The sequence below is a fragment of the Nonomuraea sp. NEAU-A123 genome, from assembly GCF_018603905.1.
GTDB lineage: Bacteria > Actinomycetota > Actinomycetes > Streptosporangiales > Streptosporangiaceae > Nonomuraea.
Window position 1 is genome coordinate 57,672 of the sequence record NZ_JAHFZZ010000012.1, and the last position, 114,229, is coordinate 171,900.

103 protein-coding genes, 1 tRNA gene and 1 pseudogene (2 of these 105 only partly in view) are annotated in these 114,229 nt (G+C 70.0%); 57 read left to right on the forward strand and 48 right to left on the reverse strand.

All coding sequences use genetic code 11. The features are described from left to right. The 6 genes in view from KLK06_RS33570 to KLK06_RS33595 are tightly spaced (at most 5 nt apart) and all read right to left on the reverse strand, a layout consistent with a single transcriptional unit that may run on beyond the window. Positions 1 to 726: the 5' portion of a sulfotransferase gene (locus KLK06_RS33570; RefSeq protein WP_214639614.1), read on the reverse strand. The gene continues 180 nt to the left of window position 1, outside the view; only the first 726 of its 906 coding nucleotides appear in the window; its start codon is at positions 724 to 726; its stop codon lies beyond the left edge, outside the window. Then, the gene (locus KLK06_RS33575; protein ID WP_214639615.1) at positions 723 to 2,003 is read right to left on the reverse strand and encodes a lipopolysaccharide biosynthesis protein; all 1,281 of its coding nucleotides are present in this window, start codon (positions 2,001 to 2,003) and stop codon (positions 723 to 725) included. Before KLK06_RS33575 ends, KLK06_RS33570 begins: the two co-directional genes overlap by 4 nt. Continuing rightward, positions 1,991 to 2,836, reverse strand: coding sequence for a sulfotransferase domain-containing protein (locus KLK06_RS33580; RefSeq protein ID WP_214639864.1), 846 nt, complete (start codon positions 2,834 to 2,836; stop codon positions 1,991 to 1,993). The genes KLK06_RS33575 and KLK06_RS33580 overlap by 13 nt, the downstream gene beginning before the upstream one ends. A gap of 5 nt (positions 2,837 to 2,841) precedes the next feature. Then, on the reverse strand, positions 2,842 to 3,747 hold the full coding sequence (locus KLK06_RS33585) for a hypothetical protein (RefSeq protein ID WP_214639616.1): 906 nt from the start codon (positions 3,745 to 3,747) through the stop codon (positions 2,842 to 2,844). After that, positions 3,744 to 5,021, reverse strand: coding sequence for a hypothetical protein (locus KLK06_RS33590; RefSeq protein WP_214639617.1), 1,278 nt, complete (start codon positions 5,019 to 5,021; stop codon positions 3,744 to 3,746). The genes KLK06_RS33585 and KLK06_RS33590 overlap by 4 nt, the downstream gene beginning before the upstream one ends. Beyond that, complete coding sequence (locus KLK06_RS33595; RefSeq protein ID WP_214639618.1) at positions 5,018 to 6,391, reverse strand: YveK family protein; 1,374 nt, start codon at positions 6,389 to 6,391, stop codon at positions 5,018 to 5,020. The genes KLK06_RS33590 and KLK06_RS33595 overlap by 4 nt, the downstream gene beginning before the upstream one ends. 286 nt (positions 6,392 to 6,677) lie before the next feature. On the opposite strand from KLK06_RS33595, the gene KLK06_RS33600 reads away from it, so the two are divergent. Next, positions 6,678 to 7,709 (forward strand): glycoside hydrolase family 26 protein, encoded by a 1,032-nt coding sequence (locus tag KLK06_RS33600; RefSeq protein ID WP_250906408.1) that lies wholly within the window; start codon positions 6,678 to 6,680, stop codon positions 7,707 to 7,709. Here KLK06_RS33600 and KLK06_RS33605 read toward each other — a convergent pair. The 3 genes from KLK06_RS33605 to KLK06_RS33615 all read right to left on the reverse strand — a co-directional run bounded on the left by KLK06_RS33605 (position 7,654) and on the right by KLK06_RS33615 (position 10,532). Next, positions 7,654 to 8,535 (reverse strand): sulfite exporter TauE/SafE family protein, encoded by an 882-nt coding sequence (locus KLK06_RS33605; protein WP_214639619.1) that lies wholly within the window; start codon positions 8,533 to 8,535, stop codon positions 7,654 to 7,656. The genes KLK06_RS33600 and KLK06_RS33605 overlap by 56 nt on opposite strands. Beyond that, positions 8,532 to 9,746: an adenylyl-sulfate kinase gene (gene cysC / locus KLK06_RS33610; RefSeq protein WP_214639620.1), complete on the reverse strand. Its 1,215-nt coding sequence runs from the start codon at positions 9,744 to 9,746 to the stop codon at positions 8,532 to 8,534. The genes KLK06_RS33605 and cysC overlap by 4 nt, the downstream gene beginning before the upstream one ends. Positions 9,747 to 9,815: 69 nt before the next feature. Continuing rightward, a complete protein-coding gene (locus KLK06_RS33615) occupies positions 9,816 to 10,532 on the reverse strand; it encodes a bifunctional 2-polyprenyl-6-hydroxyphenol methylase/3-demethylubiquinol 3-O-methyltransferase UbiG (protein ID WP_214639621.1) in 717 nt (238 codons plus the stop codon). Positions 10,533 to 10,594: 62 nt separating this feature from the next. Here KLK06_RS33615 and KLK06_RS33620 point away from each other — a divergent pair, with 62 nt between their 5' ends. From KLK06_RS33620 to KLK06_RS33700, 17 genes are all read left to right on the forward strand, one after another. Further along, complete coding sequence (locus tag KLK06_RS33620) at positions 10,595 to 10,978, forward strand: signal peptidase I (protein ID WP_214639622.1); 384 nt, start codon at positions 10,595 to 10,597, stop codon at positions 10,976 to 10,978. Positions 10,979 to 11,045: 67 nt separating this feature from the next. After that, positions 11,046 to 14,534, forward strand: coding sequence for a transcription-repair coupling factor (mfd, locus tag KLK06_RS33625; protein WP_214639623.1), 3,489 nt, complete (start codon positions 11,046 to 11,048; stop codon positions 14,532 to 14,534). Between the two features lie 26 nt (positions 14,535 to 14,560). Then, entirely contained in the window at positions 14,561 to 15,169 is a 609-nt protein-coding gene (locus KLK06_RS33630) for a SurA N-terminal domain-containing protein (protein WP_214639624.1), read from the forward strand. Positions 15,170 to 15,171: 2 nt separating this feature from the next. After that, a complete protein-coding gene (locus KLK06_RS33635) occupies positions 15,172 to 16,116 on the forward strand; it encodes a MazG family protein (protein ID WP_214639625.1) in 945 nt (314 codons plus the stop codon). Positions 16,117 to 16,249: 133 nt separating this feature from the next. Next, positions 16,250 to 17,527: a phosphopyruvate hydratase gene (eno, locus tag KLK06_RS33640; protein WP_214639626.1), complete on the forward strand. Its 1,278-nt coding sequence runs from the start codon at positions 16,250 to 16,252 to the stop codon at positions 17,525 to 17,527. A gap of 123 nt (positions 17,528 to 17,650) precedes the next feature. Further along, a complete protein-coding gene (locus KLK06_RS33645) occupies positions 17,651 to 18,043 on the forward strand; it encodes a septum formation initiator family protein (protein ID WP_214639627.1) in 393 nt (130 codons plus the stop codon). A 13-nt stretch (positions 18,044 to 18,056) separates the two neighbouring features. After that, entirely contained in the window at positions 18,057 to 18,545 is a 489-nt protein-coding gene (locus KLK06_RS33650) for a DUF501 domain-containing protein (protein WP_214639628.1), read from the forward strand. After that, on the forward strand, positions 18,536 to 19,543 hold the full coding sequence (locus KLK06_RS33655) for a Ppx/GppA phosphatase family protein (RefSeq protein ID WP_214639629.1): 1,008 nt from the start codon (positions 18,536 to 18,538) through the stop codon (positions 19,541 to 19,543). Before KLK06_RS33650 ends, KLK06_RS33655 begins: the two co-directional genes overlap by 10 nt. Before the next feature lie 176 nt (positions 19,544 to 19,719). Continuing rightward, entirely contained in the window at positions 19,720 to 21,156 is a 1,437-nt protein-coding gene (locus KLK06_RS33660; protein WP_214639630.1) for a hypothetical protein, read from the forward strand. A 68-nt stretch (positions 21,157 to 21,224) separates the two neighbouring features. Beyond that, complete coding sequence (locus KLK06_RS33665) at positions 21,225 to 22,019, forward strand: uracil-DNA glycosylase (protein ID WP_214639631.1); 795 nt, start codon at positions 21,225 to 21,227, stop codon at positions 22,017 to 22,019. 96 nt (positions 22,020 to 22,115) lie between these two features. After that, positions 22,116 to 23,432, forward strand: a complete 1,317-nt coding sequence (locus KLK06_RS33670; protein ID WP_214639632.1) for an NAD(P)/FAD-dependent oxidoreductase — start codon at positions 22,116 to 22,118, stop codon at positions 23,430 to 23,432. A gap of 78 nt (positions 23,433 to 23,510) precedes the next feature. Continuing rightward, positions 23,511 to 24,023, forward strand: a complete 513-nt coding sequence (locus KLK06_RS33675) for a glycine cleavage system protein R (protein WP_214639633.1) — start codon at positions 23,511 to 23,513, stop codon at positions 24,021 to 24,023. After that, positions 24,020 to 24,544 carry a peptide deformylase gene (locus KLK06_RS33680; RefSeq protein ID WP_214639634.1) on the forward strand — a complete coding sequence of 175 codons (525 nt, stop codon included), beginning with the start codon at positions 24,020 to 24,022 and terminating at the stop codon, positions 24,542 to 24,544. Before KLK06_RS33675 ends, KLK06_RS33680 begins: the two co-directional genes overlap by 4 nt. 49 nt (positions 24,545 to 24,593) lie before the next feature. Continuing rightward, positions 24,594 to 24,666 (forward strand) — tRNA-Leu (locus KLK06_RS33685). Between the two features lie 170 nt (positions 24,667 to 24,836). Next, entirely contained in the window at positions 24,837 to 25,625 is a 789-nt protein-coding gene (locus KLK06_RS33690; RefSeq protein ID WP_214639635.1) for a Bax inhibitor-1/YccA family protein, read from the forward strand. A gap of 156 nt (positions 25,626 to 25,781) precedes the next feature. Further along, the gene (locus KLK06_RS33695; protein WP_214639636.1) at positions 25,782 to 26,015 is read left to right on the forward strand and encodes a DUF4287 domain-containing protein; all 234 of its coding nucleotides are present in this window, start codon (positions 25,782 to 25,784) and stop codon (positions 26,013 to 26,015) included. Positions 26,016 to 26,069: 54 nt separating this feature from the next. After that, entirely contained in the window at positions 26,070 to 26,480 is a 411-nt protein-coding gene (locus KLK06_RS33700) for a PPOX class F420-dependent oxidoreductase (protein WP_214639637.1), read from the forward strand. A gap of 146 nt (positions 26,481 to 26,626) precedes the next feature. Here the strand turns inward: KLK06_RS33700 and KLK06_RS33705 are convergent, their stop codons facing one another. The 3 genes from KLK06_RS33705 to KLK06_RS33715 form a co-directional block, all read right to left on the reverse strand. After that, positions 26,627 to 27,844, reverse strand: coding sequence for an acetyl-CoA C-acetyltransferase (locus tag KLK06_RS33705; RefSeq protein WP_214639638.1), 1,218 nt, complete (start codon positions 27,842 to 27,844; stop codon positions 26,627 to 26,629). 85 nt (positions 27,845 to 27,929) lie between these two features. Then, positions 27,930 to 29,273 carry a PQQ-binding-like beta-propeller repeat protein gene (locus tag KLK06_RS33710; protein ID WP_214639639.1) on the reverse strand — a complete coding sequence of 448 codons (1,344 nt, stop codon included), beginning with the start codon at positions 29,271 to 29,273 and terminating at the stop codon, positions 27,930 to 27,932. Between the two features lie 59 nt (positions 29,274 to 29,332). Further along, positions 29,333 to 30,316 carry an SGNH/GDSL hydrolase family protein gene (locus KLK06_RS33715; protein ID WP_214639640.1) on the reverse strand — a complete coding sequence of 328 codons (984 nt, stop codon included), beginning with the start codon at positions 30,314 to 30,316 and terminating at the stop codon, positions 29,333 to 29,335. Between the two features lie 129 nt (positions 30,317 to 30,445). Between KLK06_RS33715 and KLK06_RS33720 the strand changes: the two genes are divergently transcribed. Beyond that, a complete protein-coding gene (locus tag KLK06_RS33720) occupies positions 30,446 to 31,816 on the forward strand; it encodes a cystathionine beta-synthase (RefSeq protein ID WP_214639641.1) in 1,371 nt (456 codons plus the stop codon). Between the two features lie 7 nt (positions 31,817 to 31,823). On the opposite strand, the gene KLK06_RS33725 is transcribed toward KLK06_RS33720, so the two are convergent. After that, positions 31,824 to 32,681, reverse strand: a complete 858-nt coding sequence (locus KLK06_RS33725; protein WP_214639642.1) for an NAD(P)-dependent oxidoreductase — start codon at positions 32,679 to 32,681, stop codon at positions 31,824 to 31,826. Between the two features lie 66 nt (positions 32,682 to 32,747). Between KLK06_RS33725 and KLK06_RS33730 the strand changes: the two genes are divergently transcribed. Beyond that, a complete protein-coding gene (locus KLK06_RS33730; protein WP_308168558.1) occupies positions 32,748 to 36,641 on the forward strand; it encodes a BTAD domain-containing putative transcriptional regulator in 3,894 nt (1,297 codons plus the stop codon). Here the strand turns inward: KLK06_RS33730 and KLK06_RS63175 are convergent. Then, a pseudogene (locus KLK06_RS63175) lies at positions 36,561 to 37,559 on the reverse strand (sensor histidine kinase); the annotation flags it as partial. The gene KLK06_RS33730 and the pseudogene KLK06_RS63175 overlap by 81 nt on opposite strands. 212 nt (positions 37,560 to 37,771) lie before the next feature. On the opposite strand from KLK06_RS63175, the gene KLK06_RS33740 reads away from it, so the two are divergent. Next, entirely contained in the window at positions 37,772 to 37,981 is a 210-nt protein-coding gene (locus KLK06_RS33740; RefSeq protein ID WP_214639644.1) for a hypothetical protein, read from the forward strand. 155 nt (positions 37,982 to 38,136) lie between these two features. Next, complete coding sequence (locus tag KLK06_RS33745) at positions 38,137 to 39,276, forward strand: cystathionine gamma-synthase (RefSeq protein WP_214639645.1); 1,140 nt, start codon at positions 38,137 to 38,139, stop codon at positions 39,274 to 39,276. On the opposite strand, the gene KLK06_RS33750 is transcribed toward KLK06_RS33745, so the two are convergent. Beyond that, positions 39,273 to 39,704, reverse strand: coding sequence for a DUF2269 family protein (locus KLK06_RS33750; RefSeq protein ID WP_214639646.1), 432 nt, complete (start codon positions 39,702 to 39,704; stop codon positions 39,273 to 39,275). The genes KLK06_RS33745 and KLK06_RS33750 overlap by 4 nt on opposite strands. 10 nt (positions 39,705 to 39,714) lie before the next feature. Then, positions 39,715 to 39,840 carry a hypothetical protein gene (locus tag KLK06_RS61820; protein WP_263655728.1) on the reverse strand — a complete coding sequence of 42 codons (126 nt, stop codon included), beginning with the start codon at positions 39,838 to 39,840 and terminating at the stop codon, positions 39,715 to 39,717. 140 nt (positions 39,841 to 39,980) lie between these two features. Here KLK06_RS61820 and KLK06_RS33755 point away from each other — a divergent pair, with 140 nt between their 5' ends. After that, positions 39,981 to 40,403, forward strand: coding sequence for a DUF6292 family protein (locus KLK06_RS33755; RefSeq protein ID WP_308168559.1), 423 nt, complete (start codon positions 39,981 to 39,983; stop codon positions 40,401 to 40,403). 68 nt (positions 40,404 to 40,471) lie between these two features. Here KLK06_RS33755 and KLK06_RS33760 read toward each other — a convergent pair whose 3' ends face one another. The 3 genes from KLK06_RS33760 to KLK06_RS33770 form a co-directional block, all read right to left on the reverse strand. Further along, positions 40,472 to 42,427, reverse strand: a complete 1,956-nt coding sequence (locus tag KLK06_RS33760) for a VWA domain-containing protein (protein WP_214639865.1) — start codon at positions 42,425 to 42,427, stop codon at positions 40,472 to 40,474. A 30-nt stretch (positions 42,428 to 42,457) separates the two neighbouring features. After that, entirely contained in the window at positions 42,458 to 43,192 is a 735-nt protein-coding gene (locus KLK06_RS33765; RefSeq protein ID WP_214639648.1) for a hypothetical protein, read from the reverse strand. A gap of 62 nt (positions 43,193 to 43,254) precedes the next feature. Next, a complete protein-coding gene (locus tag KLK06_RS33770; protein ID WP_214639649.1) occupies positions 43,255 to 44,646 on the reverse strand; it encodes a sigma 54-interacting transcriptional regulator in 1,392 nt (463 codons plus the stop codon). Between the two features lie 171 nt (positions 44,647 to 44,817). Between KLK06_RS33770 and KLK06_RS33775 the strand changes: the two genes are divergently transcribed. Continuing rightward, on the forward strand, positions 44,818 to 46,002 hold the full coding sequence (locus tag KLK06_RS33775) for an FIST N-terminal domain-containing protein (protein ID WP_214639866.1): 1,185 nt from the start codon (positions 44,818 to 44,820) through the stop codon (positions 46,000 to 46,002). A gap of 15 nt (positions 46,003 to 46,017) precedes the next feature. Here KLK06_RS33775 and KLK06_RS33780 read toward each other — a convergent pair whose 3' ends face one another. Together KLK06_RS33780 and hppD are read right to left on the reverse strand one after the other, a co-directional pair. After that, positions 46,018 to 47,415: a M1 family metallopeptidase gene (locus tag KLK06_RS33780; RefSeq protein WP_308168560.1), complete on the reverse strand. Its 1,398-nt coding sequence runs from the start codon at positions 47,413 to 47,415 to the stop codon at positions 46,018 to 46,020. A gap of 173 nt (positions 47,416 to 47,588) precedes the next feature. Next, the gene (gene hppD, locus KLK06_RS33785; protein WP_214639651.1) at positions 47,589 to 48,698 is read right to left on the reverse strand and encodes a 4-hydroxyphenylpyruvate dioxygenase; all 1,110 of its coding nucleotides are present in this window, start codon (positions 48,696 to 48,698) and stop codon (positions 47,589 to 47,591) included. A gap of 103 nt (positions 48,699 to 48,801) precedes the next feature. Between hppD and KLK06_RS33790 the strand changes: the two genes are divergently transcribed. Further along, the gene (locus KLK06_RS33790) at positions 48,802 to 49,281 is read left to right on the forward strand and encodes an Lrp/AsnC family transcriptional regulator (RefSeq protein WP_214639652.1); all 480 of its coding nucleotides are present in this window, start codon (positions 48,802 to 48,804) and stop codon (positions 49,279 to 49,281) included. 125 nt (positions 49,282 to 49,406) lie between these two features. Continuing rightward, complete coding sequence (locus tag KLK06_RS33795; protein ID WP_250906412.1) at positions 49,407 to 51,506, forward strand: transglycosylase domain-containing protein; 2,100 nt, start codon at positions 49,407 to 49,409, stop codon at positions 51,504 to 51,506. Here the strand turns inward: KLK06_RS33795 and KLK06_RS33800 are convergent. Continuing rightward, entirely contained in the window at positions 51,492 to 53,456 is a 1,965-nt protein-coding gene (locus KLK06_RS33800) for a thioredoxin domain-containing protein (RefSeq protein WP_214639654.1), read from the reverse strand. The genes KLK06_RS33795 and KLK06_RS33800 overlap by 15 nt on opposite strands. 96 nt (positions 53,457 to 53,552) lie before the next feature. Between KLK06_RS33800 and KLK06_RS33805 the strand changes: the two genes are divergently transcribed. Then, positions 53,553 to 54,704, forward strand: a complete 1,152-nt coding sequence (locus tag KLK06_RS33805; RefSeq protein WP_214639655.1) for a hypothetical protein — start codon at positions 53,553 to 53,555, stop codon at positions 54,702 to 54,704. Here KLK06_RS33805 and KLK06_RS33810 read toward each other — a convergent pair. Genes KLK06_RS33810 through mca form a run of 3 tightly spaced genes read right to left on the reverse strand, consistent with a single transcriptional unit; the run spans position 54,690 to position 56,061 of the window. After that, positions 54,690 to 54,983 carry a GNAT family N-acetyltransferase gene (locus tag KLK06_RS33810; protein ID WP_214639656.1) on the reverse strand — a complete coding sequence of 98 codons (294 nt, stop codon included), beginning with the start codon at positions 54,981 to 54,983 and terminating at the stop codon, positions 54,690 to 54,692. The genes KLK06_RS33805 and KLK06_RS33810 overlap by 15 nt on opposite strands. Continuing rightward, positions 54,984 to 55,148: a hypothetical protein gene (locus KLK06_RS33815; RefSeq protein WP_250906521.1), complete on the reverse strand. Its 165-nt coding sequence runs from the start codon at positions 55,146 to 55,148 to the stop codon at positions 54,984 to 54,986. A 34-nt stretch (positions 55,149 to 55,182) separates the two neighbouring features. Further along, complete coding sequence (mca, locus tag KLK06_RS33820) at positions 55,183 to 56,061, reverse strand: mycothiol conjugate amidase Mca (RefSeq protein WP_214639658.1); 879 nt, start codon at positions 56,059 to 56,061, stop codon at positions 55,183 to 55,185. 134 nt (positions 56,062 to 56,195) lie between these two features. On the opposite strand from mca, the gene KLK06_RS33825 reads away from it, so the two are divergent. The 9 genes from KLK06_RS33825 (at position 56,196) to KLK06_RS33865 (ending at position 64,975) form a co-directional block, all read left to right on the forward strand. Then, on the forward strand, positions 56,196 to 56,615 hold the full coding sequence (locus KLK06_RS33825) for a DUF4307 domain-containing protein (RefSeq protein WP_214639659.1): 420 nt from the start codon (positions 56,196 to 56,198) through the stop codon (positions 56,613 to 56,615). Positions 56,616 to 56,723: 108 nt separating this feature from the next. Then, a complete protein-coding gene (gene greA, locus KLK06_RS33830; protein WP_214639660.1) occupies positions 56,724 to 57,224 on the forward strand; it encodes a transcription elongation factor GreA in 501 nt (166 codons plus the stop codon). A gap of 86 nt (positions 57,225 to 57,310) precedes the next feature. Beyond that, on the forward strand, positions 57,311 to 58,489 hold the full coding sequence (locus KLK06_RS62580; protein WP_308168561.1) for a C40 family peptidase: 1,179 nt from the start codon (positions 57,311 to 57,313) through the stop codon (positions 58,487 to 58,489). A 72-nt stretch (positions 58,490 to 58,561) separates the two neighbouring features. Then, positions 58,562 to 59,083: a hypothetical protein gene (locus KLK06_RS33840; RefSeq protein ID WP_214639661.1), complete on the forward strand. Its 522-nt coding sequence runs from the start codon at positions 58,562 to 58,564 to the stop codon at positions 59,081 to 59,083. Positions 59,084 to 59,333: 250 nt separating this feature from the next. Beyond that, positions 59,334 to 61,127: a phosphoenolpyruvate carboxykinase (GTP) gene (locus KLK06_RS33845; RefSeq protein WP_214639662.1), complete on the forward strand. Its 1,794-nt coding sequence runs from the start codon at positions 59,334 to 59,336 to the stop codon at positions 61,125 to 61,127. 88 nt (positions 61,128 to 61,215) lie between these two features. Next, entirely contained in the window at positions 61,216 to 62,049 is an 834-nt protein-coding gene (locus KLK06_RS33850) for an amidohydrolase (protein ID WP_214639663.1), read from the forward strand. A gap of 19 nt (positions 62,050 to 62,068) precedes the next feature. Next, positions 62,069 to 62,632, forward strand: coding sequence for a hypothetical protein (locus KLK06_RS33855; RefSeq protein ID WP_214639664.1), 564 nt, complete (start codon positions 62,069 to 62,071; stop codon positions 62,630 to 62,632). A 54-nt stretch (positions 62,633 to 62,686) separates the two neighbouring features. Then, positions 62,687 to 63,448: an isoprenyl transferase gene (locus tag KLK06_RS33860; RefSeq protein ID WP_214639665.1), complete on the forward strand. Its 762-nt coding sequence runs from the start codon at positions 62,687 to 62,689 to the stop codon at positions 63,446 to 63,448. 207 nt (positions 63,449 to 63,655) lie between these two features. Beyond that, a complete protein-coding gene (locus KLK06_RS33865; RefSeq protein ID WP_308168562.1) occupies positions 63,656 to 64,975 on the forward strand; it encodes a PhoH family protein in 1,320 nt (439 codons plus the stop codon). 9 nt (positions 64,976 to 64,984) lie between these two features. On the opposite strand, the gene KLK06_RS33870 is transcribed toward KLK06_RS33865, so the two are convergent. From KLK06_RS33870 to KLK06_RS33880, 3 genes are read right to left on the reverse strand one after another with little or no spacing between them, the layout of a single operon-like run. Further along, the gene (locus KLK06_RS33870) at positions 64,985 to 65,497 is read right to left on the reverse strand and encodes a hypothetical protein (protein WP_214639666.1); all 513 of its coding nucleotides are present in this window, start codon (positions 65,495 to 65,497) and stop codon (positions 64,985 to 64,987) included. Then, positions 65,490 to 66,902 carry a HAMP domain-containing sensor histidine kinase gene (locus KLK06_RS33875; RefSeq protein ID WP_214639667.1) on the reverse strand — a complete coding sequence of 471 codons (1,413 nt, stop codon included), beginning with the start codon at positions 66,900 to 66,902 and terminating at the stop codon, positions 65,490 to 65,492. Before KLK06_RS33875 ends, KLK06_RS33870 begins: the two co-directional genes overlap by 8 nt. Further along, positions 66,899 to 67,573, reverse strand: a complete 675-nt coding sequence (locus tag KLK06_RS33880) for a response regulator transcription factor (protein ID WP_214639668.1) — start codon at positions 67,571 to 67,573, stop codon at positions 66,899 to 66,901. The genes KLK06_RS33875 and KLK06_RS33880 overlap by 4 nt, the downstream gene beginning before the upstream one ends. Positions 67,574 to 67,934: 361 nt before the next feature. On the opposite strand from KLK06_RS33880, the gene KLK06_RS33885 reads away from it, so the two are divergent. Together KLK06_RS33885 and KLK06_RS33890 are read left to right on the forward strand one after the other, a co-directional pair. Then, complete coding sequence (locus KLK06_RS33885; RefSeq protein ID WP_308168563.1) at positions 67,935 to 68,558, forward strand: lytic transglycosylase domain-containing protein; 624 nt, start codon at positions 67,935 to 67,937, stop codon at positions 68,556 to 68,558. Positions 68,559 to 68,628: 70 nt separating this feature from the next. Continuing rightward, positions 68,629 to 70,626, forward strand: coding sequence for a glycosyltransferase family 2 protein (locus KLK06_RS33890; protein ID WP_214639669.1), 1,998 nt, complete (start codon positions 68,629 to 68,631; stop codon positions 70,624 to 70,626). Here KLK06_RS33890 and KLK06_RS33895 read toward each other — a convergent pair. From KLK06_RS33895 to KLK06_RS33915, 5 genes are all read right to left on the reverse strand, one after another. Further along, positions 70,616 to 71,746, reverse strand: a complete 1,131-nt coding sequence (locus KLK06_RS33895) for a tannase/feruloyl esterase family alpha/beta hydrolase (protein ID WP_214639670.1) — start codon at positions 71,744 to 71,746, stop codon at positions 70,616 to 70,618. The genes KLK06_RS33890 and KLK06_RS33895 overlap by 11 nt on opposite strands. Next, positions 71,746 to 72,744 (reverse strand): alpha/beta fold hydrolase, encoded by a 999-nt coding sequence (locus KLK06_RS33900; protein ID WP_214639671.1) that lies wholly within the window; start codon positions 72,742 to 72,744, stop codon positions 71,746 to 71,748. The genes KLK06_RS33895 and KLK06_RS33900 overlap by 1 nt, the downstream gene beginning before the upstream one ends. Then, positions 72,741 to 74,012 carry an MFS transporter gene (locus tag KLK06_RS33905; RefSeq protein WP_214639672.1) on the reverse strand — a complete coding sequence of 424 codons (1,272 nt, stop codon included), beginning with the start codon at positions 74,010 to 74,012 and terminating at the stop codon, positions 72,741 to 72,743. Before KLK06_RS33905 ends, KLK06_RS33900 begins: the two co-directional genes overlap by 4 nt. Before the next feature lie 30 nt (positions 74,013 to 74,042). Beyond that, positions 74,043 to 75,902: a GAF domain-containing protein gene (locus KLK06_RS33910; RefSeq protein WP_214639673.1), complete on the reverse strand. Its 1,860-nt coding sequence runs from the start codon at positions 75,900 to 75,902 to the stop codon at positions 74,043 to 74,045. A gap of 114 nt (positions 75,903 to 76,016) precedes the next feature. Continuing rightward, on the reverse strand, positions 76,017 to 76,769 hold the full coding sequence (locus KLK06_RS33915; protein ID WP_214639674.1) for a 3-hydroxybutyrate dehydrogenase: 753 nt from the start codon (positions 76,767 to 76,769) through the stop codon (positions 76,017 to 76,019). A 215-nt stretch (positions 76,770 to 76,984) separates the two neighbouring features. On the opposite strand from KLK06_RS33915, the gene trpD reads away from it, so the two are divergent. Next, positions 76,985 to 78,067: an anthranilate phosphoribosyltransferase gene (gene trpD / locus KLK06_RS33920; protein WP_214639675.1), complete on the forward strand. Its 1,083-nt coding sequence runs from the start codon at positions 76,985 to 76,987 to the stop codon at positions 78,065 to 78,067. 69 nt (positions 78,068 to 78,136) lie between these two features. On the opposite strand, the gene KLK06_RS33925 is transcribed toward trpD, so the two are convergent. The 3 genes from KLK06_RS33925 to KLK06_RS33935 all read right to left on the reverse strand — a co-directional run bounded on the left by KLK06_RS33925 (position 78,137) and on the right by KLK06_RS33935 (position 82,822). Next, positions 78,137 to 79,528 (reverse strand): aspartate ammonia-lyase, encoded by a 1,392-nt coding sequence (locus KLK06_RS33925; protein ID WP_214639676.1) that lies wholly within the window; start codon positions 79,526 to 79,528, stop codon positions 78,137 to 78,139. Positions 79,529 to 79,589: 61 nt separating this feature from the next. Beyond that, positions 79,590 to 81,677, reverse strand: coding sequence for a serine/threonine-protein kinase (locus tag KLK06_RS33930; RefSeq protein ID WP_214639677.1), 2,088 nt, complete (start codon positions 81,675 to 81,677; stop codon positions 79,590 to 79,592). A gap of 35 nt (positions 81,678 to 81,712) precedes the next feature. Beyond that, positions 81,713 to 82,822, reverse strand: coding sequence for a serine/threonine-protein kinase (locus KLK06_RS33935; protein ID WP_214639678.1), 1,110 nt, complete (start codon positions 82,820 to 82,822; stop codon positions 81,713 to 81,715). 831 nt (positions 82,823 to 83,653) lie between these two features. Here KLK06_RS33935 and KLK06_RS33940 point away from each other — a divergent pair. Continuing rightward, positions 83,654 to 83,842 (forward strand): DUF5999 family protein, encoded by a 189-nt coding sequence (locus KLK06_RS33940; RefSeq protein ID WP_214639679.1) that lies wholly within the window; start codon positions 83,654 to 83,656, stop codon positions 83,840 to 83,842. 99 nt (positions 83,843 to 83,941) lie between these two features. Here the strand turns inward: KLK06_RS33940 and KLK06_RS33945 are convergent, their stop codons facing one another. Both KLK06_RS33945 and KLK06_RS33950 read right to left on the reverse strand, forming a co-directional pair. After that, the gene (locus KLK06_RS33945) at positions 83,942 to 85,594 is read right to left on the reverse strand and encodes a fumarate hydratase (RefSeq protein WP_214639680.1); all 1,653 of its coding nucleotides are present in this window, start codon (positions 85,592 to 85,594) and stop codon (positions 83,942 to 83,944) included. 167 nt (positions 85,595 to 85,761) lie between these two features. Continuing rightward, positions 85,762 to 86,625 carry a DMT family transporter gene (locus KLK06_RS33950; protein ID WP_214639681.1) on the reverse strand — a complete coding sequence of 288 codons (864 nt, stop codon included), beginning with the start codon at positions 86,623 to 86,625 and terminating at the stop codon, positions 85,762 to 85,764. Positions 86,626 to 86,693: 68 nt separating this feature from the next. Between KLK06_RS33950 and KLK06_RS33955 the strand changes: the two genes are divergently transcribed. Both KLK06_RS33955 and KLK06_RS63180 read left to right on the forward strand, forming a co-directional pair. Then, positions 86,694 to 88,082, forward strand: a complete 1,389-nt coding sequence (locus KLK06_RS33955; RefSeq protein WP_214639682.1) for a PLP-dependent aminotransferase family protein — start codon at positions 86,694 to 86,696, stop codon at positions 88,080 to 88,082. Between the two features lie 194 nt (positions 88,083 to 88,276). Next, positions 88,277 to 88,366 carry a hypothetical protein gene (locus KLK06_RS63180; protein WP_374197169.1) on the forward strand — a complete coding sequence of 30 codons (90 nt, stop codon included), beginning with the start codon at positions 88,277 to 88,279 and terminating at the stop codon, positions 88,364 to 88,366. Positions 88,367 to 88,376: 10 nt separating this feature from the next. Here KLK06_RS63180 and KLK06_RS33965 read toward each other — a convergent pair whose 3' ends face one another. From KLK06_RS33965 to KLK06_RS33980, 4 genes are all read right to left on the reverse strand, one after another. After that, on the reverse strand, positions 88,377 to 89,537 hold the full coding sequence (locus KLK06_RS33965; protein WP_214639683.1) for an MFS transporter: 1,161 nt from the start codon (positions 89,535 to 89,537) through the stop codon (positions 88,377 to 88,379). A 34-nt stretch (positions 89,538 to 89,571) separates the two neighbouring features. Further along, complete coding sequence (locus KLK06_RS33970) at positions 89,572 to 90,249, reverse strand: DUF998 domain-containing protein (RefSeq protein WP_214639684.1); 678 nt, start codon at positions 90,247 to 90,249, stop codon at positions 89,572 to 89,574. A gap of 64 nt (positions 90,250 to 90,313) precedes the next feature. After that, positions 90,314 to 91,108, reverse strand: a complete 795-nt coding sequence (locus KLK06_RS33975; RefSeq protein WP_214639685.1) for an SDR family NAD(P)-dependent oxidoreductase — start codon at positions 91,106 to 91,108, stop codon at positions 90,314 to 90,316. Further along, positions 91,105 to 91,812 (reverse strand): SDR family oxidoreductase, encoded by a 708-nt coding sequence (locus tag KLK06_RS33980; RefSeq protein WP_250906414.1) that lies wholly within the window; start codon positions 91,810 to 91,812, stop codon positions 91,105 to 91,107. Before KLK06_RS33980 ends, KLK06_RS33975 begins: the two co-directional genes overlap by 4 nt. Before the next feature lie 73 nt (positions 91,813 to 91,885). On the opposite strand from KLK06_RS33980, the gene KLK06_RS33985 reads away from it, so the two are divergent. Together KLK06_RS33985 and KLK06_RS33990 are read left to right on the forward strand one after the other, a co-directional pair. Further along, the gene (locus KLK06_RS33985; RefSeq protein WP_214639686.1) at positions 91,886 to 92,437 is read left to right on the forward strand and encodes a TetR/AcrR family transcriptional regulator; all 552 of its coding nucleotides are present in this window, start codon (positions 91,886 to 91,888) and stop codon (positions 92,435 to 92,437) included. Positions 92,438 to 92,523: 86 nt separating this feature from the next. Continuing rightward, positions 92,524 to 93,174, forward strand: coding sequence for a DUF1707 domain-containing protein (locus tag KLK06_RS33990; protein WP_214639687.1), 651 nt, complete (start codon positions 92,524 to 92,526; stop codon positions 93,172 to 93,174). 14 nt (positions 93,175 to 93,188) lie between these two features. On the opposite strand, the gene glpX is transcribed toward KLK06_RS33990, so the two are convergent. Further along, on the reverse strand, positions 93,189 to 94,223 hold the full coding sequence (gene glpX, locus KLK06_RS33995) for a class II fructose-bisphosphatase (protein ID WP_214639688.1): 1,035 nt from the start codon (positions 94,221 to 94,223) through the stop codon (positions 93,189 to 93,191). 82 nt (positions 94,224 to 94,305) lie between these two features. Between glpX and KLK06_RS34000 the strand changes: the two genes are divergently transcribed. From KLK06_RS34000 to KLK06_RS34010, 3 genes are read left to right on the forward strand one after another with little or no spacing between them, the layout of a single operon-like run. Continuing rightward, positions 94,306 to 94,917, forward strand: coding sequence for a TetR/AcrR family transcriptional regulator (locus KLK06_RS34000; protein WP_214639689.1), 612 nt, complete (start codon positions 94,306 to 94,308; stop codon positions 94,915 to 94,917). A gap of 11 nt (positions 94,918 to 94,928) precedes the next feature. Next, entirely contained in the window at positions 94,929 to 95,465 is a 537-nt protein-coding gene (locus tag KLK06_RS34005; RefSeq protein ID WP_214639690.1) for a DUF4245 domain-containing protein, read from the forward strand. Between the two features lie 37 nt (positions 95,466 to 95,502). After that, positions 95,503 to 95,790 carry an exodeoxyribonuclease VII small subunit gene (locus KLK06_RS34010; protein ID WP_214639691.1) on the forward strand — a complete coding sequence of 96 codons (288 nt, stop codon included), beginning with the start codon at positions 95,503 to 95,505 and terminating at the stop codon, positions 95,788 to 95,790. A 36-nt stretch (positions 95,791 to 95,826) separates the two neighbouring features. On the opposite strand, the gene KLK06_RS34015 is transcribed toward KLK06_RS34010, so the two are convergent. Further along, positions 95,827 to 96,240 (reverse strand): nitroreductase family deazaflavin-dependent oxidoreductase, encoded by a 414-nt coding sequence (locus tag KLK06_RS34015; protein WP_214639692.1) that lies wholly within the window; start codon positions 96,238 to 96,240, stop codon positions 95,827 to 95,829. Positions 96,241 to 96,327: 87 nt separating this feature from the next. On the opposite strand from KLK06_RS34015, the gene KLK06_RS34020 reads away from it, so the two are divergent. Next, positions 96,328 to 96,924: a TetR/AcrR family transcriptional regulator gene (locus KLK06_RS34020; protein WP_308168565.1), complete on the forward strand. Its 597-nt coding sequence runs from the start codon at positions 96,328 to 96,330 to the stop codon at positions 96,922 to 96,924. Positions 96,925 to 97,005: 81 nt separating this feature from the next. Here KLK06_RS34020 and xseA read toward each other — a convergent pair whose 3' ends face one another. Together xseA and KLK06_RS34030 are read right to left on the reverse strand one after the other, a co-directional pair. Further along, a complete protein-coding gene (gene xseA / locus KLK06_RS34025) occupies positions 97,006 to 98,271 on the reverse strand; it encodes an exodeoxyribonuclease VII large subunit (RefSeq protein ID WP_214639693.1) in 1,266 nt (421 codons plus the stop codon). Positions 98,272 to 98,299: 28 nt separating this feature from the next. After that, positions 98,300 to 99,445, reverse strand: a complete 1,146-nt coding sequence (locus KLK06_RS34030) for a hypothetical protein (RefSeq protein ID WP_214639694.1) — start codon at positions 99,443 to 99,445, stop codon at positions 98,300 to 98,302. 100 nt (positions 99,446 to 99,545) lie between these two features. Between KLK06_RS34030 and KLK06_RS34035 the strand changes: the two genes are divergently transcribed. Next, a complete protein-coding gene (locus tag KLK06_RS34035) occupies positions 99,546 to 100,511 on the forward strand; it encodes a 4-hydroxy-3-methylbut-2-enyl diphosphate reductase (RefSeq protein ID WP_214639695.1) in 966 nt (321 codons plus the stop codon). Positions 100,512 to 100,797: 286 nt separating this feature from the next. Here KLK06_RS34035 and KLK06_RS34040 read toward each other — a convergent pair whose 3' ends face one another. Both KLK06_RS34040 and KLK06_RS34045 read right to left on the reverse strand, forming a co-directional pair. Further along, positions 100,798 to 101,307 carry a DUF6542 domain-containing protein gene (locus tag KLK06_RS34040; protein ID WP_214639696.1) on the reverse strand — a complete coding sequence of 170 codons (510 nt, stop codon included), beginning with the start codon at positions 101,305 to 101,307 and terminating at the stop codon, positions 100,798 to 100,800. Between the two features lie 13 nt (positions 101,308 to 101,320). Beyond that, on the reverse strand, positions 101,321 to 102,523 hold the full coding sequence (locus KLK06_RS34045) for a DNA recombination protein RmuC (RefSeq protein ID WP_214639872.1): 1,203 nt from the start codon (positions 102,521 to 102,523) through the stop codon (positions 101,321 to 101,323). A gap of 164 nt (positions 102,524 to 102,687) precedes the next feature. On the opposite strand from KLK06_RS34045, the gene KLK06_RS34050 reads away from it, so the two are divergent. The 8 genes from KLK06_RS34050 to KLK06_RS34085 all read left to right on the forward strand — a co-directional run. Further along, positions 102,688 to 103,461: a hypothetical protein gene (locus KLK06_RS34050; protein WP_214639697.1), complete on the forward strand. Its 774-nt coding sequence runs from the start codon at positions 102,688 to 102,690 to the stop codon at positions 103,459 to 103,461. Between the two features lie 11 nt (positions 103,462 to 103,472). Next, positions 103,473 to 104,549 (forward strand): redox-regulated ATPase YchF, encoded by a 1,077-nt coding sequence (gene ychF / locus KLK06_RS34055; RefSeq protein ID WP_214639699.1) that lies wholly within the window; start codon positions 103,473 to 103,475, stop codon positions 104,547 to 104,549. 84 nt (positions 104,550 to 104,633) lie between these two features. After that, a complete protein-coding gene (locus KLK06_RS34060) occupies positions 104,634 to 104,933 on the forward strand; it encodes a hypothetical protein (protein ID WP_214639700.1) in 300 nt (99 codons plus the stop codon). A gap of 628 nt (positions 104,934 to 105,561) precedes the next feature. Further along, positions 105,562 to 106,314: a conjugal transfer protein gene (locus tag KLK06_RS34065; protein WP_308168566.1), complete on the forward strand. Its 753-nt coding sequence runs from the start codon at positions 105,562 to 105,564 to the stop codon at positions 106,312 to 106,314. Positions 106,315 to 106,386: 72 nt separating this feature from the next. Beyond that, positions 106,387 to 106,641: a hypothetical protein gene (locus KLK06_RS34070; protein ID WP_250906473.1), complete on the forward strand. Its 255-nt coding sequence runs from the start codon at positions 106,387 to 106,389 to the stop codon at positions 106,639 to 106,641. Between the two features lie 56 nt (positions 106,642 to 106,697). Next, positions 106,698 to 109,649 (forward strand): TcpE family conjugal transfer membrane protein, encoded by a 2,952-nt coding sequence (locus tag KLK06_RS34075; RefSeq protein WP_214639704.1) that lies wholly within the window; start codon positions 106,698 to 106,700, stop codon positions 109,647 to 109,649. Between the two features lie 47 nt (positions 109,650 to 109,696). Beyond that, the gene (locus KLK06_RS34080; RefSeq protein WP_214639705.1) at positions 109,697 to 112,177 is read left to right on the forward strand and encodes an ATP-binding protein; all 2,481 of its coding nucleotides are present in this window, start codon (positions 109,697 to 109,699) and stop codon (positions 112,175 to 112,177) included. After that, positions 112,174 to 114,229: the 5' portion of a type IV secretion system protein gene (locus tag KLK06_RS34085; RefSeq protein ID WP_214639706.1), read on the forward strand. Its footprint extends 239 nt past the window's final position; only the first 2,056 of its 2,295 coding nucleotides appear in the window; the start codon lies at positions 112,174 to 112,176; its stop codon lies beyond the right edge, outside the window. Before KLK06_RS34080 ends, KLK06_RS34085 begins: the two co-directional genes overlap by 4 nt.

Consider the following 114,229-nt stretch of genomic DNA (forward strand, 5'->3'; position numbering starts at 1 on the left):
GCGGCGTTCGGCGGCGGGTGACCAGGCGAGGCCCGCGTAGGCGTACAGCTGACGGAAGCCCGGGACCGGCGCGGCGGCCAGGGCGTCGTAGGAGGTCAGCAGGATGTCCGGCGTGCGGGCGAGGATCGACCGGGTGACCCGCCACAGGGCCGCCGCCTTGGCGATGCGGTCCTGGGAGCCGACGAGGGCGCGTAGTTCGAGGAGTTCGGGGTGGTCGCGGATGAGCAGGGGCTGTTCGAGGAGTTCGTGGAAGTAGACGGTCCAGCCGAGTCGCTGCCAGCTTGCCACGAACGCCACCGGGTCACGGGTCAGCGCGATCACCTTGCAGCCCAGGCGTGTGGCGAACCAGCCCGCCGACAGCAGCGCGAAGGGGTCGTCGAGCAGCGCGCGCCGGCCCAGCAGGCGGCCCAGCGTGAAGGCCGTACCGTAGCGCGCCATGCGGGCGAGATCGTACGGCGAGCGGTTGGCGCGGAGTTCGGCCAGGTAGCGGTAGCGCAGCGCGACCGTGTCGCGGAAGGCGGGCAGCCAGTCGGCGGCGTTGTCGTCGCAGATGTACTGGAAGCGGTGGGTGACGTGCGCCCGCAGGATACCGGGGCAGCGGCCGGGCGGATGCTGGGGGTTCAGCGGCTCGTTGACGTAGACGAGATCGCCTCCGGCAGCCAGCATCTTGCCCGTCCAGCTCGTGCCGCTCCTGGGCAGGCCCGTCACCAGGATGGGACCGGTCATGCGGTGGCCCAGGAGCGGAAGCGGAGTGCCGGGAGGCTGTGGCGGCCGAAGGGGTGGAGGCCGTAGCGGTGGTGCAGTTGCCAGAGGGGGAGCAGGTTCTTCACGACCATCCCGCCCGCCCAGCCGAGCACCGCGCCGAAGGCGCCGTGGGCCGGGATGAGCGCCACGTCCAGCACGACCGTGCAGGCGATCGCGGTCACCAGGTTGAGCAGACTGGCCGTGGTGTGCCCGGCGGCGGTCAGGACGACGTCGACCATGCCGCACGCCGTCGCCAGCATCATCGTGCCCGCCAGGACCAACGCCACCGGTACGGCGGCGTCGTACCCCGCACCGAACAGGCGCAGCAGCCACGGCGCCAGCGCGGCGTAGCCGAGCCAGACCGGCCAGGTGAGCAGCACCAGCCAGACCGTCGCCGCCTGGTACAGCTCCCGCGCCCGCGCCAGCTCGCCGTCGGCCAGCGCCCTGACCAGCCGCGGTTGTACGGCCTGCGCCAGACCCTGGTTGGCGAGCTGGCCGACGACCTTGAACCGGGTGGCGGCGGTGTAGACGGCCGCCTGGACCGGCCCGCCGAGCACCGCGACGATCACGATGTCGAGCCGCTGGAACACCGCCTGGATGGCGCCCGCCACCGAGCGCGGCGCCGTGTAGCGCCACAGGTCGCGCCCGGTTCCCGGCAGGTACGGCGTACGCGGCAGGCGTTCGCGCAACTGGATCGCGGCGAGCAGCGCGACCGGCAGGTACGGCAGCGCCCACGCGAACGGCAGCCACTGCGGCCTGACGGCGACGGCCGCGGCGGCGACCAGCAGGAACTGGAGCGCGGGCAGCGCCATCCCGTCGAGCAGCACCGTGGGACGCATGGCGCCGAAGCCGCGGGTGGCGGCCAGCAGTATGTCGGCGACGACCATCACCGGCAGGGCCACGGCCAGGAGGCCGAGCCGCGGGTAGAGGACAGCCCCGAAGACGGTGGCGACCAGGACCGCCGGAACGAGTGCCGCCCGGATATATCCGGAAATGCCGTGGTAGTCGTAGGTCTTGGCGCGGGCGATGAAATAGATGAGGCCGTTGCCCGCGTCGAGCTTGGCCACCCCGGCGATCATGAGGGCCAGGGCGGTGGCGGTGAAGAAGGTGCCCGCCTGGTGCGCGGTGAAGGCCCTGGTGACGACCACGACCAGCAGGAACTGGGCCGCCGCGCTGATGGCGGCCCCGGTGACGCCCGCGATGCCGCCCTTGGCCACCTGCCCGAGCGGGCCCGCCAGACGTGAGGTCAGCGACGCCACGACGGGTCACCCCCCAGCCAGCGGGTGAGCCGCTTGTCGTACACCTCGAAGTGGTCCCTGAGCGTCCGCCTGACCGAGTCGGGCAGCGGCCGGGGCAGCGGCCGGCCGTTGTGCCGCTCGAACACCGGGTATCCCAGATGCGGCAGGCCGAGGAAGTCCAGCACCCGGTCGTACATGTGTTCCGGCTCGGTGAAGAAGTGGTGGCTGTCGAGCACCAGGATGCGTTCGCGGCCGAACAGCGGCTCCAGCCGGTCGAGTTGCTCGGCGTATCGCCCGCGCGCCAGGTAGGCGTGGTGGCGGTGCGAGTGGTGGATGGAGTAGGGCCGCGCCCGCAGGCTCTGCTCGGCTCCGGCCAGCCGTGGCACCTCCAGCTCCACGGCCTGCTCGAAGTCGGACTCGCTCTCGTACCCCCTGGCCAGCTCGTGGGCGTGCGCCGAGCACGCCCGCTCGACCGGGTCGCGGACCAGCACGACGAGCTTGACCCCGGGCAGGTCGGCGGCGATGCGCTCGCCGGCCAGCGGATGGAACAGGTAGTAGGGCGACGACTCGAACGCCAGCGGGTGCGTGCCGTGACGGCGGGCGAGCCGCCCGGCGGCCGCCCGGAGCGGAAAATGCCCCTGATACCAGGACAGGCTCTGCCCGTAGTTGGCGTCGAAGTAGTGGACGCCTTTGTGCAGCACCGGTTTGAGCAGCAGCGGGTGCCGTGCCAGCGCCCGGTAGAGCGACGTGGTGCCGCACCGCTGCGCCCCGGCGATCAGGAACGACGGCAGCATCCGCACACTCGACGTGAACTTCCCGGTGGTCCGGGAGACGGACAGCACCGACTGCTTCATGGTGTTCACGTCACTGACTCCTGCTGGTCGACGAGGGGGTTGAGCCAGGTGTCCGGCGGCCCGAGGGGTTCGTGGCCGTCGGCGGCGTGCCGGTCGGCCAGCGCGATGAGGTAGTGCAGGGCCGTCCGCCTGGCCTGCGCGGCCGACAGCCCGAGCGGCGCGAGGACCGGCAGGGCCTGCGCCAGGCAGGCCCGCGCGGCCGTGGGCGGGTTCATCCGCCGCAGCGCGCGCTGGAAGAAGTGGTGCACGGCGTCGAAGCCGTAGGGCACGCCGACCGCGTAGCGCTCCCAGTCCCAGACGAGCAGCCGCCCGTCGCCGGACGGGGCGATGTTCCACGGCGACAGGTCGCCGTGCCAGGCCGCTCCCTCGGCGCCGCCGGTGTCCGCGATCTCCCTGACGGCGTCGGCGAGCAGCGCGGCGGGGACCCGGCCGCGCCGGACCGGCAGCGGCGACAGGACCAGAACCGAGAACTCCCCCCACTGCCCGTGGTGGAGCACGGCCGGCACGATGACCGTCTTCAGCGCCAGGTCGCCCAGCTTCCTGAGCGCGGCGGCCTCGCCGTCGACCAGCTCGCGGGTGCGCGCGGTGTCGCCGACCTTCACGAACGCCAGGACGGAGCCCTCGCGGTGCGCTTCCAGGACGGGCTTGCGGTTGGCCCGTGCGGCCGGCCGTACGTGGAGGACGGTCTCGACGGGAACGCCGAGGACATCGCTCAGATAGGTCTCGATCGAGCCCTCGACGTGCACCATGACCCGGCGCCCCAGCAGCGCGTGCCATTGGCGCCGGGGGGCCAGGCGGCGCGGCAGCAGCCGGTGCGGCAGCACGCTGTAAGGGCGCGGGGAGCCGGGGCCGGGGTAGAGCGAACGCACCGTCTGATCGAGATAGCGCAGCCGCCGGTTCGCGTCGTTCACGAGGTCTCCCTGGTGTTGCGCCACAGGAGGGCGAACGAGATGAGATAGAGGCTGAGCGGCGTGACCAGGCCGTCATACACGAACATGTAGAGCAGCACGAGGATCATGACGAGCACGCCCGCGAGCCCGATCGGGCTGCGGTCGGGCCAGTGGCGCCGGATCGCGCCCAGGAAGAACGCCACGTAGAGCGCCGCCCCCACGAAGCCCTGGGTGATGATCAGCAGCCAGAGCTGCCCGTCGCTGCCCAGCGGCGGATGGCCGCAGCCGCCGCACCACTCGGTCTTGCCGGTGGTGATCGTGCGGTGGTTGCCCATGGCGTTGCGGGTGTTGCCGTAGCCGATGATCGGGGAGTGCGCGGCCGCCGCGATGGTCGCCGACACGGTGAAGGCCCTGATGTCGTTGGAGTGCGGGTTGTCCAGGCGCTGGCCGACCAGCGAGGCGAGCGGGCTGAGCGCGAACGCCAGTGTCGCCGCCACGGCCGTGGCGCACAGGGCCAGCCTGGTGCGTCCGCCGACCCGGACGATCAGGTAGAGCCCGGCCAGCCCGAGGCCGATCCAGAGGCCGCGGTTGAGTGAGTAGACGATCGGGATGGCGGCCACGGCGGTCAAGGCGATGGCCGCCGCCTTGCGCCCGCCTCCGCCGTACACCCACCAGCCGACCACGAACCAGATCAGCAGCACCGACACGTTGCTGCCCCACGCGTTGGCCCACTCGAACGGCGCCTCGGGGCGGGGTGAGGCGTAGCCCAGCACCTTCTGGGTCTGGGCGGCGGTGGGGTGGATGAGGTTCTGGACGAAGGCGTTGTCGCTGATCCAGCCCGGCAGCACCCGCTCCACCGGCGAGGTGAACTCCAGCCGGGGGAAGAACACCCCGAGCAGCCCGCCCACCACGGTCGTGACGAACAGCACGCCGAGCATCCGTACGAGCCTGAGCTGCGGCAGCTCCCGCTCGGTCAGGTTGCCCAGATAGAGAACCATGATCAACAGAGCCGCGTAGAGCGCGAACCGCATGAGATAGCCGATCACCCGCCCGGCGTTGAAGCCGCCGTACGTGTCGGGCGGCATGTCCGCCAGCATCAGCGCGCTCACCGTGTAACCGGCCAGGAGCAGCAGCCACAGACCGAACCCGCGCGGCACCAGGATCGGCCGGCGCCGCCACAGGATGACGGCCATGGGCGCCGCCAGGACGATCACCGACAGGCCACCGAAGCCGAGCGCCCACCACACGGGATAGCCGAGCAGGAGCGCGCCGATCGGCCACGCGGGGCCTCTCATGGCGAGGTGCCCGGTGGCTGGGGGAACGCCGTCATGGGACCCGTCTCAGCGGACAGACCGGACTCCAGCTCGCCGCTGGCGACCAGCTTGCCGAGCGAGGCGCCGGCCCGCGGATCGGGCCCCGGAGCCCGATCCGTCGTCGTCACCACACCGATGATCGGTACGTTGTGCCTGCCCAGATGGCGTACGGCGGCGTCGGCCTGCACCGAGGTGGCCCGGCCGAGCCCGACCAGCAGCAAGGCCGCGTCGGCCCGGGCCAGGTCGCCCACGTCGGAGCCGGTCAGCAGCGACAGCGGCGCGGTGCGGGCCAGCGGCCCGAGCACCGGCGTCGCGCCGAGCTCGGCCGGGATCGCCCTGATCAGCAGCCGCTTGCCCGGGCAGGCGGCGACCACGGCGGCGGCCAGGTCATGCGGCACGCCCCGGGCCAGCGGGTCCGACAGGTCGCCGAGGACGGGCAGCCCGGTCAGCCGCTCGACGTCGGCGGCGGTGCGCAGCCGGGTGTCGAGCCGGTCGCGGACGTAGGCGGTGGCCGTGCCGAGGAGCAGGCCGATCATGAGCCCGGTGCCGAGATAGAGCGGCAGGCTGGGCGAGCTCGGCACGGTCGGCGGCGTGGCCTGGCTGATGATCGAGCCGGGAGTGACGGCTACGGTCTTCAGCGCGTCGTACTTGAGCGTGAGGCTGTAGGCCTGCCGGTTGAGCACGCTCTGCCGGTGTGCGGCCATCGTGTGCTCGATGGTGCCCTTGCCCAGCCGGGCGAGCTCCTTGATCACGGTGTCGAGCGCGGTGTTGACCTGTCTGAGCTTGACCAGCATCGCCCGCTGCTGCGCGGTCATCGTCGCCTGCGCGCTCTCGGTGCGGTTGGCCAGGTAAGCCTGCGCGTACGCCCGCGACTGGGCCGCCGCGACGGCGGGGTCGGCGGCGGTGACGGAGATCCACAGCACGGCCGAGTTGGGCGGCACCGAGACCTCGACGGGCTCGGGCACGCTGGTCTTGAGCTCCTTCGCGGCCTTGGCCGCCACCACGGACGACTGCGCGATCTGCGCCTCGGTGTCGAGGTTGAGCGGCTCGCGCTGCCGGTTGGTCACCTGGTTGCTCTGGTCCTGGGCGCCCACGGGCGCGACCAGGACCTGGGTGGTGGCGGTGTAGGCGGGCGGCGTGACCCGCAGCAGCGCCAGCCCCGCCGTGCCGCCGGCCAGCAGAAGCCCCAGGAACGGCAGCCAGCGTCTGCGCAACAGTGAGAGATGCTCCGCCAGGTCGGTGCCGGGGCGGCGGCCCGGGTAGTCCGGCGACAGGCTCATTGGGGCGGATCTCCCTTGGAGTATGTGCGCGGTGTCGCCGATCGACGACTGTGCGTCACGAGTCGCGGGCATCCGCCCACTATAGGTGGAACCGCTTTTGCCCAGGACGAATCTTGGGAGATTTCTCTGGAGCGGCCAGCAATTCGCCCTTCAATAACCCGAAATAATGCGAAATTGGGGGCGGGCTAGGTGGCCGGTGACCTGGCGATACACCCGCTCCGGCTGAAGTTCTGGGAATGGCATGGCATGGTTCAGGTTTGATAGGACGGGGGTGCTTGGTTGAGGGGGTTGAACGGCCTTGGACCGGTGGGGAATTTCTCGTATAGCGGTAAATGTCGGCATTAAAGGTGTCGCGCTGTTGGTCGTCGCCATGCTCGCGGGCTGCTCGGGGCAGCCGGGAGGCTCGGAGAGCCCGGCGCGGGAGCCGAGCGTCAGGCCGAACGCGGAGAACTCGCCGTCCTGCGCCGTCACCGCCCGGCTCATCCCGTCGTGCGGTGCCTGGTGGGGGATCGCCCCAGAGGTCTTCACCGGTACGGGTGTCGAAAGGTCGCTGCAGAGCGCCGAGACCCGCATCGGCGGCACCGCCGACGTGCTGCACGTCTATCACCGGGGCAAGGAGGAGTTCCCCACCGAGGAGGAGGTCGGGCTGGCTCGCGACCCGGTCCGGCCCAGGCTGCTGCTCATCAACTGGAAGCCGTCGTTCGACCACACCTGGGCGCAGATCGCCGGCGGAGCCATCGACCGCAGGATCGACCGGCTGGCCGACTACATCAGACGCACCTTCCCCGAGCGGTTCTTCCTCACCCTGCACCACGAGCCGGAGAACGACGTCGACGCCACCCCCGGCTCGGGCATGCAGGCCACCGACTACGCCGCCATGTACCGCCATGTCGTGCTCAGGCTGCGCGAGGAGGGCGTCAAGAACGCGGTCACGGTCATGACCTACATGGGTGCCCCGAACTGGGCGGCCAAGCCCTGGTTCGAGCAGCTCTACCCGGGTGACGACGTGGTCGACTGGGTGGCCCTCGACCCCTATGCCGACCACCGGGTCAACGACTTCGACGGACTGGTCAACAAGACCCGGCCCGACTTCGGCCAGTGGCCGGGGTTCTACCGCTGGATGCAGTGGCGCTTTCCCGGCAAGCCGGTCATGGTCGCGGAGTGGGGCGTGTTCGAGCGGTCCGGCGACCGTACGGCCAAGCGCTCGTTCTTCGAGTCGGTGCGCACGCAGATCCAGCACTACCCGCAGATCAAGGCGTTGATCTACTTCGACTCAACGCACGCGCCGCGCGGCGACACCAGCTTCGACTCCGACCCCGCGGCCGGACGGGCGTTCAGCGAACTCGCGCGAGATCCGTACTTTCACTCGACGCCTGTGCCGCGGCCCTGACGCGCCAGCGCCAGCCCGCGACGGTCACGAGGGTGGCGCCCGCGAGCGCCCACAGCGTCAGCGTGTTGCTCGCGTCGAGCAGCTTGAGCGCGGAGGCGAGCAGGACGATCCCGAGCACCGCCCTGATGAGGCCGCCCGGCGCCCTGGAGGAGATCCGGGCACCGAGGTAGACGCCCGGGACGGAACCGATGAGCAGCGAGAGCGTCAGTTGGAGCTGGAAGTCGCCGAAGAGCAGATGGCCGAGCGCGGCCGAGGCGACCAGCGGCACCGCCTGCACCAGATCGGTGCCGACGAGCTGGTTGGCCTTGAGCGCCGGATAGAGGGCGAGCAGGGCCACGATGATCAGGGAACCCGAGCCGACCGAGGAGATCCCGACCACGAGACCGCCTACCGTACCGACCAGTACGGTCGGGATTGGGCGCACGACAATATCGTGGGCGCTCGACGTGCCGCCCTTCCCGGCCAGCCACGTCTTGACGGCCAGGCCCGCGACGGCGAGCAGCAGGGCCACGCCGAGCGCGTACTTCACCGCGTCGCCGACCGCGAACGCCCGCGCCACGAACACCCCGCAGAACGCCGCCGGCACCGACCCCGCGCAGAGCCAGCCCACCAGGCGCATGTTGACCGTGCCCCTGCGCAGGTGGACCGCGCTGCCGACCGGTTTCATCACGGCCGAGGCGACCAGGTCGCTGGAGACCGCGGCCAGCGGCGGAACGTTGAAGAACAGCATCATCATCGGCGTCATGAGCGCGCCGCCGCCCATGCCGGTGAGCCCGACGACGATGGCCACCACAAAGGATCCGGCGATCAGGGGGAAGTCGATCAACGAACCCAGCCTCCGCTGCGCAGCGCCCCCAGCACCTGGGCGACGGCCGACTCGATGGAAATGTGTGTCGTGTCGATGACCAGCTCGGCGTCGTCCGGCTCCTCGTAGGGATCGGAGATGCCGGTGAACTCGGGGATGAGCCCGGCGCGGGCCTTGGCGTACAGGCCCTTGCGGTCGCGCCGCTCGCACTCCTCCAGCGGGGTGGCCACGTGCACGAGCAGGAAGTCGGCGCCGACCGAGTCGACCATCTCGCGCACCTCCTCGCGGGTGTCCGCGTAGGGGGCGATGGGGGCGCAGATCGCCAGCCCGCCGTGGCGCGCGGCCTCGGCGGCGACGAAGCCGATGCGCCGGATGTTGAGGTCGCGGTCGTCCTTGGAGAACGTCAGCCCCTTGGACAGCAGGTGACGGACCACGTCGCCGTCGAGGTAGGTGACCGTGCGGCTGCCCAGCTCCAGCAGCGAGTCGCGCAGGCCGCGGGCGATCGTGGACTTGCCGGAGCCGGACAGGCCGGTGAAGAAGACCACGAGCCCGCGCCGGTGCGGCGGTCCGGGGATGCGCACCGGCTCGGGGCCGGCCAGGTGCTCGGTGGCGCCGTAGGCGGTGGCGACGTGCTCGCGCAGTTCCAGGTCGATCTCGGGCTCCGCGCGCGGCGCCAGCGGCACCGAGACCACCAGCGTGCCCTCGGGCAGTTGCTCCTTGGCGCGCAGTGCGGCTCGTACCACGGCCGGGCCCGTCTCGCCGAAGGAGAGGGGGAGCAGCACGATCACCGCGTCGAGCTCCTTGGCGGTGGCGACGATCTCGGTGAGGTCGTCGAGCGGTCCCCGCATGGTGACGGCGAGCGCCTCCCGCCCGTCGAGCTCGTCGCGTACCTGTGCCGGAGTACGGCGAAGCCGGGCGAACGGGCCGTGCTCCGGAGCGCCCAAGCTCTTCACCGGGCCGGAGGTCAGTCCGTCGGGCTCGCGCTCGGCGACGGTGAGCACGGCCAGCGGCACGCCCTCGGGGTCGAGCAGCGTGACCTCGTCGCCGGGGGCGGCCTCCGCGGGCAGGTGGAGCGTGACGGGCGCGGGCCACGGGGTGCCGTCGGCGAGCGTGCCGCGCTCGTGCACCGCGTGCAGGTCGTCGTGGCCGAGGTAGCCCCTCAACGGCTGGAACGCGCCGGAGAGCAGCAGCTCCAGATCGGCCAGCTCGTACGCGCCGGGGGTCCACTCCACGTTCTGCCATCCCAACTATTCCGATTGAATTGGTAGGAAAGGATTCTATCCTTTGCTACAAGTGTGTCGCTAGATGAGGCGTGCGAAGTGGTTCTGTGGCTTTCTGATGACCATGGCGATCTCGTCGTGTGAGGACGGGAAGCGGCCGCGGGTCAGCTTGGCCGTCATCGCGACGGCCGTGCGGCCGATGCGGCCCATGGCCGGGCCGCTGGTCGCCTCGTGGTCATCGGTGATCATGAGTCCGCGCGTCAGGCAGAAGGCGTGGATCCCGTCGCGCGAGGTCACCGGCCCGTAGACGGCCGGCAGCGGGCCCGGCGTGCCGGTGGCCACCAGGTGCCGCCAGAGCAGCAGCCGCAGCCAGGACGGGGTGGTCCGGTCGAGCAGGCCGTAGGCGGACTTCCGGTCGCGCATGCGCAGCAGGATCAGCCCGCCGGGGCGCAGCGCCTGGAGCAGCCGGTCGAAGACCAGCTCGGCGTGCTGGATGCGCTCCAGCAGGAACGAGAGCTGGATCACGTCCACGGACCTCGGGGGCAGGGGCACGCAGCGCAGGTCGCCCAGCGACCACCTGACGAGATCGGCTCGCTCGGCGACCGCCATCCTGATCGGGGGCAGGTCCTCGTCGACGCCGGTGATCCTGGTATCGATCCGATCCAGGACCAGTGGCTCGTCGTGCGCGCATCCGGCGACGAGCACGTCGAGCCGCCTGCCGAGCTGTCCGGCCCACTGTTCGCGGATCCGCTGACCAAAGAGATCGCCCCTCGGGGCTACCGACCGCACCTCAGACATGTCACCTAGAGTAATCAATCGACGCCAATTAGTAAGGCATTTCCCTGCTAGCGTCCTGCGCCGTGAGTGATCTCGTGTACGTGGGCAACGCGAACGTGGACGCCGCGATGGACCATGGCTGGCTCCTGGGTCATTTCAAACCCTACGGGGATCCGAGACACAGCAACGGAGTGGAAATCAAATGGGGCACCCACCTTCCGGGCGACGAGCGCGCCGAGTGGGTGAAAGGCGAAGAGCGTACGGCGCTGCTGATCCTCATCTCGGGCCGCTTCCGCGTCGAACTACCGGGGAGAAGCGTTCTGCTCGCCGAGCGAGGCGACTACGTGGTCTGGGGCAAGGGCGTGGACCACTCCTGGCGCGCGGAGGAGGAGTCGGTGGTCCTGACGGTCCGCTGGCCGTCCGTCCCGGGCTACAAGGTCGCGGAGCAGGACGGGGGCGTGGGGTAGATGCGAATAGAGTAGGGGAACCCCCACGCCCGCCGGCTGGGGGTAATCGTCGTGGGGCTGTCGAAAAATGAGTCTGTCCGGGCTGCTTGATCTTGTCATCACCGACCCCAAGCTGACCGCCGCTCTGGAAGAGGGCGGAGACATCTCGCTGGTGGCGCCGTCCGCGCTGCGGCCGTTCGGAGTGGCCGCGCTGGCCGGGCACGATCAGCGGGCCGTGCTGGCGATCACCGCCACCGGCCGCGAGGCGGAGGACCTGGCGAGCGCGCTCACCAGCTTGATCGAGCCCAGCTCCGTGGCCGTCTTCCCGGCCTGGGAGACGCTGCCGCACGAGCGGCTGTCCCCGCGCAGCGACACCGTGGGGCAGCGGCTGGCGGTGCTCAGGAGGCTCGCGCACCCGGTCAAGGACGACCAGTCGGCCGGGCCGCTCAGCGTGGTCGTGGCGCCGATCAGGGCGTTGCTCCAGCCGATCATGAAAGGTCTGGGCGACCTGGAGCCCACCCGCCTGCGCGCGGGCGACGACGCCGACCTCGACGAGGTCGTGCGGCGACTGGTCGAGAACGGCTACCACCGGGTCGACATGGTGGAGAAGCGGGGCGAGGTGGCGGTCCGCGGCGGGCTGCTCGACGTGTTCCCGCCGACCGAGGAGCACCCGCTGCGGCTGGAGTTCTGGGGCGACACGGTCGAGGAGATCCGCTGGTTCAAGGTGGCCGACCAGCGGTCGCTGGAGGCCGCGGACGGCGGGCTGTTCGCGCCGCCCTGCCGTGAGCTGCTGCTCAACGCTGAGGTCAGGCAGGCGGCGCGCGAGCTGGGCCGGGAGCACCCGGCGCTGATCGAGGTGCTCGACCAGCTCGCCGAGGGGACGCCGGTCGAGGGCATGGAGGCGTTCGCGCCCGTGCTGGCGGGGGAGATGGACCTGCTGCTCGACCACCTGCCCGCCAACGCCGCGGTGTTCGTCTGCGACCCCGAGCGGATCAGGAGCCGGGCCGAGGAGCTCGTCCGCACGTCGCAGGAGTTCCTGGAGGCGTCGTGGATCAACGCGGCGGCCGGGGGCGAGGCGCCGATCGATCTCGGCGCGGCGGCGTTCCGCTCGCTCGACGAGATCCGCCTGCACGCCGACGTGCTGGGGCAGCCGTGGTGGACGATGGCGCCGTTCGGGGCCGGGGTCGAGCTCGACGCGCAGGACTCCGAGGCGTACCGGGGCGACACCAGGAAGGCGCTCGACGACGTCAAGGGCTGGCTGGCCGAGGACAAGGCGGTCGTGCTGCTGAGCGAGGGGCACGGCCCGGCCGAGCGCATGGTCGAGGTCCTCAAGGGCGTGGACGTTCCCGCCCGGTTGGTGAAATATCTGGATAAATCGCCGGATCCGAAGGTTGTTCATGTCTCGACGGGGTTGATCGAGCACGGGTTCATCACCCCCAACCTCGCGGTGCTCACCCACCTCGACCTCGTCGGCCAGAAGGCGTCCACCAAGGACATGCGCCGCCTGCCGTCCCGCCGCCGCAACATGGTCGACCCGCTCCAGCTCAAGGTCGGCGACCACGTGGTGCACGAGCAGCACGGCGTCGGCCGCTACGTCGAGATGGTGCAGCGCACGGTCCAGGGCGCGACGCGCGAATACCTGGTCATCGAGTACGCCAAGGGCGACCGCCTGTACGTGCCGACGGACCAGTTGGACGAGGTCACCCGCTACGTCGGCGGCGAGGCCCCGACGCTCAACCGGATGGGCGGCGCCGACTGGGCCAAGGCCAAGTCCCGGGCGAAGAAGGCGGTCAAGGAGATCGCGGGCGAGCTCATCCGCCTCTACTCCGCCCGCATGGCCTCGCCCGGCCACGCCTTCGCCGCCGACTCCCCGTGGCAGCGTGAGATGGAGGACGCCTTCCCGTACGTCGAGACCGGCGACCAGTTGGAGGCCATCGACGAGGTCAAGCGCGACATGGAGCGCGGCGTCCCGATGGACCGGCTGATCTGCGGCGACGTCGGCTACGGCAAGACCGAGATCGCGGTGCGGGCGGCGTTCAAGGCGGTCCAGGACGGCAAGCAGGTGGCCGTGCTGGTGCCGACCACGCTGCTGGTGCAGCAGCACATGTCGACGTTCACCGAGCGGTTCTCCAGCTTTCCCATCTCGCTCAGGCCGGTCTCCCGCTTCCAGACCGACGGCGAGGTCAAGGGCACTCTGGAGGGGCTCCGCTCCGGCGCCGTGGACCTGGTGATCGGCACCCACCGGCTGCTCAGCCCCGAGGTCAGGTTCAAGGACCTGGGGCTGATCATCATCGACGAGGAGCAGCGGTTCGGTGTCGAGCACAAGGAGGCCATGAAGCACCTGCGCACCCAGGTCGACGTGCTGGCCATGTCGGCCACGCCGATCCCGCGCACGCTGGAGATGGGCCTGACCGGCATCAGGGAGATGTCGACCATCCTCACCCCGCCGGAGGAGCGGCACCCGATCCTCACCTTCGTCGGCCCGTACGACGAGAAGCAGATCGGGGCCGCCATCAGGCGCGAGCTGATGCGTGACGGCCAGATCTTCTTCGTGCACAACCGGGTCGCCTCGATCAACCGGGTCGCCGCCCGGATCAGGGAGCTGGTGCCCGAGGCGCGCATCGCGGTGGCGCACGGGCAGATGAACGAGCACCAGCTAGAAAAGATCATGGTCGGCTTCTGGGAACGCGAGTACGACCTGCTGGTCTGCACCACGATCGTGGAGTCCGGCCTCGACGTGCCCAACGCCAACACGCTGATCGTCGACCGGGCGGACAACTACGGCCTCTCGCAACTGCACCAGCTCAGGGGCCGGGTCGGGCGAGGCAGGGAGCGGGGTTACGCCTACTTCCTCTACCCGCCGGAGAAGCCGCTCACCGAGACCGCCCACGAGCGGCTGGCGACGATCTCGCAGCACACCGAGATGGGCGCGGGCATGTACGTCGCGATGAAGGACCTGGAGATCCGCGGCGCGGGCAACGTGCTCGGCGCCGAGCAGTCGGGCTTCATCGCGGGCGTCGGCTTCGACCTGTACGTCCGGCTCATGGCCGAGGCCGTACAGGAGCAGAAGGCCAAGCTGTCCGGCGTGGAGGTGGCAGAGGAGCACCACGACGTCAAGGTCGAGCTGCCGATCAACGCGCACATCCCGCACGACTACGTCACCTCCGAACGGCTGCGCCTGGAGGCGTACAAGCGGATCGCCGCGATCTCGGCCGACATCCACATCGACGAGGTCCGCGCCGAGCTGACGGACAGATACGGCAAGCCGCCCGTCGAGGTGGAGAACCTACTGGCCGTCGCCAGTTTCCGCATCCGGGCCCGCCAAGCCGGGCTCACCGATGTCACGCTGCAGGGCCAGAACATCAAGTTCGGCCCGGTCAGGCTCCGGGAGTCCCAGCAGGTGCGGCTCGACCGGCTGTACAAGAAGGCCATCTACAAGCAGGCGGCGGAGACGCTGCTGGTGCCCGCGCCGAAGACCAAGCCGCTGGGCGGGCAGCCGCTTCGCGACCTCGACCTGCTCAAATGGTGCGGAGACCTGGTCGAGGCGATGTTCCTGGAGCCGGCGAGGGTAAGCTAGCCGCGGTTTTGTCGGAAAGGACGCACGTGAAGTTGATTCGAGTGGCAGTGGCCGCTGCAGTGGTGGGTGTCGCGCTGACCGCCTGCTCCTCGCCCATGGAGGCCGGTGCCGCGGCCGTAGTGGGTCATGAGCGGATCTCGGCGCGCGACCTGAACAAGAACGTCCAGGAGTACGAGGCCGCGCTGCGGAAGGTCAACATCGACCCGTCGCAGCTCGGTGTGTCGGTCAACCAGTTCGTCCTGTCCAGGATGGCCGAGCAGAGCCGGCAGCAGCAGCTGGCCGACAAGTTCGGGGTGCAGGTCAGCGACACGGAGATCGACACCGCTGCCGCGGACAAGGGCGAGCAGCAGACGGCCGAGATGAACCTGCTGTCCAAGGGCGTCGCCCCGACCAACCCGCGCGGTTACCTGCGGGCGATGATCGGCGTCAACAAGGTGATCGAGAAGTTCGGCGGTTCACAGAACCAGCAGGCCGTGGAGAAGTTCAAGGTCGAGTACAACGGGCTCGCCCCGGTCTTCAGCCCGCGCTACGGCAAGATCGGGCAGCAGGGCTTCGTCGACGCCGGCCGCTTCGGCAAGCCGTCGGTGACCACCGAGCAGACCGACCAGGCCCAGCAGCAGCAGTCGCAGGGCTAGACGTGCCGCTGATCGTCGTCACCACCTCGCCGCGGGTCGCACCGGGTCTGCTGAGCCACCAGGCGTGGCAGGCCTTCGGTTCGGGCCCCGTGCTGACCGGGTCCGAGGATCATCCGCAGCTGCCCTACCTGGCCGAGGCCGGGGTCGAGGTGGCCGTCGTCACGCCCGACCCCGCCGCGCTGGCGCGGCGGGCGGTGACGGAGACGGTGGTCTGGCTGGCCGCCGCCGACTCCGAGGACTTCATGCGCTCGGTCGGCCACGCCGCCGTCGCGATGGCCGAGCCGCCGCTGATCGAGGTGGTGCCGGGCTCGTACGATCTGCCGGGCGCGCGGGTGCTCGACCTGGTCGCGGTGATGGACCGGCTGCGCACCGAGTGCCCGTGGGACCGCAAGCAGACGCACGAGACCTTGGTGCCGTACCTGCTCGAAGAGGCCTACGAGGTGCTGGAGACGATCGAGCAGGGCGACTACCCGGCGCTCCGCGAGGAGCTGGGCGACCTGCTGCTCCAGGTGGCCTTCCACGCGCGGGTGGCCGACGGGTTCGACATGGACGACGTGGCCGAGGGGATCGTCGAGAAGCTGGTGCGGCGCCATCCGCACGTGTTCGGCTCGGTGCGGGCGGAGACCGCCGACGAGGTGAACGACAACTGGGAGGCGATCAAGGCGGCCGAGCGCGCGTCGAAGGGTGATCGCCCGTCGGTGCTCGACGGGGTGCCGATGGGGCAACCCGCGCTGTCGCTGGCCGCCCAGCTCGTGCGCCGGGCCGAGCGCGCGGGCGCCCCAGAGGGGCTGACCGCCGCGATCTGGCAGGGGGTGGGGCGCGAGCTGTTCGACCTCGTCCGCCGCGCCCAGGACGCGGGCCTCGACGCCGAGACCGAGCTCCGCGCCGCCGCCCGCTCCTACCGCGACCGCGTGCTCCGCTGGGAGTCCGAGCGCGAGTCGTCGTAACCCCGCCGACGCGCGGGTTCTTGGCTGGTTCTCCGGGGATTTGGCGGAGTGTCATGCTTCCGGCTGCTGCCTGGTCCCGGCCGACCGATAGGCTCTGAAGGCATACTTGCCTTTCGATTTAGGAGCTCAACCCGTGGCTACCATCGAGGTCGTATACGCTCGCGAGATCCTCGACTCCCGGGGCAACCCGACCGTCGAGGTCGAGGTGATTCTCGACGACGGCGGCAGGGGACGCGCTGCGGTGCCCAGCGGCGCGTCGACCGGCCAGTTCGAGGCTGTGGAGCTGCGTGACGGAGACGAGCGTTACGGCGGCAAGGGCGTGGAGAAGGCCGTGCTCGCCGTCACCGACGAGATCTTCGAGGAGATCAACGGCATCGAGGCCGAAGACCAGCGCATCATCGACCAGATCATGATCGACCTCGACGCGACGCCCAACAAGTCCAAGCTGGGCGCCAACGCCATCCTGGGCGTCTCGCTGGCCGTGGCCAAGGCCGCCGCCGACAGCGCCGAGCTGCCGCTGTTCCGTTACCTGGGCGGCCCCAACGCCCATGTGCTGCCCGTGCCGATGATGAACATCCTCAACGGCGGCGCCCACGCCGACACCAACGTCGACATCCAGGAGTTCATGATCGCGCCGATCGGGGCGCCGACGTTCCGCGAGGCCGTGCGCATGGGCACCGAGGTCTACCACGCGCTCAAGGGCGTGCTGAAGGAGAAGGGCTACGCCACGGGGCTGGGCGACGAGGGCGGCTTCGCGCCCAACCTGCCGTCCAACCGCGACGCGCTCGACCTGATCCTGGTCGCGATCGAGCGGGCCGGCTACACCCCGGGCGAGGACGTCGCGCTGGCGCTCGACGTGGCCGCGTCCGAGTTCCACAAGGACGGCGTCTACACGATCGACGGCAAGGGCCTGTCGGCCCAGGAGCTCATCGCCTTCTACGCGGACCTGGTCGACAACTACCCGCTCGTGTCGATCGAGGACCCGCTCGACGAGGAGGACTGGGCCGGCTGGAAGGCCATCACCGACGCCATCGGCGACAAGGTCCAGCTCGTCGGCGACGACCTGTTCGTGACCAACCCGGAGCGGCTCGGGCGCGGCATCGCCGAAGGCACCGCCAACGCGCTGCTGGTCAAGGTCAACCAGATCGGCACTCTGTCCGAGACGCTCGACGCGGTCGACCTGGCCCACCGCAGCGGCTACCGCTGCATGATGAGCCACCGTTCCGGCGAGACCGAGGACACGACGATCGCCGACCTGGCCGTGGCGGTCAACTGCGGCCAGATCAAGACCGGCGCCCCCGCCCGCTCGGACCGGGTGGCCAAGTACAACCAGCTCCTTCGCATCGAAGAAATTCTCGACGACGCCGCTCGCTACGCGGGTCGCGCGGCTTTTCCGCGCTTCCAGCGCTAGTTTCGGGTACGGCTCGCGGCATGGCGGGTATGCCGCGAGCCGCTCAGAAACGGCAAACACGACTATCCGCCCAGGCCTGGGCCGGTCGCCACGCCGGGCCGGGCAGTGAGGGGGTATGGAGCGTTGGCGAAGAGGCCGCAGCTGACCGGTCGGGCCGCCATCCTCGCGATCGTGGTGTGCGCGATCGCCATGAGCCTGGCCTATCCTGTGCGCGAGTACATCGCCCAGCGCCGCGGCATCGCGGAGCTGCAGGCGGAGAAGGCGCGGGTCGAGGCCGACCGCCAAGCGCTGGCCGCGCAGGCGGAGCAGATCCGCGATCCCAACTGGATCAAGCGGACGGCCAAGGAGCGGCTGCACTACTGCGGGCCGGGCGAGAAGTGCTACGTGGTCATGGACGCCGAGCCGGACAAGACCGAGAAGACGGTCAAGCAGCCCGCGACGCGGCCGCCGTGGTACCAGACGCTGTGGGAATCGGTCGAGGCCGCCGACACGGGCCAGGGCCGCAAGGCCGGATAAGACGGGGAGAGCGTTGGACAGCAGTGACGTCGAAGCGGTGCAGCGGCAACTGGGGCGCCCGCCGAGAGGGCCGCGCGAGGTGGCGCACCGCTGCCCGTGCGGCAACCCCGACGTGGTGGAGACCGCGCCGAGGCTGCCCGACGGCTCGCCGTTCCCCACCCTCTACTACCTGACCTGCCCCAAGGCGGCCTCCGCGATCGGCACCCTGGAGGGCTCGGGGCTGATGCGCGAGATGCAGGCCAGGCTGGCCACCGACCCCGAGCTGGCCGCCGCCTACCAGGCCGCCCACGACGACTACGTGGCCAGGCGCGACAAGGCGGCCGAGGACCAGGGCCTGGAGCCGCTGCCGCGCGACATGCAGAGCACCGGCGGCATGCCGCTGCGGGTGAAATGCCTGCACGCGCTCGTCGCGCACGAGCTGGCCGTGCCCGGATCCAACCCGTTCGGCCGGGAGGCGCTGGATGCCCTCCCCGAGTGGTGGAGTGACGGACCATGCGTGTAGCCGCCGTTGACTGCGGCACCAACTCCGTACGCCTGCTGATCGCCGACCTCGGCGGCGACGAGGTCACCGACGGCACGCCGGCCCATGGCGGGGCGGCCGGTGGCGGGCCGGTCGACGTCGAGCGGCGGATGGAGATCGTCCGGCTGGGCGAGGGGGTCGACAAGACGGGGCGGCTGGCTCCCGAGGCGCTGGAGCGGACGTTCGCCGCGATGCGGATCTACCGCAAGCTCATCGACCAGCACGGCGCCACGGCGACCCGGGTGGTGGCGACCAGCGCGACGCGTGACGCCGCCAACAGGCAGGAGTTCGTCGACGGGGTGCGCGAGATCTTCGGGGTCGAGCCCGAGGTGGTGACGGGCGCGGAGGAGGCCGAGCTGTCGTTCGTCGGGGCGACCAGGGGGCTGGTCCGGTTGTCGCGCGAGACCGGGATGCCGCAGGGGCCGCTCCCTCCCTACCTGGTCGTCGACATCGGCGGCGGCTCGACCGAGTTCGTGGTCGGCTCCGAGCACGTCATCGGCGCTCTGTCGGTCGACATCGGCTGCGTGCGGCTGACGGAGCGCCACCTGCGCTCATCGGGCTCCGCGGGGGCCCCGGAAGAACCACCGTCGGTGCGGGCGCTGGAGGCCATGGTGGCCGACATCGAGGCCGCGCTCGATCGGGTGGCCGAGGTGGTGCCGGTCCAAGAGGCGCACACACTGGTCGGTCTGGCCGGCTCCGTCACGACGGTGGCGGGCATCGCGCTCGACCTTCCCGCGTACGTTCCGGAGCGGATCCATCACTCCCGGATCACCGCGCCACAGGTTCACGACGTCACCCGTCGACTGCTCGCGATGACCCATAGTGAGCGGGCCCGGATTCCGGTGATGCACCCCGGAAGAGTTGACGTGATTTGTGCCGGCGCGCTGATTCTGGACCGCATCGTGCGGCGTTTCGCGTTTCCGCAGGTAGTCGTGAGTGAACACGACATCCTTGATGGAATCGCATACTCCATAGCCTGATATCTCGGCGAAATCCGGACATACATGGTTTCCGGTTGTGTTGAGGGTGCAATCACTTTTGTGCTTAGGTAAGGGCAGCATTGCGGGGGCTTTGCCATATCGCCGGACACGGATGGTGTCGGCGTGGCAACCGTTCCCGAGCGCGTCTTTTCCCTAACGGAATGGAGCACTCTCAGATGAAGTCCTCTCCTTTAGCGCGTAAGGCGGCGGCGTTCGGCGCCTCCGCCGCCGTGCTGGGCGCCATGATCGCGGGGCTGGCAGCCGCTCCCGCGCAGGCGTCCACCCAGGCCACCGCGGGTAAGGCCGGCACCGCGGCCACCACCGCCAAGGCCAGGCCCAAGGTCTCGGTGTCCACGCCCAAGGCGTCGACCCGCGACTACGAGGGCGCCTGCCCGGTGAAGGTCGGCATCACCGCCAAGGTCAACGTCAAGCTCGACGGCAAGACCGACCTCGCCTACCGCTGGCTCCACGGCGATGGGTCCAAGGGCAAGGTCAAGGTGCTGAAGCTCAAGGGCCACGGCACCAAGTCGGTCAAGATCGGCCAGACGCTCTCCTTCGACGAGAGTGTCAAGGGCTGGGAGGCCGTGCAGGTCCTCAGCCCCCGCAAGGTGACCTCGAAGAAGGGCTACTTCTCGGTCAACTGCGCGGAAGAGGTCGTCGTCGAGAATGGTGACGACAAGAAGGTCTCGGTCAGCGCCTGGGCCGACCCGAGCTCGTACACCGGCCCCTGTACCCCCGGCGACAAGATCAACTTTGTTGGCCGGATCAAGGTCAGCGACCCGTCGTGGGTCAAGTACCGCTGGGTGCTGGACGGCCGCGTCGTCGACTACGGCAAGACCAAGGTGCGCCACTCGCGGACGGTCTCCTTCGGGTACTCACCGCGGGTCAGCGAGCGCGGCTACGCCGTGCTGCAGGTCGTCGGTGCCGGCGACTCCTCGTCCGACCGGGCCTACTACAGGGTCACCTGCAAGGACGAGACCCCGGCTCCCTCGGTGAAGGTCACGGCCACCAACCTGGTGACCGCCACCAACAACGACGGCTGCAAGGTCGGCGCGCACGCCACCATCAACTCGACCGGCCGCGCGCGGGTCGAGTACACGTGGTCGGTCAACGGCACGTCCGTCGACAAGGGCACGGTCCTGTTCGGCCGCGAGGGCTCGCGTACCGTCGAGCTGTCGGACCGCGTTCTGTCCGGTGACGCGACGAAGGGTGGAAAGGTCACCCTGTCCATCTCTGGACCGCGTAACAACGACTCGATCACGCAGTCCTACGCCGCGTGCGTGGCGCCGAAGCCGAAGATCACGGTTTCGAGCATCTCCGTCGGCCAGCGCAACAACTTCTGCGCCGACAAGCGCGGCCCGGGCGTCGACTTCAAGGCGACGATCTCCAGCTCCGCTCCGACCACCGTCAAGTACTACTGGGTGATCGACGGCAAGAAGGAGAACCCGGACCTTGAGCGTCAGGTCACCGGCAGTGTCGACGTGACCTGGGGCATCGCCGGCGCGCAGAGCGCCAGCGAGACCAAGGGCTCTGTCTCGCTCGTGGTCGTCAGCCCCGACGCCGCCTCTTCGGCCACCACCTTCTCGGTGGCTTGCCCGAAGACCGGTGTCTGATCGGTTGAACTGAACCGGGTGGCGCCCTCCGGCGCCACCCGGTTTTTCGTTGTCGCTACGGTTGCGACGTGAGCTTCGTACCTCCCGGCACCGGCTGGCCCGGCGACCCGGCGACCGCTGACACCCCGGTCGCCCACGACCCCGCTGACGTGCGCCGTCTGGCCGCCGCCGGCGACACTCTGGCGGAGCTCACCGCCGCGCAGTCCGTGTGCAGGGCCTGCCCGCGCCTGGTGGAATGGCGTGAGGACGTGGCCGAGGTGAAGCGGCGCGCGTTCGCCGACGAGACCTACTGGGGGCGGCCGGTCGCCGGGTGGGGCGAGGACGAGCCGCGCGTCCTGCTCGTCGGACTCGCCCCGGCCGCGCACGGGGGCAACAGGACCGGGCGGATCTTCACGGGTGACCGCAGCGGCGACTGGCTGTTCGCCTCGCTGTACCGCGTCGGCCTGGCCGTACAGGAGACGAGCACGCGCGCCGGTGACGGGCAGAAGCTGATCGGCGCCCGGATGCTGGCCTCGGTGCGGTGCGCGCCGCCCGCGAACAAGCCCACGCCCGAGGAGCGGGCCACCTGCCTGCCGTGGATGTCCCGTGAGCTCGCGCTGACCGCGCCGAGCGTGCGGGTGGTCGTGGCGCTGGGCGGGTTCGCCTGGCAGGCCATGTGGCCCGCGCTCAAGGAGGCCGGTTACTCGCTGCCGCGCGGCAGGCCGCCGTTCGGGCACGGCGTCGAGGTCCAGGTCTCCTACGGCCAGGCGCCGGTGACCCTGCTGGGCTGCTATCACCCCAGCCAGCAGAACACCTTCACCGGCAGGGTGACCGCCCAGATGCTCGACGACGTCTTCGCCCGAGCCAGGGCGCTGGGGGTGTGATGTGTCGCACGACCTGGGGATTGGCTTTTGGGGACGCTCTTGACGTAACCTTGTGAATAGTTTCACAAGCTTCCCCGCAAGGGATGGGACCTGAGGATGAACAAGCACATTCTGATCGTCGGCGGCGGTTACGTCGGCCTCTACACGGCATTGCGACTGCAGCACAAGCTCCGCAAGGAGCTGCGCGACGGCGAAGTGCGCATCACGATCATCGATCCCCACTCCTACATGACCTACCAGCCGTTCCTGCCTGAGGCGGCGGCCGGTAACCTCTCCCCGCGGCACGTGGTCGCCCCGCTGCGCCGGGTGCTGCCCAAGGTGCGCGTGCTCAACGGCACGGTCACCGCGGTGGACCACGAAGAACGGGCCGTCACCTTCCAGCCGGTCGAGGGCGAGTCCCGCCAGATCGCCTATGACGTGATCGTGATGGCCGCCGGCTCGATCTCGCGGACGCTGCCGATCCCGGGGCTGACCGACATCGGCATCGGGTTCAAGACCGTGGGCGAGGCCATCGCGCTGCGCAACCGGGTCCTGCACCTGCTCGATGTCGCCGAGTCGACCGACGACCTGGAGGCGCGCCGCCGGTCGCTCACGTTCGTCGTGGTCGGCGCGGGCTTCGCGGGCGTCGAGGCGCTGGCCGAGCTCGAGGACATGGCCAAGGACTCGACCCGCTACTACCGCAACATCACGCCCGCCGACATCCGCTGGGTGCTGGTGGAGGCCACGAACCGGGTGCTGCCCGAGGTCGGCCCCGAGATGGGCAAGTGGACGCTGGAGCAGCTGCGCGAGCGCGGCATCGAGGTGAAGCTCGACACGCGCCTGGAGTCGTGCGAGGGCGGCCACGTGGTGCTCTCCGACGGCACCGAGTTCGACGCCGAGACCCTCGTGTGGACCGCGGGCGTCAAGCCCAGCCCGGTGGTCAACGACGGCGGCCTGCCGCTCGACGAGCGCGGCCGGATCAAGACCACGACCAGGCTGACCGTCGCGGGCGTCACGGACGCCTTCGCCGCCGGTGACGCGGCGGGCGTGCCCGACGTGACGAACCCGGGCCAGTATTGCGCGCCCAACGCCCAGCACGCCGTACGCCAGGCCAAGGTGCTGGCCGACAACCTGGTCCGCCATCTGCGGGGGCAGGAACTGGTCGACTACCGACACAAGTATGTCGGATCGGTCGCCGGTCTCGGCCTGCATCAGGGCGTCGCGAACGTCTACGGCATCAAGCTTCGCGGATTCCCTGCGTGGTTCATGCACCGCACCTACCATCTGTCGCGGGTGCCGACGCTGAACCGCAAGGTCCGTGTCGTCGTCGACTGGACGCTGGCCTTGTTCTTCAAGCGGGAGACCATCTCACTGGGCGAGATGGAGCACCCACGCGACGGGTTCAGGGCCGCCGTGGCGACGACCCGCCGCTAGCCCGCGTACAGCAGCGCCCCGGTGCGTCGCATCGGGGCGTTTCGGCATCCTCGATCTCGATAGAGAGGGGATCCACGAGTGGGGCTCTCAGCGGTGACGGTGCTCGGCGTGGACCGGCCCGGCGTGATCGCCGCGGTCACCGGCTCGCTCGCCGACTGCGGGGCGAACATCCAGGACTCGACCATGACGCTGCTCGGCGGCCATGTCGCGATGATGCTGCTGGTCTCGGGCGACCTGAGCGCCGAGGAGCTCTGCAAGCACCTCTGCGCGCCGGAGCTGGTGGTCACCGCCTCGGCCGTCGAGGCCCGCCGCTACTTCGGCAGGCGGCCGACCGGTCTCGGCTACGTCCTGACCGTCCACGGCCCCGACCGGCCGGGCATCATCTCGGCCATCAGCGCCGTGCTCGCCTCGGTGGGCGGCAACATCACCGGCATGAGCACCCGGCTCACCGGCCGGCTCTACGTCCTCATCGCCGATGTCGAGCTGCCCGAGGAGGTCGACGTGGCCGGGCTGATGCGCCGGCTGGCCACGGTCGGCTCGGGTCTCGAGTCGGAGATCACCTTCCGCCCCGTTGAACCGGACCTGCTGTGACCTGGCCGGACGGGATCGTCCGCGGAGTGCTCGACGCTCCGCACCCGCTCCTGTCCGCCCGGGCCCAGCAGGTGGACCCCACAGACCCCCGCGTGGTGGCGGCGGCGGCCGACCTCCTCGCCACCCTGCGCAGCGAGCCGAGGACGGCGGGCCTGGCTGCCCCCCAGATCGGGCTGAGCTGGCGGCTGATCGCCTTTGACGCCGCCGGGCACCCGAAGGGCCGGTCCTGGGCCGGCGAGCTCGTGGTGGTCAATCCACGCCTCGCCGAGGCGTCTCGCTGGCGCGCGGGGCGCGAGGGTTGCGTCTCGATCGCTGATCTGACCGGTGACGTACGGCGAGCGACGCGTATCACAGTGTCCGGCAGCTTGCCTGACACGGGAGATCCCGTCACCATCGAGGCGGATGCATTCGAAGCTAGGTGCATTCAGCATCAACTGGACCATCTCGACGGCGTTCTGTTCCTGGACAGAGTGCCAGGAGCCCTATCACTTCACCGCAGACTTCACAGATGTGACGCCTGATACGAAGTTGTGCTCCTCGGAAGCATGGTCCGTTTCGTATGATTGCGGCGCCCCCGTAGCCCAAAGGCAGAGGCAAACCCCTTAAAAGGGTTGTAGTGCGGGTTCGAATCCCGCCGGGGGCACCCGCGTCTACCATAGGAAATGCCCCATTAAACAACCCTCAGTAACCGCGGGAACTCAGGAACGTATCCGTTCGTTGTCCACCTGCTGAAGTCTCGAAACCACATAGATCTGAGCGCCGGTTGACCTAGGCGACGCCGGGTCCAATAAGCTCGGCGCACAGGAGGCAGCGATGGAGAGCAAGAACCCCGTTTTCAACAGGTCCAGGCAGTCGGCAGGGTGGCAAGGCGCGACGCCGACGCCCGGCCACCTGCAGAACATGTACGACTCCCCGTCGTACGCCCCTTCGGCTCCGCCCGCCTACCGGGCGATGACGATCGACGACGTCGTGGTCCGCGGCTTCATGACCCTGGGCACGCTCGTCGTGACCGCGGCGGCGGCCTGGTATCTCAACGTCTCCCTGGGCGTGGCCATCGGCGCCGCCCTCGTCGCGCTCGTCCTGGGGCTGATCGCCTCCTTCAAGATGAGCACCAACCCGGCGTTGATCCTCGGTTACGCGGCGTTCGAAGGGGTCTTCCTCGGCGCGATCAGCAGCGCCTACGAGAACCTCTACAACGGGATCGTGCTCCAGGCGGTGCTCGGCACCGCGTTCGCTTTCGGCGGAGTCCTGACCGTCTACGCGTTGCGCGTCGTCAGGGTCACGCCGAAGTTCGTCCGGTTCGTGGTCGCCGCGGGCATCGCGGCCATCGGGCTGATGCTCGTCAACATGATCGCCGGTTTCTTCGTCGCGGGCGGCCTCGGCCTCCGCACCGACTCCCCGCTCGGCTGGATCTTCAGCATCGCGATGATCCTGCTCGGCTGCTTCTTCCTGCTGCTCGACTTCAACTCGATCGAGGAGGGCGTCCGGCAGGGCGCTCCGGAGAAGTTCGCCTGGCAGTGCGCCTTCGGGCTCACGCTCAGCCTCGTGTGGATCTACCTCGAGGTGCTCCGGTTCATCAGCATTTTCACTCGTAGCGACTGATCGTTCGCCTCCTGGACCCCGTCGATCCGGCGGGGTCCTTCGCTTTGCGCGACCGAAAATCTACCCGCCGTCACAAAATGGTCGGAGGTTGGGGCTTGTCATTCCGGGGGACGTGTTGCAGTGTCGAGCAAAGGACCTTAATCCGTGGAGGTGCCCATGTCCTTGAACCACTCACCGGAGACGCACACGAAGCTCATCGCCAGGGTCCCAACGATAACGGGACGCGAACTCCCCGAGTGGTTTCAAGCCATCGACAACGGCCCGTCCTTCCTGAGGTGTGACGAGCGGGCCAACTGGCTCGCCGACGAGCACGGGCTGACCCATGGCTACGCCGCCGCGATCGTGCACGAACACGAGCGGTTCCGCCATAACCGCACGGGCTTCCTGTAGCCCGCACTCCGATCCGCGCCCGTGCCTTTGGCACGGGCGCGTAATCATGTGTACATGGATCTAGACGAGGCACGCGACTTCCTGCGGCACAACCACCGCGCCATACTCCTCACCAGGCACGGCGACGGCCGTCCGCAGATGTCCCCGGTGACGGTGGGCGTGGACGACGAGGGCTACCTCGTCATCAGCACCAGGGAGACGGCCGCCAAGACCCGCAACATCCGCCGCGACAACAGGGTGGCGATCTGTGCCTTCACGGACGCCTTCTACGGGAACTGGATCCAGGTAGAGGGCGAGGCGGAGATCATCTCCCTCCCGGACGCCATGGATCATCTGATCGCCTACTACCGCGGCATTTCGGGCGAGCATCCGGACTGGCCGGACTACGAGGCGGCGATGATCCGCGACAAGAGGGTCATCGTCCGGGTGACTCCGGTCAAGGCCGGGCCGGACCGTCACGGGTAGGGAAGTCCGAAGAAGACGGCCGCGGACGCGCACGTCACGGCGGGCGGCTCGCATCGCCGGAGGAGCGTTTCCCTGGACGGGCGCCAACCCCTTATGGCGGTTGGCGCCCACCGGGCCGGCCGTAAAGACCGTGAAGCCGGTGAAAACTAGGAGAGGCGCTCCAGGACCATCGCCATGCCCTGCCCGCCGCCCACGCACATGGTCTCCAAGCCGATCGACTTGTCGTGGTGCCGGAGGCTGTTGATCAGCGTGGAGGTGATGCGCGCGCCCGTCATGCCGAACGGGTGACCGACGGCGATCGCGCCGCCGTTGACGTTGAGCCGGTCGAGGTCGATGCCCAGATCCCGGTAGGAAGGGATGACCTGCGCGGCGAACGCCTCGTTGATCTCCACCAGGTCGATGTCGTCGATCGCCATCCCCGCGCGGGCGAGCGCCTGCTTCGACGCCTCGACCGGGCCGAGGCCCATGATCTCGGGGGACAGGCCCGTGACGCCGGTGGAGACGATGCGCGCCAGCGGTGTGATGCCCAGCTCGGCCGCCCGCGTGTCGCTCATCACGATGACGGCGGCGGCGCCGTCGTTGAGCGGGCAGCAGTTGCCGGCCGTGACCGTGCCATCGGGGCGGAAGACCGGCTTCAGCCCCGACACCGCCTCGTACGTGGTCCCGGCCCGCGGGCCGTCGTCCTTGCTGACCACGGTGCCGTCGGGCAGCGTCGCCGGGGTGATGTCCTTCTGCCAGAAGCCGTCGGCCAGCGCCTTCTCGGCGAGGTTCTGGGAGCGTACGCCGAACTCGTCCTGGTCGTGACGGGTGACGCCCTTGATCTGGGCGAGGTTCTCGGCGGTCTGGCCCATCGCGATGTAGATGTCGGGGATCGTGTCGTCCTCGCGCGGGTCGTGCCAACTCCGCCCGCCCTCGCCGAACGCCTTGCTGCGCCCGATGGCGTCGTGGAAGATCGGGTTCTGGGTGTCGGGCAGCGAGTCGGAGTTGCCCTTGACGAACCGCGACACCATCTCCACGCCCGCGGACACGAACACGTCGCCCTCGCCCGCCTTGATCGCGTGGAACGCCATCCTGGTGGTCTGCAGCGACGACGAGCAGTAGCGGGTGACGGTGGTGCCCGGCACGCCGTCGAGGCCGAGCATCACCGAGACGACGCGGGCCATGTTGAAGCCCTGCTCGCCGCCGGGCAGGCCGCAGCCGAGCATGAGGTCGTCGATCGTCGTGGGGTCGAGCTGCGGGACCTTGGCCAGCGCGGCCTCGATCATCTGCACGGTGAGGTCGTCGGGACGGATGTCCTTCATCGAACCCTTGAACGCCCGCCCTATGGGTGAGCGCGCGGTAGCGACGATCACAGCTTCAGCCATCTTCATCCTCCTGTGTCGGCCTTTAGAACTATATTCCAGTCCTGGCGGCAGAGCACGATGGCCCCTGGGGGTGTGGCCCGGGTCGTCAGCCGTACATGCCCGGCGCCGTGGCCGTGCCGTCGTTGACGGCGTGGACGCCGCCCTTCTCGTCACGCCAGAGGCGCCAGCCGTTCTGGCTGCCGGTGAACCAGGGGGGCGGTGCGGCCGAGGTCGCGAGCCGTTTGCCGGTCGACAGGTCGTACTCGCAGATGGCGGCTATCGAGTAGAAGCCGGGGGCCTGGGCGCGGAGCGGGAGCGGCTTGGGGTCGGTGACGCAGAAGGACCAGCCGCGCTGGCTCTCGACCGGAACCGAGGCGCCCGTCGTCAGGTCGAAGGCGGCGCCCTTGGCGTCGTGCTTGAGGAAGCCCAGCTTCTCCATGCGGTCGGGGAAGGCCAGCCACCAGCCGGAGCCGGGCACCTCGGAGGCGGCGATCTGGCCGACGACCCGGCCGCTCTCCGAGTCGAGCCGGGCGAAGCCGCCGTAGGTGCCCTGCTGGTCGACCGGCCGCACGACGGGGGCGTATCCGGGGCTGCCGCTGGGGTAGACGCGGACGACCGAGGGGCGCATCCAGTTGATCGTGCCGTCGCCGATCTTGACGGAGAACAGGCCGAACGTGGAGACCTTCTTCGTCTGCGGGTTCGTGTAGGGGGCGACGTAGCCGATCAGGTTGTCGCTCGTCGAGCCGAAGGCCCACCCGCCCGACATGTCGATGCCGGGGCCGAGCGCCTGCTCGATCGGCTGCTGCCACTGCAGCTTGCCGGTCTTGAGCTCGTACGACTCGATCATGGGGTTGGAGGCCAGGCGGAGCAGCAGCACCCGGTCGGCGTCGGACCACTCGACCTCGGCGATGCCGGGCAGCTTCCACAGTTGCTTGCCGGTGGCCGGGTCGAGCACCACCACGCGGGCGCTGGAGAGCGCGGTGTGCTCCGACAGGCAGATGTAGGACCCGCAGCGCTGGGGGCCGAACGTCGAATGCACGGGCCGCGTCCACTTCTGCGTGCCGGTGCGCGCGTCGCGGGCGACGAGGGCGGCGTTCCAGCGGCCCTTCTTGATCGGGTCGATCGCCACGACCACGGCCTGGCCGGGGGCCGTCTCGACGATGGCGGGCGCGGAGACGCCCATGCCGGGCAATCTGCCCACCATGGTGGCCGGCTGGGCCCAGAGCTTGTTGCCGTGGGCGAGGTCGACGGCGACGGTCTCCAGCGTGCCGTCGGGCTTCATGGAGGTGGTCGTGACGACCCCGCCTGCGGCCGCCATCCGGCTGACCGCGTCGATCTCGGAGTTGTGCCAGGTCGGGAAGACCGCCGTGGCCGCGCCGCTGTCGGAACAGCCGGCCAGGGCCAGGATTCCGGCGAGTGTGAGGGCGGCGTTCGCGAGGGGCCGGAGCACGAGCAATCCACTCCAAAGGGGACGAGGAGTGACGGCTCCGGCTCGGAGGGTGACCGGGGTCAGGCGTCGTTGAGCGTCTCCCCCAGCCGGCGGCGGAACAACGTCACCCACTTGCCGTGGGGACCCGTCGCCCGCCCGGCGACCCGGGTCGCGGAGACCTCGGTGCCGGACTCCTCCGCGGCCGTAGCCGCCGCAAGGTAAATCGGTTGCAATCCTTCGCCGCGCGCGGGTCTCGGCTCAGGCCACAACCTCAACGCAGCGCATACAGAAGGTAGCACTGCGTAAGCTGCCTGCGCGTAACCTCGGGCAGATGGATGGAAACGATCCGGTCCGAACATTTCGCCGGGGTTTGTGGCGAATTCCGGCCCCAGGACGTCGGCGAACGCGACCGTACGCCCGCCCGCGTCGACCACCGCGACCGTCTGCGCCGCGGCCAGCTGGCGGCTCCAGCGCCGCGTCACCCAGCGCAGCGGCTGCGCGATGGGCCGTACCGTGCCGAGGTCGGGACAGGTGCCCACGACCACCTCGGCGCCCGCCTCGCGCAGCCGCCGCACGGCCTTGCTCAGGTGCCGTACGGCCGCCGCCGGCGGGGTCTGGGTGGTGACGTCGTTCGCGCCGACGAAGATGACGGCCAGGTCGGGCTCCGCTTTGAGTGCCCGGTCGACCTGGCCGCCGAGCTCGGCCGACGGGGCTCCCGACTTGCCGACCACGTGGAGGCGTACCGGGCGTTCGGCCACGGAGGCCAGGCCGTGCGCGAGCAGTACTCCGGGCGTCCTGGCCGGGTCGGTCATCCCCAGGCCGACGGAGAGGGAATCGCCCAGCAGGACCATGGTGATCGGGGTGCCGGAGAAGTCGCCGTAGACGCCGTCGGACGGCGGTCCCTCCATGCCGTGCGGCCGGCCGATCACCTTTCTGGCCAGCAGGCTCTCGGCGATCAGGAGGCCGTACGCGGTGGCCCCGAGAGCCGTCAGGCCGCCGCCTCCGAGTGCCGCCGCCGTCGCGATCTTGCGCGCCGCGCGCGCCGTGCCCGGTGCCCAGACCACGTACGTTGCTCCCTTCGACCGAACTCGGCGGTAGCGTTTGCTTGAAAACTAGCCGAGCGCTCGCCACCCCCACGGGATCTCGGCCTTCGGCAAGCTGACCAAGCTTTGGCAAAGAAGGTGAACACCTCGGTGCGCGTTTACGATTCCCTGGTCGAGCTGATGGGCAACACCCCGCTCGTCAGGATGCACAAGGTCTCCGCTGGCCTGCCCGCCCAGGTGCTCGCCAAAGTCGAGTACTTCAACCCGGGCGGCTCGGTCAAGGACCGCATCGCGGTCCGCATGATCGACGCGGCGGAGGCGTCGGGGGAGCTGCGGCCCGGTGGCGTGATCGTCGAGCCGACGTCCGGCAACACCGGCGTGGGCCTGGCTCTCGTGGCCCAGCAGCGGGGCTACAAATGCTTGTTCGTGGTGCCCGACAAGGTGGCCCAGGACAAGATCGCGGTGCTGCGCGCCTATGGCGCCGACGTCGTGGTCTGCCCGACCGCCGTGTCGCCCGATCACCCCGACTCCTACTACTCGGTTTCCGACCGGCTGGCCCGCGAGGTGCCCAACGCCTGGAAGCCCGACCAATACTCCAACGTCAACAACCCCGACTCCCACTACTACTCGACCGGTCCCGAGGTGTGGGAGCAGACCGAGGGCAGGATCACCCACTTCGTGGCGGGCATCGGCACCGGGGGCACGATCAGCGGCACCGGCCGCTACCTCAAAGAGGTCTCCCAGGGCCGCGTGAAGATCATCGGGGCTGACCCGGAGGGCTCCGTCTACTCGGGCGGTTCCGGCCGGCCGTATCTCGTGGAGGGCGTCGGCGAGGACATCTGGCCGGCCACCTACGACACGAAGATCTGCGACGAGATCATCGCGGTGTCCGACAAGGACTCGTTCAACATGACCCGACGGCTCGCCCGCGAAGAGGGCCTGCTGGTCGGCGGTTCGTGCGGGATGGCCGTGGTGGCGGCGCTGGAGGTGGCGGCCAAGGCGGGGCCCGACGACGTGGTGGTCGTCCTCCTGCCCGACGGCGGGCGCGGCTACCTGTCCAAGATCTTCAACGACGACTGGATGGCCGACTACGGCTTCCTGACCACCTCGTCCGAGGAGGGCCTGGTGCGTGACGTACTGGCTCGCAAGGGGGCGGGCCTGCCGGAGTTCGTGCACGTGCACCCGCACGAGTCGGTCGGCACGGCCATCGCCATCATGCGCGAATACTCCGTCTCGCAGCTCCCGGTGATGAAGGAGGAGCCGCCGGTCATGGCGGCCGAGGTGGTCGGCTCCATCGTCGAGCGCGACCTGCTCGAAGCCCTCTACCGCGGCCGGCTCTCCTCCGAGGACACGATCGCCGAGCACATGTCGTCGCCGCTGCCGATGATCGGCAGCGGCGAATCGGTGGCGCGCGCGGTGGAGGCGCTGGAGAAGGCGGACGCCGCCGTGGTGCTCGAAGACGGCAAGCCCGCCGGGCTACTGACCCGCCAGGATCTGCTCGCCTTCCTCGCCAACCACTAGGGCACCACTAGGGCTTCCTGATCGACTCGATCACGGTGCCGAGCCCCTCCAGGCCGCGCCCTTCGGCGTCGGCGCGCTCGAACAGTTCCTTGAGCGCGTTCGGCACCGTGATCTCCAGCCCGGCGTCCTTCAGCGCGTGGACGGCGTGGCCCAGGCCGACCGCCTGCATGTGCAGGGAGTTCAGCTCGCCCGGGTACACCCCGGCCTCGACCTCCTCGGCCAGGATCTTGGCGAACCCCATCGGCCCGTCGCCCCCGAGCTGCGTGAACGTCTCCCTGGCGAACGGCAGGAAGTCCCCGGGCGTCACCCCCGCCGTGCCGAGCAGCGCGAGCGCGTGCATGTAGCTGGTCAGGCTGGACCAGAAGATCAGCAACTGCGCCTGGTAGTACATCATCGCCAGGCCCTGGTCCTCGCCCACGTACGTGATCGTGGCCAGCGCCTTGAGCGTCTCCGCGTGCCGGTCGACGACGTCCTTGGGGCCGCTGTAGAAGGTGTACGCCATGGGCAGGCCGATGCCGGGCGGCGGCACCATGATCCCTCCGGTGACGAGCGTGCCGCCCCGCCCGGCCACCCACCGCGCCGCCGCGCGCAGCTCCTCCGGGGTGCCGGAGCTGAGATTGACCAGCACCTTCCCGTCCAGCCGCGCGTCGCCCAAGCTGTCGTACATGGCCTGGTAGCCGACCTGGCTGATGACCAGCAACTCGCCTTCGGCCGCTTCGGCCGCCCGCCGGGCGCCCCTGGTCACCAGGGGCTCTGTCTTGCTCGCCGTACGGTTCCACACGGTCACCTCGTGGCCCGCCGCGAGGAACGTCTCCGCCATCTTCGACCCCATCGGGCCCATTCCGATCACTGTCACTCGACTCATGACCCACACCTTCGGGTGTCCCCCTACGGAAATCCTTCCGCCTCGCTACGGGTTGTCCCTGACGTGGTGAGTTTCGGGGTACTCGGGCCGCTGGCGGTCTGGACGGACGACGGACGCCGGATCGAGGTGACGGAGCCCAGGATGCGGGCGTTGCTGGCCGACCTCCTGGCGCACGGGGGCGGCCCGGTCTCGATGGACCGGCTGATCGACGACCTGTGGGGGGACCGGCCCTCCCGCAACCCCGTCGGCACCCTCCAGGCCCGCGTCTCCCAACTCCGCCGCGTGCTCGGCGGCCCCGGCTCGATCGTCCACACCCCGGCCGGCTACCGCCTGGCGATCGTCGAGCCCCAGCCGGACCCCTCACCGGCTGAGCCGGACGCGGACCGTTTCCGAGGCGGGGGCGACGCGGACCGTTTCCGAGGCGGGGGCGACGCGGACCGTTTCCGAGACCGTTTCCGTGACCGAGGCGACGCGGACCCCTTTCACAGCGGGCCGGACTCTTTTCGGGACCGGTGGCGCGACGCGGACCGCTTCGAGGACCGGCACGTCCTGGGCCGCTTCGGGACGGGTGGTGACGCGGGCCGCTTTCGTATCGCGCTCGACGCGGACCGCTTCCTCAAGCTCGCCGGCCGCCGTTCTGCGGGCCCGCACGAGCGGGCCGCTCAGCTCCACGAGGCCCTGACGTTGTGGCGCGGCCCCGCGTACGCCGATCTCGCCGACGAGGAGTTCCTCCGCCCGGAGATCGCGCGCCTGGAGGAGGCACGCCTGTCCGCCCTCGAAGAGCAGGCGGAGGTACGGCTGGCACTGGGCGAGGACGTAGACCTGGCCGACCTGGTCGCCCAGCACCCGCTACGCGAACGCCTGCGCGCCCAGCACATGACAGCCCTGTACCGAGGCGGCCGCCAAGGCGAGGCCCTGGCCAGCTACGACGATCTACGCGAGCGGCTCGCGGGCGAACTGGGCCTGGACCCCACGCCCGAGCTGGCAGCACTCCAGGCGGCGATCCTCCGCCAGGACCCCTCACTCACCGCCCGGCCGGCCCACTCCAACCTGCCGTCCCCCCTCACGGAGCTGATCGGCAGAGACGCCGAACTCGCCCAGGTCCGCAACCTGCTGAACACCGCCCGCCTGGTGACCCTCACAGGCCCTGGCGGCGTCGGCAAGACCCGCCTCGCCCTGGAAACCGCCCGCTCTCTCCTCGACGAAAGCCCCGCCTTCCCCGACGGGGTGTGGCTGGTGGAGCTGGGCGGGCTCGCCGACGTGGCCGAGGCGGTCGCGGACGTCCTCGGCGTACGCGACGACGACACCGCGCCCCTGCCGCCGAGGCTGGCGACCGCCTTGGCGGCCAAGCGGGCGTTGCTCGTGATCGACAACTGCGAGCACCTGGTGGAGGAGGCGGCTGCGCTGGTCTCGGCGCTGCTGCGGGCCGCCCCAGGACTACGGGTCCTGGCAACCAGCCGGGAACCGCTCTGCGTCACCGGCGAACACGTCCACATGGTGCCGCCACTGACCGAGCCCGACGCCGTACGCCTCTTCATTGCCCGCGCGGACCTCAAACTGAACGAGCCGAACGCGACCACCACGCCTCAACCGACCACCGCGCTTGATGGACCCCCGACGCCCCACTTGATCGCTACTTCTGCCGGTCCCGGCGGACCTGATGCGATCACCGCGCCCGGCCTGACTCCCGGGCCCCACTCGACTGCCGCGTTCGACTCGAGCACCGAGGCCACCGCGACTAGTGAGGCCACCGCGACGATCGAGACCATCGAGACCGACCCGACCAGTTGGCCGAGCAGGCCGAACGAGTTGGACAACCGGGGCGAGGTGGGTGAGGCGGTCGCGATCATCTGCAGGCGGCTCGACGGCATCCCGCTGGCGTTGGAGCTGGCCGCTACTCGGGTGCGCGCGCTGGGCGTACGGGAAGTGGCCGAGCGGCTGGACGACAGGTTCCGCCTGCTCAGCTCCGGGATGCGTGATGCCCCGTCGAGGCAGCGGACGCTTCGGGCAGTGATCGACTGGAGCTGGGACCTGCTGTCCGGCCACGAGCGGGTCGTGCTGCGGCGGCTGGCCGCGCACGCGGACGGGTGCACGCTGGAGGCGGCCGAGGCGATCTGCGCCGAGCCCGGCGTGGACGTGGTGGACGTGCTGGCCCGGCTCGTCGACCGCTCGCTGGTGGTGGTGACCACTGGCCCCAGATACCGCCTGCTGGAATCGGTCGCCGCCTACTGCGCCGAACGCCTGGCGGAGGCGGGAGAGCACAGACAGATCGCCGCACGTCACGCCCGCTACTACACGTCGCTGGCCGAACGGGCGGACCTGCGCGGCCCAGGACAGAAGCAGTGGCTCGAACGCCTGGACACCGAGACCGCCAACCTGCGACTCGCCCTGTCGGGCCCGGAGCCGCTACGCCTGGTCAACGCGCTCGCCTGGTACTGGTTCCTACGCGGCCGCATGGGCGAGGCCCGCCGCTCGTTGTCCACCGCCCTATCCAGAACCACCCCAACGTCGGCCCCACGCCCGACGGACCGGCCCACCACGGACCGGCCCACCACGGGCGGCTCCGCGACCGACGGGTCCGCGACCCGCCTGCCTACGACCGGCCTGTCTGTCACCAGCGCGCCCGCTGCCAGTCCGCTCGCGGTGGATCGGCCCGTTACCGCCACGTCTGCGACCGATCTGTCCGTGACCGGTCCGCTTGTCAGCAGCGCCCCGGCCATTGGTCGTCCCGTCAGCGGGGTGGCTGCCGAGGCGGCGGTCGCGTCTGTGTGGTTGGCGGGGATGGCGTTGGCGGTTGGGGAGGTGGCGCCGCCGGTTTGGGAGGCGGAGCTCGACGTTGAGGGGCGGGCACTGGCCGACTGGTTTCTGACCCACGTGCGCTGGGCGTACGGCGATCAGGTCGCGCATGAGGCGGCGGCGAGTCGGGCGTTGGCTGTGTTCGAGGTGCTTGGCGATCGGTGGGGGATCGCCGCCGCGCTCAGTCTGCGGGCGAAGCTGGCGGTGGGCCGGGCGGATCTGACCGCGATGGAGCGGGACGGTCGGCGGAGTCTGGAGCTGTTCAGCCAGTTGGGGGACGGGTGGGGGCGGTTGGAGGCCATGGACGCGCTCGACCGGCTGGCTGAGATACGTGGTGACTATGCCGAGGCCGCCAGATTGCGCGTGGAGCAGTTGCGGCTGGCGGAGGAGCTCGGCTTCGAGGTCGCGTTCAAACTGGCCGGGTTGGGCCGTGTGGCGCTCCTGGCGGGCCAGTACGAGCGGGCCGACCACTACCACGAGCGGGCCAGGCGGCTGGCCGTGGAGCAGTCCTACAAGGCCGCGGAGGAGCATGCCGTGCTCGGGCTGGCACTGAGCGCCAGGCGGCAGGGCAGGTACGAGCGGGCGGAAGGGCTTCTGATGCCGTGGCTCGGCTGGTTGCGGGAGGTGCGGGGGACGCCCGGCATCGCGTTCCTCATGGCCGAACTGGGGTTCGCCGCCGAGCAGCGCGGCGACGCCGGGACGGCGCTCGCCAGGCAGCGGGATGGTTATGAGGCGGCCCAGACCACCGGGGACCCCAGAGCGATCGCGCTCGCACTGGAGGGCCTGGCAGGCGCACTGTCGCTCATGGCCGAGCAAAGCCAGCAGCGCGGGCAAGGCGAGCGCGGGGACCGTTTCGGGCAGTACCGGGAAGCGGCCGGGTTGCTTGGGGTGGCGGCGGCGCTCAGAGAGGCTGTAGGTGTGCCTTTGCCCGTTCCTGAGCGCGCCGATGTCGACCGGATCGCCGCCAGGTTGCACAAGGGGATGGGGGAGGAGGCGTTCGACGCGGCCCGCGCCTCAGGGCGCGGGAAACTCCGCGACCACTTCCCAGGCGCCGTCGGAGCCGGGCCCGGCGTAGAGGCGCCCGCCCAGGGCCTCCACCCGCTCGGCCATTCCGACCAGGCCGAACCCGCCTCCCAGACGGGAGAGCCGGGGGTCGGCGGCTGAGCCGAAGTTGCGGATGCGCAACAGCACGCGCTGGTCGAACCGTCGCAGCTCGGCCTCGACCCAACTGGCGCCCGGCGCGTGCTTGCGGATGTTGGTGAGCGCCTCCCGTAGCACCCGGTGGATCGTCGTCATGACCTCCGGCGGCAGGGTGCGGTCGTCGATGCCCGACCCGATCTCGAACGCGACGCGCGGCCCGTTCGCCGAGAACCGCTCCGTCAGCAGGCGCAGATCGGCCAGCGACGTGCCGGGCCGCCTGTCGGCCTCGTCCTCGGTCCTCAGTACGGTGACCAGGCGCCGCATCGAGGTGAGCGCCTCCGTGCCGGCGGTGGCGATGGCGTCGAGGGCGGGCAGTACGGCGTCGGGCTTCATGTCGGCGACCGTGCGGGCGGCCTGGGCCTGTACGACGATGCCGGTGATGTGGTGGGCGACCAGGTCGTGCAGCTCCCTGGCCAGCTCCAGGCGTTCGGCCCGCCGTACGGAATGGACGGCCTCCTTGCGGCGCTCCTGCTGGAAGCGGAGGTAGCCGCCGACGGCGGCGGTCATCGTCCAGGCGGTGAAGAGCATGAACGAGAAGACCAGCTCGTTGTGGGGATCGCGGGCGATGCCCTCCGCCATGAGGGCGACCAGCGCGGCGGCCCCGAACACGGCGGCCCGCTTGACCGGCTCGACGTGGCGGAGCACGCCGATGGTCAGGATGATCAGCGCGCCGGTCTCCGCGGAGCCGGGCACGCCGACGAACCCGGTCAAGCCGATCACCAACGAGACGACGAACGACAGGGCCGCCACGGCGATGAACGTCTCGACCCGGAAGCGGCGCCGCAGGATGACGGCCGCGATGCCCGCGACCCCGCAGATCGCCACCGTCCACTGGAGGCCGCCCCTGGTGCCGGCCACCACGAAGTCCACGAGAAGCATCATGGCCAGCCAGCCGATCGCGGCGATGTCGCTCAGCCGGCGGATCCAGTAGACGACGCGCTTGGATTCCCCCACTCCTGGAAGCCTAAGCCGGAAGTCGGACGGCGAGCATCGACCGTTCGGCCGATGAGGAGCGCCGAGGACCAGCCCTTCAGCGGAGGCGGTGGCGGGGGGCCGTCGACCATGCTGGGAGATGTCCGGAAGGGGGACGGGAAATGGTTCTCATTGGGTTCGTACTACTGGGTGTCGGGCTGGTCGTCGGGTTGTTGCTGGCGCTGGCCGACCCTGTGCTGCTCTCCCGCATCAACGGGGAGGACGCGGAGGGCGGCAGCGGCCGCCACATCGAGGTGCCCGCACCGAACGCCGGCGTGGTGCGCCTGACGCCACGAGCGGGCGGCGACAGGCACGAGCCCCAAGCGGCCTGAGCCCACTGATCCGACACACAGGCCTGGCACACAACAGACCTGGCTCGCGCGGGCATGGCGTGCGAGTCACGCGGGCGCGCTTTGGGGACGGCGCCCGCCTCGGCCCGCGATCCGTTGGGGAACGGATCGCGGGCCGCTTCCGTTACCGTGGGCTTATGACGAACGGTTTCGAAACTCTGGCGATCCACGCAGGTCAGGAGCCTGACCCGCTGACCGGCGCGGTCGTGCCGCCGATTTACGCGACGTCCACCTACAAGCAGGACGGCGTGGGGGGCCTGCGTTCCGGATACGAGTACAGTCGCTCGGCCAACCCCACCAGGACCGCGCTCGAAGAGGCGCTGGCCGCGGTCGAGGGCGGCGCGCGCGGGCTGGCGTTCGCGTCGGGCCTGGCGGCCGAGGACGCCCTGCTGCGTACCGTCTGCAGGCCGCAGGACCACGTCATCATCCCCAACGACGCGTACGGCGGCACGTACCGGCTGTTCGCGAAGGTCAACGAGCGCTGGGGCCTGCACTACGACCCGGTGCCGCTCGGCGACCTCGACGCCGTGGCCAAGGCAATGACGCAGAAGACGCGGATCGTCTGGGTGGAGACGCCGACGAACCCGCTGCTCGGCATCGCCGACATCGCCGCGCTCGCCCAGCTCGCCCACGACAACGGGGCGCTGCTGGTGGTCGACAACACCTTCGCCTCTCCATACCTGCAGCAGCCGCTCGCGCTGGGCGCGGACGTGGTCGTGCACTCCACCACCAAGTACGTCGGCGGCCATTCCGACGTCGTCGGCGGCGCGCTGATCGCGGCCGACCAGGCGGTCGGCGAGGAGCTGGCCTACCACCAGAACGCGATGGGCGCGGTGGCCGGGCCGTTCGACGCCTGGCTGACGCTGCGCGGGCTCAAGACGTTGGGTGTACGGATGGACCGCCACTGCGACAACGCCGAGCGGGTCGTCGATCTGCTGCTCGCGCACCCGCGCGTGACCCAGGTGCTCTACCCGGGGATGGGCGAGCACCCCGGGCACGAGGTGGCCGCCAAGCAGATGAAGCGGTTCGGTGGCATGGTGTCGTTCCGCGTCGCGGGCGGCGAGGAAGAGGCCGTGGCGGTGTGCAACCGGGCGAAGCTGTTCACGCTGGGCGAGTCGCTGGGCGGCGTCGAGTCGCTCATCGAGCATCCGGGCAGGATGACGCACGCCTCGGTGGCGGGCTCGCCGCTGGAGGTGCCGGGCGACCTGGTGCGGCTGTCGGTCGGCATCGAGACGGTCGACGACCTGCTCGCCGACCTCAAGCAGGCGCTCGGCTAACCGGGTATAACCATCAGGAACAGGATCACCAGCCAGATCACGGACAGCAGCCCGCTGATGGCGGCGATCCGGCCGTTCTGCACCTTGGCGTCGTCGTCCGGGTTCTCGGTCTCGAGGACCCGGACGGCTGCGCGCAGGTCGCGGTCGATGATGACGAGCAGCACGATGGCCACGACGAACAGGGTCATCGAGGCCGTCATGTACCACTTGCCGAGCACCCCGGCCCCGATGGACAGGCCCAGGGCCAGCCCGAAGATCAGCACACCCAGCGAACCGATGCTGTAGATCCGGGTGGTCCGCTGGATGTTCTGCAGGACGGGCACGTTCTTGGTGCGGATGGCTCGAGGCGCGGCCATGGTGACCGCGGTGAGCGGGCCCACCGTGAAGATCGCGAAGCCGATGTGCAGCCAGAGAAGCAGGGACGACATGCGAAGGAGACTAGTCCCCGACGATCTCGCCCGTTGACTCGACACTCTGTTTACCTTCCGAGGAGCAGCGCATGATCAGCTCGGTGGCCGCGATGGCGACCACCATCAGCACGATCAGAAGAATCATGGCAATCATGGGACACCCCTCCTTCCCCGTGTGGGACGTAAATATCGTCCGTAATGACTAGACGCTCTGGCAACGGAATAAGTTCAGCGCGGGTATGGTTGCTAACCGTCGCTTTTTCCTTACCTTCTGGGCACAAGGGGGTGCCGTCCGTGGCCGTCAGGCATGTCGAGCCGTATACCGACGAGTGGCTGCAGCAGCCGACCGGCTACGTGCAGCAGGTCGTCGACCTGCTCGGAGCCGAGGTCGCCGACTGGTGGGAGGGCCCCTGCGAGCCGCGTGACGCGACCGTCCGCCTGGCGGACGGCAGCGCGCTGGTGTGGGACGAGGAGAGCGGATGGCGGCTCGGGAGCTTCGTCTCCGGTGGCCGCGGCGAGCACACCCAGCTCGACGGCGTCCGTTATCTGGGCGGCGGGCTGCTGCCCCGGCCCGAGCGCGTGCCGTCGGCGCTGAGCGACGCCCGCGTGGGCGTGGGCGCCAGCTCCGCGTGGCGCCCCTGCTACCGCTCGCACCGCAACTGCCGCGACGGCTTCGACGTCGCGCTCGACTTCTACGCCCCCCTCATCGAGGCGTGACCGCCCAAAGGACCGCCTGACCGCCCGAAGGACCGCCTGGCCGCCCGAAGAACGCCGGGGGTTCGCGTTCAGCGGGACCGGCGCACCCGCAGGAAGTCGCTCACCACGTACTCGCCCAGCCGCTCCGCGCTGGGGGAGAACACGCGCCCGCCGTTCCGCCGCGCCACCTCGTCGACGAACTCCTTGAGCCGATCGTCACCCGCCAGCATGAAGATGTTCAGCGTCGCCCGCCGCCGCGTCATCTTGTCCACCTCGGCCAGCGTGAGCTCCAGCGTCTCGTTCGACGGCGGCCACTCGAAGGCCGACTGCCCGTTGCGCATCAGGTGGGCCGTCGGCTCGCCGTCGGTGACCACGAGCACGACCGGCTCGAAGTCGGGGTGGCGATCCAGGTGCCGGCCCGCGATGAGCAGCGCGTGGTGCAGGTTCGTCCCCTGGACCATGTCCCAGTCGAGACCGGCCAGCTCGTCGGGCTGCAGCACCCGCGCGTAGTTGGAGAACCCGATGATCTGCACGGCGTCCTGCGGGAACTTCGACGCGACCAGCGCCTGAAGGGCGAGCGCGGTCTGCTTGGCCGCCGCCCAGGTCCCGCGCAGGGCCATCGAGTACGACAGGTCGACCAGCAGGCAGACGGCCGCCGCGCTGCGCCGCTCGGTCTCGGCCACCTCGAAGTCGTCGACGGAGAGCCGGACCGCGCCCGATTCCGTCTGGACGCCGCCGTTGCGGACGCCGTTGACCAGCGTGCGGACCACGTCGATCGGCTGCTCGTCGCCGAACCGCCAAGGCCGCGACGAGCCGGTCAGCTCACCGGCCGAGCCCGCGTCGTGCTGGTCGTGGTCGCCGCGCCGGCCCGCGTCGAGCGAGGAGAACACCCGGCGCAGCGCCGTCTCGCCGAGCCGCCTGACGGCCTTGGGCGTGAGCTCCAGCTTGCCCCGGCGGCGCAGGAGGTAGCCCTGCTCCTCCAGCTCACGTTCGATCCGCTTGAGGGCCTCCAGGTCGTCGACCGCCGACCGGCCGAGCGCGCGGCGGACCGCGGACTCGTCGATGTCGTCGAGCCGGGCGCCCGGGTAGTCCTGCCGGAGCGAGGTCTCCAGTTGGGAGAGGTCGGCCAGCTCCTCCAGAGCGGTGACGGCGTCGCCCATGCCCAGCGGCTCCTCGCCGGTGAGCCGGTCAGGGGTGTCCCAGGCCAGGTCGGGACGGCGGGACTGGAGCGCCTCGCCGAGGCGGCGCATCTGGTCGGAGAGCCCGGCCTGGTCGAGCGTCTGGTTGATCAGGTTGGCCAGCTCCTCGCGCTGGCGCGGGGTCATCGAGGCGAGCATGCGCTGGGTCGCGGCGGCCCGCCGCGCCAGGACGTCGACGAGTTCCTCGAGGTTGCGCGGCTTCTCCGGGAAGAGGTCGCCGTAGTTCTTCATGAACGCCTCGAAGTCCGCCTGGGTGTGCTGACCCTTGGCGTCCTTGTCGAGCATGTCGTTGAGGTCCGACATCATCTGCCGGACGCGTTCCATGGCCTCCGGGTCCGGCTGGGCCAGCGCGTCGCGCATCCCTCTGAACTGGCTGTCGAGCACTTCGCGGCGCAGCAGGTCGCGCAGCTCCTCGAAGGTCTGCCGGGCGGCGGCGGAGCGCCACTCGTACGAGGTCAGCTGCTGGATCGCGCTGGCCGTGTCGTCGGGCAGCGAGTCGAGCTCGCTCTCGCGCAGCCGCGCGTCGTCGGACGGGTCGGGGAACAGCTCGGCCCGCTCCTGGCCGATGGCCTTGTCGAGGAGCGCCCGCGCCTTCTCCAGCGTGCCGTCGAGGCGGCCGCTCTCGCGCAGGTCCCGGCGGCGGCGGCGCACCTCTCTGAGCATGTCGTCGAGACCCCGCCGGTCCTGGGCGCCGGGCAGCCCGCGCTTGAGCAGGTCGCGCAGGGCGTGTACGGGGGTGGAGCCGGACAGGATGGCGTCGCCCATCTCGTCGAGCGCGGCGCGCACGTCGTACGGCGGGGCGAGGGGGTCGGGGCCATCGTTGAACTCGCCATAGCGGTAGGCCATCACGAACACACGCTAACCCGATATACGGGCCTACGCGTCCCCAAAGACCTCACGCACCCCGGAGAGTTCGTTGACCTGGGGCACGTAATCGACCTGGACGAGCACCGGGTGCCCGACCGACTTGAGGGCTTCGGTGAAGTCGCGGCTCTGGCACGGCTTCTTGCCGAGCCCGTGCCTGTTGGCGTTGACCGGCTTGCCGGCCAGCCAGCCGTCGCCGCAGCGCCTGGTGGTCCTGCCGAACGTCATCAGGTTGGTGTAGCCGAGCTTGAGCGTCCGGCCCGCCCCGGTGAACAGGACCGTGGTGTCGTCGATCCGCTTGACCGTGCCGCGGGTGGTGCGGGGATCGTCCCGGCGGGCCAGCACTTCGCTGATCTTGACGGCCTTGGTGCCGAGGTACTCGACACGGACCGCGCTGGGCCCGGCCGCCAGCTCGGCGGTCAGGTCGCGCGGCTCGCAGACGGTGGTGCCCAGGCCCCGGCGGTCGAGCGCCACCTGTCCTTCGGTCTCCTTGAGGTCGCAGGCGACGGTCACCCGCCGGAACGCGGCCTTGGCGTAGTCGAGCCGCAGCTCCCTGGCGCCGGGGATGGCCTTGAACGTGTGGAGCGGCCTGCGGTACGTGGCGGCCATGGGCGTGAGGCGGATCCCGGTCCCGCCGGTGGACCAGGCCCAGCCGTACACGGCCTTCGTGGCGGTGGCTTCAGCGGCCTCGGCGGGTACGGCGACAGCGCCCAAGCACAAGGCGATGGCGAAGACGAGCGGACGCATGGGCGGTCTCCCCTGACGGCGTGATTGATCAGCACGTTCGACGCGCGAGACCGCCCCTTTGTTCATGTCCGGTAGACGGTGACTCCGTCCAGGTCCTCCTTGGACAGGCGGCGCATGAGGTACAGGCCCTCCAGGGCGAACTCCAGCGCGGCCGCCGCGTGTCCCGGCGACTCCTCGCCCGCGCCCATGCTCAGCCGCGACATGACCTTCGCCAGTCCGCTGACTGGACCGATGCGGCGCAGCAGCTCGGCGGCCGGGATCAGCTCGCCGGACTCCACCTGGTTGCCCTCGGCGAACTTGTCCGTCAGCGCCGACAGGTCCATCCCGCCCAACCGGCTCCTGAACGTCTCGGCCGTGGCCCGGCGGAGCAGGTGGGAGAGGATCTCGGTCTCCCTGCCCTCCTCGCTGACCTCGAACTCCACCTTGCCGCGCAGGCTGTGGACGACGCTGGCCAGGTCGCAGACGCGGGCGACGGCCTGTTCCTCGCCGGCGATGGCCGCCCGGCGTACGGCGGAGGCCATGGCGGTCTCGGCGGCCGCGATCGAGAACCGCGCCGACACGCCCGAGCGGGCGTCGACCGCCGTGGACTCGCGGACCAGGCGGGTGAATCGGGCGATCACTTCGACCAGGTGCTCGGGGATGTCGGCCCCGATGTCCGGCATGGACTCCTGGCGGATGAGCACCAGCTCGTCCTCGACCGTCAGCGGGTAGTGGGTGCGGATCTCGGCGCCGAAGCGGTCCTTCAGCGGGGTGATGATCCGGCCCCTGTTGGTGTAGTCCTCGGGGTTGGCGCTGGCGATGAGCAGGATGTCGAGCGGCAGGCGCAGGTTGTAGCCGCGCACCTGGATGTCGCGCTCCTCCAGCACGTTGAGCAGCGACACCTGGATGCGCTCCGCCAGGTCGGGCAGCTCGTTGACGGAGAACACGCCCCGGTTGGTGCGTGGCACCAGCCCGTAGTGGACGGTCTCCGGGTCGCCGAGCGTCCGGCCCTCGGCGATCTTGATCGGGTCGACGTCGCCGATCAGGTCGCCGACGGAGGTGTCGGGCGTCGCGAGCTTCTCGCCGTAGCGCTCGTCGCGATGCTTCCACGCCACGGGCAGCTCGTCGCCCAGCTCCCGAGCGAGCGCGAGGCAGCGCGTACAGGCCGGCGCGTACGGATGGTCGTTGATCTCGCACCCGTCGACCACCGGAGTCCACTCGTCGAGCAGGCCGGTAACGGTGCGGATGAGTCGGGTCTTGCCCTGGCCCCGCTCACCGAGCAGGACGAGGTCGTGCCCGGCGAGTAGCGCCCGCTCCAAATGGGGCAGGACGGAGTCGTCGAAGCCCACGATGCCTGGAAAACGGGGCTCACCTGCTCGCAGCTTGGCCAGCAGATTTTCGCGGACCTCTGCTTTCACGGTGCGATGAACGTGACCGCTCTCTCGCAGCTCGCGGAGATTTAGAGGCTGATGCACGGGATCGAGACTACGTCCCCTGGGACCACTGCGGCAGACAGTTTCCCATCTGGCGGAGATTTCGGATCTTGACTATTGCGTGACGGTTCGTGCGCGTGCTTGTCCCTTTAATGGGGAGAATCCGTTCCTAGGGAACTTCGACCCGCCGAGGAGGCGAGATCCGTGGCTGTGATGACGAGCCGCTTCGCCGACGGCCTCGCCGTAGGTTCCGACCTGGTGGAGGCCGCGGAGCGTGCTGTCGGTCAGGCCCTGTCGAGGCTCAGCGGCGAGGCGGACCTGGTGTGCTTTTTCATCTGTGGCGACGACCCCGACGACGTCGCCAGGGCGGGGGAGCGCGCGATGAGACTGGCCCCCGAGGCCCACGTGATCGGATGCAGCGCCACCGGCGTGATCGGTGACGGGCAGGGGGTCGAGCTGACGTCCGCCGTGAGCGCGTGGGCGGCCACGCTGGACGGGGCCGAGCTGACGACGTTCGCGCTGGAGACGCTGACCGCCGAGGACCGATTCGTGGTGGTGGGGCTGCCCGAGCGGACGTCCGACGATCATGTGGCGATCCTGCTGGCGGACCCGTACACCTTCCCCACGGACGCGTTCGTGGAGCGTTCGGCGGACGTGCTGGGCAACCTGCCGTTGATCGGCGGGCTGGCCAACGGGATACGGGGCCGCGGCTCCGTCCGGCTCTTCGCCGACGGCGAGATCTACACCGAGGGCGCGATCGGCGTGCTGCTCAGCGGCTCCGTGCGGGTCAGCACGGTGGTCAGCCAGGGCTGCCGGCCGATCGGCCCGACCATGGTCGTCACCCGCTCCGAGGAGAACCTGCTGCTGGAGCTGGCCGGCCAGCCGGCCCTGGCCCGGCTGGAGGACATCGTCAGCGAGCTCGACGAGGACGACCGCGACTTGGTCGCCGCCGGCCTGCAGATCGGCGTGGCCATGGACGAGTACGCCGAACGGCACGAACGAGGCGACTTCCTCATCAGAGGCGTGATCGGCATCGACCCGGAACGCGAGGCCGTGGCCATCGGCGACGTCGTGGACGTCGGCAGGACCGTGCGCTTCCACGTGCGCGACGCGGCCACGGCCGACGAGGACCTCTACGACCTGCTCGACGCGCACCGGGAGGAGCTCGGCCGGATCGACGGCGCGCTGTTGTTCTCCTGCAACGGCCGGGGCTCGGCGATGTTCGGCACCGCCGACCACGATCCGGTGGCGCTGCGCGACACGCTCGGGCCGATCGGGGTCGCGGGCTTCTTCGCCGCGGGCGAGGTCGGCCCGGTCGGCGGCCAGAACCACGTGCACGGCTTCACGGCGTCCGTCCTGATCTTCTCCGCGCCCACGGGTGGGGCGGGCGGCCCGTGATCCTCGCGCTCGACGTCAGTTGGGCTTGGTCGCAGTGAAGAGCCAGGCGTTGAACAGCGACGTCAGATCCTTGCCCGAGAGCTTCTCCGCCAGCGCGATGAACTCCTCCGTGGTGACCGTGCCGTATTTGTGGTCGGCCGTCCATGTCTTCAGCAGCTTGAAGAAGGTCTCGTCGCCGATGGCCTTGCGCAGGGCGTGCAGGGTCATCCCGCCCCGGGTGTAGACCGAGTCGTTGAACAGGTCACGGGCCTGGGCGCGGCCGGGCGGATATTTCCATATCGGGTCGGTCGCGGGGCGGGAGCGGTAGGTCTGGAAGAGCCGGTCGGCGGTGTTGGTGCCCTTGTGCTCGGCCCAGAGCCACTCGGCATAGGTGGCGAAGCCTTCGTTGAGCCAGAGGTCCCGCCAGCGCTTGATGCTCAGGCTGTCGCCGAACCACTGGTGGGCCAGCTCGTGCGCGATGATGCTCTCGTCGGGGGCGAAGCCGCCGTAGAGGGGCTTGGTCTGGTTCTCCAGGGCGTAGCCGGCCGAGAAGTCGTCGATCATGCCGCCGGTGGAGGAGAACGGGTAAGGCCCGAAGATCTTGCTCCAGTAGTCGGTGACCTCGCCCGAGACGTTGAAGAGATTGTTGAGCGAGCCGCGGTGCTTGGGATCGGCCGCCGCGAAGTTGGGGATGCCGCCCGGCGTGTGGCCCTTGCGCAGCTCGAACTTGCCGATCGTGGCCGTGGCGAGATAGCTCACCATCGGATGCCGCTCGCGCCACCGGAACGTGGTCTTGCCGTCCGCGGTCGTGGGCTCGCCGACCTGCTCGCCGTTGGCCAGCGCGGTCACGCCCTGGGGCACGGTGATCGCGAAGTCGTAGGACGCCTTGTCGGCGGGGTGGTCGTTGGCTGGGTACCAGGTCTTGGCGCCGTCGGGCTCGCAGGCCACGAACGCGCCGTCGGGCGTCGGGATGAAGCCGAACGTGCCCAGGTTGGAGGAGTCCTTCACCGGTTGGGGCACCCCGGCGTAGGTCACCTTGACGGTGAACGCGGCTTTGTCGTCGAGCGGCGTCGCGGGCAGCACGCTCAGCTCGCTGCCGGTACGGGAGAAGACGGCCTTCTCCCCGTTGACCGTGACATCGCTCACCTCGAGACCGGACAGGTCGAGGTTGAAGCGTGAGAGCGGCTGCGTGGTCGTGGCGTTGATCGTCGTCACGCCGTCGAGCCGCTTGCTGCTCGGTGTGTAGCCGATCACGAGGCCGTAGTGGGAGACGTCGTAGCCGCCGTTGCCGTCGAGGGGGAAGTCGGGGTCGCCGATGCCGGGCGCGCCCATGCTCGCGTTCGGCTGCCGGCTGCCTGAGGCTGCCGGGACGATGGCCCCCTCGGACGGCGCGCAGGCGAGCATGCTCAGCAGCGCCACAAGCGAAGCGACCACGCGCTGGTCAAACCCCATAGGCTGCGCTCTCCCCTTCGCTCAGTGACCGGAATTCTACGCGGAGTCAGGCGTCGACCACGACGTCTTCGCGGCTTTGCCGGGCAAAGCCTGCTCGCCGGGGTCGAACAGAATCCAGCCTAGGTCGAGGAGACGCGTGTGGCGGCCAGAGCGAACTAAAGGTTGCCCCTGCGCTCCTGCTCCCGCTCGATCGCCTCGAACAGCGCCTTGAAGTTGCCCTTGCCGAACCCGAGCGAGCCGTGCCGCTCGATGAGCTCGAAGAAGACCGTGGGCCGGTCCTGCACCGGCTTGGTGAAGATCTGCAGCAGGTAACCGTCCTCGTCCCGGTCGACCAGGATCCCGCGCTTCTTCAGCTCCTCGATCGGCGCCCTGACCTGCCCGATGCGGGCCCGCAGCTCGGCGTCGTCGTAGTAGGAGTCGGGTGCGTCGAGGAAGCTCACGCCGGCCGCGCGCATGTGGTCGACCGTGGTCAGGATGTCGTTGGTGGCCAGCGCGACGTGCTGCACGCCCGGCCCGCGGTAGAACTCCAGATACTCGTCGATCTGCGACTTCCTGCGGCTAACGGCCGGCTCGTTCAGCGGGAACTTGACCTTGCGGGTCCCGTCGGCCACGACCTTGGACATCAGCGCCGAATACTCGGTGGCGATGTCGTCGCCGACGAACTCCGCCATGTTGGTGAAGCCCATCACGTTCTTGTAGAACTCCACCCACTCGTCCATCCGGCCCAGCTCGACGTTGCCCACACAGTGGTCGATGGCCTGGAACAGCCGCCCGGTCCTGGTCGCGGGCGGGGCGACGAGCGGCTCGGCGGGCACGTAGCCGGGCAGGTAGGCGCCGCTGTAGTTGGACCTGTCGACGAGCGTGTGCCGCGTCTCGCCGTAGGTGGCGATCGTCGCGAGCACCACCTTGCCCCGCTCGTCCTCCAGCGTGTACGGCTCCGCCAGCCCGAGGGCCCCCTGCTCGACGGCGTGCCGGTAGGCGCCCTCCACGTCCGGCACCTCGATGGCCAGGTCGATCACCCCGTCACCGTGCTCGGCGACGTGCCTGGCCAGGTCGGTCCCGGGCCGGACCGAGGCCCTGAACTCGAACCTGGCGCCTCCCGAGGTCAGCACGTAGCCCACCTCGTCGCGGCTGCCGTTCTCCGGCCCGCGATAGGCCACCAACCGCATGCCGAACGCGGTCGAGTAGTAGTGAGCCGCCTGCCTGGCGTTGCCCACGGCGAACACCACGGCGTCCATCCCGTTAACCGGAAAAACATCACTCATAGCACCAATACTCGAATTTTATAGACGAGTTGTGCAACAGCCGCTTTGTAGACTGGACAATCTGCATAGTCTTTACGGCGAATGATCGGGAGATCTGTACACCATGACGATCGACCAACTGGACGCCCGGCTGATCGCGCTGCTGGCCGCCGAGCCGCGCCTGGGCGTGTTGGAGTGCTCGCGCCGGCTCGGCGTGGCCCGCGGCACCGTGCAGGCCCGGCTCGACCGGCTGATCGACAGAGGGGTGATCACCGGGTTCGGGCCCGACGTGTCGCCCGAGGCGCTCGGCTATGACGTCACCGCGTTCGTGACGATGGAGATCAGGCAGGTCGCCGGGCACGACCCGGTGGCGCACCGGCTGGCCCACATTCCCGAGGTGCTGGAGGTCCACACGATCACGGGCGGCAGCGACCTGCTCTGCCGGGTGGTGGCCCGGACGAACGCCGATCTGCAGCGGGTGATCGATCGGATCGTCGAGGTTCAGGGTGTTCTCAGGACTTCGTCGATCATCGCCCTCGACACACCTGTTCCATACCGCGTATTGCCATTGGTGGCGAATGTTCCGCAGCGTGTTACGCGCTAGTCGTACTATCGCGGGAGGGGATGAGGCACCGGTATCGATCGCTTAGCCTTGACATTCTCCCAGCTAGCGGGGGTTTGGCCGGGCGTGATCGGGGGTTGTTGGTGCGGAGCGGTGGTGAAAAGGACATGGGGAAGCGGCGGATCCTTCGACGCCTTTTGATCGTCTTCGGCGCCGGGATCGTCTTGGCCATAGGCCTGTTCGCCGTCGCGTGGGCGATGACCCCGATCCCCGACAGCACGCAGAAAGAGGCCACGGCCCAGGGGTCGGTGATCTATTACCGCGACGGCAAGACCGTGCTCGCGAAGAAGGGCATCGACCGCAGGACCGTCCCGCTGGCCAAGGTGCCCCAGCACGTACGCGACGCGGTGATAGCGGCCGAGAACCGCTCGTTCTACGAGGACGGCGGCGTGTCCGTCAAGGGCACCGCGCGGGCCGTGTGGTCCACCGTCTCCGGGCAGCAGCTCCAGGGCGGCTCGACGATCACCCAGCAGCTGGTCCGCAACTACTACAGCGGCCTCAGCCAGGAGCGGTCCATCACCCGCAAGTTCAAGGAGATCATGATCTCCCTCAAGGTCGACCAGTCCAAGTCCAAGGACTGGGTCCTTGAGCAGTACCTCAACACGATCTACTTCGGCCGCGGCGCCAACGGTGCCCAGGCGGCCGCGCAGGCGTACTTCGGCAAGAACGTCGACAAGCTGAGCGTGGCCGAGGGCGCCTACCTGGCCGCGGTGATCCAGCAGCCCAGCCGCTTCGCCGACCCCAAGGGCGCCGACCTCGACGCCGCCAAGGCCCGCTGGCAGGCCGTGATCGACGCCATGCGCCAGACCGGCTCGCTCACCGCCGAGCAGGCCGCCGCCCAGACGTTCCCGGCGCTCAAGGCGCCGAAGCGGCCGTTCGAGCTCAAGGGCCAGGCCCAGTACATGCTCGACCAGGTCACCGCCGAGCTGAACCGGCGCGGCTACACCGACGAGGACATCAACGGCGGCGGGCTCAGGGTCGTCACGACGTTCGACAAGAAGCTCATGCAGGCGGCCGAGAGCGCGGTCAAGAGCGTGCTGCCCGAAGCGACGCCCAAGAAGGTGCGCACCGGGCTGGCCGCCGTCGATCCGGCCACCGGCGAGGTCGTCGCCTTCTACGGCGGCCGTCCCGACCGCTCCGAGTACGACAACGCCTTCTCGGCCAAGGTGATGGCCGGCTCCACCTTCAAGCCGTACACGCTGGCCGCCGCGCTCAACAACGGCTTCGACCTGTCCACCCGGGTCAACGGCAACTCGCCGATGCGCGTGGCCTCGGCCGCCACGCCCATCCCGAACGACAGCGACCGCTCGTACGGCGAGATCAACCTGATCAGCGCCACCCAGAACTCCGTCAACACCGCGTTCGTCGACCTCGGCCAGAAGGTCGGCCTGGACAAGGTGGCCGCCACCGCGGAGGCGGCCGGCATCCCGGAGGCGCAGCTCAAGCAGCACGAGTCGGCCGCCACGTTCCCGCTCGGCGTCGCCTCGGTGAGCGCCGTGCAGAACGCCTCCGGCTTCTCCACCTTCGCCAACGGCGGCGTCCACATGGAGGCGCACGTCGTGAAGTCGGTGACCCGCCCCAACCGCAAGAAGGACGTGGTCGATCCCACGTCGACCCAGGTGGTCAGCGAGCAGGCCGCCGCCGACACCACGTACGCCATGCAGCAGGTCGTCAAGTACGGCACGGGCACCGCGGCCAGGCTGTACGACCGCCCGGTGGCCGGCAAGACCGGCACCACGGACAGCTCCAAGGCGGTCTGGTTCAACGGCTTCACGCCGCAGCTCGCCGTCGCGGTCGACATGTTCCGCGACGACAACAAGCCGGTCGAGATCCCCGGCTACGGGGTGCAGTTCGGCGGGCAGTTGCCCGCCCAGGTCTGGCGGGCCTTCATGACCGAGGCCATGGCGAACAAGCCCGTCATGGAGTTCCCCGAGCCGTCCGACTACGGCTACGGCTCCGACTGGGGCCGTCCCGACCAGCAGCAGGACACGCCGCAGGAACCGCAGACGACCCAGCAACCCGACCCGTGGGCCACACCCACTCCCGACACCTCCGAGCCGTCGGTGACGGAGGCGCCCACCACGCAGGACCCCGGCACCCAGGATCCGCCGCAGCAGAACGACACCGGCCAGCCCACCGGCGACCCGGCCGTTCCCACGGCCGGGCCCGACCAGAACGACACCGGCAGCAGGTCACCGGTCGGCTAGCTCGGCCCGCAGCTCCTCAGGGGTGGTGACGGGCATCCGGCAGGTGAAGCCCCGGCACACGTACGCGGCAGGGGATCCGCCGACCGTCCCGCGGCCCTCCAGCAGCGCGGGGCCGCCCGGCGGCGTGCCCTCGCCGTCGCCCAGCGCGACGACCAGGCCGGGAACGTCCGCCAGCAGCGCCTCGCGGTGCAGCGCCCGCGTACGCGGGTCGGCCGGCGGCCCGACGACCGCCACCTCGACCGGACCGTCGAGCGCCGCCCGCGCCACGGCCAGCCCCCAGCCGGCGAACCTCGCGTGCCCGGTGGCCAGCACGGACACCGTGCCGAGCGCCGCGTAGGCGGCCTCACGGTGCCGCGCGGACCCGGTCAGCGCCGAGTAGGCGAGCAGCGCCCCGGCCGCCGCGTACTGGCCCGACGGGGTCGCGTTGTCGGTGGGATCCTGCGGTCGCTGGAACAGCCGTTCGGCGTCGTCGGCCGTGTCGTAGAACCCGCCCGCGTCGTCGCCGAACCGGTCGAGCACGGTGTCGATCAGCGAGCCCGCCAGCCGGTGCCAGCGCGTCTCGCCGGTCACGCCGTAGAGGGCGATCAGCCCCTCGGCCAGGTTCGCGTAGTCCTCCAGCACCCCGGCGTTGCGGCCGGCCCGCCCGTCGCGTGAGGTCCGCAGCAGCCTGCCGCCGTCCATGTGCACGTCGTCGAGCAGCTCCGCCGCCTGCCGGGCGGCGTCCACCAGGTCCGGCCGGTCGAACACCATGCCGGTCTCGGCCAGCGCGGCGATGGCCAGCCCGTTCCACGAGGCCACGACCTTGTCGTCACGTCCCGGGCGGACCCGCCGGGCCCGGTCGGCGAGCAGCCGGGCCCGGACGTCGTCGAACCGCGCGGCGTCGTCCGGGTCGGCGAGCAGCTGCAGCACCGACGTGCCGTGCTCGAACGTGCCCCGCACCTCGAAGAGCCGGGTGGCCCATTCCCCGTCGTCGTCGCCGAGCACCTCGCGTAGCTGTTCCGGTGTCCAGACGTAGAACCTGCCCTCCTCGCCCTCACTGTCGGCGTCGAGCGCCGAGGCGAAGCCGCCCTCCTCGGTGCGCATCTCGCGCTGCAGCCAGCCGGCCGTCTCCAGGGCGACCCGGCGGGCGAGGGGCTCCCGGCTCGCCTTCCACCAGTGCGTGTAGACGCGCAGCAGCAGCGCGTTGTCGTACAGCATCTTCTCGAAGTGCGGCACCACCCAGCCCGCGTCGACGCTGTAGCGGGCGAAACCGCCGCCGAGCTGGTCGTACATCCCGCCGCGCGCCATCGCGTCCAGCGTGCGGCCGCTCATCTCGCTCTCCCCGGAGCGCAGCAGGAACTCCAGCACCATCGACGGCGGGAACTTGGGCGCCCCGCCGAACCCGCCGCGCTCCTTGTCGAACGACTCGCGCAGATTCGCCACGGCCAGCGTCAGCGTCTCCTCTTCAGGCAGCGGCCCGCTGGGCAGCGTCGTGTGCGCGTTGAGCGCCTCGACCACCTTCGACCCCTGCTCCGTCACGGTCGCCCGGTCGCCGGTCCACGCGTCGTGCACGCCCCGGAGCAGCCGCTGGAACTGGGGCCGCGGGAAGTAGGTGCCGCAGTAGAACGGGTGACCCTCCGGCGTCGCGAACACCGTCATCGGCCAGCCGCCCTGGTGGATCATGGCCTGGGTGGCGGTCATGTAGACGGCGTCGACGTCGGGGCGTTCCTCGCGGTCCACCTTGATGTTGACGAAGTGCTCGTTCATCAGCCGCGCGGTGTCGGCGTCCTCGAAGCTCTCGTGCGCCATGACGTGACACCAGTGGCACGCCGAATAGCCCACGCTGATCAGCAGCGGCACATCGCGCCGCCGCGCCTCGGCGAAGGCCTCCTCGCCCCAAGGGTGCCAGTCGACGGGGTTGTCCGCGTGCTGCAGCAGATAGGGGCTTGTCGCATCCTTCAAGCGGTTCATCAGGTCCTCCCTTGTGCACTCTACGACCACGCCCGGCGGACACCGGGTGGGCGGCAACACGTGTGGTGGGGACGGCGGGGGCGTAGGTTACGGAGCGTGGATCTGGACTTCGTGTGCACGCATGCGGGGCGCCCCGCCGCCGCCCTCACCCGCAGGGACGTGGCACGCGCGCTGCTCGCCGTGCCCTCAGGGGTGGCGCTGGTGGCGCTGCCCGACCTGCGGCGCGCGTTGATGGCCGCGGGCAACCCGCTCTCGCTGGCGTTCTGGGAGTCGGCCCGGTCGACGCTCGGCATGATCGAGTCGGGCGCCGCCACGGTCGGCGACGTGCAGCGCTGGGTCGAGTCGACCGGCACCGAGCCGATGCTGATGACGCCCGGCTACTTCGTCTGGCCGGAGGAGGACGAGCGCGGGCCGGTGGCCGAGGAGATGTTCTCGCTGCTCGTGAGGTATCTGGAGGAACGCGTCAGCGCGGGCGAGATCGACCCCGACGCGCTGGTCGCGGGTGATCCGGGGGCCCGCAGGACGTACGAGGACCTGCAGGAACGCTGGCTGAGCACGCCGCAGCCCGACGGCCGGGTGCCCGGGTTCGCGGTCAGTGACGAGCAGGACGAGGAGCTGTTCGCCGCCTGGGACGAGGAGGAGGCGTTCGCGCTGGCCGAGCTGCGGCGGATCATCGCCGAGCTGCCCAAGCCGCCCGAGCTGCCCGCCGTCGAGCTGCGGCGGGCCGGGACACGGCTGCGCGAGTTGCTCGGCCTGCCCGGCTTTCCGGCCAACGTGCTGCGGGCCTGCGCCGGGCTCGACGACCGGCCGATGCCCGACGACGACGGTGAGCTCTGGCTGGCGGTGGCGGCCGGCATCGCCGGGCCCATCTCCGATCTGTCGGAGGCCGGAGACAGCCTGGAGGAGTTCGCGGACCTCGACGGCGACCTCAGCCACGAGGACTCCGTGCTGGCCAACCTCTGCGCCATCCAGCACGCCGACTGGCTGGCCGCGGTGGCGGCCCTGACCAGGCTCGGTCCCGGCGTGCTCGCCTCGCCCGAGCGGCTGGCCCGCCTCATCGCCGAGTCGGAGGACATCGACATCGACGACCAGGACGCCGACGACCTCGACGCCACCGAGCGCTTGTTCGTGCCGGTGGTGAGCCTGTGGGGCTACCTGGGCGTCGTCGACACCGACGACGTGCTCACCCCGCTGGGCTGGTGGGGGCTGCCGAAGGCGCTCGAACGCGCCTGGTCACCCTCCGACTGAATCGTCGACCAGGTCTTTGTACGGGGGATGGCGCTCGATGTACTTGGCGACGTAGGGGCACAGCGGCACCACTCGCAGGCCGGTGTCCCTGCTCGCGTCGAGCGCGTGCCCGACCAGCTTGCCCGCCAGGCCCTGGCCCTCGTATTCGGGCAGCACCTCGGTGTGCGTGAAGACGATCTTCGTGGGCAGCAACCGGTAGTCGGCGAACCCGGCGACCGTGCCGTCCACGAAGATCTCGAACCGGCTCTGCTCGGTGTTGTCGACTATTTCGACCGGCATCTATTCGGCCTTCTTGTCGTCGATGTCGGTCGCCCGGGGTACCTGGATCTTCGACATCTGCTTGTTCATCGATTTGATCAGGATGTACAGGGCGACCCCGATGAGGGCGACGACGATGAAGCCGAGCAGGCCCGGACTAACATCACCGGCTACGAGAACTGTCACCCTCCCAGTCTGCCACTGAGGGGTCATGGTCAGGTCAGTGGTGGGCGGGCTCTTCGGCGTGGATGCCCGCGAACAGATCGTCCTCCGGCAGCTCGGTGTCGACCAGCGAGCGCGCCAGGTGGTAGTCCTCGGTCGGCCAGATCTCGCGCTGGAGGTCGATCGGGCAGACGAACCAGAAGCCGTCGGGGTCCACCTGGGTGGCGTGCGCGAGCAGCGCCTCGTCCCGCAGCTCGAAGTAGTCGCCGCAGGGCACCCGGGTCGTCACCGGCCACTTGGCGGGCCGGTCCTCCCAGCGGGAGATCCAGTCGGAGTAGGGGGAGCCCATGCCGCGCGAGGTCATCGCCTCGTGCAGCGCCTCGAACCGCTCCTTGGTGAAGCCCATCTGGTAGTAAAGCTTCAGCGGCTGCCACGGGTCGCCCGTGCCCGGGTAGCGGTCGGGGTCGCCGGCCGCCTCGAACGCCTCCACGGAGACCTTGTTCGTCATGATGTGGTCGGGGTGCGGGTAGCCGCCGTCGTCGTCGTACGTCAGGATGACGTGCGGCCTGAACGCGCGCACCGCGGCGACAAGAGGCGCGGAGGCGTCTTCGAGCTTCTGCAGCGCGAAGCAGCCCTCGGGCAGCTCCTCCTCCTCGCTCTCCGGCAGCCCGGAGTCGACGAAGCCCATGAACTCCTGCCGGACGCCGAGGATCTCGCGCGCGCGGGCCATCTCGGCCCTGCGGACCTCGCCGATGTTGTCGACGATCTCCGGCCGGTCCATCTTGGGGTTGAGCACCGAGCCGCGTTCACCGCCGGTGAGCGTACAGACCAGGACTTCCACGCCTTCCCGGACGTAGCGCGCCATCGTGGCGGCGCCCTTGCTCGACTCGTCGTCAGGATGGGCGTGGACGGCCATCAGCCTCAACGGTGCACTCACGGGCTCGATGTCTCCTCAGTTGGACCGATCACTTGCCCAGACAGGTTAGGTTCTGCTGGGCGGTCGCGAGGGCGTGACCCCCGCGGGCGACAATTGTCTCGGATAACGCTGAGGGAGTGCAGGGAGATTCCACCATGGCCACCGAAGATGTCGAGAACCGTCCAGTTCTCGGCACACCCGACGACTTCCCCGACCGTCCCGAGCGACGGGGCCGTTTCGTCGTGCACGTCGTCATCGGCGTGCTGGTGGCCATCATCGCAGGTGGCTGGGGCTACGTGATGTGGTCGATGACCGGCGGCAACACCGGGGCCGTCCCCCAAGTGGTGTCGTTCGACGTCGGCCGTCCCAACGAGGCCGAGATCACCTTCGAGGTGAGCAAGCCGGACGACCGGGTGGCCATATGTCGTATCAGGGCCACCGATGTCAACCACGCAGAAGTGGGCAGCAGGGAAGTAAGAATTCCGGCTGGTGGGGGTAGTAAGCAGCTCAAAGAGCGCTTGGACACGAGTGCCCAGGCAGCATCCGTCCACATCCAGTACTGCAATCTCGTATAATGAGACGTTTGAGGAAGCGTTCGAGCTGTTGAGTTGTTAGCCTTTCGCAATTCAACCGTACGCAACCTCGAGTGATCTCAGGGCCCCCTAGGCAAGCAAGGAGAACCCGTGGCCGACTCTCGCGATGAGAACGTCACATGGCTGACGCAGGAGGCGTACGACCGTCTCAAGGCGGAGTACGAATACCTCTCGGGCCCAGGGCGCGTCGACATCGCCAAGAAGATCGAGGCCGCCCGTGAGGAAGGTGACCTGAAGGAGAACGGCGGCTATCACGCGGCCAAGGATGAGCAGGGCAAGATGGAGGCCCGCATCTTCCACCTCCGGCAGATCATCGACAGCGCCAAGGTGGGAGAGGCACCGAAGACCGAAGGGGTCGTCGGCCCCGGCATGACCGTGACGATCCGGTTCGTCCGTGACGACGACGAGGTGACCTTCCTGCTCGCGTCCCGGGAGGAGAGCGGCGCTCCGATCGACGTGTATTCGCCGAAATCGCCCCTTGGGGCGGCGATCAATGGTAAGAAGATCGGCGAGAAGGCGACCTATTCCATGCCCAACGGTCGCCAGAACACCGTCGAGATCCTCGAGGCCGTTCCGTACATCGGCAACTGACTTCAGAAGAGACGACCCGCCGGGCCAACGTCGGCCCGGCGGATTTTTCGCGTTCCTCCGGTATTCGGCAGGACCTCAGCTTCCTCGTGCGCTCCAGGAAGCGGCGTGACCACCACAAGCTGGTCCCGTTCATCGTGGTGTCGCTCGTCGCGGTGCTGACCGCCGACCTGATGCTGCTCGTGCAGGCGAGCGAACGGCAGACGGTCGGCCAGCAGCCCGCGGCCGCCGTACGCCAGCACCGCCCCGAGCCCCAGAAGACCCTGGCGGCCGAGGAGGGCAAGACCGCGCAGCCGGTGAAGCCGCTGGGCCAATTACACAAGCCCAACCTCTTCGTGGTCACCCGCAAACCGTTGACCAACGAGCTGCTGCGCAAGGTCGCGCGGGTGAGCGGGGTGACCGCGCTGGAGCTGGCCGACGCGGCCTCGATCACGCTCGACGGCAAGCGGGTGCAGACCCTGGCGGTCGACCCCTCGACCTTCCGCGCCTACACGCCCAAGGTGACGGCGGCCTCCGACGCGCTGTGGAACAACGTGGCGGCCGGTGACGTGGCAGTCTCGTTCGTGCTCGGCAGCGACGGCGGGCTGAGCCTGCACAGCCGGGTGAGCGGGCCCGCCGGACCGCTGCGCATCGGGGCCTACGCCACGACCGGCTTCGGGGCGGTCGACGCCGTCGTCTCCCGAGAGGTCGGGCGTAGGCTCGGCCTGCCGCGCGACAACGCGCTGATCGTGAGCGCGCCGAAGACGAACTCCGACAAGCTGCGCAAGGCCCTGCTCAAGGTGCTGGGCAAGGGCACGCAGGTGGCCATGGTCAACCCGGTGCTGCCCCCGGCGCAGGCCAAGGTCCGCACCTATGCGGCCGGCTCGTTCATGAGCGGCGAGCAGATCACCGTCGCGCTCAGGGCCGCCGCCTCCAAGCTGGGCAGGCCGTACGTGTGGGGCGCGGAAGGCCCTGACACCTTCGACTGCTCGGGCCTGGTCCAGTGGGCCTTCGCGCAGGCGGGGGTGCGCATGCCACGGGTGACGCACCAGCAGTGGCTGGCCGGGCCGCAGGTGCCGCTCTCCCAGATCCAGCCGGGTGACCTGCTGTTCTGGCGCATCGACCCGACCAATCCCGGCTACATCTCGCATGTGGCGATCTACTGGGGCGACGGCAAGATGGTGGTGGCCCCGCGCACCGGCGACGTGGTCAAGATCGCCCCCATCAGCACCCGGAACCTCGCCGGAATCGTCAGGGTCAGCCCGACGCTCGCCGCGCGCGTTCGCTGACAGCAGTTTCCTCGCGAAAGAGACGGTCCTTCGGCGCGTGCTTTTTCCGCGCAACCGTGTAATTGTGATTACATGGCAACTGATGAAGCAACGGCTCAGATCAAGGGCTGGTTCACCGGGCGGCTGCCCGAGGGATGGTTCACCGGGGCGCCGGAGATCGTCAGGGACCGCGAGGAGATCGCGGTGCTTGGCACGCTGCCGGAGCCTGATTTCGAGGGATCGGATACCGAGAAGGCGGCCCTGATCGAGGGGCTCATCGGGCGGTTCAGGGAAGAGACGCGCGAGCGCCGCATCGAGATCGCCAAGGAGGCCGAACGGCGATTCGGGCAGAAGATCTCCTGGGGCATCGTCTGCGGTGACGCGACTGTGATGTTCACCACTCTTTCCGTGCCCGTCATGACGCGTCTACGGCAGCAGGAACGCCAGGTGCTCGACACGCTCGTCGCCGCGGGCGTGGCCCGGAGCCGCAGCGACGCGCTGGCCTGGTGCGTACGACTCGTCGGAAAGAACACCGACACCTGGCTGTCCGAATTGCGAGACGCGTTGCAACACGTCGACCGAGTTCGCTCCGCGGGGCCGGACGTCAATTCCTGAGAGTACGCAGGAGAAACTCGGCAGCGAATGGACTAAACCTCTTGCGAAATTGGTTTAGACCAGCCGCATTGGCCGGGACGGTGGGCGAGTCGATTTCTTTTGAAACCGCTTCTCCGGGGTAGGCTCCCCCAATCATCGAGGCCGCAGCCTGCGGCGACGGCGGAATCCAGGCATAGGTCTATGCCAATTGGCTTTTCGCCGCCGTCGTCGTCAATGATGTTTGGGCCTGAAGAGTGGAGGAGCCGTAGCCGTGTCCGTTTCCGTGGAAGTACCCGCCCCGACGAGCAATGCCGAATTGGTCGCCTGGGTGAACCAGATCGCCGCATTGACCCAGCCCGACCGGATCGAGTGGTGCGATGGCTCGGAGGAGGAGTGGACGCGCCTGACCAACCTGCTCGTCGAGCAGGGCACGTTCACGCGCCTGGCCCAGCGGCCCAACAGCTTCTACGCCAAGTCCGACCCGAGCGACGTGGCCAGGGTCGAGGACCGTACGTTCATCTGCTCCGAGCGCGAAGAGGACGCCGGGCCGACGAACAACTGGGTCGCGCCCGCCGAGATGCGCCAGACGTTCGGCGAGCTGTTCAAGGGCAGCATGCGCGGCCGGACCATGTACGTCGTGCCGTTCTGCATGGGCCCGCTGGGCGGCGAGATCTCCCAGCTCGGCGTCGAGATCACCGACTCGGCGTACGTGGCCGTGTCGATGCGGGTCATGACGCGGATGGGGGAGCGGGCGCTGCGGCTGATCGAGGAGCGCGCCGAGTTCGTCAAGTGCGTCCACTCCGTCGGCGCGCCGCTGGCGGCCGGCCAGGACGACGTGCCGTGGCCGTGCAGCACGACCAAGTACATCAGCCACTTCCCGGAGACCCGCGAGATCTGGTCCTACGGGTCCGGCTACGGCGGCAACGCGCTGCTCGGCAAGAAGTGCTACGCCCTGCGCATCGCCAGCGTCATGGCCCGCGACGAGGGCTGGCTGGCCGAGCACATGCTCATCCTCAAGCTGACCCCGCCCTCCGGCGAGACCCGCTACATCGCGGCCGCCTTCCCGAGCGCCTGCGGCAAGACCAACCTGGCCATGCTCCAGCCGACGATCCCCGGCTGGAAGGTCGAGACGGTCGGCGACGACATCGCCTGGATGCGGTTCGGCGACGACGGCCGCCTCTACGCCATCAACCCCGAGGCCGGCTTCTTCGGCGTCGCGCCCGGCACCGGCGAGGTCACCAACGCCAACGCGGTCAAGACGCTCTGGGGCAACAGCATCTTCACCAACGTCGCGCTGACCGACAACGGCGACGTGTGGTGGGAGGGGCTCACCGCCGAGCCCCCCGCGCACCTGACCGACTGGAAGGGCCGCTCCTGGACGCCGGAGTCCGCTGAGCCCGCCGCCCATCCGAACGCGCGCTTCACCACACCCGCCGCCCAGTGCCCGACCATCGCCCCCGAATGGCAGGACCCCAAGGGCGTGCCCATTTCGGCGATCCTGTTCGGCGGCCGCCGCGCCACCGCGGTGCCGCTGGTCACCGAATCGCTGAGCTGGGAGCACGGCGTCTTCCTCGGAGCCAACGTCGCCTCCGAGAAGACCGCCGCAGCCGAGGGCAAGGTCGGCGAGCTGCGCTACGACCCGTTCGCGATGCTGCCGTTCTGCGGCTACAACATGGGCGACTACTTCGCCCACTGGCTGGAGATCGGCCGCCGCAAGAACGCCAAGCTGCCGCGCATCTACTACGTGAACTGGTTCCGCAAGAACGCCGACGGCAAGTTCATCTGGCCCGGCTTCGGCGAGAACAGCCGCGTGCTCAAGTGGATCGTGGACCGGCTCAACGGCGAGGCCAAGGCCGTGCCCACCCCGATCGGCCTGCTGCCGGACAGGCTCGACGTGGAGGGCCTGGACCTGCCGGAAGAGGACCTGCGCACGCTGCTCTCGGTCGACCGCGAGGTGTGGCGGGAGGAGGCGGCGCTGATCCCGGCCCACTTCGACACGTTCGGCTCGCACCTGCCCAAGGAGCTGTGGGAGGAGTACAACGATCTGCTCGACCGCCTGAGCTGATCCACCGGCACCGACCGCGCCGGCCGTCTTCGTGACGGTCGGCGCGACCTCTTGCTCTGGTGTATCCAAACATCCTAGGTTTTGTCGGATGATGGTTGATGCGCACCAGCATTTCTGGAATGTCGACACCGGCTGGTACACCTGGCTGACCCCCGACCTCGGCCCGCTCTACCGCACCTACGCACCCGACGACCTGCGGCCGGAGCTCGACGTCACCGGCATCGAGGCCACGGTCCTGGTCCAGGCCGCCGACAGCTACGACGACACCGACGCCATGCTGGCCCAGGCCGAGGCGCACGACTTCATCGCCGCCGTCGTCGGCTGGGTGCCGCTGGACCGGCCGGCGGAGGCGGCGGAGGCCATCGGCCGCTACCGCAGACATCCGAAGTTTGCCGGTGTCCGCCACCTCATCCACGACGAACCCGACCCCGACTGGGTGGTCCAAGACAGCGTGCTGGAGTCACTCGGGCTGCTGGCCGAGGCCGGGCTGACGCTCGACGTGCCGTCGCTGCTGCCGCGGCACCTCGACCACGTGGTCACGCTCGCCGAGCGCCACCCGAGCCTGAAGATCGTCATCGACCACCTGTCCAAGCCGCGGATCAAGGACCACGAGTGGGAGCCGTGGGCCGCCCAGCTCACCCGGGCCGCCGCCTGCCCCAACGTGTACGCCAAGGTCTCGGGGCTGGTCACCGAGGCCGACCACCGGGCCTGGACCGTGGAGGACCTCAGGCCGTACGTCGAGCACGCGGTCGAGACGTTCGGGCCCGAGCGGCTGATGTACGGCAGCGACTGGCCCGTCGCGCTGCTGGCGGCCGACTACCGGACGGTGTGGGAGGTGGCCACGGCCCTGCTCGGCGGTACCGACAAGGATCGGGTATTTGGTGACACAGCTAGGTATTTCTACGGGTTTGACCGAGTTTAGCGACGGATACTCTCTGGACATGGGAGGACTTCGCTGTGTCGATGGGTCATACCTGACCGTCACGCCCATTCCGTGCACGGACAGCGTCGGCACGCCGTACGAGATCACTCTGGAGCTCCGCCGCGACGGCACGCCGTACGGGATCGTCGGCGAGAGGTGCGGCTGGCTGCTGGCGCGGCTGGCGCTCGGGGTGAGCCGGGCGCGCGAGGGGCAGGGCCCGGCCGGACCCGGCGAAGCGGGCAAGTGGCCGGATCCCGACGACAGATTCCCCGTGGGCGAGGGCGGCAGCGAGCTGTTCTCGTTCCAATATCGCGCGAGGTCCGGCGCGATGACCGGCGGGGAGCTACGCTGCCAGCTCAGGACGATCCCCATCTGGCTTCCGAACAAGCGTGAGTGGCGGGTGACCCGCAGGGCCTTCGTGGAAGCCTGGGGCTCCAGCGGAGTCGGGATGCGGGCGGTTCTGACATCGTCCGAGCTGGCCGCGTTCGTGCACGGACTGGTCGACGAGGTGGAGGACTGCCTCGGCGGCGGGGAAGGGCCCGGGAATCCGGTTGAGGGAGCAGGCTGGGGTGAAACGCGGTGATAATTGCCTGTTGGGTCATTCGACCATAGGCACGGCACCGATGGGGAGGACTCCGTGGGCCTGCGCGATCTGGTCTACCGGCTGTACGAGCACCGGCTGGAGACCAAGCTGTCGAAGGACAGCGTCCCCCGGCACGTCGGGGTCATCATCGACGGTAACCGGCGGTGGGCCCGGGCCATGGGGATGCGCGACGTGGCCAGCGGTCACCGTAAGGGTGCCGACAAGATAGCCGAGCTGGTCACCTGGTGCCGCGAGACCGGCGTCGAGGTGGTCACCATCTGGATGCTGTCCAACGACAACCTCAACCGGCCCAGCGAAGAGCTGGAGCCGCTGCTGCGCATCATCGAGGACGTGACGCGGGAGCTGGTGGAGGCGGGCTGGCGGATCAGCCCGGTCGGAGCGCTGGACCTGCTGCCCGACAGGACGGCGAATGTCCTGAAAAATGCAAAAGAAGTCACATCACACCGTCCCGGCCTGATTGTGAACGTTGCAGTTGGGTATGGAGGAAGGCGTGAGATTGCCGATGCGGTGCGCTCACTCCTCCAGGAGCACGCCAGCAAGGGTGCGAGCATCGAGGACCTCGTTGAGGTACTCGATGTCGAGCACATCGCGGAGCATCTCTACACTCGCGGCCAACCCGACCCGGACCTCCTCATCCGGACTTCAGGCGAGCAGCGCCTGTCGGGCTTCATGCTGTGGCAGAGCGCTCACTCCGAGTTCTACTTCCATGAGGCCTACTGGCCCGACTTCCGCAGGGTGGATTTCCTGCGGGCGCTGCGCGACTATGCCGCGAGACATCGACGTTACGGTTCCTGACGGGACATCTGGGTATCCAGGACGTAACGTGAGAAGTGTCCGGTCACAGACCGGCCACTCCGGAGAGGGCCCGCCCTTGCACCACTATCTGCCGCGGGGGGCCGGAATCCGGCGCCACCGGCATGTCGTGGTCGGGGACGCGGTTCCGGTCCGGTTCCCACCTCGTCTGCAGGGTGCCCGCTCGTATGGGCGCCCGGGGGAGAACGTGTGGCAGTGTCCTCGAGCAACCCTTCGACCAACCCGGCCAAGCGCACGTACGTGCTGGACACATCTGTCCTGCTAGCGGACCCGGCGGCCACGACCCGGTTCGCGGAGCACGACGTGGTCCTCCCAATCGTGGTGATCACCGAACTGGAGGGCAAGCGACACCACCCCGAACTCGGCTACTTCGCCAGGAAAGCCCTGCGCTACCTCGACGATCTGCGAGTTCAGTACGGCCGGCTGGACGAGCCGATGCCAACGGGAGAAGGCACGATCAGGGTTGAGCTCAACCACAGTGATCCATCCATCCTGCCCGTCGGATTCCGACTAGGTGACAACGACACCCGCATCCTGACGGTGGCGCGCTCGCTCGCCGCCGAAGGCTGCGATGTCGTGCTGGTCTCCAAGGACCTGCCCATGCGGGTCAAGGCCGCCTCCATCGGTCTGGCAGCCGAGGAGTACCGCGCCGAGCTGGTCGTCGAGTCGGGCTGGACCGGGATGGCCGAGGTCCAGGTGACCACGGAAGACGTGGGGACGCTCTTCGAGCACGGCACGGCTGATCTGGCGGAGGCCAGAGACCTGCCGACGCACACCGGCCTGCGGATGCTGTCGGCCAAGGGCTCGGCCCTCGGCCGGGTGCTGCCGGACAAGTCGGTACGCCTGGTGCGTGGGGACCGGGAGGTGTTCGGCCTGCACGGCCGGTCCGCGGAGCAGCGCATCGCGCTCGACCTGCTGATGGACCCGGAGATCGGGATCGTCTCGCTGGGCGGGCGCGCGGGCACCGGCAAGTCGGCGCTGGCACTCTGCGCGGGCCTGGAGGCCGTGCTGGAGCGCCGCCAGCACCGCAAGGTGGTCGTCTTCCGCCCGCTGTACGCCGTGGGCGGCCAGGAGCTCGGCTACCTGCCCGGCTCCGAGGGCGAGAAGATGGGGCCGTGGGCGCAGGCGGTCTTCGACACCCTGGGGGCGATCAGCTCTCCCGAGGTGATCGAGGAGGTGCTCGACCGCGGCATGCTGGAGGTGCTGCCGCTCACGCACATCCGCGGCCGCTCGCTGCACGACGCGTTCGTGATCGTGGACGAGGCCCAGTCACTGGAACGCGGGGTGCTGCTGACCGTGCTGAGCAGGATCGGCGCCAACTCCCGGGTGGTGCTCACCCACGACATCGCCCAGCGTGACAACCTGCGGGTCGGCAGGCACGACGGCGTGGTGGCGGTGGTGGAGAAGCTGAAGGGCCATCCGCTGTTCGCGCACGTCACGCTGACCAGGTCGGAGCGCTCCCCGATCGCCGCGCTGGTGACGGAGATGCTGGAGGACATCACCCTCTAGCTCGACAGATCACTTCAGTTCGCCGCAGATGAACCGTCCCTCCGTCTTGGAGGGGCGGTTCTCTGGGTATACGTGGATGATCTTGACCTGCTCGAACGCCGCGTCCTGCTGGGCCGTACAGACGATCTGGGCCTTGGCCAGCCTGCTGAGCGTGCCCTCGCCCCTGACGAAGACGGTCAGCGTCGAGGTCCGCGGTAGCTGGACCTCGTCGCGCTGGATGGGGTTGAGCGAGTCCTCGATGCGCTCGAAGGTGAAGCCGCGCAGGGCGGTGTCCCGGTCGCCGAGCGGCATGGTGGAGGCGTCGAACAGGGCGGTGAGCAGGCTGCTGACCGTGTCGGAGTCGACGTCGGCCGGCTCCAGCGTCAGCTTGCCGTTCTTGAGCAGGTAGATCGTCTTCGAGGGCGGCGGCACCTCGATGACCGGCGGCGTGGCCCGTACCTCGACGTCTGTGGGGGAGATGCCGCAGGCGGACACCGCCAGGAGGGCGAGGAGGGCGGCGGCGAGGGCGCGACGGTCAGCCATGGGGAAGCCAGACCGTGAAGAGCGTGCCCGGATCCTGCCGGCGCACCGAGATCGTGCCGCCGTGCAGGTGCACGTTGGCCCGCGCGATGGCCAGGCCGAGACCGCTGCCCTGGCTGCGCGCCCGGCCCGCGCCGGCCTTGAAGAAGCGGTCGAACACGTGGGCCATCGCCTCGGCCGGGATGCCCTTGCCGTGGTCGCGTACCTTGACCTCCAGCCCGTTCTTCGTGGCCCTGGCGTTGACCACCACGGGGGGCAGCCCGTGCTTGAGCGCGTTGCCGACGAGGTTGGCCACGATGACGTCGAACCTCCTGGGGTCGAGGTTGACCGTCAGCATGTGGGAGGCGTGCACCTCCACCTGCTCGCCCCAGCCGCGTACCTCCAGGCAGTCGAAGATGGCGTCGGCCACGTTGACCGGTTCCAGGTTGAGCGTCGCGGTGCCGGCGTCGAAGCGGCTGATCTCGATGAGATGCTCGACCAGCCCGCGCAGCCGCTCGATCTCCCGCAGCACCAGCCGTACCGCCTCCGCGGGCGCGCTGGGCAGGCGCTCGGCCTCCTCGGAGAGCATGTCGGCCACGGCGGTCATCGCGGTGAGCGGGGTGCGCAGCTCATGCGAGACGTCGGCGACGAACCGGCGCGACAGCGCCTCCAGCGAGCGCAGCTCCGACACGCTGAGCTCCAGCGCCGCCGCCGCGTCGTTGAACCTGGAGGTGAGCTCGGCCAGCTCGTCCTGACCGTGCACGGGCAGGCGCGTGTCGAGGCGGCCCTGGCCGAGCGCCTGCGCGGCGGCGCTGAGCCGCCTGACGGGCAGCAGCACCTGCCTGGCCGACAGCAGGGCCACGACCAGGGCGATCAGCAGGATGACCACGCCGCCCTGGGTGAGCTTGCCCTTCAGCGTGGCCAGCTCGCGCTCGTCGTCGCGCAGCGGGAAGAACACGAAGGCCCGCAGACCGGTGGCCTCGGGTTCGGTGCCGGTCTCGCGGTAGACCTCGGCGCCGACGACGAGCCAGAGCTCGTCGTGGATGAGCTTGCGCTGGGTGACGACGTTCCGCTTGGCCCGGCCGTACAGCTCGTTGGGCACGTCGTTCATGTTGAGCGGGCCCTCGGCGTACGTCAGGTTCTTGTACTCGACTACGACGCTGCGGCCGGGTCCGTTGAGCGACTGGGCGACGTTCTCCAGGTTCTTGGTGGTGGGCGGGGCCTCGCCCTGCCTGAGCGTGCCTACCGGGAAGGTGATGCGGCCCAGTTCTCTGGTCACCAGGTCGATGGAGGTGTCCTCGGCCCGTTTGACGAGCGCCGACTTGGCCAGCTCGAAGCCGATCGTCGCGACGAGGAAGGAGGCGGTGACGGCGACCAGGGTGAACGTGATGACCAGGCGCGCGCGCAGCCCGGTGGGCAGCGGTCTCACGGAGGACTGAACCGGTAACCGAACCCGCGCACGGTGTGGATGAACACCGGCTCCGCCGGCTTCGGCTCGATCTTCGCGCGCACCCGCTGCACGCAGGCGTCGACCAGCCGCGAGTCGGCCACGTGCGTGTGGTCCCAGACGGCCCGCAGCAGGTAGCGGCGGTTGAGGACCTGGCCGGGATGCCGGACGAGCTCCAGCAGCAGCCGCAGCTCGGTCGGGGTCAGGTGGATCTCCTTGCTGGCCAGCGTGACCTTCAGCGCGCCCCGGTCGATCATGAGGTCGCCGAAGGAGATCCGGTCGGAGGCGGCGGACTCGGCCCGGCGCAGGATGGCGCGGATGCGCGCGTCCAGGACCCGCGGCTCGACCGGCTTGACCACATAGTCGTCGGCGCCCGCCTCCAGCCCGACCACCACGTCCAGGTCGTCGCCGCGCGCGGTGAGCAGGATGACCGGGAGCTGGTCGAGCCGGCGGATGCGCCGGCACACCTCGACCCCGTCGATGCCGGGCAGCATGACGTCGAGGATGGCGATCTCGGGACGGCGGGACCTGACGTGGTCGAGTGCTTCCTCGCCGGTCGCGTAAGACGTAACGGAGTGCCCCTGCCTGGTCAGCGCCAGCTCTAGAGCCATGCGGACGGAGGGATCGTCTTCGACGAGGAGGATGCCAGCCACGCGAACATTATTCTTCCATGCTGAGGGTCCTTGCGTTCCGTCATGAAACTGTGACATGGCGCGCACAGGACTACAAACAACACAGGGGACGCTTAAAGCGGCCCTCCCTTCGGTGACGGGCGCCCGAGGGGCGGGCCGAGGATGTGAGGAATATCACACGTTCGGGGAAATTGGCCGCCAACCAGCCCGTTAGTAAATGCGGCGCCAACCAGATGTCCCGTTTCGGTTGCGGACCACCCCCCATGACAGGGCAAGCTCATGGGTCGTGAGCCCTGGTCCGCAGTTGAGTGAGCGTCCCGCGTCGGAAACCTCCCCCTCGGCGCGCCGACCGGCCCGTTCGTCCGCGCAGAAGGCGAAGCGCGTGGCGGTCATCGGGTTGTCCGTCGTGATCGTCGGTGGTGGCGGTGCTTTCGTCGCCAACCGAGCGATCCAGAACGCCAACACGCCGCCCACGCCGATCTCGGCGGAGGACTTCGGCCGGATCGCCAGCGGCGACCTCTACGCGCCCGACCCCGAGAGTGACGCGCTCAAGGAGGCGGGGGTCAAGGCGTACCAGGCGAAGAAGCTCAAGGAAGGCCGCAAGGACACCAAGTCCGACCTCGACTGGGTCGAGGTCAAGAAGAAGGCTCCGGGCGGCGACGGGTTCCCGGCCGCCGACTTCCCGCCGGGCAGCAACCCCTCACCCGGCAGCAACAAGTCCGTCGCCAAGCAGATGATGTCCGGAGCCGGCTTCGGCGCCGACCAGTGGGGCTGCCTGGAGCGGCTCTGGCAGAAGGAGAGCGGCTGGAACGAGCGGGCGATGAACCGCTACTCCGGCGCCTACGGCATCCCGCAGTCCCTGCCCGGCAGCAAGATGGCCAGCGCGGGCGGCGACTGGCAGACCAACGCCGCCACCCAGATCAAATGGGGTCTCGGCTATATCAAGGGCCGCTACGGCACGCCCTGCGGCGCCTGGGGGCACTCGCAGGCCACGGGATGGTATTAACAGACCATCTTTCCCTCTGTAATCGGCAAGCCGCCACGCCCGATGAGAGGGCCCGGCGCACGCTGGCCGCATGGGTGTGAAGGTCAGCGTGATCGTCAGTGTCCACAACCCGGGAAGCCGTGCAGACTCGTGCATCCGCTCCGTCCTGGAGCAGAGCATGCCCGCGGACGACTATGAAGTGATCTTCGTGGACGACGGCTCCATGGACGGGATCGCCGAGCGGCTCGACACGGTCGCCGCCGTCCGCAGGAACGTCCGCGTGCTGCACCTTCCGCACACCGGCTCACCGATGCGGGGACGCAACGTCGGCATGGCCGCCGCCAAGGGCGACTACGTCTACCTGATGGAGCAGGGCGACCGGCTGGAGCGCGACGCGCTGCTCAGCATGTACGAACGGGCCGTCGAGACCGACGCCGACGTCCTGGTCGGCCGCCTGGTGCGGGACACGGGGCCGCCGGTGACCGCGTTCGTACGCAACCGGGGACGTGCCGACCTGCTGCGCGACCGGCTGCTCAGCCTGCTCACGCCGCACAAGCTCTACCGCCGCGCCTTCCTGGAGGAGCACGAGCTGGGCTTTCCCGTGCCCGGCGGGCAGGTGGCCGAGCAGGCGTTCTCGGTCCGGGCCTACTTGCAGGCCAAGGTCGTCGCCGTGCTGGCCGATCAGATCTGCTGTCACATCGGCGAGCGCGACGAGCCCGAGGAGGACCCGCGCGCCGCCGTGGCCGAGCTCCGGACGCTGCTCGCCGCCATCGACGCCTACGTGGGCGACGGCCGCCAGCGCGACCGCATGTATGGCCACTGGTTCCGCACCACCGTGCTCAAGCCGCTGCTGACCAGCCGGTTCGCCGCGTCGTCCGTGGACCGGGGCATGCACTTCAGGCTGATCAGGCAGCTCGTGCTCGACAGCTTCCCCGAGCGCCTCGACCAGTACCTGCCCGTCCAACTGCGGGTCGTGGCCGCCTTCGTCCGCGCCGGACGGCTGGATCAGCTCGTCGTCCTGGCCAACTCCTCCAAGCGGGCCGGGCTGCGCGCGGACCTGAGCGAGGTCCGCTGGGACGCGCAGGTGCTGGTGCTCGGGCTCTCCGTGGAGGTCCTGGGCGGCGACGGGGGGCCGGCCAGGTTCCGGACGAACGGCGAGCGCCTGCTGTGGCAGGCGCCCCGCTCGGTCGACGCCAAGCTGCTGCCCGACAGCGTCACGGACGTCACCGGCGCCGTCGAGCGCGCCCGCATCGAGGTGTACGTACGGCACAGCGAGACGGGCGTCATCCACTACCTGCCGGTCGCCTACCGGGTCGAACGGGTCCCGGACGGGCGCCGCCACGTCCGCATCCAGATCGTCGGCGAGGCCAGGGTCGACGTGACCGCGGCGGCGCTCGGCGAGCCGCTCAAGGCCGGCCAGTGGGAGGTGCACGTCCGCATGTTCGGCGGCGCGCACCAGGCCAGGAGCCGGGTCCGCCGCCCGGACGGCCCGCTCAACTGCCTCGGCGTGCTCGCCCAGCAGCCCAGGATGCGCCTGGTGGTGCCGTGCTGGACCGACGCGGGCGAGCTCGGGCTGGCCATCGAGCCGCGCTCGTTCTCGGAGTCGATCGCGCTGGTGTCGCCGGGCGTGACCATCAGGCGGCAGGAGGGGCACCTGTACGTCGTGCTGCCCGTGCCGTACGTGCCGCCGAGCGGCGGCCCCGCGCTGGAGCTGGTGCTGCGCAACACCTCGCGCCGGCCACGCGAGGTGTCCGCACCCGCGCTGGTCGAGCCGGGTGTGCCGGGCAAGATCGCCGGGCAGCTGGTGGCCAAGGTGCCGGTCAAACGGATGCTGCCGGGCAGGGACAGCCTCGGACCCGGCGCCTGGCTCTCCTCACTGCGCACCGCCGAGGACGAGACCGGCCTGCGGTTCGGGCTGGAGGTACGCAGGGGCAGGATCGAGGTGCGGCCGTCGGCGGCCATGGATCCCGAGCGGCGCTCACCGATGGGCGGGGACACGCTGCTGTACCGGCTCGGCCGCCGCCTGCCCGGCGCGCGGCACATGGTGCGTCTGGCGCGCGCGGGCAAGCATCGCTACCTCAGGGACTGACCCAGTCCTCCAGCTCGGTGAAGGACTCCCTGAAGACCGGCAAGAGGGGCTTCAGCTTGCCGGGGTAGACGTCCACCAGACCGTCGAGGTGGTTGCCGCCCTCGACCCGGTGGTAGCGGAACGGCCGGTGCGGGCCGACCATCTTGGCGTAGACGTCGGAGTCGCGTGAGATCGGCAGCAGCGAGTCGAGCGTGCCGTGGATGGTGATGAGCGGCTTGGTGATCCGGCCGGTCAGCGCGATCTTGGCGACGGCCGCGTACGGCTTGCGCGCGTCGTAGTCGTAGTCCGCCGGGGCGCCTTCGTAGGACGGGTCGAGCTCCTTCTGGTAGAGCTGCTGGGTGAGCTCCCAGTAGTACTGCCGGTGGAAGGGCCACAGGAACTCCGAGCCCGCGGCGAAGCCCGCCTGCTCCGGAGACCCCTTCAGCGCCTGGGGCAGGAAGTTGAGCAGGTTGTCGCCCTTGACCCGCCAGAGCGTGCCCTCCCAGTCGACGCCGCCGTCGTAGAGCCGGCCGCGGTTCTCCAACTGCCAGCGGACGAGGTAGCCGCCGTTGGAGATGCCGGCCATGAACGTGCGCCGGGGCGGCCGGCCGTACCGCTGCCTGACCACGGCCTTGGCGGCCACCGTGAGCTGGGTGACGCGTTCGTTCCACTCGGCGATCGCGTCCCCCGGCTGCCGGCCGTCGGTGTAGAACTGCGGGCCGGTGTTGCCCTTGTCCGTGGCGGCGAACGCGTAGCCCTTCGACAGCACCCAGTCGGAGATCGTGAAGTCGTTGGCGTACTGCTCCCTGTTGCCCGGCGTGCCGGTGACGACCAGGCCGCCGTTCCAGTTCTCGGGCAGCCTGATGACGAACTGGGAGTCGTGGTTCCAGCCGTGGTTGGTGTTGGTGGCGGAGGTGTCGGGGAAGTAGCCGTCGATCTGGACGCCGGGGACGCCGGTGGGGTTGACGGTGGCCGCCGAGTGCAGCCCGGCCCAGTCGGCCGGGTCGGTGTGACCCGTCGCGACGGTGCCCGCGGTGGTCAGGTCGTCCAGGCGGGCGCTGACCGTGTACTCGGCGCCGGGCACCGTGGGGTCCTGGCCGGGGGTCAGCAGGCTCGCCACCAGGGTTAACGCGACGATCATCAGGACTCCGCGAGATGGTCGGCCAGCAGGCGCTGGAAGTCGGCGGGTCGCTCCAGGTGCGGGCTGTGGCCGCACTCGTCGAGCACGGCCTCCCGGTAACGGCCGTAGCGGTCGAGCACGGCCCTGGTCTGGGTCACCATGGGCTGCGCGGTGGCGCCGGGCGAGCCGGGCACCACGCCCAGCGCGCCGAGGTGGGCGAGGTCGAACAGCGAGGTGTCGGAGACGATCACGTCGTCGGCGCCCCTGATCCACAGGATGGGCGGCTTGGGGGCGATCTCGTGCAGGTCGTCGATCCGGAAGTGGGTGGGGGCCATGGCGTTGAGCACGCCGTGCTTGCCCGGCGCCACGCCCGGCCACCGCGCCGACCCGACGGGGTCGCCCGGGTAGTTGGCCTCGCCGACCCGGGTGGTGAGCATGGAGCGGAGGTAGAAGTCCTCGTCGGGCACGGGGTTCTTCACGTACGTGGCCCGGAACACCGAGCGAGGGGACGTCGGGGATTCCTCCGACATGTCGCCCGCCTTCAGGCGGGACACGAAGTCCGGATTGGCGCCCCCGGCCCCCGCTCCCGTGCCGTCCGGGTGGGTGAGCCTGCCGTCCGCGCCCTCCGTGCCGCCGAAGCCGTACGGGGAGACGGGGTTCACCAGCGTGAGGCTGCCGACCATCGTGGGACGGTCGCGCAGCAGTTGCAGGACGATGCCGCCGCCCATGCTCCAGCCGACCAGGTGGACCCGCTCCAGGCCCAGCCGGCCGATCAGCTCGATCAGGTCGTCGGAGTAGTCGCGCAGGCCCCGCGTGGCGTCCACGGGCTCGGCGTCGGTCTCGCCGAACCCGCGCAGGTCCACCGCGAGCGGCCGGTACGCCTCCGGCAGGGCGGCCATGGTGTCCCGCCAGAACGCGCTCGACGAGACGTTGCCGTGGACGAACAGCACGGGCTCGCCGGTCTCCCTGCCTGCCACGGTCAGGACGTGCTGGGTGAGCCTCGGCGTGGTGACCTTCATACGTGCACCTTCTCGGCCAGGTCGCGGCCCTGGGTCTCCCTGGCGGCGAAGACCGCGACCAGGGTGAGGACGGCCGCCAGGCCGAGGTAGATGGAGATCGGCAGGCTGCTGCCGTAGCTCTTCAGCAGCGCGACCGCGATGATCGGGGCCAGTGCCCCGGCCACGATCGCCGACAACTGGGCGCCGATCGACACCCCGGTGTAGCGCATTCTGGTGCCGAACAGCTCGGCGAAGAAGGCCGCTTGCGGGCCGTACATCATGCCGTGGAAGAGCAGGCCCACGGTGATGGCGAGCGTGATGGCCAGGAAGTTGCCGGTGTTGATGAGCGGGAAGAACGCGAAGATCCACAGCCCGATGCCGGCGGCCCCGGCCAGGTACATCGGGCGGCGGCCGATCCGGTCCGACAGCGCGCCCCACATCGGGATCGTGACGAAGTGGATGGCCGAGGCGATCAGCACGGCGTTGAGCACGGTGGAGTTCTCGATCTTGTTGGCCTTCGCGTAGGTGATGACGAAGACCGTGAGGAGGTAGAAGGAGATGTTCTCCGCCAGCCGGGCGCCGATCGCGGTGAGGACGTCCCGCCAGTGGTGGCGCAGCACGCCGATGATCGGCGCCGTCTCCTCCGGCTCGGCCTGCTGGAACACCGGCGACTCGGTGATCGACAGCCGGATCCACAGGCCGATCAGCACCAGCACGCCCGACAGCAGGAACGGCACCCGCCAGCCCCACGCCAGGAACGCCTCGTCCGACTGCCAGGCGGCCAGGATCGCCAGCACGCCGGTGGCCAGCAGGTTGCCGCCCGGCGCGCCCGCCTGCGGCCAGGAGGCCCAGAAGCCGCGCCGCGCCGCGTCGCCGTGCTCGGAGACGATCAGCACCGCGCCGCCCCACTCGCCGCCCAGCGCGAAGCCCTGCACCAGCCGGAGCAGGGTCAGCAGCAGCGGCGCGGCGGCGCCCACGCCCGCGTACGTCGGCAGACAGCCGATCAGGAACGTGGCGGCGCCCATCAGCAGCAGGCTGACCACCAGCAGCCGCTTACGGCCGAGCCGGTCGCCGAAGTGGCCGAAGATCAGGCCGCCGAGCGGGCGGGCGACGAACCCGACGGCGTAGGTGAGGAACGCGAGGAGCGTCCCGGTCAGGGGGTCGGCGTTGGGGAAGAAGAGCTTGTTGAAGACGAGAGCGGCTGCCGAGCCGTACAGGAAGAAGTCGTACCACTCGATGGTGGTGCCGATCAGGCTCGCGGCGACGATCTTCTTGATGGAAGTGGCCATGCCGTCACGCTAGGGAGTGACCGGCGTCACTCATATGGCGTCGGGGCCCACAGTCTGTGGTGGGGATGTGTGGCCGAGCCGGTGCAGGCGGAGCGCGAGCTGGATCTCCAGCGCCCGCTCCGGCTCCAGCCAGCCCTCGCCCAGGAGCTTGCCGATGCGGTCGAGCCGCTGGGTGACGGTGTTGACGTGGATGTGCATGGCGTCGGCCGTACGGGAGGGCGAGCCGCCCGAGCCGAAGTAGGCGGCCAGCGTGTCGGCCAGCACGGTGCCCCTGCGGGCGTCGTACTCGACCACCGGCCCGAGCACCGAGCCGACGTAGCCGGGCACGTCGTGGACGTCGCCGATTAGCAGGCCGACGAAGCCGAGCTCACTCGCGCTCGCGCCGTCACCCGTCCGGCCCAGCGCGATGAGCGCCTCCGCGCAGCGCCGCGCCTCCTGGTAGGCCGCGGCGACGTCGCTCTTGCGCGACGCCCCGGCCGTGGCGGGGGTGTGCAGGGACGCGCTCAGCTCGGCCGCCACGCGCTGCGCGATGGCGCCCGCGTCGCCGCCGGGCAGCAGCAGGACGACCTCTCCGGCCCGCCCGGCCGCCAGCCCATGGCGTACGGCCGCCTGCGACGACGCCCAGAACGCGGCCCGCTCGCGCTGCCCCTCGTGCCGCACCACCACCATGACGTGCGGCGCGGCCAGGTCCACGCCCAGTCGGCGCGCCCGGTCGGCCAGCCCGGGAGAGCCGGGTCTGGAGATCAGGTCATCGAGCAGCTCGCCCCGCACCCGCCCCTCCGCCTCGGCGACGCTCCGGCGGAACAGCAGCAGCAGCGCGCAGACCAGCGCCGCTCGCTCCAGGATGCGCTCGTCGGCGTCGTCGCTGCGCAGGATCAGCGTGCAGAGCGGCTCGCCGCCGACGTCCACCGACGCGATCCGCAGATCCGCCCGGCGCACGGTACGGCCCAGCGCCCTGGACGCCTGCGCGGCCTCGAACACGCCCGGATCCAGCTCGCCGACGTCTCCGGTGATCGGCCGGCCCAGGTCGTCGAGTACGGCCAGCGAGCCGCCGAGCACATCGGTCACCACCGCGGCCACGTCCTCGATGCCGCCGCCCCGCAGCACCAGCGAGGTCATCCTGTCGTGGGCCAGCGCGGCGCGTTCGACGGCCTGGCCGTGCTCCCTGACCGTGCGGTGCGCGGCGGACAGCTCTTCGAGGGCGTTCCTGGTCTCCTGCAGCAGCCTGGCGTTGTCGATCGCGACGGCCGCGTGCGCCGCCAGGCTCGCCAGCAGCGAAACCTCCTCCTGGAGGAACGGCCTGGCGCTGCGGTTGGCCGCGAACAGCACGCCGATCACCCGCTGCCCCAGCCGCAGCGGCACGCCGAGGATCGCGACCAGCCCTTCCTCGGTGACGGCTTCGTCGATGTGATTCTTGTGGTGGAAGCGGGCGTCGGCGAAGTAGTCGGCGGTCGCGTACGGCGTGGCGCTCTGCGCGACCAGCCCGCCGAGCCCGGCCCCCATGGCCAGCCGGAGCGCCCGGAACTTGGCCGAGATCGAGCCGTCGGTCACCTGCATGTACGTGTCGCCGCGGGCGGGATCGTGCAGCGTGAGGTAGGCGGTGTCGGTCGCGAGCAGTTGCCTGGCGCGGTGCACGATCGCCTCCAGCACCGCGTCGAGGTCGCGCAGCGCGGCCAGGTCGTTGGCGGTGTCGTAGAGCGCCGACAGCTCGGCCTCGCGCCTGGCCCGGCGTTTGAGCAGCGCGCGCACCTTGAGCGCGTCGACCTTGGCCAGCTCCAGCTCCTCGACCGTCGCCGCGTCGGCGCCCGCGGCCCTGGCCTGAATGATCGGCCCCTCGAACTCGACCGCCGACGCCTCCCGTGCCAACAGTTCCAGAAAGCGCCTACTCATGGCCTCACTCCGTTCGGCGGCTCGGTCGCCCGAATGCCGCCGCCTTCCCCCGTCGCTCTGGTCGCTTCGCTCCCGGCGCTCCTCCTCCAGGCGACGGCGCTCCCTCGCGGGCCACTAGCGGGCCGTCCAGCCGCCGTCGACGGGGAGGGACACGCCGGTGATGAACGATCCGGCCGGGCCGCACAGGTAGGCGACCAGCTCGGCCACCTCCTCGGGCTCGATCAGCCGTTTGATCGCCGCGGGCTGGAGCATGATGTCCTCGACCACCTCGCCGGGGTCGATGCCGTGCGCCTTCGCCTGGTCGGCGATCTGGCTCTCGACCAGCCCGGTCCGTACGTACGCCGGGCACACGCAGGTGGAGGTCACCCCGTGGGCCGCCCCTTCGAGCGCGACGACCTTGGAGAACCCCTCCAGCCCATGCTTGGCCGTCGTGTACGCCGACTTGTACGGCGAAGCCCGCAGCCCGTGCACCGACGAGATGTTGACGAACCGCCCCCAGCCCCGCTCGTACATCCCCGGCAGCACCTGCCGCGCGATCAGGAACGGCGCCTCGACCATGACCCGCAGCATCGTGGCGAACACCGCGGGCGGAAACTCCTCGATCGGCGCCACGTGCTGGAACCCCGCGTTGTTGACCACGATGTCGACCGGCTCCTCCGGCAGGGCACCGATGAACTCCGGATCGCTCAGGTCCGCCACCACCGCCACCCCGCCGAGCTCGGCGGCCACCTTCTCCGCCGACTCCGCGCTCCGGTCGACGACCAGCACCCTCGCCCCACCGGCGGCCAGCCGTCTCGCGCAGGCGGCCCCGATCCCGGCCCCGCCCCCCGTGACCAGCGCCGTCCGCCCCGTCAGCTCCTTCGCCATGTCTCCGACCCTAAGCGCTCGCGGGGCGAGGGTGGCATGGGTGTCCACGACATAGATCGGCGCCGCCTTATGTGGTGTGTCTGGGAGGCCGCGGCGACCGCGTGCCTGATACGGTTTCCCCTATGCACGCGTATTCGTACTCCTGGTGGCCCGCCTTCTAGGCGGTCCTCCTAGCGCATACGCACCCCGGCCGCCTCGACGAGGCGGCCGTCGTCATGTCCGGACCCCCTTGTCGAGCACCCCAGACGAAAGGGCGTTCCGTGACAACCTGGCCAGCACTGCTCAGCACACTCCTCGACGGCACCTCGCTCACCTCCGGCCAGGCCGCCTGGGCCATGGACCAGATCATGTCGGGCGCCGCCACGGACGCCCAGATCGCCGCCTTCGCCATCGCCATGCGTGCCAAGGGCGAGACCGTGGCGGAGGTGTCCGGCCTGGCCGACGGCATGCTCGCCAGATCGGCGGCCATCAGGATCCCCGGCGACCCGGTCGACCTGGTCGGCACCGGCGGCGACCGGGCCAACACGGTCAACATCTCGACCATGGCGGCCATCGTGGCGGCGGCCGCCGGGGCCAAGGTCGTCAAGCACGGCGGCCGGGCCGCCTCCTCGAGCACCGGAGCCGCCGACCTGCTGGAGGAGCTCGGCCTGGTCATCGACCTGCCGCCGGCCGGCGTCGCCCGGGTCGTGGAGGAGGTCGGCATCACGTTCTGCTTCGCGCCCACCTTCCACCCGGCGTTGAAACGCACCTCCGGGGCGCGGCGGGAGCTGGGCGTGCCGACGGTCTTCAACTTCCTCGGCCCCCTCACCAACCCCGCCCTGCCGGCCGCGCAGGCGGTCGGCGTCTTCCACCGGGACCTGGCGCCGGTCATCGCGGGCGTCCTCGCGGAGCGCGGCGGCTCCTCGCTGGTCTTCCGCGGCGACGACGGCCTCGACGAGCTCACCACCTCCGGTCCCTCGGCCGTCTGGCTCGTACGCAGGGGCACGGTGACCCCGACCCGCTTCGACCCGGCGGACCTGTCGATCCCGCGAGCACACCCGTCCGACCTGGTCGGCGGCGACGCGGCGCACAACGCGGGGGTGGCCAGGGCGGTCCTCGCGGGCGAGCGGGGGCCGGTCCGCGACATCGTCCTCCTGAACGCGGCAGCCGCCCTGGTGGCGGCCGACGGCACACCCCCGGCCGACGGCCTCACCACCGCCCTCGCCCAGGCGTACAAGCGAGCGGGTGACGCCGTCGACTCAGGTGCGGCCGCAACCCTGCTCACCCGCTGGGCGCGCGCCACCCAGCGGGCGGTTTGAGGCTGTTCGGCACTGACTCTGCCCGCCCGCTGGGGCGCGCCACTCACCGGGGTGGTTCGAGGCTGTTCGTCACTCGGCGGGCCGGGTCATGGAGAGCACGTCCAGCAGGGCGTCGAGTTGCTCCTCCGTGAGCCGGCCGGCCGCCACGTGACCGCGTTCGATGACCACCTCGCGGATCGTCTTGCGCTCCGACAACGCCTGCTTGGCGATCTTCGCCGCCTCCTCATAGCCCACGTGCCGGTTCAGCGGCGTGACGATCGACGGTGACGACTCCGCGTACTCCCGCAGCCGCGGCACGTTCGCCGTGATCCCGGCCACGCACCGGTCGGCCAGCAGCCGCGAGACGTTCGCCAGCAGCCGGATCGACTCCAGGATGTTCCGTGCGATGACCGGCAGTTGCACGTTCAGCTCGAAGTTGCCCGACGCGCCCGCGAACGTGATCGCCGCGTCGTTGCCGATGACCTGCGCCGCGACCATGGCCGTGGCCTCGGGGATCACCGGGTTGACCTTGCCGGGCATGATGGACGACCCCGGTTGCAGGTCCGGCAGGTTGATCTCGCCGAGCCCGGCGCGCGGTCCGGAGCCCATCCACCGGAGATCGTTGGCGATCTTGTTGAGCGAGACCGCCACCACCTTCAGCTGCCCCGAGAGCTCGACGATGGAGTCCTGCGCGCTCTGCGCCTCGAAGTGGTTCATCGCCTCCCGGAACGGAATTCCGGTCGCCTCACGCAGCTTCTCGATCGCCATGTTCGCGAAGCCCGGCGGGGTGTTGATGCCGGTGCCCACCGCCGTGCCGCCCAGGGGCAGCTCGAGTACGTGCCCGAGCGCCGACCTCACCCGTACGGTGCCGTGCTCGATCTGCGTGGCGTAGCCGCCGAACTCCTGCCCCAGCGTCACGGGCGTGGCGTCCATGAGATGCGTCCGGCCCGACTTCACCACCTGGTCGAACTGGATCGCCTTGGCCCGCAGCGCCGCCGCCAGGTGTTCCAGCGAGGGCAGCAGGTGGTAGGTCACCTCCGTCGCCGCCGCCACGTGGATCGAGGTCGGGAACACGTCATTGGACGACTGCGAGGCGTTGACGTGGTCGTTCGGGTGTACGGGCCGGCCCAGCCGCTCCTGGGCCAGCGTCGCGATGACCTCGTTGGCGTTCATGTTGGACGAGGTGCCGGAACCGGTCTGGAAGACGTCGATCGGGAAGTGGTCGTCGTGCTCGTTCTCCGCGACGTCGGCCGCGGCCTGCGCGATGGCCTCGGACAGATCCTTTTCGAGCACGCCGAGCTCTCCGTTGACCTCGGCGGCGACCGCCTTGATCAGGCCGAGCGCGGCGATGTGCGACGGCTCCAGCGGCCGTCCGGACACCGGGAAGTTCTCCACCGCCCGCTGTGTCTGCGCGCGCCATTTGGCTCCGACCGGAACGCGCACCTCACCCATGGAGTCATGTTCAATGCGGAACTCGCTCATGCCTCCCAGTCTGGCTCACCCTTGCCGGATCAGCCCGAAAGGGGCGTCCGACAAAGCCGGGTCAGCTCGACAGGAGCGCCACGATGAGGACGGCGATCACTACGGCGGCGGCCGCGGCCACGGCCATCAGGACCAGCATGCCGTTGCGGTTGCCGGTGGGGCCTTGTTCGGGCTCCTTCGCGATGGCGAACAGATCCGTTCCCAGCCCCTGCCCGGCCTGGCGCTCCTGCCCTATCGGGGGTGGCGCCTGCTGCGGTCCCGGCTGCGGGCCTCGTGGTCCTGGTTGTGGGCCGCGCGGTCCTGGCTGGGGGTTCTGCTGGGGTGGGGGCAGTGGGTACACCTGCTGTCCCGGGGCCTGGTGGATGCGGGTGGTGACGGTGCTCTCCTCGTCGGAGCCACGTCGTGACGGGTCCTGCGGTATGGGGGCCTTCGGACGCGCCACGCTGATGGTCTGCTCGGGGTCGTACGCACCGCTGGGGCGAGGCCCGGTCGGACCGCCGCGCCCGGCACCGCGCGGACCACCACCCGGTCCCTGCGGTCCACCACCGGGACCCTGCGAACCACCACCTGGTCCCTGTGGTCCACCACCGGGGCCCTGCGGAGCGCCGACGGCACCGCGCGGAGTACCGGCGGGTCCCTGCGCAGCGCCGGCGGGGCCGGACGGGGCGCCCGAGGGTCCGTGCGGCTGAACTCCGCCCGTCGGCCTGGCGGTCCACACGTCGGAGGCCGCGCCTGCCCGTGCTGCCTGCGGCCCCGTCGCGGGGCCCTGAGGGGACGTGCTGGGCGCATTCGGACGCGACCCGGTCCCACGCCCCTGGGGCCCGCTTACCGGTCCCTGGGGCCCGCCCATCGGCCCCTGACCGCCCCTCGCCTGCCCGCCCTGAGCAGTCTGACCGCTCTGAGCCGCTTGCCAGCCTTGATCGGTTTGCCCGCCCGGACCCGCAGAGCCGCTCTGACCGGCTTGCCCGCCCGCCGCCGCAGAGCCGCTCTGAGCGGCCTGCCCGCCTCGGCCGGATTGCCCACCTCGACCAGCTTGCCCGCCTTGACTGGCCGGACCGCGTTGACCGGCCGGACCGCCTGCCCCGGCCAGCGCCGGCCCGGTCGGACCGCCTGCCCCGCTCGGGCCGCCTGCCGCGTGCGGAGCCTGCGCATCCCGGCCGGGCCCCGACGGCCCACCCTGGGCTCCACGGCCGGGTGCGGCGGGTGGAGTGCCCCACGGGGCGGCCGTTCTGGGGGCCTGTACGGCGGGTGACGTGTCGTTCGAGTCGGGCACGCCGGCCTCCTGGGCGATCAAAGCCTCGGCCGTGATCGCCGGCATCTCGTTCGTGGGCGTATCCGCGACCATCCTGAGCAGGGTCTCCGCCTTGGCCGCCGTCATGCGCCGCCTGTGGTCCTTGTCCAGCAGCCCGGTCAGCACCGGCCGCAGCGAACCGGCCTGGGTGGGCGGGTCGGCGTTCTCGCTCAGCAGCGCGGCGAGCGTCTCCGCGATCGTGGCCCGCTCGTACGCCGGACGCCCCTCGACCGCGAAGTACAGCGTCGCCCCGAGCGACCAGACGTCGGACTCGGGCCCGGTGTATTCGCCCCTGGCCCGCTCCGGCGCCGTATAGCCGGGAGAGCCGATGACCATGCCGGTCTTGGTGAGCCGGGAATCACCTTCGGCCTTGGCGATGCCGAAGTCGGTCAGCACCACCCGGCCGGTCTCGGTGATGAGCACGTTGCCCGGCTTGACGTCGCGATGCGTGATGCCCTGGGCGTGCGCCGCGCGCAGGGCGCCGAGCAGGTCGACGCCGATCTCCGCCACCAGCCGGGGCGGCAGCGGGCCCTCTTCGTCGATCACCTGCTCCAGGGAGCGGGCCTCGATGAGCTCCATGATGATCCACGGGCTGTTGTCGTGGATGAGCACGTCGTGGATGGCGGCGACGGACGGGTGGTTGATCCGGGCGGCGATACGCCCTTCGCGGACCATGCGCTCGCGCAGCTCGGCCCGCTGTTCCTCGGTGAGACCCGGGTCTTGGCGGATTTCCTTGACCGCCACCTCGCGCCCGAGCGCGCGATCACGGGCGCGCCACACCGTACCCATAGTCCCTCGACCGAGGGGTGCGATGAGCTCGTAGCGCTCCGCGAGCAGGCGTGTCTGCTGTTCCGGCATGAGAAGAAGATATCGATTCTCGCTTGGGAAGTGCTTTACCCTCGCTTGCGAAGTTCTCTTGGCCAGAACCGTCGAGGAAGGCACAACTTTATCACCGTCGCTTTGAAACGGGCATAAGCGGACGGATTAGGTCGAGGCTCGACTCTCTTCCGATGGACGCCTTCGCCCTGCCGGCGTTCTTGACGTGGTGGCGGCACGGCCAGGGCGGCGGCCGTGGCCTCCGCCCGGTGCAGCCCGCGGTGCGCGGGCCTGCGCGCGAAAGAGGGTGCGGTGATCACCGGCGTCGGCCGTCCCGATCCGGTGGGGGGCAGTGGCTCCTCCGCGGAGCCGCCCGCAGCCACCCTGGCCAGCATCAACGAGGCGCGTACGGAGTCGAGCCTGGTCTGCGGATCGATGCGGAGCAGCGCGTCGAGAACCGGCGCCAGCGGCCCGGCCTTCGTCATCGGGATCGGCTCGCCACTGGTGAGCGCGGCCAGCGCGGCGGCGGCCGTACGGCGCCCATGCAGGCCCCTGCCCTCGACGGCGGTGTAGAGGGTCGCGCCGAGCGACCACAGATCGCCGGCCGGACTGGCCTTCGATCCCAGCACCCGCTCTGGAGCGATGTATCCGGCTGAACCGAGCACGATGCCCGCCTGGGTGATGGAAACGTCACCTTCCAGTGCGGCCAGCCCGAAGTCCGTCAGGACCGCCCGGTCCTCCATCACCAGCACGTTGCTGGGCTTCACGTCGCGGTGCAGGATCCCCTTGGCGTGTACGGCCCGCAGCGCCCCGAGGATCTGCCGGCCGATCTCGGCGGCCTTGCGCGGATGGAGCGGTCCGCCCTCCAGGATGAGCTGTTCGAGGGACCTGGCCTGGAGCAGCTCCATGACGATCCACGGCCGGTCGTCCTCGGTGACCACGTCGAACACGGTGATGACCGACGGATGCGCGACCATCGCGGTCGCCCTGCCCTCGCGCTCGGTGCGGGCGCACAGCTCGGCCCGCAACTCCTCGTCGAGCACGGCCGGCAGCCGGACCTCCTTGACCGCCACGTCGCGGTCGAGCAGCTCGTCGTGCGCTCGCCAAACGGTACCCATGCCGCCGCGACCGACCGGTTCCAGAAGCCGGTAGCGCGCGGCGAGTAGGTAACCGGAGGGCGCACGCATGGCAGGCAGCTTACCTATTTGTGTAAACCGACCAGTAGAGGCGGGGCCGATAAAATGTTGCGAAGTTAAGTCAACTCGTCTGACTCGTGACGTCAGCAAACGTGTCGGCTACATCGGTCCCGTTGATCAGGCTTCACAGACATTGCGGTACCGCCCAAGCGTGGTGCTCCCATGATGCTGGCATATCGGCCCGATGACCAGTCTGCACCCGCTGGAACGTTTGACCATGCCGAGCTGCCCGGCCGCCGAACCTGCCTTCGTAGCGCGCCTCGGCCGGCCTGTCCAGGGTGCCGCCGGCGCCGCGGACGGCCCCGGTCTGGTTCGGCGACAAGGTCTCGCCGGTGACGGCGGGCTCGGGGTCCGGCGTACGGGCGGGGTGGCGGCGTCGCCCGCGCGAGCGGGTCTCAGGCCCCTGACCTGTGGATACGGCGCTCGGCCCAAGTTGGTCACCAGGAATGTGCGCGATGCCCGGCAAGCGGTTCGCAGGCGTCCGGCAGGGTTGCCAATAGGGGCCTGACGCAGCCGTCAGCGACTTGTAAGGGTGTCGTAAGGGGTCTGGGGCACAGTGAAGTTAAGGGGAACTCATGCACCCACCGGCGGCCGAACTGTCAGTGTCGGCGGTCACACTGGGAACATACGGCCCTGGTGCTTTACCGGAACGAATAGCCATGACGAGTTCGTTGAGGGACGTGATGAGGATGCGCCGCAGTCAGGTTCGTCGCCGACCGACGAAGAGGCCGATCGTGCCCGCGCTGGACCTTCGCACGCCGTCGGGGCGACAGCTGCCCTTTTGAAACCCCCACAACAGGAGCGTCTCCTGAGAGGTGCACGATGTGCAGTCACTACCCGCTCTGTCCCACCGCCGACTCACCCGACCGTGAGGCTTCCCACGTGATCTCGGCTCACCCTGACCAGGGTTGGAGCCTGTTGTGCAATGGCGTGGTGCTGTTCGAGGACACCGGGTTGCTCCTTCCCGACGGCTCCGTCGTCGCGCCCCACCGCGGTCTCGTGGCCGCCTGAGCGTCACCCGACCGGTGCCGAGCGGCCCGATACGGCCTACCCGGCACCCTTCGGCGACCGATTGACGAGACCGTCATCGGCGACCGGTTCGCGAGACCGTCAGCGGCGACCTATCGACAGGACCGGCCCGGTGCGATCGGTGAAGAAGTCGTCGCCCTTGTCGTCGACGACGATGAACGCGGGGAAGTCGACCACCTCGATCTTCCACACCGCCTCCATCCCCAGCTCCGGATATTCCAGGACCTCCACCTTCTTGATGCAGTCCTGGGCCAGCCTGGCCGCGGGCCCGCCGATGGAGCCCAGGTAGAAGCCTCCGTGCTCCCTGCAGGCGTCGGTCACCTGCTTCGACCGGTTGCCCTTGGCCAGCATCACCATCGAGCCGCCGGCGGCCTGGAAGCGCTCCACGTAGGAGTCCATCCGCCCCGCGGTCGTGGGGCCGAACGAGCCCGACGCGTAGCCCTCCGGCGTCTTGGCCGGACCCGCGTAGTAGACCGCGTGATCCTTCAGGTACTGCGGCATCTCGCCGCCCGCGTCGAGCAGGTCGGCGATCTTCGCGTGCGCGATGTCGCGGGCGACCACGAGCGGGCCGGTCAGCGAGAGCCGCGTCTTCACCGGATATTTCGACAGCTCGGCAAGGACATCCGGCATAGGTTGGTTGAGGTCGATACTGACGACGTCGTCCGAGAGGTGCTCGTCGGTGGTCTCCGGCAGGAAACGGGCCGGATCGGTCTCCAGCTTCTCCAGGAAGACGCCCTCCGGCGTGATCTTGGCCAGCGCCTGCCGGTCGGCCGAGCAGGACACGGCGATGGCCACCGGGCAGGAGGCGCCGTGCCGGGGCAGCCGGATGACGCGTACGTCGTGGCAGAAGTACTTGCCGCCGAACTGGGCGCCGATCCCGAGCTTCTGCGTCAGCTCGAAGACCTTGGCCTCCAGCTCCAGATCGCGGAAGCCGTGCGCGGAGGGGGAGCCCGAGGTGGGGATCGAGTCGAGGTAGCGGGCGCTGGCGTACTTGGCCGTCTTCAGCGCGTACTCGGCCGACGTGCCGCCGACCACGATCGCCAGATGGTACGGCGGGCAGGCCGCGGTGCCGAGCGAGCGGATCTTCTCCTCCAGGAAGGCCAGCATCCGCTTCTCGTTCAGCACGGCCTTGGTCTCCTGGTACAGGAACGACTTGTTGGCCGATCCGCCGCCCTTGGCCATGAACAGCAGTTTGTACTCGTCGGCGTGGCCGTAGGGGTCCTCGGCGTAGAGCTCGATCTGGGCGGGCAGGTTGCTGCCGGTGTTCTTCTCTTCCCACATGCTCAGCGGCGCCATCTGCGAGTAGCGCAGGTTGAGGCGCGTGTAGGCGTCGTAGACGCCGCGCGAGATGTGCTCGGCGTCGCGCCCGTCGGTGAGGACGTGGCGGCCACGCTTGCCCATGACGATGGCGGTGCCGGTGTCCTGGCACATGGGCAGCACGCCGCCGGCCGAGATGGAGGCGTTCTTCAGCAGGTCGAGCGCGACGAACCGGTCGTTGCCGCTGGACTCGGGGTCGTCGACGATCTTCCGTAGCTGGGCGAGGTGGGAGGGGCGCAGGAAGTGCGAGATGTCGTGGATCGCGGTCTCGGTGAGCAGCCGCAGCGCCTCGGGCTCCACCTCCAGGAAGCTGCGCCCGGCCGCCTCGACCCGCCGCACGCCGTCCGGCGTGATCAGCCGGTATTGGGTCTCGTCGGCGCCCAACGGGAGCAACTCGCTGTAATCGAACTCGCCCATGATCCTCCCCATTCGCCGCACAGAGCCTACCTTTTTTACCAGCCTTCTTTACGGCCGGCCCGGTGGGCCCCACCCGCCGTCCAAGCGCACCCCTGTCCAGGGGCACGCTCCTCCGGTGGAGGTGGCCGGCCGCCGTGACGTGCGTATTGCCGGCCGTCTGGGTGGTTTCAAAGGACGTGAGCCGGTTCCCGTTTCCTCGTGGTGGTCAGCCCGATCAGGATGCCCGCGATCACCAGCGACGCGCCGAGCAGGTCGAACACCGTTGGGGTGGCGATGCCCAAAACCAGGCCGGTGGTGATCGCCCCGACCGGGATGAGGCCGGCGAACAGGCCCGCGTGGCCGGGGCCGAGCTTGGGCAGCGCCGTATACCAGAGGAAGAAGGCCAGGACGGTCACCACGACCGCCAGGTACACGAAGCCGAGGGCCTGTGCCGGGGTCGGTGGCTGGAGCATGCCCGTGCCCTCCTTGACCAGGCCGATCGCGGCCAGCAGGGGGACGGCCAGCGCCGTCGAGTACGCCGACAGCCGGATCGCCCCCAGCTTCGGCAGCAGCGGGATGGCCAGCATCGAGAAGCTGACCTCGCCCACGAGCGCCCCCAGGCCCCACAGCAGGCCGGGCAGGTTACCGCTGCCCAGCCCGGTGGCCAGCGTCGCGCCGGCCACCACGACGACCGCGCCGGCCAGCAGCCGGGGCGCCGGACGGCCGCCGAGCAGCGCCAGGGCGAGCGGCACGGTGCCCAGCACGGTGCCGACCAGCGCGGGGCCCGCGGCGCGGGCCGACTCGATCACGCACATGTTGAACAACACCAGCCCGAGCAGCGTCAGCGCGACGAGCAGCAGCGTCTCGCGCCGGGTCAGCCGGACGAACCGCAGCCCGAGCACCCGGATCACGACCAGCCAGATCACCGCCGCGGCCAGGTAGCGCACCGCCTGCCCGCCGTACACCGGATAGTCCTGGATCAGGCCCGACACACCCGCCAGCGTCCCCACGAGGAACATGGCGGCGGCCGCCCCCGGGATTCCGTTTCTCATGGAAGGGAGGCTAGGGACAGAATGGCTCAGGTAAGGAGTCCAATGTCCCGCTAAAAGGATGGACCAATGTGGCTGACCTACACATCCTGATAAATCGTGATCAGGGGGGAATTGCTGGGCAGATCGCTTCGGAGCTCCGCGAGGCCATCCGGCATGGTCGCCTCACGCCGGGCACCCGGCTCCCGGCCAGCCGCGACCTGGCCACCGATCTCCAGGTCTCGCGCGGTGTCGTGGTCGAGGCCTACGAGCAACTGGTGGCCGAGGGCTTCCTGATCTCCCGCGTCGGCGCGGGCACCCAGGTGGCCCCCGCGCCGTCCCGCGGCTCGGTGGCGGCCGCCGCCCGCCCGGAGATCGCCGCGTGCGGTCCGCACTACGGTCACCGCCCTACCTCGCCCGACCTCGGGTGCTTCCCCCGGGAACGCTGGCTGGCCTCCGTACGCCATGTGCTCACCACGATGCACTCCGACGTGTTCGACTACGGCGACCCCGGCGGTGTCCTGGAGTTGCGCGACGAGCTGGCCGGCTACCTGAGGCGGGTGCGGGCCGCGGACGTGCACCCCGACAACCTGGTGATCGTCGGCGGCGTGGCCCAGGGCCTCAGCCTGGCGCTGCACGTGCTCACCCAGCGGATCGACGGCCTGCGCCTGGCCGTGGAGGACCCGAACAGCCACCGCCAGGTCCCCCTCCTGCGCCGGGCGGGCGCCGAGCTCGTCCCCGTCCCGGTGGACGACCAGGGCTTCGACGTGACGGCACTGCGGGCCCGTGGCGTCCACGCGGTCCTGGTCACGCCCGCCCACCAGTACCCCACCGGCGTGGTGCTCTCCCCGGCCCGGCGGGCCGCCCTCATGGAGTGGGCCGCCGAGAGTGACGGTGTCGTCCTGGAGGACGACTACGACGCCGAGTTCCGCTTCGACCGCGATCCCGTCGGCTGCCTGCAGGGCCTGGCCCCCGGCCGGGTGATCCTCGCCGGCAGTGTGAGCAAGGCGCTCGCCCCCGGGCTGCGGCTGGGCTGGGTGGCGGCCCCCGCCGACCTGGCCGAGTCCATCCGGCAGGCGCGAGGCGAGCTCGACCTGGGCTCCCCGGTCATCGACCAGTACGCCCTGGCCCACTTCCTGCGTACCGGCGGCTACGACAAGCACCTGCGCCGGATGCGCAGGGAGTACCGGCGCCGCAGGGACGCCCTGGTCAAGGCGGTGGCCGAGCACCTGCCCGAGGTGCGGGTCCGGGGCATCGAGGCGGGCCTGCACGCCTACCTGGACCTGCCGCCGGGCTGGGACGAGGACGCCTTCATCGGGCCGGCGCGGGAGCTGGGCCTGGCCGCCGACCCGGTCGGACCTACGCGACTGACTCCGGGCCCGCCCGCGGTCGTGGTCGGCTTCGCCCGCCTCCCCGCTCATCGGGCGGCGGAGGTCATCCAAGGCTTAAAGGTCAGAATGTCAGGACAAAAAATTGACTGATGGAGAAGGTCGCGCTTAGAAAGAAATCCCCGCCATATTGGAGGTGCCATGCGCGTGGGACTGCTGGGCTTGGGCCGGATCGGCGCGTTTCACGCGGCCACTGTCGCCGGACGGCGTGATCCGCGCGATCAACGTGGCCCAGGGACTCGGCGCCACCTCGGCACACCTGGCTGAAGGTCCCGGTCGTCGAGGACATGGAGCGGGTCATGCAGGCTACCACCCTGCCCACGCTGCTGCTCGGCGGCGATCCCGGCGACGCTGAGCCCCTGACCGGCCGTAGCTGACCGGCGGTGGTCAGGCGGCTTCCTTGACCCGCCGTGGCTCGAATCCCCTGGCCAGCACGATGATCACGGCGGACAGCACCAGCGGCGCGGCGAACGCCACCTGCATGTCGCTGGCGCTGGCGATGCCGCCGACCAGCGCCGCGCCCACGATGAACCCGACGTAGTTGAACAGGTTGACCCGCGCGATGGCCACCCCGGTCCCCGCCGGGTCGAGCCGTCCCGCCGCCGAGAACGACTGCGGCGCGACCACCGACAGCCCCACCCCGGTCAGGCCGAACGCCATGATGGCCAGCGGCTGGCTGGGCGCCAGGACGATGCCCAGGAAGCCGAGGGTGGCGATCGCGCCGCCGATCCTGACGATCGCCGCCGGCCCGTACTTCCTGACGGCGACGTCGCCGCCGAGCCTGATCAGCAGCGTGGTGGCCTGGTAGGCGGCGTAGGCCAGCGGGATGACGCTGGGGCTCGCGGCGAGGACCTGCTGCATGTAGACGGTGCTGAAGTTGGAGACCGAGGCGTCCCCGACGTACAGGAACGCCATCGCCAGGCAGAGCGGGATGATCGGCTTCCACGGGAACCCACCGGCGGCCTTCGCGGTGGTGTCCTCGACCTTCTCCTCCTCGATCGTGCACAGGAGCGGCCCGGCGTACAGGGAGCCCGCCACCGCCACGACCATCGGAATCGTCATCGTGACCACCAGCGGTAGCTCGGCCGCGGCCGACGCCCAGAGCGCCCCGGCCGTGCTGAACACGCTCCACATGCAGTGGAAGCCGTTGAGTACGGCCCGGCCGTACTTGCGCTCGACCGCCACGCCCTGCATGTTGATGCCCGCGTCGACCGCGCCGACCCCGAGCCCGAACAGCAGCAGCGCGGGCACCAACAGCGGCACGCTCGGCGCGAGGGCGACGAGCACCACGGCGAGGGCCACGACCGGCTGCGCGACGCGGAGCAGCGGCTTGCTGCCCCTGCGCGCGGCGAACGAGCCGGCCGCCACGCTGCCCAGTCCGGCGAAGACCGGCACGATGAGCAGCAGGATCGTCAGGGCGCCCTCGTCGAGCCGGTGTTTGGTCTGCAGGTTCGCGACCTGGGCGAGCAGCGTGATGAACGAGAGGCCCTGCACCGCATAGACCACGAACGTGGCTATGCGGGCCTGGCGATCACGAGGAGTCGGCACGGCGGCCTCCAGATGGGGGGAACATGAGGCGCGGTCAGGTTAGCCGCTTGGCCAGCTCTTTCGCCACCTCGTCGCCACCCTGTGATCTTGCGAGCGCAGGTGTGTGCGCGGCGGCCCAGACGCCCAGGGCGATCAGCGCGGCCACCTCGGTGACCGCCAGCACACGTTCGACCAGGCCGAGCGGCATGACCCGCCACCACGGCAGCCCGCTGTGCGCCCCGTACAGCGCCATCGCGCCCATGCCCGCCACCCACAGCACCGAGCCCAGCCCGAACGCGAACGCGGTCAGCGCGGCCCCCCGCCGCTCCGCGCGCCGCCAGGACCGCGCGATGACCACGGCCGCGATGGGCAGGCTGAGGAAGGCCACGAAGCTGCCGGCCCGGTGGAAGCCGCCGCTCCAGGTCGGCGCGAGGGACCAGTCCTGCTTGGGGAACCAGGCCGCGACGAAGAGCCCGGCGCTCCAGAGCGCCAGCGTCAGCGTGCCGACGATCCCGGCCAGCCGTCTGCGGGCCAGCGACACGCAGATGGCCGCGGACCCGGCCGCCAGCAGCGCGACGCCGAGCCCGAAGATCCAGCCCTCGGGTCCGAGGCCGTGCTGGCTGATGGTCCGCCGCAGCGGGTCGATCTCGCCGAGGCTGGTCACATCGAGGCCGACGATCACCGTGACGCCGGCCGCCACCGCGCCGAGTCCCCATCGTGCGGGTTGATGCACGAGCCCCCCTCTCCGCCGTCTTTGTCGAGACAACGGCGGGAAAAGGGAACGGATTCCTTGTGGATCAGCCCAGCGCCCGTCGTACGAGGTCATCGCTGAGCTCGCGCAGCCGCTTCCGCTCCGCGCGGTCGTACGCCTGGGCGTCGGCCCGGCTCTCCCGCTGCCCGTTGAAGTAGCGGCCGCTCACGCCGTCGAGCCCGTCGATCAGCCGCAGCGTCGCCGCCACGCCCTCCTCGACCGTGCTCATCACCGGCGCCCCCGCCTCGCGGACCATGGTGGTGTCCATGTACGTGGCCGGGTGCAGGGCGTTGACCGTCACACCCTGCCCGGCCAGCTCCTCGGCCAGGTCGAAGGTGAACATGATCTGCGCGAGCTTGCTCTGGCTGTAGGCGCGCTGCCGCCCGTAGCCGCGGGTCAGCATCGGGTCGGCGAAGTCGATCGCCTGCTGCCCGGCCGAGGCGACGTTCACCACCCGCGACGGCGCCGACTTGACGAGCAGCGGGATCAGCCGCCGGGTCAGGTGATATCCGGCCAGGTAGTTGACCGCGAAGCGGAGCTCGAGGCCGTCCCTGCTCTCCTCGCGACCGGAGCCCGGCGGGCCGCCACCCACCCCGGCGTTGTTGACCAGCACGTCGATCCGGTCGAACCGGTCGAGCACCTCGTCGGCCAGCCGGTCCACCTGGCGCAGATCGGCCAGGTCGGCCAGGACGCCCTCGGTGGTGCCGCCCGCTTCGGCCCGCGCCTGCCGTACTCGCTCAGGATCGCGGCCGTGCACGATGACGCGGTCGTCGGCGGCGAGCCGTCGCGCCAGCTCCCGCCCGAGCCCGTCCGTCGCGCCGGTGATCAGGATCGTCCTCATATCTTCAGCCTGCCTCCTCCGTCGACGGTCAGCACCGTTCCGGTGACGAACGAGTTGCCCACCACGTAGGCGATCGTCGCCGCCACGTCCTCCGGCCTGCCCACCCGGCCGACCGGCGAGCTTCCCGCCGCGTGGGCGAACACGGCCGCCCGCGCCTCGGAGGGAAGCCCGGACCACCACTCGGTGTCGATCACACCGGGGGAGACGGCGTTCACCCGGATCGGGCCGAGCTCGACAGCCAGGCCGGGCACCGCGGACTCGATCGCGCCGTTCACCGCCGCCAGCGCGGAGACGCCGGGGAAGGCCGAGCCCGCCGACGCCGCGGTCACGAACGTGATCGATCCCTCGGGGTCGAGTACGTCCAGGGCGGCCTGCGCGGTCAGCAGGTGCGGGATCAGCTTGTTCTGTACGGCCTCGACCAGCGCCTCCTGCGTCAGCGAGCGCAGCGGCCCGGCGGGGCCGCGGCCGGTCACGGTGACGATCAGATGGTCGACGACACCCGTCCGGCTGAAGAAGTCGCGCATCGCCTCGGTGTCGCGGGCGTCCACGGCCTCGCCGGAGGCCCGGTCGCCGAGCTGCTTCACCGCGGCCGCCACCCGCTCGGCGGACCGGCCGGTGATGATGACCTCGGCGCCGTCGTCCGCCAGCCGGGCCGCCGTCGCCAGCCCGATGCCCGTGGTGCCACCAATGATCACGACTCGCATCGTGTCCTCCTAATTCGATACATCCTGCCTCGAAACTATAAAACGAGGCACGCTGTCTTGTAAAGTGGCGGGCATGGTAGGCAGACCACGCAGCGAGGTGGCCAGGAAGGCGATCCTCAAGGCCGCCCTCGACCTGTGCGAGCGCGACGGATACCCGAATGTCACCCTCAAGGGCATCGCCGACGCGGCGGGTGTCGGCAGGCAGACCCTCTACCGCTGGTGGCAGTCCAAGGGTGAGGTGCTGATGGAGGCGATGACTGACCTGGTGGGCGCCGAGCTGCCGCTCCCGCCCGTCAGCGGCGACGCGGGCGCGGACCTGGTCGCGTTCCTGCGCGAGACCTTCGCGGTGGCCCACGGCGTGGCCGGGCAGGTGGTCGTGGGTCTCATGGCCGAGGCCCAGTCCGACCCCGCGTTCGGCGCTGAGCTGCGGGCCAGGCTCATCGGCCCGCGCCGACAGGCCCTGCGCTCGGTGCTGGAACGCGGTGCGCTCCCCGCCGGCGTGGACGTGGAGCTCGCGGTCGATCTGATCTTCGGCGCCATGTGGTACCGCTTGCTCAACCGCCACGCCGAAGTCGACGAGAGGCTCGCGGAGGAGATCGCGGCCCTGGTCGCGCGGATCGCCTGACTTTCGGCGCGCATCCGGCCGACTTTCGGCCAGGGCCGCGCTCGAGGCGCGAGCGGACAGCCCGGCTGCCGGATATCGTCAGAAGTGTGAATGAACGCCCGGGATCCTGGTTGCCACGCCTGCAAGAAGTCGGAGAACGGCTGGCTGAGGAATGGGTCTCGGCACGCCGTCCCAAAGAAGAGGAAAGCGCCCCGCGCCCGCACGAACTGCGGGCCTCCGACGACGATCGCGAGCGTTTCGTCCAGGTGCTGCAGGACGCCCACGCCGACGGCCGCCTCATGCTCGACGAGCTGGAGGAACGCCTCGGGGTCGTCTACTCGGCGCGGACGCTGGGCGAGCTCGCCGCGGTGACGGCCGACCTGCTGCCCGCGGAGCAGCAGCCACTGAACCTCGACGGCAGGCCGGTGTCGGCGTTCTTCAAGAAGGAGCAGCGCGGCGGACGCTGGGTGGTGCCCGCTGAGCTGACCGTCACGGCCATGTTCGGCACCACCAAGCTGGACCTCCGCGAAGCCATCCTGCAGAACCGGCGCATCGTGATCAACGCCACGCTGGTCTTCGGCGGCCTCGAGATCCACGTGCCCGAGGGTCTCGAGGTGATCCGCGTCGCGAAGGACAGCACGGTCCGGCTGACCAAACAGCCGACCGAGCCGGGAGCGCCGGTGGTCGAGGTGCGCACCACGAACTTCGCGGGCGACGTCAAGGTCAAGGAGCCACCCCGCCGCAAGCGCCGGCGCTGAGCCCGGTCCAGCCGCTATCCGGCCGTGTCGAAGTTGATCGCGCTGTAGGCGCGCAGCTTCGTGAGCTGGTGTTCGCTGTCCACCTTGCGGATGGTGCCGGAACGCCCGCGCATCACCAGTGAGTGCGTCAGCGCCACTCCGCCTCTGAACCGTACGCCCTGCATGAGTTCGCCCTGCGTGATGCCCGTCGCCGCGAAGAACACGTCCTCGGACCGCACCAGGTCGTTCGTGGTCAGCACCTGGCCGAGGTCGTGCCCGGCGTCGATCGCCTTCTGCCGCTCGGCGTCGTCGCGCGGCCACAGCTTGCCCTGGATCACGCCGCCCAGGCACTTGAGCGCGCACGCGGCCACGATGCCCTCGGGCGTGCCGCCGATGCCCAGCATCAGGTCGATGCCGGTGTCGGCGCGGGCCGCCATGATCGCGCCCGCCACGTCGCCGTCGACGATGAACTTGATCCGCGCCCCGGTCTCCCTGATCTCCTTGACCATCTGCTCGTGCCGCGGGCGGTCGAGTACGACGACCGTCACGTCAGAGGACGAAACACCCTTGGCTCTGGCGACAGCCTGGATGTTGGCGGACACCGGAGCCTCGATGTCGACCACGTCGGCGGCCTCGCAGCCGGTGACCAACTTCTCCATGTAGAACACGGCCGACGGGTCGTACATCGAGCCACGCTCGCTCACCGCGATCACCGACACCGCGTCGGGCATGCCCAGCGCCGTCAGCCGGGTGCCGTCGATCGGGTCGACGGCCACGTCGCAGTCGGCGCCGCTGCCGTCGCCGACGCGCTCGCCGTTGAACAGCATCGGGGCGTGGTCCTTCTCACCCTCCCCGATGACCACCACCCCGTTCATCGACACGGTGTTGATCAACTGGCGCATCGCGTTCACCGCCGCGCCGTCCGCGCCGTTCTTGTCCCCTCTGCCCACCCAGCGGGCCGCCGCCATCGCGGCCGCTTCGGTGACGCGTACGAGTTCCAGAGCCAGGTTGCGATCAGGGGCGCGCTCTCCCGTGGCCAGCGCTGGAGGTACGGACGACTGATCGGACATGATGAAGGCCCTCCTTGTGGACAAACTGTCTCGATGGTAGTTGTCCCTGTATCCCCGGTCAGCGGAGGATAATGTGCCTGCCATGAGCAGCGATGTGGAACAACCGGCGACAGCCCGCACCTCCGGGCGAGGTGCGGCCACGCGCAGTGCCCTACTCCAGGCCGCCCGGGACGTCTTCGTCTCCAAGGGCTTCGCCGAGGCCGGCGTGACCGACGTGGTGGCCAAGGCCGATGCCAGCGTCGGCAGCCTCTACCACCACTTCTCCGGCAAGGCCGACCTCTACCTCACGCTGTTCGAGGAGTGGCAGGCCAGGCAGGCCCAGCGGACCAAGCAGGCCGCCCGCGAGGCCCGCGGCGAGGGAGAGAACGACCCGATGCGGGTCTTCATCCGCACCGCCCGCGCCTACCTCGACGGCTGCATCGAGGAACGTGAGCTCGCCGCGCTGTTCCTGCGCGGCGACGGGCCGCCCGGCTTCGAGCTGGTCATGCGCGCCCGCCTGCGCAAGTGGGCCGAGCGCAACGCCGCGCTCTTCGAGGACGACGAGGGGGCCTTGGTCGTCGTCCTCACCGGCGCCCTCGCGGCCGCCGTCTCCGAGGTGGTGCTCTCGGACGACCCCAAGCTGGCCGCGGACGTGCTCGCCATCATCGGCCAGATCCGCCCGGCCGCTTCGGCAGGCGGCCCCACCAGCGGGTAATCTCGCCAGTTGTGCGACGGTTCACCGAAGGTATCTACGGCTACGCGGTAGCCCTGCTCGTCTGTCTCGTGGGGGTGGGGCTGTTCCTGCTGGTCACGCCGCAGAGCCGGGAGGAGCACATTCCCAAGCTCGACTACTCGATGACCGTCGCCAACTTCGGCCATGACGTGCCGTACCAGGTGTGGGCGCCCGTGAAGGACCCGGCGGGCTGGGTCCCCAACAGCAACAAGATCGCCAAGGGCTCCGGTGGGGCCCAGGTGCTCTACCTGGGCTACGCGACGGCCAAGAGGCAGCACGCCATGTTCGTGCAGAGCGACGAGAAGCCGGCCGCCGGGTTCGCCGACCGGATGGCCAACTCCAACCGGGCCGTGGGCACCCAGCAGGTGGCCGGGCAGCCGTGGGAGAAGCGCTTCCGCGAGGACAAGAACCAGCGCTCCCTGGTCCGGGTGCTGCCGGAGGTCACGCTGGTCGTCACCGGCACGGCCGACTGGGCCGAGCTGGGCGAGCTGGCCGCCGACCTGCGGCAGCGGCCGAAGGCTACGGGCTGACCCGTGGCACGGGTCTCCCCGGCGGGCCAGGGCGCGGATGTCGGTTCCTGACCCTAAGGTGGTGCGCGTGGCAGACGAGAAGGCACCCTCAGCAGACGAGAAGGCACCCTCATACGAGCAGGCTCGTGAGGAGCTGACCGAGGTGGTGCGCCGCCTGGAGACGGGCGGGCTCACCCTGGAGCAGTCGATCGAGCTGTGGGAGCGCGGCGAGAAGCTGGCCGCCATCTGCGAGGAGTGGCTGCAGGGCGCCAGGGTGAAGCTCGCCGCCGCCATGGCCCGCCGCGCTGATCCCACCGCCGCCCAGTCGGACGACGCGCCGTTCTAGCCGCCTGTCGCGTCAGGTATTCCAGCGCTCGTCGCGTCAGGCGGCGCGGCGGCGAAGGGCCACCACGGGGATGCGGCGGGTGGTCTTCGCCTGATACTCCGCGAAACCCGGGGCGATCTCCACCATGCGGGCATAGAGCTCGTCGCGCTCCTCGCCCTCCACGACCTCGGCCTCGACCTCGAACGTCTCCGTCCCGATCTCGGCGGTCACCTCCGGGTTGGCGCGCAGGTTGTGATACCACGCCGGGTTGTGGTCCGCGCCCGCGTACGACGCGATGACGATGTAGCGGTCGCCGTCCTCGAAATACATCACCGGGCTCGTCGTGCGATTGCCGCTCTTGGCGCCCGTGGTCGTGAGAAGCACCAGGTTGGCGCCCTCGAACATGCCGCCTACTTTGCCCTTGTTGGCGCGGAACTCGGCGATGATCTGGTCGTTGAATTCGTTGGCCATGCTCGGCTCCTTGAATCGGAAATCTCTCCGGTTAGCCCGCCAAGCCTAACCGGAGAGATTTCCGGTTACAACGGTTATGCTCGCTCTGTGTGTGAGCGCCGAATGCTGCCGATCGTCGGGCAGCCTCAGCCCGAACGGGCCGACGCGGCGCGCAACAGGCAGAAGATCATCGAGGTGGCCGCCAGGATGGTCGCCGACGGGTCCGTTGACCAGCTCTCCCTTGACGGGGTCGCCCGTGAGGCATGCGTGGGGGTGGGCACGGTCTACCGCCGATTCGGGGATCGGGCCGGGCTGGTGCTGGCGCTGATCGACGATCGGGAGCGGCGTTTCCAGGCGGCCTTCCTGAACGGCCCGCCGCCGGTCGGGCCGGGGGCGCCTCCTGCCGAGCGGATCAGGGCGTTCCTGCACGCGCTGATCGATCGGGTGGTCGAGCAGCTCGACCTGTTCCTGCTGCTGGAGCTCGGGCCGCCGGCCACTCGGCTCAGCGGGCCGTACAAGGTGCATCACACCCATTTGACCGGGCTGCTCGCCCAGGTGCGTCCAGAAGGCGCGGGCTTCCTGGCCGACGCGCTGCTGGCGCCGATCAACGCCCATCTGCTCCGCCACCAGCGGGACGAACGCGGCATGTCGGTCGAGGAGATCAAGGCCGGATTTGACGCCCTGACCCAGGCGATCAGGGCATGAGGCAGAGCAGGCTCCCCTCTAGCGGGTCGAACATGGCGATGTGCCGCAGGCCGCGCCCATCACGCTAGAAGGCTGTCGGGTTCAGCCGGTTTCGTCAGACGCCTTCTTGCGGGGTTTACGGGGTTTGGTGGTGGCTGGTGTCGTGTCGTCTTCCGTACGGACGGTCAGGCGGTCGTCAGTGAACCGGATCGTCAGCAGGGAGCCGGGGGCCACGTTCTTGGCCAGCCGGACGACCTCCCCGGAGGGATCCTGGACGATGGCGTAGCCGCGTTCCAGCGTGGCGGCGGGTGACATGGCGACGAGCCGGGCACGGAGATGCGACAGCGAGTCCTCCGCGCGGTCGAGCGATCCGTTCAGCGAGCGTCTGGCCCGGTCACGGAGCGCGTCGACCTGCTCGGCCCGGCGTTCGAGCTCGCGCACCGGGGCGGCCAGCGAAGGCCGGGAGCGTACCGACGTCAGCCAGGACATCTCCCGGTCGAGCCAGCCGCCGACCACCCTGCGCCCCCTGTCGCGCAACTGGCGCACCAGCGTGAGCTGTTCGCCCACGTCGGGCACCACCTTCTTGGCGGCGTCGGTCGGCGTCGAGGCCCGCACGTCGGCCACCAGGTCGAGCAGCGGGCTGTCCTGCTCGTGGCCGATCGCGCTCACCACAGGCGTGCGGCAGGCGGCCACGGACCGCACCAGCGTCTCGTCGGAGAACGGCAGCAGGTCCTCCAAGGAGCCGCCGCCACGGGCGATGACGATCACCTCGACCTCGGAGTCCGCGTCGAACTTACGCAGCGCCTCGGTGACCTCGCCCACGGCGTACGGACCCTGGACGGCCACCTCTTCGACCTTGAAGCGCACGGCCGGCCAGCGGCGCCGGGAGTTCTCCAGCACGTCGCGTTCCGCCGCCGAGTCACGGCCGCAGATCAGCCCCACCGTGCCGGGCAGGAATGGCAGCCGCCGCTTCCTGTCGGCGTTGAACAGGCCCTCGGCGGCCAGCAACTGGCGCAGCCGTTCGAGCCGCGCGAGCAGCTCGCCCACGCCGATCGGCCTGATCTCCAGCGCGGTGAAGGCGAACGAGCCTCTGTTGACCCAGAAGTCGGGCTTGACGTGCACCACGACCCTCGCGCCGTCGGCCGGGCGCGGCACGGCCGCCTCGTAGACGCCGCGCGGGGCGGTGACCCGGGCCGACACGTTGGCCACCGGGTCGCGCAGCGTCATGAACACCGTGCCGCCACGCGCGCTCAGGTCGGTGATCTGGCCCTCGACCCAGACCGTGCCCAGCTTGCCGATCCAGCCGCCCACCATCTGCAGGACGGTGCGGATCGGCAGCGGAGACTCGGGCGAGGTCTTCGAGGTCATGTCCGGAAGACTACGGGGCCAGGAGGACTTATTCCCCGGCCTGCAGCTTGGCCAGGCGGTTCTCGTACATCCGGACGACCTCGACCCGCGCGCTCGTGGCCTGCTCGTACGCGATGAGCTCGGTGATCTGCGCGGCCGACTTGCCGCGCATCCTGGCGCGCAGCGAGGCGACGGTCAGCTCGGAGTAGCCCGGCAGCGGCTCGGCCAGGCCGTTGGCGGCCGGCGCCTCGGCGGCGGTCGCTTCGGTGGCGGTCGCCTCCGTGGCGGGCGCCGGCTCCGTGGCGGGCTTGGCCTTGGCAGCGGCCCTCGGCTTGGCGGCGGTACGCGGCTTGGCGGCCCGCTTGGGCTTGACCTCGACGACCTCGGGCGCGGCAACCGGCTCCGGCGCGGCCACCGGCTCGGGGGCGACGGTGGGCTCGACGGCGGCAGCCTCGGGCTCGGGCGCGATGGCGGGCTCGACCACGGCGGTCTCAGGCTCAGGTGCGATGGCGGGCTTGACTACGGCGACCTCAGGCTCGGGGGCAGCCTCGGGCTCGGCGGCGACGGCGGGCTCGACGGTGGCGACCTCAGGCTCAGGTGCAACGGCAGGCTCGGGGACGACGACGGCAGCCTCAGGCTCAGGGGCGGCGGTCGGCTCGGGCGCGATGGCGGGCTCGACCGTGGCGGCCGCAGGCTCGGGGGCGGCCTTGGGCTCGGGCGCGGCGGCGGGTTCCGGAGCGACGGTCGGCTCGGGGGCGGTCACCGGTGCGGGCGCGGTGGCGGCTTCGGTGGCGGTGGCCTCGGGCTTCGGCTTGGCCGCCGGGCTGAAGATGACCGGGTCCGGCTTGGTCTTGGCGGAGCCGTTGGGCGCGGCGGCGTCCGACGGGGTGGGGCGCGGCGCGAAGATGACCGGCTCCTTGCGAGCGGGCTTCGCCGCCGCCTCCTCATCAGCCGTCGCGGGCGCGGCCACCTGGTCGGCGGCGGACGGGCGGGAGTCGTAGTCCGCCTCCTTGTTCTCCTTGCCGGCCAGTCCCTTGATCGAGTTCTTCATCCGATCGACGAGCAGCAGCGCCTGACCAGCCGCGCTCAGAGTGGTCTGGATCACGAGGAGCGGAAGGTCTTTGGCCTTCTCCTTCAGCTCGTCTTTGTTGGTGATGGTCTTCGTGATGTTGCGTATCACGTCGCTGAGGGACATGACGTCTCCCTGGGAGGTCTGTATTGGACGGCCAGTCTGGCAAACGGCGGGCAACCACGCACGCGCGGGCCTGTTGGCCGCTCCACGTAGCATAAGAAGTATGGAGCCCCAGACCCCCACTTCCCGCCGAGTCCTCGTAGCCAGGCCACGCGGCTACTGTGCCGGAGTCGATCGAGCCGTGGTGGCGGTCGAGAAAGCCCTGGAGCAATACGGAGCGCCTGTCTACGTGCGTAAGCAGATCGTGCACAACACGCATGTGGTCAAGACTCTGGAGGCCAGAGGCGCGATCTTCGTCGAGGAGACCGACGAGGTGCCTGAGGGCGAGATCGTGGTGTTCTCGGCCCACGGCGTCTCGCCCGCCGTACACGACGAGGCCAAGCAGCGCGGGTTGCGCACGATCGACGCTACCTGCCCACTGGTTACCAAGGTGCATAACGAGGCAAAGAGGTTCGCCGGCCAGGAATACGACATCCTGCTGATCGGCCATGAGGGGCACGAGGAGGTCGAAGGCACCGCCGGCGAGGCGCCCGACCACATCCAGCTTGTCGACGGTCTCGACTCCGTCGACCGGATCCAGGTGAAGGACCCGTCCAAGCTGGTCTGGCTGTCGCAGACCACGCTCTCGGTCGACGAGACCAACGAGACGGTGGCCAAGCTCAAGGAGCGCTTCCCCACGCTGATCGACCCGCCCAGCGACGACATCTGCTACGCGACCCAGAACCGCCAGGTCGCGGTGAAGGAGATCGCCGCCGAGTCGCAGCTGGTCATCGTGGTCGGGTCGGAAAACTCCTCCAACTCCAAGCGCCTGGTCGAGGTGGCCAAGGACTACGGCGCCGACGCGTCCTACCTGGTCGACAACGCCACCTTCATCCGCGACGAGTGGCTCGACGGCGTGACCACGGTCGGCGTGACCAGCGGCGCCTCGGTGCCGGAAGAGCTGGTCGCCGAGGTGCTCGCCCGGCTGGCCGCGCACGGGTTCGACGACGTCGCGGAGGTCGAGCCGGTCCACGAGAGCGTGCGCTTCGCGCTTCCCCACGAACTCCGCAAGGACCTACGAGTTTCCTGACCCCGACCGCGCGGCCGTGCCGGTCCCCGGGCGGTCGCGGTGCCTCGCGTGCCGTGCGGCCTGGCCAGCCTTCGACAGGCGGCCCGCCGTGCGGCCTGGCCGGTCCTCGGTAGGCGGCGCCGCACGGTGTGGCCGGTCCTCGGTAGGCAGCGCCGCACGGTGTGGCTGGTCCTCGGTAGGCAGTGCGCCGTGTGGCGTGGCCGGGCCTCGGTGGGCGGCCCGCCATGCGTTCTCGATGGTCAGCCCGCCGTGCGACGTGGCCGGTCCTGGGCAGTCAGCCCGCGGGTCAGTCCTCGGTGCGTGGTGTGCCGTACACCTTGGGCTCGAAGTAGCCCTCGGGCTCCGGTACGAACGACTGGCGCGGGCGCGGCGCCTCGGCGCCCGCCCGTAGCTCCTCGCGCAGCTCGCGTACGTTGTCGCGCAGCCCGCGGCGCCAGGCGACGACGAGCACGATCGCCGAGCCCGCGAACAGCCAGGGCGCCCCCTGCGACAACGAGCTGAACAGGCCGAGCAAGAGCGACTGTGTGATCGACACCGAGCCGAGCGCCCGGCCCAGCTCGACGAAGAGCGTCGCCACGAAGAACACCAGCGGCGGCGTGACCACCAGCGACAGCAGCTCGCGCGGGTTGACCAGGAGCACACCGAGCAGGCTCGCCACCACGAACACCGGCCCGACCACGATCGGCAGGTTGATCAGGGCGGCCACGACATAGGCCGCCAGCGTGGCGATCAGGGCGAGCGCGATGGCACCGCGAGCGGTCAGCCTGACAGCCGATCGCTTGCCTTTCTCACTCATTGCCCCCGCCCCCTTACTGCGACCCGTTGGCCAACTTACCGTTCGCGTGCGAGATCAGAGACGAGGTTTCCAGCAGTTCGGGCGAGGCCAGCGGCCTGGGCAGGCCCTCCAGCATCTCCGGAGAGTCGAGCTCGCGGTCGACGACGCCCAGATCGTGCAGCTTGCGCGCGCTGACGAGCACGCGGCTTTCGAGGGAACCCACAGTCTTGTTGTACGCCTCGACGGCCCGGGACAGGGACTTGCCCAGGGACTCGACATTCCTTCCCAACGACGAGAGCCGCTCGTACAGCTCCTTGCCCAGTTCGAACACCGCGCGCGCGTTCTCGCTCAGCGCGGCCTGCTGCCAGGCGTACTGGGCGGTGCGCAGCATTGTGATCAGCGTGGTCGGGGTGGCGATGTGCACGCGGCGCGTCATCGCGTACTCCAGCAGCGCCGGATCACGCTCCAGCGCGGGCGCCAGGAACGCCTCGCCGGGGATGAACAGCACCACGAACTCCGGCGACGGGTTGAACCCCTGCCAGTACGCCTTGGCGGCCAGCCGGTCGACGTGCTCGCGTACGTGCCTGGCGTGCGCGTCGAGCCGTACGGAGGCCAGTGAGTCGTCGGACGCCTCCGCGGCCTCCAGGTAGGCGGCCAGCGACACCTTGGAGTCGATCACGATGTTCTTGCCGCCGGCCAGCCGCACGATCATGTCGGGCCGCATGGCACCCTCGGTGACCTGCTCGTCGAAGTCGCAGTAGCGCTGCATCCCGGCGATCTCGGCGACCCTGCGCAGCTGCAGCTCGCCCCACCGGCCGCGGGCCTCGGGCCGTTGCAGCGCCCGGACCAGCGCCGTGGTCTGCGAACGCAGCTCCAGGTTGCTCTGCCGGACGAACTCCATCTGCTTGGCCAGCTCGGCCCGCCCGGCCCGCTGCCCCGACTCGGTGTCGCGCAGCTGCGCCTCGACCCGCGTGAGCGCGTCCTTCAGCGGCTCGACCAGATGCTCGACCGCCTGCCTGCGCTGGTCGAGGTCACCGGTCGCCTCGGCGCGGCTGGCGGCCAGCCTGGTCTCGGCCAGCTCCAGGAAGCGGATGTTGTTGACGTCGAGTGCCCGGGTGGACAGGGCCTGGAAGCGCTCGGCGAGCTGCTCCTCGACGTAGACGAGCTTGTCGGCGGTCGATCTGGCCCTGGCTTCCGACTCCGCCACCCGCACCGCCGCCCGGGTGCGGGCGATCATGAACCCGATGGTCAACCCAACGGCCAGGCCGATGAGAAGCGAGACGACATCCACTCCATCGCTATCCACTCCATTGATGATTGCAGGACATCGGTCGTGGATCTCTCCGACACGCTTGGGCGTTCCGCTTGTGCGGCTCCTCGATCGTCACTCACAGTACTTGTATGATTACCGGATCGCGGCGCGCGCTGCCGCTCGTGGCGGCGATCGCCGTGACGGCCGGCGTGCTCGTGCTGGCGGCGGTCGTCGTCCGCGCCGGCTCCGCGAGCCCCGTCGCCGCCCCGGCCGCCGGGCCGGGGTTGCGGTGGGAGCCCGGCGCGTGTGTGCGCGGTTCCGGGGAGCGCTACGACCTGACGCCGTGCAACGGCGGCGACTCCGAGGTGGTCGCCGTGACCGCCGATCCGCCGGGTCCCGGCGCCTGCCCCGACGACGTCGATGACGTCCTGCGCATCGACGGAGGGCGCGCGGCCTGCGTACGCAACTTCCTCGATCCGCACCCCGGCGCGCCCGGTGGTGGCGGGGGAGTGCTCAGGCCGGGCGACTGCGTCGCGCTCGACGGCCGCGAGCGGCCGTGTTCTGAGCCCGGCTGGTACGGCAGAGCCGTCGCGCTCGTCCGTACACCCTCGAACTGCCCCGCGACCACCCTCGACACGCTCACCTTCGACCACGCGGCACCCGGCACGCTGACCGGAGACGCCGTGATCTGCCTCGGCGCCGGCGGCAAGGTGCTCGACAAGGGAATGTGCGTGACCGAGCCGGGGCCCGGCGTGGTGACCAGGTCGGCGATCAACCGGGTCTCCTGCGCCTCACAGAGGGCCTGGGCCCGGGTGACCGGCTTCGCCGAGTCCGCCAAAAGCTGCCCGGACAGCTCCGAGCGCTACCTGGAGGCTCGGGGTGCCTACCGTCCCGTGACCTGTCTGCGTCTTGTGAGCAAGTAAACTCGGCGAACGTGAGTCTCTCCATTGGCATCGTCGGTCTGCCCAACGTCGGCAAGTCCACGCTCTTCAACGCGTTGACCAAGACCGGCAACGCCCTAGCCGCGAACTACCCGTTCGCCACCATCGAGCCCAACGTGGGCATCGTGGGCGTGCCAGACGACCGCCTGCCCAAGCTGGCCGAGATCTTCTCCTCGGCCAAGGTGCTGCCCGCCAAGGTGGAGTTCGTCGACATCGCGGGCCTGGTCAAGGGCGCCTCGGAGGGGCAGGGGCGGGGCAACCAGTTCCTCGCCAACATCCGCGACACCGACGCGATCTGCCAGGTGATCCGGGTCTTCACCGACCCCGACGTCACGCACGTCGACGGCGAGATCTCCCCCAAGCGCGACATCGAGACCATCAACACCGAGTTGATCATGGCCGACCTGCAGACGGTCGAGAAGGCCATCCCGCGCCTGCAGAAGGAGGCGCGCCACAACAAGGACAAGAAGGTCGCGCTGGAGGCCACCGAGGCCGCCCTGGCCGTGCTCGAGACCGGCAAGACCATCTTCGAGAGCGGACTCGACCGCGACGAGCTGCGCGAGCTCCACCTGCTGACGGCCAAGCCGTTCCTCTACGTGTTCAACCTCGACGCCGACGAGCTGATCGACTCCGCGCTCCGCGAGCAGCTCTCCACCCTCGTCGCCCCGGCCGAGGCGGTCTTCCTCGACGCCAAGATCGAGTCGGAGCTGGTGGAGCTCGACGACGAAGAGGCGCTGGAGCTGCTGCAGTCGGTGGGCCAGGAGGAGTCCGGCCTGTCGCAGCTGGCCAGGGTGGGCTTCGAGACGCTCGGTCTGCAGACCTACCTGACGGCCGGGCCCAAGGAGACCAGGGCCTGGACGATCCGCAAGGGCGCCACCGCTCCCGAGGCCGCCGGCGTGATCCACACCGACTTCCAGCGCGGCTTCATCAAGGCCGAGGTCGTGTCGTTCGACGACCTGGTCGAGGCGGGCTCCATCGCCAGCGCCCGCTCGGTGGGCAAGGCCCGCATCGAGGGCAAGGACTACGTCATGCGCGACGGCGACGTGGTGGAGTTCCGCTTTAACGTCTGATTCCCGGATAGGTGAGACGTCAACCACTTTGGGCCCCTACGCGTCGAATCGTCACAGCGTTTACGCTGACTCGGGAGGGCCCTCATGATCCGTCGCATCATCCGGAAACGACGTCCAGCACCTTCACTCGCGGGTATCAGCCTCGAAGAGGAGCTCGCCCTGTTGCGGGTCGAGCTCATGTACGGCCTGCGCGTCAATCGCGAGGCGTACTTGCGCAGAAAAGTGGACGAGCGCGAAGAGCTCGCCACCCGGATGCGTGACCAGGACGCCGCCACCATGCTCGAAGACCTCCGCGGCTCGCTGGAGCGGTCGGTACGGCCCACGGTGGTCGATCTGCGGAGCAGGAGACGGCACGACCCGGGACAGGACCCAGAGCCTGCCTGAGGGCGCGCCACGCACCAGGCCGCAGGCCCCTGAGGGGGTGTGCGGCCGTTCGCGTGTTATACCAATTCCGCAGGTCAAAGAGAGTCCATGGCTGCTTTGGACAGGAATCCATGGCCGCCGGGCTATGCCAATACCGGCCTCTGGCCTGGTCAAATGCCCATTTGGCAGGGCAAATTGCAAGGGTTGGCGCTCCAGCGTGTCATGTGCACCTGGTTTGCCCATGGACGGCGATGCCTGCAGCATGGGCGTGGCTTTCCTGGAACAATGGCGGAGGCAGGTAGTGTGACTGCTTTACCGCAGATGATGGGGATCGGCAACGGACGACACCGCGCCAGCCCGGGGGATCGGCGCGAGCGGAGGCGTGATGGCTCGTAGGTCAACCGTCCAGCAGGGTCCTCGGATCCCTGGCGACCCCGAGCTTTCGGCACGCCACGACATAGCCGATTTCGACGTGTCGCCTGCCCGCAGGCCGCGCCGTGGTGGCTGGTCGGGCGCCGGCGGGCGATGGTTGGTGTGGACCGGTCGCATCATTCTCTGGGCACTTATCGCGGTTATCGTGGTTAATGGGGTCCGTGCCCCATTTGAGAGGTTTACTCAGGGGAGCGCGGCGACGCCGAATGAGGCGCCCGTGGCCAATCACGGATTCCCGGTCGACCGTGGCATGGCGTTCGCCGCCCAGTTCGCCGGCGTCTATCTGAATTTCAGTCCGGCCGACGCGCAGAGCAGGGCGGGCAAGCTGGCCGCGTTCCTGGCCGACGGCATGGATCAGCAGATGGGCTGGGACGGCAACGGCAAGCTGGCCGCCGTCGCGATCCAGCCGTACGACATCGAGGCCAGCGACGCCAACGACGCGATCGTCACCGTGGCCTTCCAGACGGGCTCCCGCCGGATGATGCTGTCGGTCCCGATCTACTACTCGGCTGACGGCGCCGGCAAGTTCGTCGTCTCCGGCCGGCCCGCGATACTGCCCGCGCCAGGCCGGGCCGACCTGCCCCAGCTCGCCAAGCCCGAGAACGACGACGCCGTCGCCGCGGAGCTCAAACCGCAGATGGAAGACTTCTTCAAGAACTACGGCTCGGGCGACACGACGGGCTTGCAGCGCTATGTCGCCGCGGGCAAGAGCATCGCGAGTTTCGGCGGGGCCTTCACCTTCGCCGAGCTCAAGGAGATCGTGGTGCCTGTGGGGGGCGCCACTCGAGAGATCCAGGTGGTCGTGGTGTGGACCGTGCCCAGTGGCGCGGCCCCGTCAGCCGACCCGAGTAGCACCGACCCCAACGCGGCCGGTGCCCGCCTGGAGCAGGCATACCGCCTCACCGTCGAGAAGCAGGGCGACAAATGGTACGTCGATGACATCCGCGGCGCCGGTCGGGCCGTTGGGTAGACGCACTCACGCACTGCTGATCGGTAACCCCGGGAGGACAAAGAAGTGATCTTGAAAACGATAGTGCTCAACATGATGGAAATGGCGCCAACGCCCACCCCCACCGGGATCGACTCCGCGGGGCTCGCCAACTTCCTGCGGGCCTTCTTCGCCCCACTCTTCCTCGTCGTCGTCTCTGTGGTCGCCCTCTTTTTCCTCTTCACGCGGGAGATCACGAGGTTCGTCCAGTTCCTCATCCTGGCCATCGCCATCGGCGTGATCTTCTACGTTCCCAACATCATCGAGGTGACGGCGAAGGCGATCGCGGGAGCACTGGGCATCAAGTAAAGGGTTGAGACCGCTCAAGGGCGGTCATTGTACGAGCGGGTGGAGAGGAGGACCGCGTGGACCTGCCCACGTATACCAATATCTGGCGAATCGAGAAGCGGCTCTACAAGCTGTACGACCTACGGCTGCCGATGCCGCTCCCCATCGTGTGGATCGGCGTGTTCGTCGGCGTCCTGGCTCCATGGTCCCTGCTTCTCATGCTCGTGGGCATCCAATTTCACGCACCATGGCACGTGCTTTACCTGGTGCCGCCGGGCATCGTCACCTGGCTGTCCACCCGTCCGGTGATCGAGAACAAGCGCCTGACCGAGCTCCTGCAGTCGCAGCTGCGTTATGTGGGCGAGCCGCGAGCCTGGTGCCGGATGGCGCCGACGGCCGAGCCCGAGATGATCACCTTCGCGGGCCGCGTCTGGCGGGTCACGCCCAAGCGGGTCAAGGCGCCACGCAAGGCGCGCCAGCCCCAGCGCAAGCGTCGCGCCGAGCTCGCCATCGCCGCCGAGTCCGTCACCGGGGCCAGACTGTCTGTCGGCGGGACCAAGCCGGCTGTCGGCGCCGAGCCGGTGACCGGGCCGCGCCAGGTCCGCCCTGCGGTCGCGGCTGCCGCCGCGGCGGCGGCGCAGGCTCCGGTCACGGAGTCCAGGCCCGCCCGTCCCGGCTGGGGCTCGGCCCCGCGCCGCGGCACCGCCCCCGACCTGGCCGCGGTCGGGCAGACCGAACCAGGGCGTCAGTCTGAGACCCCGGACCGGACACTCGCGATGGGCTCCCGGTCGACGTCGGGGATGGGGTCGCGGGGAGGTACACGGTCGGAGGAGACGCCTCTGGTCGCCGCACAACTGGACGAGGGCGGACACGAGGTCTCTCGGGCGGACGAGCGGCGCCGGGGCGCCACGGGGCGGGGCGACGAGTCGTCCTCGGCCGTGCGCGGGAAGGGCGCGGCTCGGGAGGGCGTCGTCTCTGACGTCGCCCGTATGGTCGGGTTCGTGCCGGGCGCTGACGAGGCGCGGGCCGTTCAGGAAGCGCACGGCGTACGGGAAACGCGGGAAGTACGAGAAACGCCGGTTGAGTCGCAGTCGCCGGAGGGGGCTGCGGAGGGCCGTAACGCGTCACGTGAGGACCGGCCCGCTGCGGCCGGTAAGCCGATCGACACGGAGGCACTACGGCGGCTCCGCAAGCTCGCCGCGAGCGCCGACACCCCGTCGTCCAGCGAGGCGGCGCGCGCCGAAGTGGCGCGCGCTGAGGAGACCGGCTCGGAGGTGGCGCGCACTGAGGCGGACAGCTCGGAGGCGGTTGGCTCGGAGGCGGCGCGCGCTGAAACGGCCCGTTCGGAGACAGCGCGCTCGGAGGTGGCGCGCGCTGAGGTGCTGGGTGGTGGAGCGGGGGCTCGGGATGTTGCGGCTGGTGGAGTCATGGGGGAGGGGCAGCTAGCGGAGGCGGGCGGGTCTTCGGGTGTGGGCCGGGGTGAGGAAGCGCGGCAGGACGAGGGTGACGGTCCTGAAGAGGTTCGTGCGGTTGGGGCGGACGAAGTGGCGCGTGATCAGCACCGGAAGGGGCAGCCGCCCAGGCAGGGTCCGTCGCTGGTGCTGCCGGATGCGCAACGGCTCTGGCCGGTCAGTCCCGACGGCAAGCCGGTGCGGTTCATCCGGCCGGTGACGGGCGACGAGGAGGGTCAGGAGACGGAGACGGCTCCAGTTGGGCGCGACGAGCCCACGACCACCGCGTCCGTTCACGAAATCGGCCCTGCCAGAAGCGGGCGAGCTCGTCAAGACGGCGGCCCTGCCAGGAGCGGGCGGGCTGGTCAAGATGCCGACCCCGCCAGGAGCGGGCGGGCTGGTCAAGACGCTGGCGCTGCCAAGAACGAGCGGGTCCGTCAAGACGGCGGCCCCGCGAAGGGCGGGCGGGTCGAGCCGGACGCGGGCGAGCCTGGTAGCGCGGCAGCGGCCGGGGCCGAGCCATCGCGTAGCGGGACGTTCGAGAGTGGGGCGGTTGAGAGGGAGTCGGTCGGGCGGGTGCCTGCGGCCAGGCAGGTTGCGCCGGGGCCTAAGCCCGGCGAAAAGGTGCGGCGGGTCGAGTCCGTGGTGGGTCGTGACTCCGGTGGCTGGCGGCGGATCGCGCAGGTGGTCGTCGGCGGCGGCAATGTGCGGACCGACGGGTCGGAGATCGACGAGGCCAGGGCGCGGGCGGTGTTCAGCGGCAGTCGCCGGGTCGTGGTGCTCGGGTGCACCGGCGGCGCCGGGCAGAGCACGACCGCGCTGATGCTGGGCCACACCTTCGCCAAGTATCGCGACGACCGGGTCGTGGCCATCGACGCCAACACCGGCGGCAACACCCTGACCAGCAAGATCGAGCCGGAGACCCCCGAGACGCTGGCCTCGCTGCTGTCCGGGCTCGACCGGGTCAGCGGCTACCTGACCATGCGGGGCTACACCACACGCACCGCCTCGGGGCTCGAGGTGATCGGCGCCGACACCGACGCGGGCGCCGAGCAGCGGCTGTCCGACCGGACGCTGTTCTCCGACCATCGGCTGGGCCAGGTCATGCACCTGCTCGACCGGCACTACAAGCTGGCCGTCATGGATCCGGCCGCCGCACTCGCGGCCCGCGTACTCCCGTACGCCGACCAGCTGGTCCTGGTGGTCCCCGCGAGTGAGGAGGCGGCGGAGGCGGTGGCGATGACGTACGAGTGGCTCGACGGGCACGGCTGCGCGGACCTGCGCAGGCGGGCGGTCATGGTGGTCAACGGCGTGAGCAGGCGTTCGATGGCCGATGTCGAGCAGGCGGAGTCGGTGGCCAGCGGCAGGTGCCGGGCCATCGTCAGGGTCCCTTGGGAAGACGATCTGGCGCCGGGTGGCGACGGGGTCGTCGATCCCGGGCAGTTGCGCGCGGCCGGGCGGCGGGCCTATCTCGCCCTCGCCGGGGTCGTGGTCGCGGGCTTTGCGGCAAAGACGGTCCGTCCGAGCGAAGAGGAGTTGGCGAGTGACCCCCCGGGCACGAGAATCGGTGAGCGATAAGTGAACGTCCGAGCAGGTCTGACTTGTTCATGCGCCGAGGGGGCGGCATGAGCAGGGCGTCCCGAGCGCATCAGCGCCTGGCGGTCCGCTATTTCGACGACCGCATCCTGCTCACCAACACCTCCGCATGGGCGTATTTCCGCCTTCCGACGGTCAGTTATGAGTTCGTCACGCCCGAAGAGCGTGAGGCGCTGGCCACCAACATCACGATCGCGCTGGCCACGATCAGGATGCCCGACGCCGAGGTTCACCTGAGGGTCGCGCACCGCACCTATCCCGCGGCCGAATGGGCGATGGCGCTCAACGCCACCTCCGACGAGGGGCCGGGCTGGCGCGACTACCTGGAGGAGATGTACCGGCACGTCTGGGCCAAGGACTTCTGGTCCAAGGAGGTCTATATCGGCGTCCGCCTCGGTCCCCGGGGCAAGCAGATGGGCGCCGGCGCGCTGTCGCAGCTCTTCGGCTTCTATCAGCGTACGGAGAAGGTGCTCGGGATCGAGGACGACCATGTGCCGGACAGCGAGATCGGCAGATGGACCGAACAGGCCGAGCGGCTGGGCCGCGCACTCGCATCCAGCGCCCTCTACGCCCGGCACGCCACCTCCGTAGAGGTGGCGTGGCTGTTCCAGCACTCGGCCGCGGGCGCGCTCGGTGACCCGCCGCCGTCGGCGAGCCCGAAGCGGCGCTGGGGCAAGGGCGAGATCGAGTCGCTGGTCGAGGGTGAGATCCACAACGGCAGGTCGCTGCTGCGCATCGTGCAGCCGCAGGGCGACTCCTATGTCGCGCAGCTGTCGTTCGCCCGCTTCCCGGACATCATGCCGTTCCCGGACGGCGAGCCGTGGTTGCACTTCGCCGACCAGTTGCCCTTCCCCGTCGAGGTCTCGTCGCGGATGCGGCTCATCCCGCCGGTCAAGGCGTCGAAGGACGTCGCGCGCAAGCTCGCGCACGCGCGTGACATGGACATCCACATCCGCGAGGCCGGCGCGGAGGCGCCGCTCGCGCTGGCCGAGCAGATCGACGCGGCCCGCATGCTGGAGCACGGCATCACGAAGGAACGACTGCCCTTCGTGTACGGCTGGCACCGGCTGATCGTCTCGGCCCCGACCGAGGAGATGTGCGTCCAGCGGGTCGAAGCGGTCATCGAGCACTACCGTGACATGGGCATCGACGTGGTCAACTCGACCGGCGACCAGTTCTCGCTGTTCTGCGAGGCGCTGCCGGGGGAGAAGGTCAGGGTCAACGCCTACGCCCAGCGGCAGCCGCTGCGGACGATCGCCGGCGGCATGGCCACCGCGACCGTGGACCTGGGCGACCGGCTGGGCGACGGCAGCGAAGGCTGGCTCGGCCCGTACATCGGCGAGACCGTCGGCAGGGCCCGCAGCATCGTGCACTTCGACCCGCTCGTCGCGGCCACCCGCAACCGGCCGACGGCCATCGCGATCACCGGCGAGCCCGGCGGCGGCAAGACCACGCTCGCGCTGCTGATGATCTACCAGATGTCGTTGCGCGGCGTCACCGTCGCCGTGATCGACCCCAAGGGCGACGCCGAGTCGCTGGTCCAACTGCTGCAGAAGCGCGACCGCAAGGCCCGCGTCATCCCGCTCGGCTCGGCCGCGCCCGGCCTGCTCGACCCGTTCTCGTTCGGCGACGACATCGCGGCCAAGAAGACCATGGCCACGGAGACGCTGCGGCTGCTGCTGCCCCGGATGTCGGAGGAACGCGAATCGGCCATGATCCAGGCCGTCGCGGCCGTGTCCAACGGGGTGGATCCGTCGCTCGGCAAGGTGGTGGAGTTCCTGGAGCAGTCCGCGGACGCCGCCTCCAAGAACCTGGGCGCCGTACTCCGTTCCATGTCGGAGATGCGGCTGGCCAAGCTCTGCTTCGACCCCTCAGGTGGCGACCAGGTCGACACCGAGGGGTGGACGACCGTGTTCACGCTCGGCGGCCTGACGCTGCCCGACGTGGCGACGGGCCGTGATGACTACTCCTATGAGCAGCGGCTGTCGGTCGCGCTGCTCTACCTGGTCTCCCAGTTCGCCCGGCGGCTGATGAACAGCCTGGACCGCCGTGCGCCGAAGGCGATCTTCCTGGACGAGGCGTGGGCGATCACGTCCACGCCGGAGGGCGCGAAGCTGGTGCCGGAGGTCAGCCGCATGGGTCGTTCTCGCAACACCGCGCTGGTGCTCGTCTCTCAGAACGCCGGTGACCTGCTGAACGAACAGGTCACCAACTGTCTGTCCTCGGTCTTCGCGTTCAGGTCCACCGAGCGGGTGGAGGTCGATCACGTCATGTCCCTGCTCGGGGTGGAGGCGTCGGAAGAGCACAAGGCCGTACTGAGATCACTTGGCAACGGCGAATGCATTTTCCGCGATCTGGATGGCAGGGCGGGGCGCATCGGAGTAGACCTGATCTCCGATGACCTGCTTCGTTGGCTCGATACGAATCCGACACACGACAAACCCAGCGACAACGGGCATCATGATCGTCAAGGGGGAGTGGGCAGCAGAGCGCAGGAGGTGCGGTCATGAAGTTCCGGCTACCCAGACGTTTCGCGCTCGCTTTGGCGCTGCTCGTGAGCATCCTCGTGGTGCCGATCGTGGTGGGCGCGCTCTCACCCGCCAGTGCCGCGGCGCCCTGTGACCTGTCCGGCGCGCTCGCTCCCGAGGTGATCGGCAGCGGCTCCGACGGCATGATGATGCCGCCCGTGCCCGAGGGCGGCCCGGTCGCGCCGACCACCAACTACGCCCAGTTCGGCATGAGCGGCCAGTTCTGGCACACGTACGACCTGGGCTGCTCCGACTTCGCCGCGGTGCTCGGCAACACCTGGGCCAACACGATCTTCCTGTGGGCCAAGGCGATCGACCGGGTGACCATCACCACCTACCAGGCCGCCGCCACGGAAGGACCGCTCCAGTCCATCAAGGACGTGGTCGACGACATCGTGGTGAACCTGTCGAACGCCATGTACTGGCCGTTGCTCCGGCCTCTGGTCATCATCGGCGCCATCTGGCTGGCCTGGTACGGGCTGATCCGCAAGCGGGCCACCACCACCGCCGAAGGCGTGATCTGGATGGTGCTCGCGGTCACGGTCGCGACCTGGTTCTTCAGCAGGCCCGGCGACTTCACCGGCCTCGGCAAGATCGTCACGGACAAGACCGGCGAGGTGGTCAACTCCGCCTTCTCCGGCCTGCCCGGTGCGGGCGGCGCCTCCTGCCTGCCCGGCCCCGGCCAGACGAACCCGCAGGTCAAGGCAGGCGGCTACGGCCAGACCGGCACGCCCGGAGTCGACCAGAACGCCGAGGCGCTGTGGTCCACGCTGGTCTGCAAGCCGTGGCTGATGGGCCTGTTCGGCACGGCCGACCCCAACCAGCCGATCGTGCGCGACTTCGGCCGTACGATGCTGGAGACCCAGTCGATCCCGGCCGCGACGGTCAATCAACCGGCTCCAGACGTCGGCGCTCACCAGGCAAAATACGCTGAGATCGCGGAGAAACTCAAGAACGACTCGCGCTACATGATCTTCTCTGGCCGAGATTGGACCAGCAGGCTCGGCGTGGCCATCGGCGCGCTGATCGCCGCTCTGGTCGCCGGGGTGCTCATCTTCCTGGTCGCGGTCTCGCTGCTGGTGCTGAAGGTCGGCTTCCTGCTGCTGCTCATACTCGGGCCGGTGTTCCTGCTGATCGGCGTGCATCCGGGCAGCGGGCGGATCATCGCCATGCGGTGGGTGGAGATGCTGATCGGCACGCTGCTCCGGCAGGCCGTGCTCGCGCTCGTGCTCGGCGTGCTGGTGTACGGCTACGCGCTGATCATCTCGACCGCCATGCCGTGGGGGTTGCAGATCCTGTTCATGGCGTTGCTGACGATCGCGGTGTTCTTCTACCGGCGGCCGTTCCAGCACCTGTTCGCCTCGATGAACGGGCACACGCTGACCACCCGGATGCTCGGCGACGCCGCGAGCTCGTCCGTACTGGAGCGGTCGTCCTCGGCGCTGCCGCCGGTGGCGGCGGCCAGGATCGGCCGCTGGGGCGCGCGCAAGGCCGAGCCGCTCATCCAGGCGGCCGCGATGGGCGCTTCGGCGGGCACCGCGGCGGCCGCGTCCACGGTCGCCCAGGGCCGGGCCCGCGGGCAGGAGGGCGCGGAGGGCACGGCGGCGTCCGGCACCCGGGTGCCCGCCACGGCCGCGCCACTGAACACTGACCAGCAGGGCGGGAAGGCCGCGGGCAGGCAGGTGCCGGCGCCGCGTGCCGGGGCCGCGCCGCCGCTCAACCTGAGCGGCACGCCGACCCGTACCCGTGGCACTCCGGCGGCCGGCGGGGCACGGGCGTCGGGTGGCCCGTCGGGCGGCTCGTCAGGTGGTTCCGCTGCCGGCGCCGGGAGTGGCGCGAGCGGTGGAGGTGGCTGGTTCGGCGGGCGTTCCGGGGGCGGCTGGGCTGCACGCGGTGGCTCGGGCGGCTCCGGTGGCACCAGGTCGGGCGGCACCCGGTTCGGCGGATCAGGCGGGTCGGGCGGGTCTCGATCGGGCGGTTCCGGGTCGGGTGGGTCCTGGCTGGGCGGCTCAGGTCGTTCCGGGGGCTCGGGTG

Bases quoted from the DNA above. Each gene is read 5' to 3' on its own strand.
- KLK06_RS33580 (WP_214639864.1), bottom strand. From the start codon at position 2,836: ATGAAGCAGTCGGTGCTGTCCGTCTCCCGGACCACCGGGAAGTTCACG.
- KLK06_RS33590 (WP_214639617.1), bottom strand. From the start codon at position 5,021: ATGAGAGGCCCCGCGTGGCCGATCGGCGCGCTCCTGCTCGGCTATCCC.
- KLK06_RS33595 (WP_214639618.1), bottom strand. From the start codon at position 6,391: ATGCCCGCGACTCGTGACGCACAGTCGTCGATCGGCGACACCGCGCAC.
- KLK06_RS33615 (WP_214639621.1), bottom strand. From the start codon at position 10,532: ATGTCTGAGGTGCGGTCGGTAGCCCCGAGGGGCGATCTCTTTGGTCAG.
- mfd (WP_214639623.1), top strand. From the start codon at position 11,046: ATGAGTCTGTCCGGGCTGCTTGATCTTGTCATCACCGACCCCAAGCTG.
- KLK06_RS33655 (WP_214639629.1), top strand. From the start codon at position 18,536: ATGCGTGTAGCCGCCGTTGACTGCGGCACCAACTCCGTACGCCTGCTG.
- KLK06_RS33660 (WP_214639630.1), top strand. From the start codon at position 19,720: ATGAAGTCCTCTCCTTTAGCGCGTAAGGCGGCGGCGTTCGGCGCCTCC.
- KLK06_RS33670 (WP_214639632.1), top strand. From the start codon at position 22,116: ATGAACAAGCACATTCTGATCGTCGGCGGCGGTTACGTCGGCCTCTAC.
- KLK06_RS33690 (WP_214639635.1), top strand. From the start codon at position 24,837: ATGGAGAGCAAGAACCCCGTTTTCAACAGGTCCAGGCAGTCGGCAGGG.
- KLK06_RS33695 (WP_214639636.1), top strand. From the start codon at position 25,782: ATGTCCTTGAACCACTCACCGGAGACGCACACGAAGCTCATCGCCAGG.
- KLK06_RS33700 (WP_214639637.1), top strand. From the start codon at position 26,070: ATGGATCTAGACGAGGCACGCGACTTCCTGCGGCACAACCACCGCGCC.
- KLK06_RS33705 (WP_214639638.1), bottom strand. From the start codon at position 27,844: ATGGCTGAAGCTGTGATCGTCGCTACCGCGCGCTCACCCATAGGGCGG.
- KLK06_RS33725 (WP_214639642.1), bottom strand. From the start codon at position 32,681: ATGAGTCGAGTGACAGTGATCGGAATGGGCCCGATGGGGTCGAAGATG.
- KLK06_RS33740 (WP_214639644.1), top strand. From the start codon at position 37,772: ATGGTTCTCATTGGGTTCGTACTACTGGGTGTCGGGCTGGTCGTCGGG.
- KLK06_RS33745 (WP_214639645.1), top strand. From the start codon at position 38,137: ATGACGAACGGTTTCGAAACTCTGGCGATCCACGCAGGTCAGGAGCCT.
- KLK06_RS33750 (WP_214639646.1), bottom strand. From the start codon at position 39,704: ATGTCGTCCCTGCTTCTCTGGCTGCACATCGGCTTCGCGATCTTCACG.
- KLK06_RS61820 (WP_263655728.1), bottom strand. From the start codon at position 39,840: ATGATTGCCATGATTCTTCTGATCGTGCTGATGGTGGTCGCCATCGCG.
- KLK06_RS33760 (WP_214639865.1), bottom strand. From the start codon at position 42,427: ATGGCCTACCGCTATGGCGAGTTCAACGATGGCCCCGACCCCCTCGCC.
- KLK06_RS33765 (WP_214639648.1), bottom strand. From the start codon at position 43,192: ATGCGTCCGCTCGTCTTCGCCATCGCCTTGTGCTTGGGCGCTGTCGCC.
- KLK06_RS33775 (WP_214639866.1), top strand. From the start codon at position 44,818: ATGACGAGCCGCTTCGCCGACGGCCTCGCCGTAGGTTCCGACCTGGTG.
- hppD (WP_214639651.1), bottom strand. From the start codon at position 48,698: ATGAGTGATGTTTTTCCGGTTAACGGGATGGACGCCGTGGTGTTCGCC.
- KLK06_RS33790 (WP_214639652.1), top strand. From the start codon at position 48,802: ATGACGATCGACCAACTGGACGCCCGGCTGATCGCGCTGCTGGCCGCC.
- KLK06_RS33795 (WP_250906412.1), top strand. From the start codon at position 49,407: ATGGGGAAGCGGCGGATCCTTCGACGCCTTTTGATCGTCTTCGGCGCC.
- KLK06_RS33800 (WP_214639654.1), bottom strand. From the start codon at position 53,456: ATGAACCGCTTGAAGGATGCGACAAGCCCCTATCTGCTGCAGCACGCG.
- KLK06_RS33810 (WP_214639656.1), bottom strand. From the start codon at position 54,983: ATGCCGGTCGAAATAGTCGACAACACCGAGCAGAGCCGGTTCGAGATC.
- KLK06_RS33825 (WP_214639659.1), top strand. From the start codon at position 56,196: ATGGCCACCGAAGATGTCGAGAACCGTCCAGTTCTCGGCACACCCGAC.
- KLK06_RS33840 (WP_214639661.1), top strand. From the start codon at position 58,562: ATGGCAACTGATGAAGCAACGGCTCAGATCAAGGGCTGGTTCACCGGG.
- KLK06_RS33850 (WP_214639663.1), top strand. From the start codon at position 61,216: ATGATGGTTGATGCGCACCAGCATTTCTGGAATGTCGACACCGGCTGG.
- KLK06_RS33855 (WP_214639664.1), top strand. From the start codon at position 62,069: ATGGGAGGACTTCGCTGTGTCGATGGGTCATACCTGACCGTCACGCCC.
- KLK06_RS33870 (WP_214639666.1), bottom strand. From the start codon at position 65,497: ATGGCTGACCGTCGCGCCCTCGCCGCCGCCCTCCTCGCCCTCCTGGCG.
- KLK06_RS33890 (WP_214639669.1), top strand. From the start codon at position 68,629: ATGGGTGTGAAGGTCAGCGTGATCGTCAGTGTCCACAACCCGGGAAGC.
- KLK06_RS33895 (WP_214639670.1), bottom strand. From the start codon at position 71,746: ATGATCGTCGCGTTAACCCTGGTGGCGAGCCTGCTGACCCCCGGCCAG.
- KLK06_RS33900 (WP_214639671.1), bottom strand. From the start codon at position 72,744: ATGAAGGTCACCACGCCGAGGCTCACCCAGCACGTCCTGACCGTGGCA.
- KLK06_RS33905 (WP_214639672.1), bottom strand. From the start codon at position 74,012: ATGGCCACTTCCATCAAGAAGATCGTCGCCGCGAGCCTGATCGGCACC.
- KLK06_RS33910 (WP_214639673.1), bottom strand. From the start codon at position 75,902: ATGAGTAGGCGCTTTCTGGAACTGTTGGCACGGGAGGCGTCGGCGGTC.
- KLK06_RS33915 (WP_214639674.1), bottom strand. From the start codon at position 76,769: ATGGCGAAGGAGCTGACGGGGCGGACGGCGCTGGTCACGGGGGGCGGG.
- trpD (WP_214639675.1), top strand. From the start codon at position 76,985: ATGTCCGGACCCCCTTGTCGAGCACCCCAGACGAAAGGGCGTTCCGTG.
- KLK06_RS33925 (WP_214639676.1), bottom strand. From the start codon at position 79,528: ATGAGCGAGTTCCGCATTGAACATGACTCCATGGGTGAGGTGCGCGTT.
- KLK06_RS33930 (WP_214639677.1), bottom strand. From the start codon at position 81,677: ATGCCGGAACAGCAGACACGCCTGCTCGCGGAGCGCTACGAGCTCATC.
- KLK06_RS33935 (WP_214639678.1), bottom strand. From the start codon at position 82,822: ATGCGTGCGCCCTCCGGTTACCTACTCGCCGCGCGCTACCGGCTTCTG.
- KLK06_RS33940 (WP_214639679.1), top strand. From the start codon at position 83,654: ATGTGCAGTCACTACCCGCTCTGTCCCACCGCCGACTCACCCGACCGT.
- KLK06_RS33945 (WP_214639680.1), bottom strand. From the start codon at position 85,594: ATGGGCGAGTTCGATTACAGCGAGTTGCTCCCGTTGGGCGCCGACGAG.
- KLK06_RS33950 (WP_214639681.1), bottom strand. From the start codon at position 86,625: ATGAGAAACGGAATCCCGGGGGCGGCCGCCGCCATGTTCCTCGTGGGG.
- KLK06_RS63180 (WP_374197169.1), top strand. From the start codon at position 88,277: ATGGAGCGGGTCATGCAGGCTACCACCCTGCCCACGCTGCTGCTCGGC.
- KLK06_RS33975 (WP_214639685.1), bottom strand. From the start codon at position 91,108: ATGAGGACGATCCTGATCACCGGCGCGACGGACGGGCTCGGGCGGGAG.
- KLK06_RS33980 (WP_250906414.1), bottom strand. From the start codon at position 91,812: ATGCGAGTCGTGATCATTGGTGGCACCACGGGCATCGGGCTGGCGACG.
- KLK06_RS33985 (WP_214639686.1), top strand. From the start codon at position 91,886: ATGGTAGGCAGACCACGCAGCGAGGTGGCCAGGAAGGCGATCCTCAAG.
- glpX (WP_214639688.1), bottom strand. From the start codon at position 94,223: ATGTCCGATCAGTCGTCCGTACCTCCAGCGCTGGCCACGGGAGAGCGC.
- KLK06_RS34000 (WP_214639689.1), top strand. From the start codon at position 94,306: ATGAGCAGCGATGTGGAACAACCGGCGACAGCCCGCACCTCCGGGCGA.
- KLK06_RS34010 (WP_214639691.1), top strand. From the start codon at position 95,503: ATGTCGGTTCCTGACCCTAAGGTGGTGCGCGTGGCAGACGAGAAGGCA.
- KLK06_RS34015 (WP_214639692.1), bottom strand. From the start codon at position 96,240: ATGGCCAACGAATTCAACGACCAGATCATCGCCGAGTTCCGCGCCAAC.
- xseA (WP_214639693.1), bottom strand. From the start codon at position 98,271: ATGACCTCGAAGACCTCGCCCGAGTCTCCGCTGCCGATCCGCACCGTC.
- KLK06_RS34030 (WP_214639694.1), bottom strand. From the start codon at position 99,445: ATGTCCCTCAGCGACGTGATACGCAACATCACGAAGACCATCACCAAC.
- KLK06_RS34035 (WP_214639695.1), top strand. From the start codon at position 99,546: ATGGAGCCCCAGACCCCCACTTCCCGCCGAGTCCTCGTAGCCAGGCCA.
- KLK06_RS34040 (WP_214639696.1), bottom strand. From the start codon at position 101,307: ATGAGTGAGAAAGGCAAGCGATCGGCTGTCAGGCTGACCGCTCGCGGT.
- KLK06_RS34045 (WP_214639872.1), bottom strand. From the start codon at position 102,523: ATGATCGCCCGCACCCGGGCGGCGGTGCGGGTGGCGGAGTCGGAAGCC.
- KLK06_RS34050 (WP_214639697.1), top strand. From the start codon at position 102,688: ATGATTACCGGATCGCGGCGCGCGCTGCCGCTCGTGGCGGCGATCGCC.
- KLK06_RS34060 (WP_214639700.1), top strand. From the start codon at position 104,634: ATGATCCGTCGCATCATCCGGAAACGACGTCCAGCACCTTCACTCGCG.
- KLK06_RS34070 (WP_250906473.1), top strand. From the start codon at position 106,387: ATGATGGAAATGGCGCCAACGCCCACCCCCACCGGGATCGACTCCGCG.
- KLK06_RS34080 (WP_214639705.1), top strand. From the start codon at position 109,697: ATGAGCAGGGCGTCCCGAGCGCATCAGCGCCTGGCGGTCCGCTATTTC.